The sequence below is a fragment of the Bradyrhizobium sp. CCBAU 53338 genome, from assembly GCF_015291665.1.
Taxonomy (GTDB): domain Bacteria; phylum Pseudomonadota; class Alphaproteobacteria; order Rhizobiales; family Xanthobacteraceae; genus Bradyrhizobium.
Map to the genome: position 1 here is coordinate 4,746,890 of NZ_CP030048.1, position 112,949 is coordinate 4,859,838.

General features: G+C 63.1%; 115 protein-coding genes and 2 pseudogenes (2 of these 117 running past the window's edge). 48 read left to right on the forward strand and 69 right to left on the reverse strand.

Translation table 11 applies throughout. From position 1 onward, the window contains the following. Together XH90_RS22470 and XH90_RS22475 are read left to right on the forward strand one after the other, a co-directional pair. Positions 1-301, forward strand: partial view of a substrate-binding domain-containing protein gene (locus XH90_RS22470; RefSeq protein ID WP_194476514.1) — the 3' end only. It extends 782 nt beyond the left edge of the window; the window shows 301 of its 1,083 coding nt (coding positions 783-1,083); the start codon falls outside the window, past its left edge; the stop codon is at positions 299-301. A gap of 78 nt (positions 302-379) precedes the next feature. Further along, positions 380-757, forward strand: coding sequence for a winged helix-turn-helix domain-containing protein (locus tag XH90_RS22475; protein WP_194476515.1), 378 nt, complete (start codon positions 380-382; stop codon positions 755-757). 3 nt (positions 758-760) lie between these two features. Here the strand turns inward: XH90_RS22475 and XH90_RS22480 are convergent, their stop codons facing one another. Then, the gene (locus XH90_RS22480; RefSeq protein ID WP_194476516.1) at positions 761-1,138 is read right to left on the reverse strand and encodes a hypothetical protein; all 378 of its coding nucleotides are present in this window, start codon (positions 1,136-1,138) and stop codon (positions 761-763) included. Between XH90_RS22480 and XH90_RS39105 the strand changes: the two genes are divergently transcribed. After that, complete coding sequence (locus tag XH90_RS39105) at positions 1,138-1,455, forward strand: hypothetical protein (protein ID WP_246755552.1); 318 nt, start codon at positions 1,138-1,140, stop codon at positions 1,453-1,455. The genes XH90_RS22480 and XH90_RS39105 overlap by 1 nt on opposite strands. A gap of 54 nt (positions 1,456-1,509) precedes the next feature. Next, positions 1,510-3,426 carry a diguanylate cyclase gene (locus XH90_RS22490; RefSeq protein ID WP_194476517.1) on the forward strand — a complete coding sequence of 639 codons (1,917 nt, stop codon included), beginning with the start codon at positions 1,510-1,512 and terminating at the stop codon, positions 3,424-3,426. A 9-nt stretch (positions 3,427-3,435) separates the two neighbouring features. Here the strand turns inward: XH90_RS22490 and XH90_RS22495 are convergent, their stop codons facing one another. From XH90_RS22495 to XH90_RS22515, 5 genes are all read right to left on the reverse strand, one after another. Next, positions 3,436-4,020, reverse strand: coding sequence for a TIGR00645 family protein (locus tag XH90_RS22495; RefSeq protein ID WP_194476518.1), 585 nt, complete (start codon positions 4,018-4,020; stop codon positions 3,436-3,438). Between the two features lie 41 nt (positions 4,021-4,061). Then, positions 4,062-4,700, reverse strand: a complete 639-nt coding sequence (locus tag XH90_RS22500; protein WP_194476519.1) for a TerC family protein — start codon at positions 4,698-4,700, stop codon at positions 4,062-4,064. After that, positions 4,697-5,059, reverse strand: a complete 363-nt coding sequence (locus tag XH90_RS22505) for a hypothetical protein (protein WP_194476520.1) — start codon at positions 5,057-5,059, stop codon at positions 4,697-4,699. Before XH90_RS22505 ends, XH90_RS22500 begins: the two co-directional genes overlap by 4 nt. Before the next feature lie 2 nt (positions 5,060-5,061). Continuing rightward, positions 5,062-5,517 (reverse strand): TerB family tellurite resistance protein, encoded by a 456-nt coding sequence (locus XH90_RS22510; protein ID WP_194476521.1) that lies wholly within the window; start codon positions 5,515-5,517, stop codon positions 5,062-5,064. Between the two features lie 288 nt (positions 5,518-5,805). After that, positions 5,806-6,186 carry a nuclear transport factor 2 family protein gene (locus tag XH90_RS22515; protein ID WP_194476522.1) on the reverse strand — a complete coding sequence of 127 codons (381 nt, stop codon included), beginning with the start codon at positions 6,184-6,186 and terminating at the stop codon, positions 5,806-5,808. Between the two features lie 194 nt (positions 6,187-6,380). On the opposite strand from XH90_RS22515, the gene XH90_RS22520 reads away from it, so the two are divergent. After that, on the forward strand, positions 6,381-6,725 hold the full coding sequence (locus XH90_RS22520) for a hypothetical protein (protein WP_246755553.1): 345 nt from the start codon (positions 6,381-6,383) through the stop codon (positions 6,723-6,725). A gap of 74 nt (positions 6,726-6,799) precedes the next feature. Continuing rightward, positions 6,800-7,429 carry an FMN-binding negative transcriptional regulator gene (locus XH90_RS22525; RefSeq protein WP_194476523.1) on the forward strand — a complete coding sequence of 210 codons (630 nt, stop codon included), beginning with the start codon at positions 6,800-6,802 and terminating at the stop codon, positions 7,427-7,429. Positions 7,430-7,447: 18 nt separating this feature from the next. On the opposite strand, the gene nhaA is transcribed toward XH90_RS22525, so the two are convergent. After that, positions 7,448-8,683, reverse strand: coding sequence for a Na+/H+ antiporter NhaA (nhaA, locus tag XH90_RS22530; RefSeq protein ID WP_194476524.1), 1,236 nt, complete (start codon positions 8,681-8,683; stop codon positions 7,448-7,450). Positions 8,684-8,917: 234 nt separating this feature from the next. On the opposite strand from nhaA, the gene XH90_RS22535 reads away from it, so the two are divergent. Next, on the forward strand, positions 8,918-10,147 hold the full coding sequence (locus XH90_RS22535; protein ID WP_194476525.1) for a carboxylate-amine ligase: 1,230 nt from the start codon (positions 8,918-8,920) through the stop codon (positions 10,145-10,147). Positions 10,148-10,210: 63 nt separating this feature from the next. After that, positions 10,211-10,396 (forward strand): hypothetical protein, encoded by a 186-nt coding sequence (locus XH90_RS22540; protein WP_194476526.1) that lies wholly within the window; start codon positions 10,211-10,213, stop codon positions 10,394-10,396. 13 nt (positions 10,397-10,409) lie between these two features. On the opposite strand, the gene XH90_RS22545 is transcribed toward XH90_RS22540, so the two are convergent. Next, positions 10,410-10,718 (reverse strand): hypothetical protein, encoded by a 309-nt coding sequence (locus tag XH90_RS22545; RefSeq protein WP_246755555.1) that lies wholly within the window; start codon positions 10,716-10,718, stop codon positions 10,410-10,412. 299 nt (positions 10,719-11,017) lie between these two features. On the opposite strand from XH90_RS22545, the gene XH90_RS22550 reads away from it, so the two are divergent. After that, positions 11,018-12,157 carry a hypothetical protein gene (locus XH90_RS22550; RefSeq protein WP_194476527.1) on the forward strand — a complete coding sequence of 380 codons (1,140 nt, stop codon included), beginning with the start codon at positions 11,018-11,020 and terminating at the stop codon, positions 12,155-12,157. A 3-nt stretch (positions 12,158-12,160) separates the two neighbouring features. Here the strand turns inward: XH90_RS22550 and gor are convergent, their stop codons facing one another. The 3 genes from gor to rpiA are packed head-to-tail and all read right to left on the reverse strand — an operon-like array spanning position 12,161 to position 14,854. Further along, positions 12,161-13,549, reverse strand: a complete 1,389-nt coding sequence (gene gor / locus XH90_RS22555) for a glutathione-disulfide reductase (RefSeq protein WP_194476528.1) — start codon at positions 13,547-13,549, stop codon at positions 12,161-12,163. Between the two features lie 55 nt (positions 13,550-13,604). After that, complete coding sequence (locus XH90_RS22560) at positions 13,605-14,126, reverse strand: DUF2059 domain-containing protein (RefSeq protein ID WP_194476529.1); 522 nt, start codon at positions 14,124-14,126, stop codon at positions 13,605-13,607. Between the two features lie 2 nt (positions 14,127-14,128). Continuing rightward, positions 14,129-14,854, reverse strand: a complete 726-nt coding sequence (gene rpiA / locus XH90_RS22565; RefSeq protein ID WP_194476530.1) for a ribose-5-phosphate isomerase RpiA — start codon at positions 14,852-14,854, stop codon at positions 14,129-14,131. A gap of 162 nt (positions 14,855-15,016) precedes the next feature. Here rpiA and XH90_RS22570 point away from each other — a divergent pair, with 162 nt between their 5' ends. From XH90_RS22570 to XH90_RS22590, 5 genes are all read left to right on the forward strand, one after another. Continuing rightward, complete coding sequence (locus XH90_RS22570) at positions 15,017-15,691, forward strand: HAD-IA family hydrolase (protein ID WP_194482770.1); 675 nt, start codon at positions 15,017-15,019, stop codon at positions 15,689-15,691. Positions 15,692-15,849: 158 nt separating this feature from the next. Next, entirely contained in the window at positions 15,850-16,329 is a 480-nt protein-coding gene (locus XH90_RS22575; RefSeq protein WP_194476531.1) for a hypothetical protein, read from the forward strand. A gap of 119 nt (positions 16,330-16,448) precedes the next feature. After that, positions 16,449-17,483 (forward strand): GTP 3',8-cyclase MoaA, encoded by a 1,035-nt coding sequence (gene moaA, locus XH90_RS22580; protein WP_194476532.1) that lies wholly within the window; start codon positions 16,449-16,451, stop codon positions 17,481-17,483. A 171-nt stretch (positions 17,484-17,654) separates the two neighbouring features. Continuing rightward, positions 17,655-18,236, forward strand: a complete 582-nt coding sequence (locus XH90_RS22585) for a TRAP transporter small permease subunit (protein WP_194482771.1) — start codon at positions 17,655-17,657, stop codon at positions 18,234-18,236. Positions 18,237-18,262: 26 nt separating this feature from the next. Continuing rightward, on the forward strand, positions 18,263-19,918 hold the full coding sequence (locus tag XH90_RS22590) for a TRAP transporter large permease subunit (protein WP_194476533.1): 1,656 nt from the start codon (positions 18,263-18,265) through the stop codon (positions 19,916-19,918). Between the two features lie 140 nt (positions 19,919-20,058). Here the strand turns inward: XH90_RS22590 and XH90_RS22595 are convergent, their stop codons facing one another. The 14 genes from XH90_RS22595 to XH90_RS22660 form a co-directional block, all read right to left on the reverse strand. Beyond that, on the reverse strand, positions 20,059-21,342 hold the full coding sequence (locus tag XH90_RS22595) for a HAMP domain-containing sensor histidine kinase (protein ID WP_246755892.1): 1,284 nt from the start codon (positions 21,340-21,342) through the stop codon (positions 20,059-20,061). Positions 21,343-21,439: 97 nt separating this feature from the next. Beyond that, complete coding sequence (locus XH90_RS22600) at positions 21,440-22,114, reverse strand: response regulator transcription factor (RefSeq protein ID WP_194476535.1); 675 nt, start codon at positions 22,112-22,114, stop codon at positions 21,440-21,442. Between the two features lie 256 nt (positions 22,115-22,370). Next, complete coding sequence (locus XH90_RS22605; protein ID WP_194476536.1) at positions 22,371-22,598, reverse strand: hypothetical protein; 228 nt, start codon at positions 22,596-22,598, stop codon at positions 22,371-22,373. 54 nt (positions 22,599-22,652) lie between these two features. Further along, on the reverse strand, positions 22,653-22,835 hold the full coding sequence (locus XH90_RS22610) for a hypothetical protein (RefSeq protein ID WP_194476537.1): 183 nt from the start codon (positions 22,833-22,835) through the stop codon (positions 22,653-22,655). Between the two features lie 286 nt (positions 22,836-23,121). Then, positions 23,122-23,841 (reverse strand): ABC transporter ATP-binding protein, encoded by a 720-nt coding sequence (locus XH90_RS22615; protein ID WP_194476538.1) that lies wholly within the window; start codon positions 23,839-23,841, stop codon positions 23,122-23,124. Further along, positions 23,838-24,581 (reverse strand): ABC transporter ATP-binding protein, encoded by a 744-nt coding sequence (locus tag XH90_RS22620; RefSeq protein ID WP_246755556.1) that lies wholly within the window; start codon positions 24,579-24,581, stop codon positions 23,838-23,840. The genes XH90_RS22615 and XH90_RS22620 overlap by 4 nt, the downstream gene beginning before the upstream one ends. Positions 24,582-24,583: 2 nt before the next feature. Further along, positions 24,584-25,588 carry a branched-chain amino acid ABC transporter permease gene (locus XH90_RS22625; protein WP_246755557.1) on the reverse strand — a complete coding sequence of 335 codons (1,005 nt, stop codon included), beginning with the start codon at positions 25,586-25,588 and terminating at the stop codon, positions 24,584-24,586. Continuing rightward, a complete protein-coding gene (locus XH90_RS22630) occupies positions 25,585-26,454 on the reverse strand; it encodes a branched-chain amino acid ABC transporter permease (protein ID WP_194476540.1) in 870 nt (289 codons plus the stop codon). The genes XH90_RS22625 and XH90_RS22630 overlap by 4 nt, the downstream gene beginning before the upstream one ends. 37 nt (positions 26,455-26,491) lie before the next feature. After that, entirely contained in the window at positions 26,492-27,742 is a 1,251-nt protein-coding gene (locus tag XH90_RS22635) for an ABC transporter substrate-binding protein (RefSeq protein ID WP_194476541.1), read from the reverse strand. A 622-nt stretch (positions 27,743-28,364) separates the two neighbouring features. After that, positions 28,365-28,718, reverse strand: coding sequence for a hypothetical protein (locus XH90_RS22640; RefSeq protein ID WP_194482773.1), 354 nt, complete (start codon positions 28,716-28,718; stop codon positions 28,365-28,367). An 83-nt stretch (positions 28,719-28,801) separates the two neighbouring features. Next, a complete protein-coding gene (locus tag XH90_RS22645; protein ID WP_194476542.1) occupies positions 28,802-29,890 on the reverse strand; it encodes a TRAP transporter substrate-binding protein in 1,089 nt (362 codons plus the stop codon). Positions 29,891-30,331: 441 nt separating this feature from the next. Then, entirely contained in the window at positions 30,332-31,423 is a 1,092-nt protein-coding gene (locus tag XH90_RS22650; RefSeq protein WP_194476543.1) for a TRAP transporter substrate-binding protein, read from the reverse strand. Between the two features lie 197 nt (positions 31,424-31,620). Beyond that, complete coding sequence (locus XH90_RS22655; protein WP_194476544.1) at positions 31,621-32,763, reverse strand: Mrp/NBP35 family ATP-binding protein; 1,143 nt, start codon at positions 32,761-32,763, stop codon at positions 31,621-31,623. Positions 32,764-32,817: 54 nt separating this feature from the next. Beyond that, the gene (locus tag XH90_RS22660) at positions 32,818-33,255 is read right to left on the reverse strand and encodes a VOC family protein (protein ID WP_194476545.1); all 438 of its coding nucleotides are present in this window, start codon (positions 33,253-33,255) and stop codon (positions 32,818-32,820) included. A 167-nt stretch (positions 33,256-33,422) separates the two neighbouring features. On the opposite strand from XH90_RS22660, the pseudogene XH90_RS22665 reads away from it, so the two are divergent. The 6 genes and pseudogenes from XH90_RS22665 to XH90_RS22690 all read left to right on the forward strand — a co-directional run. Continuing rightward, positions 33,423-34,319, forward strand: a pseudogene (locus XH90_RS22665) (NAD(P)-dependent oxidoreductase); the annotation flags it as partial. Positions 34,320-34,342: 23 nt separating this feature from the next. Then, positions 34,343-35,620: a sodium:proton antiporter NhaD gene (gene nhaD, locus XH90_RS22670; RefSeq protein WP_194476547.1), complete on the forward strand. Its 1,278-nt coding sequence runs from the start codon at positions 34,343-34,345 to the stop codon at positions 35,618-35,620. A gap of 140 nt (positions 35,621-35,760) precedes the next feature. Continuing rightward, the gene (locus XH90_RS22675) at positions 35,761-37,356 is read left to right on the forward strand and encodes a HAMP domain-containing sensor histidine kinase (protein WP_194476548.1); all 1,596 of its coding nucleotides are present in this window, start codon (positions 35,761-35,763) and stop codon (positions 37,354-37,356) included. A 44-nt stretch (positions 37,357-37,400) separates the two neighbouring features. Then, positions 37,401-37,604 carry a DUF1289 domain-containing protein gene (locus XH90_RS22680; protein ID WP_194476549.1) on the forward strand — a complete coding sequence of 68 codons (204 nt, stop codon included), beginning with the start codon at positions 37,401-37,403 and terminating at the stop codon, positions 37,602-37,604. A gap of 28 nt (positions 37,605-37,632) precedes the next feature. Then, on the forward strand, positions 37,633-38,187 hold the full coding sequence (locus XH90_RS22685) for a TIGR02281 family clan AA aspartic protease (RefSeq protein ID WP_194476550.1): 555 nt from the start codon (positions 37,633-37,635) through the stop codon (positions 38,185-38,187). A 192-nt stretch (positions 38,188-38,379) separates the two neighbouring features. Continuing rightward, positions 38,380-39,042 carry an outer membrane protein gene (locus tag XH90_RS22690; protein WP_194476551.1) on the forward strand — a complete coding sequence of 221 codons (663 nt, stop codon included), beginning with the start codon at positions 38,380-38,382 and terminating at the stop codon, positions 39,040-39,042. A 46-nt stretch (positions 39,043-39,088) separates the two neighbouring features. Here XH90_RS22690 and dusA read toward each other — a convergent pair whose 3' ends face one another. The 4 genes from dusA to nac all read right to left on the reverse strand — a co-directional run bounded on the left by dusA (position 39,089) and on the right by nac (position 43,198). Next, on the reverse strand, positions 39,089-40,081 hold the full coding sequence (gene dusA / locus XH90_RS22695; protein WP_194476552.1) for a tRNA dihydrouridine(20/20a) synthase DusA: 993 nt from the start codon (positions 40,079-40,081) through the stop codon (positions 39,089-39,091). Between the two features lie 326 nt (positions 40,082-40,407). Further along, on the reverse strand, positions 40,408-41,394 hold the full coding sequence (locus XH90_RS22700) for a peptidyl-alpha-hydroxyglycine alpha-amidating lyase family protein (protein ID WP_194476553.1): 987 nt from the start codon (positions 41,392-41,394) through the stop codon (positions 40,408-40,410). A 41-nt stretch (positions 41,395-41,435) separates the two neighbouring features. Continuing rightward, a complete protein-coding gene (locus tag XH90_RS22705) occupies positions 41,436-42,107 on the reverse strand; it encodes a 4-carboxy-4-hydroxy-2-oxoadipate aldolase/oxaloacetate decarboxylase (protein WP_194476554.1) in 672 nt (223 codons plus the stop codon). Between the two features lie 104 nt (positions 42,108-42,211). Further along, a complete protein-coding gene (nac, locus tag XH90_RS22710; protein ID WP_194476555.1) occupies positions 42,212-43,198 on the reverse strand; it encodes a nitrogen assimilation transcriptional regulator NAC in 987 nt (328 codons plus the stop codon). A gap of 188 nt (positions 43,199-43,386) precedes the next feature. Between nac and XH90_RS22715 the strand changes: the two genes are divergently transcribed. The 6 genes from XH90_RS22715 to XH90_RS22740 are packed head-to-tail and all read left to right on the forward strand — an operon-like array spanning position 43,387 to position 48,046. Next, positions 43,387-44,145, forward strand: coding sequence for an SDR family oxidoreductase (locus tag XH90_RS22715; RefSeq protein WP_194476556.1), 759 nt, complete (start codon positions 43,387-43,389; stop codon positions 44,143-44,145). A 47-nt stretch (positions 44,146-44,192) separates the two neighbouring features. After that, positions 44,193-44,651, forward strand: a complete 459-nt coding sequence (locus XH90_RS22720) for a biotin/lipoyl-containing protein (RefSeq protein ID WP_194476557.1) — start codon at positions 44,193-44,195, stop codon at positions 44,649-44,651. Further along, a complete protein-coding gene (accC, locus tag XH90_RS22725; RefSeq protein ID WP_194476558.1) occupies positions 44,651-46,006 on the forward strand; it encodes an acetyl-CoA carboxylase biotin carboxylase subunit in 1,356 nt (451 codons plus the stop codon). The genes XH90_RS22720 and accC overlap by 1 nt, the downstream gene beginning before the upstream one ends. Further along, a complete protein-coding gene (gene pxpB / locus XH90_RS22730) occupies positions 46,003-46,665 on the forward strand; it encodes a 5-oxoprolinase subunit PxpB (RefSeq protein ID WP_194476559.1) in 663 nt (220 codons plus the stop codon). The genes accC and pxpB (XH90_RS22730) overlap by 4 nt, the downstream gene beginning before the upstream one ends. Further along, complete coding sequence (locus XH90_RS22735; RefSeq protein ID WP_194476560.1) at positions 46,662-47,639, forward strand: biotin-dependent carboxyltransferase family protein; 978 nt, start codon at positions 46,662-46,664, stop codon at positions 47,637-47,639. Before pxpB (XH90_RS22730) ends, XH90_RS22735 begins: the two co-directional genes overlap by 4 nt. Beyond that, on the forward strand, positions 47,630-48,046 hold the full coding sequence (locus XH90_RS22740; protein WP_194476561.1) for an acetyl-CoA carboxylase biotin carboxyl carrier protein subunit: 417 nt from the start codon (positions 47,630-47,632) through the stop codon (positions 48,044-48,046). Before XH90_RS22735 ends, XH90_RS22740 begins: the two co-directional genes overlap by 10 nt. On the opposite strand, the gene XH90_RS22745 is transcribed toward XH90_RS22740, so the two are convergent. The 9 genes from XH90_RS22745 to XH90_RS22785 all read right to left on the reverse strand — a co-directional run bounded on the left by XH90_RS22745 (position 48,039) and on the right by XH90_RS22785 (position 56,798). Continuing rightward, on the reverse strand, positions 48,039-48,806 hold the full coding sequence (locus tag XH90_RS22745; RefSeq protein WP_194476562.1) for a LamB/YcsF family protein: 768 nt from the start codon (positions 48,804-48,806) through the stop codon (positions 48,039-48,041). The genes XH90_RS22740 and XH90_RS22745 overlap by 8 nt on opposite strands. A gap of 35 nt (positions 48,807-48,841) precedes the next feature. Beyond that, positions 48,842-49,819 carry a biotin-dependent carboxyltransferase family protein gene (locus XH90_RS22750; protein WP_194476563.1) on the reverse strand — a complete coding sequence of 326 codons (978 nt, stop codon included), beginning with the start codon at positions 49,817-49,819 and terminating at the stop codon, positions 48,842-48,844. Next, the gene (pxpB, locus tag XH90_RS22755; RefSeq protein WP_246755894.1) at positions 49,816-50,430 is read right to left on the reverse strand and encodes a 5-oxoprolinase subunit PxpB; all 615 of its coding nucleotides are present in this window, start codon (positions 50,428-50,430) and stop codon (positions 49,816-49,818) included. The genes XH90_RS22750 and pxpB (XH90_RS22755) overlap by 4 nt, the downstream gene beginning before the upstream one ends. A gap of 218 nt (positions 50,431-50,648) precedes the next feature. Continuing rightward, entirely contained in the window at positions 50,649-51,743 is a 1,095-nt protein-coding gene (locus XH90_RS22760; RefSeq protein ID WP_194476565.1) for an ABC transporter ATP-binding protein, read from the reverse strand. Between the two features lie 11 nt (positions 51,744-51,754). Continuing rightward, complete coding sequence (locus tag XH90_RS22765) at positions 51,755-52,819, reverse strand: extracellular solute-binding protein (RefSeq protein ID WP_194476566.1); 1,065 nt, start codon at positions 52,817-52,819, stop codon at positions 51,755-51,757. Between the two features lie 27 nt (positions 52,820-52,846). Next, the gene (locus tag XH90_RS22770) at positions 52,847-53,650 is read right to left on the reverse strand and encodes an ABC transporter permease (RefSeq protein ID WP_194476567.1); all 804 of its coding nucleotides are present in this window, start codon (positions 53,648-53,650) and stop codon (positions 52,847-52,849) included. Next, a complete protein-coding gene (locus XH90_RS22775; protein ID WP_194476568.1) occupies positions 53,650-54,582 on the reverse strand; it encodes an ABC transporter permease in 933 nt (310 codons plus the stop codon). The genes XH90_RS22770 and XH90_RS22775 overlap by 1 nt, the downstream gene beginning before the upstream one ends. 217 nt (positions 54,583-54,799) lie before the next feature. Further along, a complete protein-coding gene (locus XH90_RS22780) occupies positions 54,800-56,002 on the reverse strand; it encodes a pyridoxal phosphate-dependent aminotransferase (RefSeq protein WP_194476569.1) in 1,203 nt (400 codons plus the stop codon). Then, positions 55,995-56,798, reverse strand: a complete 804-nt coding sequence (locus tag XH90_RS22785; protein WP_194476570.1) for an SDR family oxidoreductase — start codon at positions 56,796-56,798, stop codon at positions 55,995-55,997. Before XH90_RS22785 ends, XH90_RS22780 begins: the two co-directional genes overlap by 8 nt. Before the next feature lie 256 nt (positions 56,799-57,054). Here XH90_RS22785 and XH90_RS22790 point away from each other — a divergent pair, with 256 nt between their 5' ends. After that, complete coding sequence (locus XH90_RS22790) at positions 57,055-57,747, forward strand: SDR family NAD(P)-dependent oxidoreductase (RefSeq protein ID WP_194476571.1); 693 nt, start codon at positions 57,055-57,057, stop codon at positions 57,745-57,747. 409 nt (positions 57,748-58,156) lie between these two features. Next, positions 58,157-58,474 (forward strand): helix-turn-helix transcriptional regulator, encoded by a 318-nt coding sequence (locus XH90_RS22795; protein WP_194476572.1) that lies wholly within the window; start codon positions 58,157-58,159, stop codon positions 58,472-58,474. 30 nt (positions 58,475-58,504) lie between these two features. Here XH90_RS22795 and XH90_RS22800 read toward each other — a convergent pair whose 3' ends face one another. The 14 genes from XH90_RS22800 to XH90_RS22865 form a co-directional block, all read right to left on the reverse strand. Continuing rightward, positions 58,505-59,056, reverse strand: a complete 552-nt coding sequence (locus XH90_RS22800) for a YeeE/YedE thiosulfate transporter family protein (protein ID WP_194476573.1) — start codon at positions 59,054-59,056, stop codon at positions 58,505-58,507. Positions 59,057-59,066: 10 nt separating this feature from the next. After that, on the reverse strand, positions 59,067-59,618 hold the full coding sequence (locus tag XH90_RS22805; RefSeq protein ID WP_371748259.1) for a YeeE/YedE thiosulfate transporter family protein: 552 nt from the start codon (positions 59,616-59,618) through the stop codon (positions 59,067-59,069). Between the two features lie 104 nt (positions 59,619-59,722). Beyond that, entirely contained in the window at positions 59,723-60,811 is a 1,089-nt protein-coding gene (locus tag XH90_RS22810) for a YeeE/YedE family protein (protein WP_194476574.1), read from the reverse strand. A gap of 88 nt (positions 60,812-60,899) precedes the next feature. Next, a complete protein-coding gene (locus XH90_RS22815) occupies positions 60,900-61,343 on the reverse strand; it encodes a DsrE family protein (protein ID WP_194476575.1) in 444 nt (147 codons plus the stop codon). 8 nt (positions 61,344-61,351) lie between these two features. Beyond that, positions 61,352-62,263 (reverse strand): alpha/beta hydrolase, encoded by a 912-nt coding sequence (locus tag XH90_RS22820; protein ID WP_194476576.1) that lies wholly within the window; start codon positions 62,261-62,263, stop codon positions 61,352-61,354. Between the two features lie 13 nt (positions 62,264-62,276). Beyond that, a complete protein-coding gene (locus tag XH90_RS22825; RefSeq protein WP_194476577.1) occupies positions 62,277-62,741 on the reverse strand; it encodes a hypothetical protein in 465 nt (154 codons plus the stop codon). Beyond that, positions 62,738-63,430, reverse strand: a complete 693-nt coding sequence (locus tag XH90_RS22830; protein ID WP_246755560.1) for a c-type cytochrome — start codon at positions 63,428-63,430, stop codon at positions 62,738-62,740. Before XH90_RS22830 ends, XH90_RS22825 begins: the two co-directional genes overlap by 4 nt. Beyond that, positions 63,414-64,685: a sulfite dehydrogenase gene (gene soxC / locus XH90_RS22835; RefSeq protein WP_194476579.1), complete on the reverse strand. Its 1,272-nt coding sequence runs from the start codon at positions 64,683-64,685 to the stop codon at positions 63,414-63,416. Before soxC ends, XH90_RS22830 begins: the two co-directional genes overlap by 17 nt. Before the next feature lie 6 nt (positions 64,686-64,691). Then, a complete protein-coding gene (gene soxB / locus XH90_RS22840) occupies positions 64,692-66,383 on the reverse strand; it encodes a thiosulfohydrolase SoxB (protein ID WP_194476580.1) in 1,692 nt (563 codons plus the stop codon). A gap of 27 nt (positions 66,384-66,410) precedes the next feature. Further along, a complete protein-coding gene (gene soxA, locus XH90_RS22845) occupies positions 66,411-67,232 on the reverse strand; it encodes a sulfur oxidation c-type cytochrome SoxA (protein WP_194476581.1) in 822 nt (273 codons plus the stop codon). A gap of 28 nt (positions 67,233-67,260) precedes the next feature. Beyond that, on the reverse strand, positions 67,261-67,587 hold the full coding sequence (soxZ, locus tag XH90_RS22850; protein WP_194476582.1) for a thiosulfate oxidation carrier complex protein SoxZ: 327 nt from the start codon (positions 67,585-67,587) through the stop codon (positions 67,261-67,263). A gap of 18 nt (positions 67,588-67,605) precedes the next feature. Continuing rightward, on the reverse strand, positions 67,606-68,058 hold the full coding sequence (gene soxY / locus XH90_RS22855; RefSeq protein ID WP_194476583.1) for a thiosulfate oxidation carrier protein SoxY: 453 nt from the start codon (positions 68,056-68,058) through the stop codon (positions 67,606-67,608). 17 nt (positions 68,059-68,075) lie between these two features. Continuing rightward, entirely contained in the window at positions 68,076-68,519 is a 444-nt protein-coding gene (gene soxX / locus XH90_RS22860; protein WP_194476584.1) for a sulfur oxidation c-type cytochrome SoxX, read from the reverse strand. 130 nt (positions 68,520-68,649) lie between these two features. Next, on the reverse strand, positions 68,650-69,234 hold the full coding sequence (locus XH90_RS22865; protein ID WP_246755561.1) for a thioredoxin family protein: 585 nt from the start codon (positions 69,232-69,234) through the stop codon (positions 68,650-68,652). 83 nt (positions 69,235-69,317) lie between these two features. Between XH90_RS22865 and XH90_RS22870 the strand changes: the two genes are divergently transcribed. Further along, positions 69,318-70,037 carry a hypothetical protein gene (locus tag XH90_RS22870; RefSeq protein ID WP_194476585.1) on the forward strand — a complete coding sequence of 240 codons (720 nt, stop codon included), beginning with the start codon at positions 69,318-69,320 and terminating at the stop codon, positions 70,035-70,037. Between the two features lie 3 nt (positions 70,038-70,040). Here XH90_RS22870 and XH90_RS22875 read toward each other — a convergent pair whose 3' ends face one another. Continuing rightward, entirely contained in the window at positions 70,041-70,772 is a 732-nt protein-coding gene (locus XH90_RS22875) for a cytochrome c biogenesis CcdA family protein (protein ID WP_194476586.1), read from the reverse strand. A gap of 74 nt (positions 70,773-70,846) precedes the next feature. On the opposite strand from XH90_RS22875, the gene XH90_RS22880 reads away from it, so the two are divergent. The 3 genes from XH90_RS22880 (at position 70,847) to XH90_RS22890 (ending at position 72,760) form a co-directional block, all read left to right on the forward strand. Beyond that, the gene (locus XH90_RS22880) at positions 70,847-71,218 is read left to right on the forward strand and encodes a thioredoxin (protein WP_194476587.1); all 372 of its coding nucleotides are present in this window, start codon (positions 70,847-70,849) and stop codon (positions 71,216-71,218) included. Between the two features lie 36 nt (positions 71,219-71,254). Further along, entirely contained in the window at positions 71,255-71,605 is a 351-nt protein-coding gene (locus XH90_RS22885) for a metalloregulator ArsR/SmtB family transcription factor (RefSeq protein ID WP_092183595.1), read from the forward strand. Positions 71,606-71,680: 75 nt separating this feature from the next. Further along, entirely contained in the window at positions 71,681-72,760 is a 1,080-nt protein-coding gene (locus XH90_RS22890) for a YeeE/YedE family protein (RefSeq protein ID WP_194476588.1), read from the forward strand. 225 nt (positions 72,761-72,985) lie between these two features. On the opposite strand, the gene XH90_RS22895 is transcribed toward XH90_RS22890, so the two are convergent. Further along, positions 72,986-73,423, reverse strand: a complete 438-nt coding sequence (locus XH90_RS22895; RefSeq protein WP_194476589.1) for an EF-hand domain-containing protein — start codon at positions 73,421-73,423, stop codon at positions 72,986-72,988. A gap of 276 nt (positions 73,424-73,699) precedes the next feature. Between XH90_RS22895 and groL the strand changes: the two genes are divergently transcribed. Both groL and XH90_RS22905 read left to right on the forward strand, forming a co-directional pair. Beyond that, positions 73,700-75,322 (forward strand): chaperonin GroEL, encoded by a 1,623-nt coding sequence (groL, locus tag XH90_RS22900; RefSeq protein WP_194476590.1) that lies wholly within the window; start codon positions 73,700-73,702, stop codon positions 75,320-75,322. 85 nt (positions 75,323-75,407) lie between these two features. Continuing rightward, complete coding sequence (locus XH90_RS22905; protein WP_194476591.1) at positions 75,408-75,632, forward strand: ChaB family protein; 225 nt, start codon at positions 75,408-75,410, stop codon at positions 75,630-75,632. 167 nt (positions 75,633-75,799) lie between these two features. Here XH90_RS22905 and XH90_RS22910 read toward each other — a convergent pair whose 3' ends face one another. Further along, complete coding sequence (locus XH90_RS22910; RefSeq protein WP_194476592.1) at positions 75,800-75,982, reverse strand: hypothetical protein; 183 nt, start codon at positions 75,980-75,982, stop codon at positions 75,800-75,802. A 24-nt stretch (positions 75,983-76,006) separates the two neighbouring features. Next, the gene (locus XH90_RS22915; protein ID WP_194476593.1) at positions 76,007-76,828 is read right to left on the reverse strand and encodes a universal stress protein; all 822 of its coding nucleotides are present in this window, start codon (positions 76,826-76,828) and stop codon (positions 76,007-76,009) included. A gap of 203 nt (positions 76,829-77,031) precedes the next feature. Here XH90_RS22915 and XH90_RS22920 point away from each other — a divergent pair, with 203 nt between their 5' ends. Beyond that, complete coding sequence (locus tag XH90_RS22920) at positions 77,032-77,700, forward strand: CBS domain-containing protein (protein ID WP_246755563.1); 669 nt, start codon at positions 77,032-77,034, stop codon at positions 77,698-77,700. A 231-nt stretch (positions 77,701-77,931) separates the two neighbouring features. On the opposite strand, the gene XH90_RS22925 is transcribed toward XH90_RS22920, so the two are convergent. The 6 genes from XH90_RS22925 to XH90_RS22950 all read right to left on the reverse strand — a co-directional run bounded on the left by XH90_RS22925 (position 77,932) and on the right by XH90_RS22950 (position 88,210). Continuing rightward, a complete protein-coding gene (locus XH90_RS22925; RefSeq protein ID WP_246755565.1) occupies positions 77,932-80,634 on the reverse strand; it encodes a cation-transporting P-type ATPase in 2,703 nt (900 codons plus the stop codon). A 21-nt stretch (positions 80,635-80,655) separates the two neighbouring features. After that, positions 80,656-82,953 (reverse strand): heavy metal translocating P-type ATPase, encoded by a 2,298-nt coding sequence (locus XH90_RS22930; protein ID WP_194476595.1) that lies wholly within the window; start codon positions 82,951-82,953, stop codon positions 80,656-80,658. Positions 82,954-83,019: 66 nt separating this feature from the next. Continuing rightward, a complete protein-coding gene (locus tag XH90_RS22935; RefSeq protein WP_371748260.1) occupies positions 83,020-84,225 on the reverse strand; it encodes an efflux RND transporter periplasmic adaptor subunit in 1,206 nt (401 codons plus the stop codon). Beyond that, the gene (locus XH90_RS22940; RefSeq protein ID WP_194476596.1) at positions 84,222-86,585 is read right to left on the reverse strand and encodes an ABC transporter permease; all 2,364 of its coding nucleotides are present in this window, start codon (positions 86,583-86,585) and stop codon (positions 84,222-84,224) included. Before XH90_RS22940 ends, XH90_RS22935 begins: the two co-directional genes overlap by 4 nt. Next, on the reverse strand, positions 86,582-87,319 hold the full coding sequence (locus tag XH90_RS22945; protein ID WP_194476597.1) for an ABC transporter ATP-binding protein: 738 nt from the start codon (positions 87,317-87,319) through the stop codon (positions 86,582-86,584). The genes XH90_RS22940 and XH90_RS22945 overlap by 4 nt, the downstream gene beginning before the upstream one ends. 54 nt (positions 87,320-87,373) lie before the next feature. Then, on the reverse strand, positions 87,374-88,210 hold the full coding sequence (locus XH90_RS22950; protein ID WP_194476598.1) for a universal stress protein: 837 nt from the start codon (positions 88,208-88,210) through the stop codon (positions 87,374-87,376). A gap of 203 nt (positions 88,211-88,413) precedes the next feature. Between XH90_RS22950 and XH90_RS22955 the strand changes: the two genes are divergently transcribed. Beyond that, complete coding sequence (locus tag XH90_RS22955) at positions 88,414-88,800, forward strand: DUF302 domain-containing protein (RefSeq protein ID WP_194476599.1); 387 nt, start codon at positions 88,414-88,416, stop codon at positions 88,798-88,800. Positions 88,801-88,873: 73 nt separating this feature from the next. Continuing rightward, positions 88,874-91,284, forward strand: a pseudogene (gene ppsA / locus XH90_RS22960) (phosphoenolpyruvate synthase). A gap of 21 nt (positions 91,285-91,305) precedes the next feature. Here the strand turns inward: ppsA and XH90_RS22965 are convergent. Further along, on the reverse strand, positions 91,306-92,643 hold the full coding sequence (locus XH90_RS22965) for an agarase (protein ID WP_194476600.1): 1,338 nt from the start codon (positions 92,641-92,643) through the stop codon (positions 91,306-91,308). A 177-nt stretch (positions 92,644-92,820) separates the two neighbouring features. Between XH90_RS22965 and XH90_RS22970 the strand changes: the two genes are divergently transcribed. From XH90_RS22970 to XH90_RS22985, 4 genes are all read left to right on the forward strand, one after another. Further along, complete coding sequence (locus tag XH90_RS22970; protein WP_194476601.1) at positions 92,821-94,155, forward strand: GH1 family beta-glucosidase; 1,335 nt, start codon at positions 92,821-92,823, stop codon at positions 94,153-94,155. Beyond that, positions 94,152-95,129 (forward strand): glucokinase, encoded by a 978-nt coding sequence (gene glk, locus XH90_RS22975; protein ID WP_194476602.1) that lies wholly within the window; start codon positions 94,152-94,154, stop codon positions 95,127-95,129. The genes XH90_RS22970 and glk overlap by 4 nt, the downstream gene beginning before the upstream one ends. 1 nt (position 95,130) lies before the next feature. Further along, entirely contained in the window at positions 95,131-96,087 is a 957-nt protein-coding gene (locus tag XH90_RS22980) for a 1-phosphofructokinase family hexose kinase (RefSeq protein WP_194482778.1), read from the forward strand. A gap of 119 nt (positions 96,088-96,206) precedes the next feature. Further along, positions 96,207-97,172, forward strand: coding sequence for a metallophosphoesterase (locus XH90_RS22985; protein WP_194476603.1), 966 nt, complete (start codon positions 96,207-96,209; stop codon positions 97,170-97,172). Here the strand turns inward: XH90_RS22985 and XH90_RS22990 are convergent. Beyond that, positions 97,153-97,422: a hypothetical protein gene (locus tag XH90_RS22990; RefSeq protein ID WP_194476604.1), complete on the reverse strand. Its 270-nt coding sequence runs from the start codon at positions 97,420-97,422 to the stop codon at positions 97,153-97,155. The genes XH90_RS22985 and XH90_RS22990 overlap by 20 nt on opposite strands. Before the next feature lie 2 nt (positions 97,423-97,424). Between XH90_RS22990 and XH90_RS22995 the strand changes: the two genes are divergently transcribed. Next, positions 97,425-98,364 (forward strand): IS630 family transposase gene (locus XH90_RS22995; RefSeq protein ID WP_194476425.1). Its coding sequence is split into 2 segments (ribosomal slippage): positions 97,425-97,760 and positions 97,762-98,364, totalling 939 coding nucleotides; the frame shifts between segments, so codons are not numbered across the junction. Between the two features lie 5 nt (positions 98,365-98,369). Here XH90_RS22995 and XH90_RS23000 read toward each other — a convergent pair. Further along, positions 98,370-98,687 (reverse strand): hypothetical protein, encoded by a 318-nt coding sequence (locus XH90_RS23000; RefSeq protein ID WP_194476606.1) that lies wholly within the window; start codon positions 98,685-98,687, stop codon positions 98,370-98,372. 526 nt (positions 98,688-99,213) lie between these two features. Here XH90_RS23000 and XH90_RS23005 point away from each other — a divergent pair. Both XH90_RS23005 and XH90_RS23010 read left to right on the forward strand, forming a co-directional pair. Then, the gene (locus XH90_RS23005; protein ID WP_246755566.1) at positions 99,214-100,290 is read left to right on the forward strand and encodes an OpgC domain-containing protein; all 1,077 of its coding nucleotides are present in this window, start codon (positions 99,214-99,216) and stop codon (positions 100,288-100,290) included. Positions 100,291-100,603: 313 nt separating this feature from the next. Beyond that, positions 100,604-101,362, forward strand: a complete 759-nt coding sequence (locus tag XH90_RS23010; protein WP_194476607.1) for an SDR family NAD(P)-dependent oxidoreductase — start codon at positions 100,604-100,606, stop codon at positions 101,360-101,362. 785 nt (positions 101,363-102,147) lie between these two features. Here XH90_RS23010 and iolE read toward each other — a convergent pair. Beyond that, positions 102,148-103,047 carry a myo-inosose-2 dehydratase gene (iolE, locus tag XH90_RS23015; protein ID WP_194476608.1) on the reverse strand — a complete coding sequence of 300 codons (900 nt, stop codon included), beginning with the start codon at positions 103,045-103,047 and terminating at the stop codon, positions 102,148-102,150. Positions 103,048-103,062: 15 nt separating this feature from the next. Continuing rightward, positions 103,063-104,904: a 3D-(3,5/4)-trihydroxycyclohexane-1,2-dione acylhydrolase (decyclizing) gene (gene iolD / locus XH90_RS23020; protein ID WP_194476609.1), complete on the reverse strand. Its 1,842-nt coding sequence runs from the start codon at positions 104,902-104,904 to the stop codon at positions 103,063-103,065. 252 nt (positions 104,905-105,156) lie between these two features. On the opposite strand from iolD, the gene iolG reads away from it, so the two are divergent. Both iolG and dinB read left to right on the forward strand, forming a co-directional pair. Beyond that, positions 105,157-106,149: an inositol 2-dehydrogenase gene (gene iolG / locus XH90_RS23025; protein WP_194476610.1), complete on the forward strand. Its 993-nt coding sequence runs from the start codon at positions 105,157-105,159 to the stop codon at positions 106,147-106,149. A gap of 126 nt (positions 106,150-106,275) precedes the next feature. Next, positions 106,276-107,376: a DNA polymerase IV gene (gene dinB, locus XH90_RS23030; RefSeq protein ID WP_194476611.1), complete on the forward strand. Its 1,101-nt coding sequence runs from the start codon at positions 106,276-106,278 to the stop codon at positions 107,374-107,376. A 57-nt stretch (positions 107,377-107,433) separates the two neighbouring features. On the opposite strand, the gene XH90_RS23035 is transcribed toward dinB, so the two are convergent. Continuing rightward, on the reverse strand, positions 107,434-109,593 hold the full coding sequence (locus XH90_RS23035) for an exonuclease domain-containing protein (protein WP_194476612.1): 2,160 nt from the start codon (positions 109,591-109,593) through the stop codon (positions 107,434-107,436). Positions 109,594-109,919: 326 nt separating this feature from the next. On the opposite strand from XH90_RS23035, the gene XH90_RS23040 reads away from it, so the two are divergent. Beyond that, positions 109,920-110,375 carry an RbsD/FucU family protein gene (locus XH90_RS23040; RefSeq protein WP_194476613.1) on the forward strand — a complete coding sequence of 152 codons (456 nt, stop codon included), beginning with the start codon at positions 109,920-109,922 and terminating at the stop codon, positions 110,373-110,375. 31 nt (positions 110,376-110,406) lie between these two features. Here the strand turns inward: XH90_RS23040 and XH90_RS23045 are convergent, their stop codons facing one another. Beyond that, positions 110,407-111,396: a tripartite tricarboxylate transporter substrate binding protein gene (locus XH90_RS23045; RefSeq protein WP_194476614.1), complete on the reverse strand. Its 990-nt coding sequence runs from the start codon at positions 111,394-111,396 to the stop codon at positions 110,407-110,409. Between the two features lie 321 nt (positions 111,397-111,717). Here XH90_RS23045 and XH90_RS23050 point away from each other — a divergent pair, with 321 nt between their 5' ends. Further along, positions 111,718-112,949, forward strand: partial view of a winged helix-turn-helix domain-containing protein gene (locus XH90_RS23050; protein WP_194476615.1) — the start only. It continues 1,612 nt past the right edge of the window; only the first 1,232 of its 2,844 coding nucleotides appear in the window; it begins with the start codon at positions 111,718-111,720; the stop codon falls past the right edge of the window.

Genomic DNA, 112,949 nt, shown 5'->3' on the forward strand with positions numbered 1-112,949 from the left:
GATCGAATTCACCCATGCCGCGGTCGCCGCCTATGTCGCCAGCGGCATGGCCGATGCGTGCTTCGGCGTCGAGGCGGCGGCGCGCCAGTTCGGCCTCGATTTCATCCGCATCCTCACCGAGGACTATTTCTTCGTCTGCAAGCGCGCCTTTCTCGAAACGGAGCCGATGCGGCGCATCCTCGACATCGTCCGCAGTCACGATTTTCGAGCGGCCATCGCCACCCTGCCCGGCTACACCGCATCCGACACCGGCGACGTCACCGGCGTGAAGGCGTTTCTGGAGATGCACGCCGTGCGGTGATGCGGCGGGCCGCATTCACCTTGTTCGCGATGGGCAAGAATGGCAATCTCGGTCGAGAGTCATTCAAGAGAGCCCATCATGCCGCGCGCGAGCGCCAAATCCCTGCCCCAGCTCAGCCTTCGCATCGACCTCGATGGCGAGGACCGGATCGGGCCCGGCAAGATCGAGCTTCTGGAGCAGATCCGCGAGCAGGGCTCCATCTCGGCGGCCGGCCGCGCCATGGACATGTCGTACAAGCGCGCCTGGGATCTCGTCGACGAGATCAACCGGATCTGCGGACATCCCGCGGTCGAGCCGCAGGCCGGCGGCAAGAACGGAGGCGGCGCGATGCTGACGCCGTTCGGCGAGAAGCTCGTTGAGCGCTACCGCAAGATCGAGCGTGACGCCGCACGCGCGGTGCACAAGGATCTGGCAGCGCTCAAGAGCGACATCGCCCGTTCCCGTAAATCCTCTTGACCGTCAGTTCGGCAGCACCGTCGTCTCGGGCATCGGCTGAGTCAGCGCTTCACCGAGCAGGCACTGTTCGGCCTCCGGGATCGAAAAGCGGACCTTGAAACCGTCTTCTGTTTCCAGCGTGATGATGCGCTGGGTCGTGTCGGTGGATTGTTCCAGCACCCAGGACGCCAGCGGATAGGCATAGCGCAGGCTCTGGTCGCCGTAGCGGGTCTTCAGCGCCGCCTCGAGCAGGCCGGGCAGCGTCATGATCAGGGCGCCGACCTGGTTGAGAGAGACGCTGACCGCGGCGGGATTGCCTGTCACATCCTCGAAGCCCAGCGAGATCGCGCCGCCGTCGGCCGCCACCTCGCAGGTCGTGAGCTGCCTCACCTTGATTTCCATTGAACGCTCCGAAGCGCATATCGCTATATCTCGAACGATATAGCGATAATGCCGAAAGAGGTCTAGCGGGCATTCCTTGGAATCCATCTACGCTCGGCAACGGCTTCTGGCACCTCGGCGACTTCTCGGTGGGCTACAGGCGAGCGTTCGGCGAAGCCCCCTCCGAGACGCTGCGCGAGGCCGTCATTTTACGGGCGCGCTCGCGCATCGGTGAAAAAGCCCGGTCAAATACGGGCATTTTTCTCCTTTCCGATATTCTCCTCCACGTTCTGTTAATGACGCGGCGAGTTCCCGCCGTGCACACGCGCGAGAGTTAGGCAGTCGGCAACGCCGGGCGGCGATCATCGCCGGACGCAAACAGGTCGAGCCCGATGCCGTCACGACGCCTTCACGCCAGGATTCAGCACCATCCGACCATGGTCGTGTGGGCGCTCGTCGTGCTCATGAGCGCCTGCGTGCTCGGCCTGGTTGCGTGGAAGGCCGCCCTCGGTCGCGAGATGGCATTGACGCGCAACGAGGACGACGTTCGCAACCTCGTGCATTCGCTGACCCAGCACGCCGTCCATTCGTTCCAGGCTCCCGACGTCGCGATGGGCGGCCTCGTCGATCTGCTCAAATATCGCAAGCCCGAGAGCGCGGCGCGGTTCAATGCCTATCTGGCAAACACTGTGCGCTCGCTGCCCCAGCTCCGCGAGATCAAGGTGCTCGACGTCAACGGCGATGCGATCTATTCGAGTGGGGAGCTGCAAACGCACAACAATGCGGATCGCGCTTATTTCCACTTCCACCGGGATACTCCCGGCAACGAGCTGCGCATCAGCGGCCCGTTCAAGTCCCGAACCACGGGCCTTCCAACCATCGTGCTGTCGAAACGCATCAGCGATGCGGCGACCGGCGCATTTGCCGGAATCGTCATGGCGACGATTCCTTGCGACTATTTCGCCGGCTTCTATCAGTCGTTCCGGATCGGCGAGCATGGCGCCATCAGCCTGATCACCGGTGACGGCAAGGTCTTGGCACGCTGGCCGGAGGGCTCCAGCGGCCGCGACCTTTCAGGCACGCCGCTGTTTCAGACGCGCCTGAAGCAGGATCCCGTCGGCTATTACAGGATAACCTCGCCGTTCGACGGGATTGCGAAATATTTCGGCTACGAACAGGCCGACCGCTATCCCATCGTGGTGACCGTTGCGCGATCCGAGGCGCAGATCCTTGCCGGATGGCAACAAGCGCTGCGCCGGGACGCGCTCGTGGCCTTCGTCCTCCTGCTCGTCGTGGCCGGCATCGCCACACTGCTGGCGCGGCAGTTCCACTACCGTACCCGCCTCGAACAGTCGCTTTGCGAGCGTGAGGCACGCTATCGCCTGCTTGCCGAGAACATCGCCGACATCGTGCTGGTGCTCGATGCGAGAGGCGTGTGCCGCTATGTGTCGCAGTCGATTCACGCGGCCCTCGGCATGACCGAAGACATGGTGGTCGGACGTTCCTGCCTCGATTTCGTCCACCCCGACGACCACGAGATCGTGGCCAACAGCGGCAGCCTTCTTGACGAGAGCAGTCATTCGCGATCGATCACCTTCCGCGTCAGGCGACCGGACGGCTCCATCGTATGGCTCGAATCGAATTTTCGACCGGCCCGCGGCCTCGGCCCCGAAGGGCGCTCGACCGTCGCCGTGCTGCGCGACGTGACGCAGCGCAAGCTGCTCGAAGACGAACTGTCGACCGCGACCCGGCGCCTTGCACAGCTCGCCACCACCGACGGTCTGACGCGGCTCGCCAATCGCCGGAGCTTCGACGGCTTCCTGCGCGAGGCCTATGAGCACAATTCGGTCCTCTCGGTGCTGATGATCGACATCGATCACTTCAAGGGATTCAACGACACGCTCGGCCATCAGGCCGGCGACGACTGCCTGCGCCAGATTGCCGGCGCGATCGACCAGATTGCGGCGCGTTCCGGCGGCCAGGCCGCAAGATATGGCGGCGAGGAATTCGCCGTCGTGCTGCCGGGCCTCATGGAAGAGCGCGCGATGGAGATCGCCGAACAGTTGCGGCAATCGGTCATAAATCTCGACATCCGCCATCCCGCGGCACCGCGCGGCACCGTGACCATCAGCATCGGCGTCGCCGACAAGCAAGAAATCGGCAGCAACGACATTGCGCTGCTGCGACAGGCCGACATCGCGCTCTACCGCGCCAAGGACGCCGGCCGGAATCGTGCGGTCGCAAGCACGTCGCTGCACAGCGCGGAGGTGACCTCGCCTCCGCTCGCCGACCTGGGTCTCGCCGGGTAGCGCCCGCGCTCAGGCGTGACCGTTCTCCTTTCGGTGTCCATTCTCGCTGAGGCGGTCGACCCAGGCGATACCGATCGCCGAGACGATGAAGGTCAGGTGGATCAACACCTGCCACATCACGCCGCTCTCGGTGAAATTGCTGCGCGTGGTGCCGAGATTCCCGGCCTCGATGAACGTCCTGAGCAGCGAGATCGAGGAGATGCCGACGATCGCCATCGCAAGCTTGATCTTGAGCACGCTGGCGTTGACATGGCTCAGCCATTCGGGCTCGTCGGGATGGCCGCGCAGGTTCAGACGCGAGACGAAGGTCTCGTAGCCGCCGACGATCACCATCACGAGCAGGTTCGAGATCATGACGACGTCGATAAGTCCGAGCACGACCAGCATGATCTGCTGCTCGCTGGCGTCGAACGAGTGCGCGACCAGGTGCCAGAGCTCCTTCAGGAACAGCAGCACATAGACGGCCTGCGCGACGATGAGGCCGACATAGAGCGGCAATTGCAGCCAGCGCGAGCCGAAGATCAGGCGCGGAAACAGGCCGACCGGCGGCTTTGGCGCGAGGCGCGCCGAAGGTGCCTGGGGTTCGGACGACATCGATCACTCCGGAAGGGCGACGGCAGAATACGGCGGCGGGTTTAGAGACTTGCGATGACAGGCGCGATCTCGAGCGAGCCGCGATAGATCATCTCGAAGGCGACGTAGACGACGATGGCGAGGCCGACATAGGCGATCCAGCGCTGCTTCTGCAGCACGCGACCGAGCAGATCGGCGGCAACGCCCATCAGCGCAACCGACAGAAGCAGGCCGAAGGCCAGGATGTAGGGATGCTCGCGCGCCGCGCCCGCGACCGCGAGCACGTTGTCGAGCGACATCGAGACGTCCGCGGCCACGATCTGCATCGCCGCCTGCCCGAACGTCTTGCGCGGTGCGCCAGGGCCGGTCGCGGCACCGCCATGGCTGAACGCAAGCTGGTTCGCATGCGCGGTCTGCTCGCGCAGTTCGCGCCACATCTTCCAGCACACCCACAGCAACAGCACGCCGCCGGCGAGCAGCAGGCCGATCACTTGCAGAAGCTGGGTCGCGACGCCGGCAAACATGATGCGCAAGCCGGTCGCCGCGATGATGCCGACGACGATGGCGCGGCGGCGCTGCTCGGCCGGCAGGCCGGCGGCGGCCAGGCCGATGACGACGGCATTGTCGCCGGCGAGCACGAGGTCGATCAGGACGACCTGGAGCAGCGCAGTCAGCGCATCGGCGGTGATGAACTCAGTCATGATCGATCGTGTTTTGATGCGGCCGGGTCCAGCCAGTGCGGCTTGCGGCGCTCGATCCAGTCGAAGACCTTCGAGCGCGACGCACGCAGCGCCGGCACGTCCTCGGCGAGCAGCGCGAGGCCGAGCGGCAGCATCCAGACGCCGAGCACCGGCAGGAAGGACAGCACGCCACCGACGACGAGCAGCGCGCCCGAGGGAATCCGGACCCAGCGGCTGGACGGTTGCAGGAGATAGTCGACTGTGTTGGCAAGGCGCGGCGGCAACCGGTCGACCAGCGCATCGAGGCGCGGGTCGCCACCGGCCGGTTGGCCGCTGTCGCCCTCGGATCTGGTCTTTTGCTCGTCGGAAGCTGCGCTCATGCTCACGCCTTGGCGGCCGCGCCAACCGCGATGGGCCCGACCGGCTTCGCGCGCGGCAGCACCAGCGTCAGCAGCCGCAGCAGCTTGATCGCCTGCACTTCGTGCGGATCCACGTTCTCGTCCGCCGCCGCGACACGTTCCGACAGCTCGATCAGATGCGACGACAGCGGCAGGTCCGCGACCGGGCGCAGCGTGTCGATCACGACGTTGGCGAAATCAGGCTCTTCGAGCCGTTCGGCGAGCTCGTCGAACATCGCAAACAGACGATCGTCGCCGATATGCGGCGCCAGTCCGCGCTCCCTGATGAAGCGGATCACCTCGTCGCGCTCGACCGGCGACACGCGGCGGTCGGCTACGGCGACCAGCGCGCCGGCGATTACCAGCGCCGCCGCAGCCTGCTCGTTGATGCCGCGCGGCTCGGTGATCTCGATCGGGGTGGAAGTTGTGGCGTCAGACATCGTCGCTCCTCATGCTTGCGAAATGGCCGCGCTGAGCTGCGATGGAGACGATTGGGGCGGAGGGAACTCGAGCAGGCCCGACAATCGGCCGATCCATCGCATTCGCGCGGGACAGGTCATCCGACATCGCGAGGTTTTGCCGACATGGTCAGCGTCCTCGCCAGAGGGGCCCGGATTCTTGTTCTCCCCACACATAAAGCTGCGTGAGCTGGAATCAAGGTGACCGACGTGCGACCAGCCGCCGCATCGGGTTCCGTCTTGGCAGACTCGGTTAAGGCCGCGGCGTGTCTACCCCATCCGCTCCACGAGATGCGCGCGCGACGGTGACGGTTCAAATCGGTCGCCGAAATATTGCGTTTCGTGCGCGACCAGGCCGTCACGGAATTCCATGATGCTGACGACGTAGGACGGCACTCCGTCATAGGTCAGGACGAACTCGCTCACCCAGAGATCGCCGCCGCCGATGATCCGCCGGACCTTGAAGCGCTTGCTGTTCGGCTGCGCGATTCGGCTCTGCTGAATGTTCCGGCGGCCGCGGATGCGCTCTCCGGACTGCGGATAGTCGAGCAAGGCGTCCTCGCGATAGATGTCATGCTCGGCCTCGAAATCGTTCGCGTCCGACGCGTCCCAATGGCGCTGGAGCGCCGCCAATTTGGCTTGGTCGTCCATCTCGGTCTCCCCTATTGAAGCCGGTGCCCCAGGGAATGAAGATATACAACGCAGCTCTCACTTCGTGCTGATCACGAGCGTGAGAGATTGCTCCATGCCGAGACGATCGATGACCCAGATGAAGACCAATCCCGCCCACATGGGCGCGCGCCGGATCTACGAGGCGCTGCGCGGGCTCGTCGCGAACTTCCGCTATGGCGAGCTGTCGCCCTCCGACTTCCCGGCGCAACGCCGAGCGCCAGCAGGCGTTGATCACCGCGCTGCGCCGGCGCTTCGGCGATCGCGTCAGGATCGAAGGCGCAGCCGCCGGCCTGCATGTGGTGGCGTGGTTCGACGATCTGCCGTTGAAACATGAAGAGGCATTGATCAAGGCAGCCCGCGCCAAGGGCGTCGGCATCTATCCCGTCTCCGCGCTGGTCGCCGGCCGGCGCAATGCGCGGAAGACGGTCGGCCTCGTCATGGGCTATTCAGCGCTGGAGGTCGCGCAGATCGAACGGGGCTGCAAGCTGCTGGCGCAGGCGGTCGCCGAACTGGACTGACATTATTGTAAAAAACTGGCCGTTTATGGCAGGCCAGATTCCGGCTATGTCCGTCACCGGAACGGAGACACGTCATGTACATTCCCCCGGCCTTCAGGGACGACGACATCGAGAGCGTTCACGCGACCATCCGGGCTGCACGGCTCGCGAGCCTCGTCACGGCCACCAGCGAAGGCCCGATCGCAACGCCCTTGCCGCTCTTCCTCGACGAGAGCGAAGGCAAGCATGGCGTGCTGTATGGGCACGTGGCGAAGGCCAACCCGCAATGGAAGCTGCCGCCGATCGGCGATGCGCTGGCGATCTTCTCGGGTCCCGACGCCTATGTGACGCCGTCCTGGTACGCGACCAAGCAGGAGACCGAAAAGGTCGTGCCGACCTGGAACTACATTGCCGTACATGCCTACGGCCCGGTGGAATTCTTCCAGGATCCGGAGCGCCTGCTCGCGGTCGTGACGCGGCTGACCAACAGGCACGAAGGCGCGCGTGCAAAGCCGTGGGCGGTCAACGATGCGCCCGCGGATTTCATCGCCGCGCAGCTGCGCGGGATCGTCGGCGTGCGCATTCCCGTGACCAGGTTCGAAGGCAAGCGCAAGATGAGCCAGAACCGGCCCGAGGCCGATCGCATCGGCGTCGCAGCCGGCCTTGCGGCGAGCGAGAACGCCGGGGATCGCGAGGTCGCGCCCCTGATCCCGCTGCCGGGCTGACGCGCTGACGGCGCCGTTTCAGTGATCGCCGTGCTCGCGCTGCCGGTGAGCGTATTCGGCTCCCCATCCGAGGCCGAGCGTCACCGAGATGAGCGAGCCGAGCAGCACGCCGAATTTCGCGGCATCGAGCAGCTTCTCGTCGGTGAACGCGAGCATGGCGATGAAGATCGACATGGTGAAGCCGATGCCGGCCAGAAGCCCGACGAGGCAGACGCCGGCCCATGTCACGCCCGGCGCCAGTCGGCATCCCCCTGCGCGCACCGCAAGCCAGGTCGCACCGATCACGCCGACGGGCTTTCCCGCGCAAAGCGCAAGTCCGATGCCCAGCGTCACGAATTGCGCGCCGCCAGTGAACTCGGCACTTCTGAAGTCGACACCGGCATTGGCCAACGCGAACAGCGGCATGACGGCGTAGGCGACCCAGGGATGCAGCGCCGTTTCAACACGAATGACGGGCGGCACGATCTCGGGACGGGCCGAGCGGACCGGCGTGATCAAGCCCAGCAGGACACCCGCGAGCGTCGGATGGACGCCAGCCATGAGGAACCCCGCCCAGACGATGAATGCAGGCAGCACGTAGGCGAACGCGGAGCCGAAGCCGAGCCGTTGAAACCCGAGCGCCAGGAGCACGCCGACCGCCGCGACGATGAAGCCGTCGAGATCGAGTCCGCTCGTGTAAAACAATGCGATGATGAGCACTGCGATGATGTCGTCGATGATGGCCAGCGCCAGCAGAAACACCCTGACGTTCGCGGGGATCGATCGTCCCAGCAACGCGAGCACGCCGACCGCGAAAGCGATATCCGTCGCGGTTGGGATCGCCCAGCCCTGGCGACGTCCCGGGACCGTGTTGAAGCCGAGATAGATCAGCGCGGGAACGAGAACGCCGCCGAGAGCCGCGAGCACCGGTAGCATGGCCTGATCGAACCTGCTGAGCGCGCCCTCGTGGATCTCGCGGCGGATTTCCATGCCGACGACCAGGAAGAAGATCGTCATCAACGCATCGTTGATCCAGAAATGCAGCGATCGGACGAAGACGAAGCCGCCGAGATGAAGCGAAATCGGCAGGTTCCAGACCTCATGATACGCATGGGCGAAGGGTGAGTTGGCCCAGAGCAAGGCGGCCGCCGCAGCCACCAGCAGCACCACGCCGCTGACGGCCTCGACGTGCAGGAATCGCTGGAGCGTCGCGAGTGCTCGCTCGACGAAAAACGGTGATTTGGGCAGGTGCCTGCCGGGCAGCTGATCGTTCATGGCGCACGCATCCTGCGTGGCGGCCCGACCATCGCTTAACCTGTCGCTGCCCGATGCAGCGATCACCCGCGGCTGTTCTACACGACGAGGGCGTCAAGGCAACCCCGCTCAGCTCGGATCCGAAGCAGGGAAAATTGTTCCGTTCGATCTTGCAATTTCCCGTAGGTCCGAGGCGGAACCCACCCCTGTCAGGCGGATTATCGCCCGCAGGTAATACCGCCGCCGGGTGGCACGATGACATTTGCTTCGGACGTTTTGAAACTGCTGCGCCTCGATCCTTCCGACGACAAGCAGCATGTCGTCATTCGCTCGGCCGGCGGGCGCGGCAAGGCGGCCGAATATTCCTTCGGCATCGAGGAGGAATACTTCCTCGCCGATCGCCGTACGCTCGAGGTTGCGATCCAGACGCCCAACGAGCTGTTCGAATCCGCAAACTGGTCGACCGGCGGACAAGCCATGCGCGAGATGCTGCAATCCCAGCTCGAGGTGGCGACCAACGTCCACGTCGATGTCAATGACGCACGAGAGGAGCTGAGGTTCCTGCGCCGCGAGGTGGCCAACGTCGCCGCGCAATATGGCTTCGTCATCATGGCCTGCGGCACGCATCCGACCGCGGTCTGGCGCAGGTCGCAGCCGAGCCCGAAGCCGCGCTACGAGGAGATGATCGAGGATCTGCGCAGCATCGGCCACCGCAACATGATGTGCGGCATGCACGTGCATGTTCAACTGCCTGATCCCGAAAAGCGGATGGCGGTGATGCGGGCGATGCTGCCTCATCTGCCGCTGTTCATCGCGCTCGCGGCGTCCTCGCCGTTCTGGAACTCGCACAAGACGGGACTGAAGGGCTATCGTCTCGCCGCCTATTCCGAGCTGCCGCGCACGGGGCTGCCCGAACTATTCGAAAACAGGCAGGACTTCGACGAATATATCGGCGCTCTCCAGCGCTCCGGCGTGATCCCCGACGAAGGCCACATCTGGTGGGCGATGCGCCCATCCATGAAGCACCCGACGCTGGAGCTTCGTGCGCCCGATACCTGCACCCTGGTCGAGGACGCCGTCGCGATCGCCTCGCTCTATCGCTGCCTGACGCGCCACCTCTATCTGCGGCCGCATCTGTCGAAGGAGGTCACCGTCGTCGAACGCGCCATTGCGGTCGAGAACAAATGGCGCGCCCAGCGCTACGGCACCGATTGCATCTTTGCATCAAAGGACGGACCGGTCACGATCTCGGAGATGCTCACCCGAATCATCGACGACATCGCCGAGGACGCGAGCGCATTGGGCTGCGCCGCGGAGATCGAGCATTGCCGCGTCATTGTAGATCGCGGCAGCTCCGCCGAATTCCAGCTTCGCGCCTATCGCGAGAACGGCGACGACATCGCAGCCGTCTCACGATGGATTGCTACTTCGACGATCTCGGGCACGAGCGCGCCGATCGGGCGCAGCGCTCCGGCACCGTCATAGCGCCCACGCAAGCTTCACCAACGACAACTTCATCGCCCAATTTGCTACGCCGTCGAGGAATGAATGACCGACATCGCCTGGTGCGCCGGTTGCGGCCACAGCCTGATCCAGATCTTGTCCGAGAAGGGCCTGACAGCGCCAAGCTGCTACTGGTGCGAGAGCGTCGATATGCGGACCATGGAGATGGCGAAGTGGGCGGACAGCCCGGCCGGCAAGCCGGATCGGGCCGCGCCTCACCTCTTTGATTGAGGCGCTCTCCGCCTCAAGCCCGCGCCACCAGGCGTGGACGGAACACGGACTCGACGGTCGCCGCCTGCGCAGCAGCGAGCTTTCGTGCCGACCGCCGCCGCGGGATGAAGAAGCTGTTGACCAGGATCGGCTCGAAATCGCCCAGCGCGGTTCGCTCCTTCACGAGCAGGCTCATGACCGAGCGCATCTTGATGACCTCCTGCGCCACGAAGCTGCAGTCCTCATCGCGGTTGATCTGCTCGTGCATGATCGCCTCGGCCTCGCGCATGCTGACGCGAAGCGCCCTGATGGTTCTGCGGATGTCGTTGATGCGGTTGTCCATGGCTGCCTCCATCTCGGTCGCAGCATAAGAACAAAAAGTGAACATAATGTCAACCGCTGCCTGCACGCGCGACGGCGGGGCCTGCTGACAAATTAGACAAGAAGCGGCGCCACCTCCGAAGCGCGAGCCTTGGCGCAGGGTCGCAAGATCAGTGCGAGCGGGCGGTCTAACCTCCGGTGCAGCCACCGGATTTTCCTCGCCGCATCGACGCGCCGGGCGCCATTGCTGCTTCGCAAACCAACTGGCCCAAAATTCGCAACGACTTCGCAAGCTGGCAATGGCGCAGAGCGGAGAACGTCATGAACGTGCATGCTGCGGGCGATCTCAAGACCACCGGCCTCACCCACCCGAACGGCGCGCCGCTCCGCCTCAACACCAGGGATTTCGTTGCGATCGATCGCGACAGGTGCGCGAAATTCGAGGCGACGTATCGTCCGCAAGCGCTCTACAATCGTGCGAATGAAGGCTTTCACGCCAACAACGAAACCTTCCTGCTCCACGAAGTCGCCACGAACCTGCCGATCTACCGCCCCGACACCGGGCCGACCGATTTCCATCTGCATCTGCCGCCCGGCGGCTTTCAGCTTGTGCTGGTCACCTCGGGCGCCTTCACCTTCGACTATGACGGGCGCTTCTACAATGTCGGCCCTGGCGCGGTGATGCTGCAAAGCGCGATCGTGCATCGCCAGCTGTTCTACACGTGGTCGGGTTTGCCAACCGGAGAGAATCTGAAGACGCCGCAGACGGTGGTGCCGGATCCCATCTCGATGGGCTACTCTGGCAAGTTCCTCGAAGCCTTCATCACCGATCCCACCACCTTTCCGAACCCGACCATCGTCGGCCCCGACCAGATCAACGAAGCCGAGACGCCGCGCGTGGCGTGGAGCCACCCCTTGCACGATCGCCCGGCCAATGCCGGCTTCTGGCTTCAGGATCCGCTGGCGCTGGATGCGCTGTTCAAGCCGCTCACTGGCGGCACGATCAAATCGGCGCTGCCGGTCTACGTGCGCGACATCGGCATCGAGGCGCCGAGCGGCCAGCTCGTCACCGGCCACATCATCGCAACCGATCCGCGCGGCCAATCGCTGCTGCCGAAGAGCTCGTCGGCTTCGGTGGATGCCGCCTCCTTCGCCAACGGCGAGGTCGCGATCTATCGCGTCATTCGCGGCACGGCCGAATTCAAGAACAAGGCGGGCGGGACCTTTGAGCTCGCGGCCGGCGACGTCGTCACCGCGAGCAAGAGCGCGATCAGCCTCATTGCAGTCGGCGAGAACACCCAGGTCCTGCGGCTCGGCCTTCTCAAGGGCATCGACAACCTGCGCAGCTGGACGCCGACGCAGCGCGACGAGATCGACGGCCTCGCCGGCCAGATCATCACGCAGAAGGACATTCGCCCCCTGCGCACCGAGGGCAAGCCGGTCGGATATTTGTACGGGTAGACGCTACTCCGCCGCCTGACGCACGTGGCGCGCGGTCGGGGTGCGCATCGTCACCAGCTCTTCGGCCGCGGTCGGATGCAGCGCGATGGTCGCGTCGAAATCGGCTTTGGTCGCCTTCATCTTCACGGCAATCGCGACGACTTGCGTGACCTCGGCGGCACAGTCGCCGACGATGTGGCAGCCGAGCACGCGGTCGGTCGATCCGTCGACCACGAGCTTCATCAGCACACGGGTGTCGCGGCCGGACATCGTCGCCTTGATCGGGCGGAACGTCGTCTTGTAGATGTCGACGTGGCTGAACTGCGCGCGTGCTTCAGTCTCGGTCAGGCCAACCGTGCCGACCTCCGGCTGCGAGAACACCGCGGTCGGGATATGCGAATGATCGACCTGCACCTCGCGCTTGCCGAACACGGTGTCGGCGAAAGCATGGCCCTCGCGGATCGCAACCGGCGTCAGATTGTGGCGGTGGGTGACGTCGCCGATCGCATAGATGCTGTCGACCGAGCTCTTGGAGAAATGGTCCACCGCGATGCCGCCATTCCTGGGGTTGATGGCGACGCCGGCCTTCTCCAGGCCGAGATTGGCCACGGCCGGATGGCGCCCGATCGCGAACATCACCTGGTCGGACGCGATGCTCGATCCGTTCGACAGATGGGTGGTGAATTCCTCGCCGTGGCGATCGACCTTGTTCACCGTGCAGCCGGTGAGGATGGTGATGCCCTGCTTCTCCATCTCGGTTCGGACGTGCGTGCGGACGTCCTCGTCGAACCCGCGCAGGATGTTGTCGCCGCGATAGATCACGGTCACGTCGGAGCCGAAGCCGGCGAAGATGCCGGCGAATTCCAGCGCGATATAGCCGCCCCCCTGGATCACGATCCGCCGCGGCAGCTTCTTCAGGTGAAACGCCTCGTTGGAGGAGATCACATGCTCGATGCCGGGGATCGCCGCGCCATGGTTGGGCGCGCCGCCGGTGGCGATGAGAATGTACTTTGCGGTGATCTTCTTGTCGTCCGCGAGCAGGCGGATGGTGTGCTTGTCCTCGATCACCGCGCGGCTCTTGACGATCTGCGCGCCCGATTTCTCGACGTTCGCGGTGTAGGCCGCCTCCAGCCGCGCGATTTCCTTGTCCTTGTTGGCGATCAGGGTCGGCCAGTCGAAGGTCGCGGGTGGAACGGTCCAGCCGAAACCGGCGGCGTCCTCGAGCTCGTGACGAACATGCGAGCCGATCACGAACAGCTTCTTGGGCACGCAGCCGCGGATCACGCAGGTGCCGCCCATGCGGTACTCTTCCGCGATCATCACGCGGGCGCCGTAACCGGCCGCGATGCGGGCGGCACGCACGCCGCCCGAACCGCCACCGATGACGAAGAGGTCGACGTCGAATTCAGCCATTGTCCACTCCGACCTCTCCTAGAACATGATCCGGATTCCGATCAGATAGGTACTGTCAGATTTCCTTGCCACGCTTCTTCATCTCGGCGCGGAACGCGCTTGCGACGACCTCGGAGAAGTTCCGTGCCCAATCGTTCATGACCTGCACGCTGAGGTTGATGGCCTTGGGCTCGTTGGCGATCAGCTTCTGGCCGAGCGGCGACTTGTAGAACGTGACGAGATCCTTCAACTCCTGCTCGGTGAACTCGCCGGCATAGACCCCCACCATCCCCTCGCCGATCTCCTGCTCGCGGCCGGCAAGCTGCTTGGCGATCACAGGGGCGAGCTCGTTGAGATCCTTCTGGTAGTTGAGGTTCTGCCCGATCAGCGTGGTCTTGACCTTGTCCACGATGGCCGGCACGGCGTTGGCGTACATCCCGGCTGCATTCTTCAGCTGCAGGATCTCCTTCGCCGCCGCGATCGCCCCCGGAGAGGGTGCCTGCGGGGCCGGCTGCTGCTGAGCGGCTGCAGGCACTGCCGCCAGTGCCAGCGTGAAGGCGAGGCACACGGCGGGCACGATCTTCGAAACGCTCTTCATTCCTAGTCTCCTTTCGGCTTACGCCGTTCAATCACGCGAATTCCCTCGCCACCCGCCAAAACGGCCGAGCTGGCCAAGCCGATGAACAACCCGTGCTCGACCACGCCGGGGATCGTACTCAATGCCCTGGCGAGGTTGGGCGGATCCGCAATGCACCCGAGCCGGGCATCGACGATCCAGTGGCCGCCATCGGTGACGAAAACGTGGCCATCCCCGCCCCCGCCCTTGGCCTTGCGGACCGCCATTTGCCCGGAAACGCCGCATTCCGCAAATGCCTTCTCGATGGCCCGGCGGGTCGCGCCGAGCCCGAACGGGATCACCTCGATTGGCAGCGGAAAACTGCCGAGCGTCGGCACCCATTTGGTGTCGTCGGCAATGACGATCATGCGATCCGAGGCGGCTGCCACGATCTTCTCGCGCAGCAAGGCACCGCCACCGCCCTTGATCAGATTGAGCTCCGGATCGATCTCGTCGGCACCGTCGACGGTGATGTCGAGATGGTCGATCTCATCGAGCGTCGTCAGGGGCACGCCGCAGCGCTCCGCGTCGGCGCGCGTCGCCTCGGAGGTCGGCACGCCGATCACCTTGAGGCCGGCGGCGACGCGCTCGCCAAGCAGCTCGACGAAATGCTTGGCGGTCGAGCCGGTCCCGAGGCCGAGTTGCATGCCGTCGCGCACCTCTTCCAGGGCGCGGGCCGCAGCCTGCCGCTTCAACTGGTCCATATCCACGTCTTTGCGCCCCGCCTCTAAGGAGTGCTGCCGATGATGTCGCTCGCGGCGGCCTATGTAGCCTCGTTTCTCCCCCGAGAACAGGTCTGGGAACAGGCCTATAAGGTGATCTTATGGGCCCTCCCCTTGCGCCGGCCCGGCCGGCCCGATAGCGCTTTTGGCATGACCTCCCCCTACACCCTCGTCTTCGATCTCGACGGCACGCTTGTGGATACGGCGCCCGACCTGATCACCGCGCTGAATCACGTGCTCGACCGTGAGGGCCTGCCGCCGGTTCCGATGGCTTCGGCTCGCAACATGATCGGCGCCGGCGCCCGCAAGCTGATCGAGCGGGGTCTGGAGGCCGAGGGCCGCACCGTCAGCGTGGCCGACATGGACCGGATGACGGCGGATTTCATCGCCTATTATGCCGACCACATCGCGGTCGAATCCCGTCCCTTCGAGGGGCTGCTGGATGCGCTCGATCTTTTTGCGGCCCAGGGCCATCGCCTCGCGGTCTGCACCAACAAGCTCGAATGGCTGTCCAAGCGGCTGCTGGATCAGCTCGACCTGACCAGGCGTTTCGCGGCGATCTGCGGCGCCGATACGTTCGGGGTGCAGAAGCCAGATCCGACCATTTTCCGCCAGACCGTGGCGCGGGCCGGCGGCGAGGTCAAAGCCAGCATCATGGTCGGCGATGCCGGAACTGATGTCGGGGTGGCCCGGCGCGCCGGGGTTCCCGTGATCGGCGTCAGTTTCGGCTACACGGACGTGCCGATCGCCGATCTGAAACCTGATAGGCTGATCCATCATATGCGTGACCTGCCGGATGCCGCCCACAGCCTGATGAGCGCCTAAACGTCGGGCAAGGCCCTGAAATGGCTACTCTATCCCCGTGGAACCCCGCGTTAACCATCTATTAACTATGCGCTTTCCGCCGGTTGCTTGCCCCCGGCGACGCCCCTAAGGTCCCGACGGGGTTATGTGGCGGTTCGTCGCAGTTAGAGTGGATGGTCATGCGTCGTGTCATCGCGATTGCGTTAGCGGGGGCGAGCCTTGGTGGCTGCTCCTCGATGTCTTGGGACATGTTCAAATCGGCGCCGCCGACCGTCCAGGTCCGGCTCGAATCCAATCCCCCGGGGGCTGACGCCACGACCTCGCTGGGCGGCGGCTGCAAGACACCTTGCTCCGTCTCTGTTCCTGCCCCTGACGCGCCGTTCACGGTCTCGTACGCGCTTCTCAAGTACCAGCCGACCACCGTGCCGGTGAACGTGATCAAGAATCCCGGCAATTTCACCACGCCTGCGACGGTCACCACCGACCCGAATCCGGTGTTCGCGGAGCTTGCGCCGGTTGTGCCGCCCAAGCCCGTGAAGAAGAAGCCGCACCGGCCGAAGAAGCCGAAACCGGCCGCAGCCGCGCCCGCTGCAGCGCCAGCCGATGCCGCGGCGCCCGCAGGCTCGCCGTTCCCCGATCCCAACGCGGGCAAGCGCTGATCCGGGCGTCAATCTAGGTATACCACCCGATTGTCTCAGCCGCGTCCGATGCTTAGATTGCTTCCAAGCACCGCTGAAGCAAACGTGCGCCCGTCGCCGTAAGTGACAAGGCATTTGGTATGAACGGACCTATTGCGAGCCCCCTCGCCGCGTTGTCGAGCGCCATGACCGATCCCTTCGGGCGGACAATCTCTTACTTGCGCGTCTCCGTCACCGACCGCTGCGACCTGCGCTGCTTCTATTGCATGTCGGAAGACATGACGTTCCTGCCCAAGGCCGACCTGCTGACGCTCGAGGAACTCGACCGGCTCTGCTCGGCCTTCATCGCCAAGGGCGTGAAGAAGCTGCGACTGACCGGCGGCGAGCCGCTGGTCCGGCGCAACGTGATGTCGCTGGTGCGCTCGCTGTCGCGCCACCTCCAGAGCGGCGCGCTGAACGAGCTGACGCTGACCACCAACGGAACGCAGCTCGCAAAGCACGCGCAAGAGCTCGCCGATTGCGGCGTCCGTCGCATCAATGTCTCGCTCGACACGCTCGATCCCAGGAAGTTTCGCGAGATCACGCGCTGGGGCGAGATCGACAAGGTGCTGGAAGGCATCGAGGCCGCGCGCGCCGCGGGCCTTGCCGTGAAGATCAACGCGGTCGCACTGAAGAACCTCAACGAGGACGAGCTCCCCGATCTCCTGCGCTGGGCCCATGGCAAGAACATGGGCCTCACCCTGATCGAGGTGATGCCGATGGGCGAGATCGGCGCGGGCCGCATCGACCAATATCTGCCGCTGTCACTGGTGCGCGCGCGCCTCGCCCAGCAGTTCACGCTGACGGATCTCGCCGAGAGCACCGGCGGGCCGGCGCGCTATGTCAGCGTCGCCGAGACCGGCGGCAAGCTCGGCTTCATCACGCCGATGACGCATAATTTCTGCGAATCCTGCAACCGGGTGCGCATCACCTGCACGGGCACGCTGCACACCTGCCTCGGCCACGAGGACGCCTCCGATCTGCGCAAGCCGCTACGCGCATCGGACGACGATGAGCTGCTCGCGGCGGCGATCGACCGCGCCATCGGGCTGAAGCCCAAGGGCCACGATTTCATCATCGACCGACGTCACGACCGCCCCAGCGTGTCCAGGCACATGAGCGTCACCGGCGGTTGAGGAATGGACCGGCTGCGGCACTATTCCCCTTAGATATCAACAAACTTCCGATTGACTGCCGGCACGCCCGCTGGTTTGGTGCGCCAGCCTCATGCCTGCGCGGCGAGACAAGCCACGCGCCCCTTCGGCGCAGTCAAGACGGCTGGGGCACCATCGGGGGAGGACCTATCTTTGCAAGCGCTCCTTAAGCTGAGCAGTGGGATCGACGCGTTCACGCGCTGGACGGGCAAGCGTCTGGCCTGGATGATCGTCCTGGCCGTCGTTGTCTCGGCGCTCAATGCGATCGTGCGGAAGGTATTCGATACGTCCTCCAATTCATGGCTCGAGCTGCAGTGGGTGCTTTTCAGCATCGTATTCCTGCTCTGCTCGCCATGGACGTTGCTCGACAATGAGCACATCCGCATCGACATCGTGAACAACACGTTGCCCAAGAAAGTCCGCAGCATGATCGACGTGATCGGTCATCTGTTCTTTCTCATTCCGCTGTGCATCGTCATGATCGCTACCGGCGTACCGTTCTTCGAGCGATCGTTCCATATCAACGAGCAGTCGGGCAACGCAGGCGGCCTGCCGCAATGGCCCACCAAATCCCTGATCATGATCGGGTTCGCGTTCCTGCTCGTTCAGGGCGTCTCCGAGCTGATCAAGCGGATCGCGATCATGCGCGGGTTGATTCCCGATCCTCACGAGTCCCAGGTCTCGGCGATCGAGGCGGAAGTCGAGCATCTCGTCGAAGCGATCGAGAAGAAATAGCCGTTGGCGACGGCTCAGGGGGAATCATGACCGCATTCATCATCGCCAATCTGGCGCCCATCATGTTCGCGACGCTCGTCGTCGTGCTGCTGCTCGGCTATCCCGCGGCATTTTCGCTGGGCGCTGTCGGGCTTTTCTATGCCGTGGTCGGAATCGAGCTCGGCGAATTCCGCCCCGACTTCCTCAACGCGCTTCCCGAGCGCGTCTACGGCGTGATGAACAACGACACGCTGCTCGCCATTCCCTTCTTCACCTTCATGGGACTGGTACTGGAGCGGTCGGGCATGGCCGAGGATCTGCTCGACACCATCGGACAGCTGTTCGGAACCATCCGCGGCGGTCTCGCCTACGCGGTTGTGTTCGTCGGCGCCCTTCTTGCGGCAACGACAGGCGTCGTCGCCGCTTCCGTGATCTCGATGGGGTTGATCTCGCTGCCAATCATGCTGCGCTACGGTTACGACCGGCGCATGGCGACCGGCATCATCGCTGCATCGGGTACGCTCGCGCAGATCATTCCACCCTCGCTCGTGCTGATCGTGATGGCCGACCAGCTCGGCAAATCCGTCGGCGACATGTACGAGGGCGCCTTCATTCCGGGGCTGGTGCTCGCGGGTCTCTACGCGGGCTATGCTTTCCTCGTCAGCATGATCTTCCCGAAAGCCGCGCCGGGCCTGCCGAAGGAGGCCATCGGCTTCCGCGAAGATAATGGCAGCCGTGGGCTGGGCTCGCTCGGCGTGCTCTTCATCGCGAGCTGCGTGTTCGGCTGGCTCATGATGCGCAATTCGGAGACGCACGGTGCCGACTTCGTCGTGCTCAGCATGTTCAACGGCATCATCTTCGCGTTCGTCGTCGCGGTGCTGAACTGGGCCATCCACAAGTTCACCGGCTTCCGTTTCCTCTCGAAGATGGCCCAGCAGACCACCTTCGTCATGGTGCCGCCGCTGTTCCTGATCTTCCTGGTGCTCGGCACCATCTTCATCGGCCTTGCGACGCCGACGGAAGGTGGCGCGATGGGCGCGGCCGGCGCCCTCATCCTCGGCGCGGCGAAACGGCGGCTGAGCTGGGACCTGGTCCGGCAAGCGACGGAATCGACCGCCAAGCTGTCGGCGTTCGTGGTGTTCATCCTGGTCGGCGCCCGCGTGTTCTCGCTCACCTTCTACGGCGTCAACGGGCACGTCTGGGTCGAGCATCTGCTCACCTCCCTGCCCGGCGGCCAGGTCGGCTTCCTGATCTTCGTCAACGCGTTCGTGTTCGTGCTGGCCTTCTTCCTCGACTTCTTCGAGCTGGCCTTCATCGTGATCCCGCTGCTGGGGCCTGCTGCCGAGCACCTGGGCATCGACCTGATCTGGTTCGGCGTCATCCTCGGCGTCAATATGCAGACCTCGTTCATGCATCCGCCCTTTGGCTTCGCCTTGTTCTACCTCAGATCAGTCGCACCCAAGGAGCGATACACCGATCGCGTCACCGGCAAGAGGATGGATCCGGTCACGACGGGGCAGATCTATTGGGGCGCAGTGCCGTTCGTCGTCATCCAGGTCATCATGGTCGCTCTGGTGATCGCGTTCCCGTCGATGGTCATGCATTACAAGGGCGCCCAGTCGAACATCGATCCGAACTCCGTCAAGATCGAGGTGCCGCAGATCGAGTTGCCGCCACTCGATTTCGGTCCGCCGCAGAAGTAGCCGTCACTTTTCCCTCCCTAGTGGGAGTAGATGGCATGGGCGGCCTTCGGCCGCCGTTCTCGAGAAAGCCGAAGCGAAGCTTCGGCTTTGGCGCCGGATGAAGGGTGCCCTCCGCGCATTCAACCCTCAGTCGGCTTGCCCTACTCCGCCAGCCTGAACCGAAGCGTGAACTCGGCGCCGCCGCCGGGGAGATTGTCCACCGTAACCGTCGCGGCGTGATCGTCGGCGACGGCGCGCACGATCGAAAGGCCGAGGCCCGCGCCATCGCTGCGCTGGCGATCCCTGCGCCAGAAGCGCTGGAAGATCAGCTCGCGTTCGACCTGGGTGACGCCGGGACCGCAATCGCGCACGCGCACCGAGCCGTCGTCGCCGACCTCGACGTCGACGGACGTCGCCGTCGCGGTGAACTTGATGGCGTTTTCGGCGAGGTTGAACACTGCGCGCTGGAGCATCTCGGAATTGCCGTGGATCAGCACCGGCGCGTCGGCGCCCTTGAGCGCGATGTCCTTGTGCTGCGCGATCGCGAACGGCGCGATCGCGCCGACCACCTCGGCGCAGACGGCGCGCAAATCCGCGGTCTCGCCGGGATCGAGCACCAGCGTGTCGAGCTCGGCGATCTCCAGCAGCTGCGCGACGATCCGGCTCATCCCCTCGATATCGTCATGCAGCGCCTGCCTGGCCTCACCGTCGCCGAGTGTCTCGATCCGCGTGCGCAGGATCGCCAGGGGCGTGCGCAATTGGTGGGCGGCGTCGGCTGTGAACTGGCGCTGCACGCGAAAGCCGTCCTCGAGGCGATCGAGGGCCAGGTTGACGGCGGTGACGAGCGGCACGATCTCGCGCGGAATCCGCTCCGTCGGCAGGCGAATGTCGGTGCGTGACGGGCCGATATTGCTCGCCTCCTCCGAGGCCTTCCACAGCGGCGCGACCGCGCGGCGGAAGATGATGATGTCGATGGCGAGCAGGACCAGGAGAACGGGAATGGTGATCCAGCCGACCCGGCGGAAGAAGTTGGACACGATGTCGTCGGTGATGACGTCGCGATGGGACAGGTCTTCCGCCACCTTGATGCGAAAGTTGGTGTCGCCGATCGTCTGGATCACGTCGGCGCCGGCACTCGAGTCCGAGTCGAAGCTGCCCGTCTTCTTGTGCGACGAGAACAGCAGGCGGCCCTCGGCATCCCTGATGTCGTACTGATAGCGGCCGTAGGCCTCCGAGTAGAGACCGCGAAGGCTATCCGGCAGATTGAACGTCACCCTGCCGTCGGGCTGGACGACGATGCGCTCGGCCAGCGTCTCGGCCTGGGCTCGCATCGCGGCCCGATGCAGCTGGTCGATCTCGGAGCTCAACAGCCAGAACAGGACCAGCGGCAGGAAGATCGCAACCACCGCGACCGCGATGATGTGCAGGAACACAATGCGCGAGATGAGCGATTTGAACGACGGCGCCCGTCCAAGGAACCCGGCACGGGATCGTTCTTGCGACCCCGTTGTGGACCCGCTCCGGGATCCGGCCCAGCTCACGCTATTTCTCCTCGGCCATCATGTAGCCGACGCCGCGAATGGTATGGATCACGACTTTGGCGCCATGTTCGATGAGCTGCTTGCGCAGGCGAGAGACATACACCTCGACCGCATTGGAGGCGACCTCGCCCTCGAGCCCGAAGATGTGATCCTCGACGTTCTTCTTCGGCACCACCCGCCCCTGGCGGCGCAGCAGGATCTCCAGCACCGAGGTCTCGCGCGACGAAATGATCCGCGGCTCGTCGTCGACGAAGATCTGGCGGGTCTCGGTGTCGTAGACGAGATTGGCGAGCCGCAGCGAGCGACCGAGCAACTGGCCAGGACGGCGCAGAATCGCCTCCAGCCGCGCCACCAGTTCCTCCATCGCGAACGGTTTGGCGAGGTAGTCGTCGGCGCCGCTGCGCAGGCCGTTGACGCGGTCCTGCACGCCACCGCGCGCGGTCAGCACCAGCACCGGCAGCGGCTCCATCTGCCGCCGCAGTTCGCGCAGCACCGACAGGCCGTCGCCGTCGGGGAGGCCGAGGTCGAGGATCATCGCGGCATAGCTGACATTGTGCACCGCCTCGCGCGCCTCCTCGGCGCTGCCGACGACGTCGCTCTGGTAGCCCGCTCCCGCCAGCCCGCTGGCCACGAGCCGCGACAACTCGGCATTGTCCTCGACGATCAGAAGGCGCATTGCATTTCCAGCCGGATGTTCCGGTGGCCCCTACTCCGGTGCCACCCTACGGCTCAGGCCGCATCTGCGCTCTCTTCCACCATTCCGGACGCCCCGGCCAGCGAAAAAGCGCTTTCAACGACGATCGGCCGCCGTCGTCAGGTTGACGTAAGTCGGCCGGATTTGGCCAATCAACTTGAAAGCATCGGGCCGGAAAAGGAAAGAGGCCGCCGACCGAGGCGACCTCCTGTTTCGCGAGCGAGTTTGGAGGATTGGATCAGAGGGGCGGATGTCCGGGCCCCGACCCCGGGCCGAAGGGGCCGCGCAGGTTGCCCGGGCCCTGCAAGCCGCCAAAGATCAGGCCGCCGACCCACTCGACGGCGCCCTTGATGGCGCCGCCGATGGCGCGGAAGGCGTCGCCGAGCCAGTTGCCGCCGACGATCGTTTCGAGCTCCGCATCGGTCAGTTCGATGATTTCCGATTTCCCATGGTCCAGGTTCAGCATTGTGGTCGCTCCGGTTCAGATTGTGTGTGTGTCAGAAAGGTCGAGGTGGGGTGCTCAGCCGTGGAAGATGCCGCCAGGCAGCCAGGGGTTCGGGCCGGCGGGCTGATGGGTGGTGATCCGTCCATTCACGATCCACGGACCGATGCAGCCACCATCATTGATGAAGCCGCCGCACACGGTCTCCAGTTCACGGTCGTCCAGCTCTTTGTGGTTCCGATTGCTGCTGCGCTCAGTCATTTGTCTCTCCCGTTGTCGAAGGAGGGTGCCATCCCCTCTCATCTCGTAGTCACAGGAGTATCGCAGGCGGTTCTGTTAGACTGTGATACGCGTCACGCAGGCAAACGGGTAACTCTTGAGCCTGTCCCATCGAGCTCCCGGACGCGCTGTAGCTTCGCAACTCACCGGCCCGAGGTGGCGACACAACGCTTCAAGTCCCTCCTCGCGGCGGAGCAGATTTGGACTACTCACGACGAGTTCGTCGCATTGCGAACCACACTGCTTTGTTTCGGCAATCTGGACCAGACTAGCTCACGGCCCATTCCTTCGCGCTTGCGCCCGCCATGGAACGCACGCGTTCCTCGTCACTCGCGAGTTCGGAGGAGCTTCCGCTATAGATGATGGCGCCGTCATCCAGCACATAGGCGCGGTCGGCGACGGTGAGACTGACCCTTACGTTCTGCTCGACCAGCAGCACTGAAATGCCCTCTTGCCGCATGGTCTGGATGATCTGAAAGACCTCTTTCACGATCAGTGGGGCAAGACCCTGGCTTGGCTCGTCCAGCAGCAACAGTTTCGGATTGAGAAGAAGGGCACGCGCGACCGAGAGCATCTCCTGCTCGCCGCCGGACAATTGGCGGCCACGATTTTCCCGGCGCTCGGCAAGCCGCGGAAAAGTTTTGAAGACGCGATCAATGGTCCACGGACCCGGTCGCGTGACCGGGACCCGCAGATTGTCCTCGACGGTCAGGTTGGCGAAGATCTTGCGCCCTTCCGGAACATAGCCCACGCCGAGCGCCGCAACCTGATAGGGCGACATCCGCGTGGCGTCGATTCCGAACAGGCTCACATTGCCTTCGCGGGGCGGAGTTAGCCCCATGATGCTGCGAAGCGTTGTCGTCTTGCCAGCGCCATTCCGACCGAGCAGGACAACGATCTCGCCTTCATGAACCTCCAGGCCGACATCGTGCAGGATGTGGCTCTTGCCGTAAAACGTCTGCAATCCCATCACACTGAGCGGGTTCATTGGGTCTCTCCCAGATAGGCCGCTTGCACCGCCTCAGAGGTGGCAATCTCGTCTGGCGTCCCTTCTGCGAGCAAGGCGCCCTGGTCAAGCACTGTGATGCGGTCGGCGAGATGAAAGACCACCCGCATGTCGTGCTCGATCAAGACGATGGTGTAGTTTCGCTCCCGGTGCAGGCGGCGAATCAGCGTGGTGATCTCGTAGGTTTCCTGATCGCCCATCCCGGCGGTCGGCTCATCGAGCAGCAACAGGCGCGGCAATTGCGCCAGCGCCATTGCAATCTCCGTGGTCCTCTGGTCGCCGTGCGAGAGCTCCCCGACCAGCCGGTCCGCTTTGGCGCTCAATCCCACGACCGCAAGCATCTCCGTCGCCACGTCGTTGGCAATCTTCGCGTCGCTGCGGTTCGGCAGCATGCGCAGGGTCTGGCCTGCCGCCACCTCGGCTGCGGTGAGGACGTTCTCATGGACGGTCAATTCCGGAAACACCTCGGTAATCTGGAAGGTGCGCCCCATACCGAGCCCAACCCGCGCGTGCGCCGGCGTCGCGGTCACGTCTTTGCCGTTGAACAGGATCGATCCCCTGCTGGGCGGGAAATAGCCGCTGATCATGTTGAAAAAGGTCGTCTTGCCCGCTCCATTCGGGCCAATGATGGCGCGCAGTTCGCCGCGCTCAACCATCATCGATACGTCCTTCACGGCAACCAGGTTGCCAAAGCGCTTGGTGACGTTGCGAACTTCGAGCATGCTCACCCCGACTTGCCCTGGCGCCGCATACCGAGCAGACCACGCGGGAAGAAAAGTACGACCAGCACGAAAATGGCGCCCACAAAGGACATCCAATTGACCGTCATCGAAGAGATATAGTCCTGCAGCACCACGAAGACCGTTGCGCCAACCAATGGGCCCCAGAAGGTCCGCATTCCGCCCATGACGCACATCACGACAAAATAGCCCGAGAGCGAATAGTGCAACGCGAGTGGATCGGCGAAGTTGTTCAAGAGCGCATAGAGTGTGCCGGCAAGCGCCGTCACAAAGCACGAGATCGAGAAGGAAAGCCAGATCTGACGCTCGACAGGAATGGCCAGGAAGCGAGCACGGCGCTCGTTCTCCCGGATCGCTCTCAAGGTGTGACCAAACGGCGAGCGAACCAACAGACCAAGGATTCCGACCGTGACCGCGAACACGGCAAGCAAGAAGAAGTAGAACTTGTTGCCACCCTCAGTGATGTCCAGACCGAGGGGACCCAATCCAATAGGCTCGCGGTGGAAATCGCGTAAGCCATCGAAGCCACCGGTGAAGTCATTCCAGCTATAGGCTAGATAGTAACAGAGCTGCCCGAACGCGATCGTACACATGGCAAAGTAGACGCCGCGGCGCCGCACGATCAGAAGTCCAAAAAGCGTGCCTGCGACCCCTCCAAGCAGCGTCCCCAAAAGCATGGCAAGTGGGGTACTATGCGCGAGATACCTCAATGTGAGACCCGCGCCATAGGCGCCCAGCCCGAAATAGGCTGCGTGCCCGAAACTCAGCACGCCCGTGAATCCCAACAGGAGATTCAGGCCCATCGCGGCCAGGCCGAACACCAGAACTTTTCCGGCAAGTGCGGTATAGCCGCCAACCAGAGGCAGCCAGTATGGGGCAGCGATCAGAACGGCCCAGACGATGACGAGCAGCATCCATCGGGGAACAGGTGGAGTCCGGTCTGCTGCGACGGCGGCTGTCGGCAAACCGGGACTGACGTCAGTACTCATGACATCATCCCTTCTTCGCCCATCAGGCCTCGCGGACGAACCAGCAGCACGACCATCATGATCGCATAAATGACAGCCTCGCTCGCCGCCGGAAAGACGACGGTGGTCAGGGCCGCTGCCAGTCCGATCAGCAAGCCGCCAAACAGCGTGCCGATCAAGCTGCCGACGCCGCCGACGATGATCGCAATGAAGCTCGGCATGAGCAGGTCATCCCCCATATTCGGATTGAGCCCGATCTGCCCCGCGGCAAGCACCCCACTGAGGCCCGCGAGCATGCAGCCGAGCGCAAAATTGAACGTCCGCAGAAGGCTGATGTTGACGCCAAGGGAAGCCACCGTCTCCAGATCGAGCGTGCCGGCTCGAATGCGGACGCCGACCCTTGTGTAGCGTAGGAACGCGAATAGCCCGAGCACCGCGACGATCACCACCGCGACCATGAAGACGCGGTACCAGGTGATGAAGAACAGGCTTGAGCTGATCGGCTGTGCCAGGAATTCGGGCAACCCGAGCGGCAGGCCATTGGGCCCCCAAACGTAGCGAGCCATATCCTGCATGACAAAGGCAAAGCCGAACGTGAGCAACAGGCTGTAAACCGGGTCCCTGTTGTAGACGCGGCGGATCATCAATCTCTCCACCGCGAGCCCGATGATTGCCGTGACCAGCGGAGAAACCAGCAAGGCCCCCCAATAACCCAGCGCCGGCGCCAACGTGAAAGCGAGATAGCCGCCGAGCGCCAGGAAATTGCCGTGAGAGAAATTGATGACGTTGCTGAGATTGAGGATCAGCGACAAGCCAAGGGCCATCAACACGTAGAACGCGCCAATGATCAGTCCATTGGTGACGTTGAACAATATGACCTGGATCATCGCGTCCTCCGCCCTGACGTTTTCTCCGCTTATTGGATCAGGCCGGTTCGACCATCTTGCATCCAGTTTCCTCCACCGAGCCTGCAGCCTTCTCACCGTGCACCAGCGTCTCGGCATTGAAGACGTCGTCGGGAGACGATTTTGCCGGATGAACTTCGCCGACGAAGATGTTCGGCATCAGCTCATGGTCTCCCGCCCTGTAGCGTACTTTGCCCGGCTGGAGAGCGACATCCGGCGGCAGCTCGAGATCCTCGAGAGCCTTCGCCATTTTGGGGCCATCCAACGACTTCGCCTTGTCTGACGCCAGGCGTACGGTATGCATCGCCACGTAGCCGAACCAGTCGCGCGCCGAGGGCGTCTTCTTCGTGGCGGCGCGGAAGTCGCTCACAAACTTGACGACCTCCGGCACGTTCGGTTGATTCCACCACCATTCCATCGCCCACCATCCAGCCTGCGCATCGGGCGGGCAGCCCTTGATGCTCTCGAGCTCGAAGAGCGCGCCGCCAAGCGCCATTTCCTTCTGCATGCCGAATTGCGTGAATTGCTTCATGCAGTTGATTTGCGTAAGACCGCCCATGTTGTTGAGTAGAACGTTCGGTTTGAACGCCTTCGCCTTGATCAACGTGGCCGAGAAGTCCGTACTGTTGATCGGGAGCATGTCTCCCTCGTAAGTCCCACCGGCTTTTTTCAGCGCCTTGATGAAGGCGTCTTGAAGCGTGTGGCCATAGGCGTAGTCCGGCGTGATGAAGAACCATTTCTTGCCGAACTTCTTCACCAACTCCGGCGTGACCGCGTTGGCGTCCATCGTCGTTGTGTTGCAGATCCGGAAGACATTCCATTTGCAGTTCGAGCCGGTGATCGGATCGGTGTGGCCGCCAGGGACGATATGGAAAATCTTCTTCTCGTTGGTGACTTGGGACATTGCATAGGCAATGCCGGAATTGACGTCACCGAGAATGACCGCCACATTGTCCCGGTCAATCAGCTTGCGGGTCTTCTGCACACCGGTCCCGACATCGTTCGCGGAATCCTCGACAAGAAGCTGAACCTGGCGACCCAGGATGCCGCCCTTCTTGTTGATCTCGGCCTCAGCGTATTTGGCCCCGTCGACCTCGCTCTGAGCCAGCGCGGAGAGAACGCCCGTCAAGGGATTGACCATACCGATCTTCACCGGCTCGTCGGCGAGAGATTTGACGATGAAGGGAGCGCTGATCAATTGGCTTCCGGCAAGAACAACGCCGGACTTGATGAGCGAACGACGACTGATCGAAGGTTGAATTATAGCCATTCCAGACCTCCCTGTTCTCTCGTTTGACGATGTTAGTTCATAAGACGAATCATTCCGGTTGCCGCGAAGAGCAGGAGACGTCACACGTCTCCGAGATCACGGGCGATTTGACATCGCTGTTTTGACTTGGGGGGGCCTGCCGCGCAGCACCAGGCGGCAGCCCTCATCGCGTCCCGGTGGCAGACTGCACCGGTTTCCGAACGGCAAAAATCCACAATTGGTCTAACCGGTGAACACGCTTTCGTGCTCGGCGATTGTTCTTCGACAATCCTGTTGCTGCGCAACATCGAAGACGCGCCCGTGAGCGGCAGATCAACGCGTCAGCAAACCCAAAGCCGCAGCAGCCAAATCTCGAGCGCGCTCTCCATCTTGGAAGGGGCCGGCGTTCAAGCAATGATCTGCTTGAACGAAGTTTCCGTCTTGTCGCTCGACGTCTAGACATCGACGAAAGTCGAGGTGTCGCAGCCCCTTGTTTCGATCGCGACGGTCGTCAGATCCATGACGTCCGACGATCGCAGCGCCTGTACACGCGCGACCTGCCGGTCCAGCCCGACTATCATCCGGTGCAATTGTCGGTCAGGTGGGACGCGCGCCGAAATGGCGTTGTCCGACCTGATCGCTGCTATTGACCTGATTTGGTGCCGCGCTCCTGAAAAGCTGCTCTGAGTTCACGCAGCTGCTGGCTCGTCGCGCCCAACTCCGCCTCCATCCGATTGGTCGGCAAGTCCGTGTAAGCGATCGGCCGATCGAACTGGCTCGCCGTGAAGTCATATCGCCGCCCATCGATCCTGTTGTAGAAATGATCGCCGGCCGGCAGCGGCGTCTTCAGCAACTCGCCTCCGAAGAGTTCGTGAATGAGCAGCGCCGTGACGTTGCATTGGCCTGCCGCAGGATTGCCGGCCGTCCATTGGCTGGCCGTCGACAGCGACCAAGCCTTGAACAGCGCAGCTTGAACTGCATGAGGATCGAAGCTCATCGTCACGTCTCATCTCGTGAGGGCGTCCTCAAGCAAAGGCCCCGGAGCTTTCGCTCCGGGGCCGACTTCGCGAGATGCTGCGCTCAGGTTTGCGCGTGACGCGCCATGAAACTGTCGTAGGCGAGCTCGGCCACCTGGAACCACGAGTAATCGTTGTTCGAGAAGTTCGTCAGCGACTCGTAGACTTTCTTGAAGTTCTCGTTGGTGCCCGCAATCTCGCTATGCAGCGCCTTCGCCGCCTTGAAGGAAGCCTCCATGACCTCGGGCGGGAATGCGTGCAGCTTGGTACCGCCCGCGAGCAGGCGGCGTAGCGCCTGCGGATTGGCCTGATCGTATTTCGCCATCATCCAGTTGTTGGCATAGTGGCCGGCCTGCTCGAGAACGGATTGGTAATATTTCGGCAGCGCGTTCCACTTGTCGAGATTGACGAAGCTGAGCAGTATCGGCCCGCCCTCCCACCATCCCGGATAGTAGTAATGCGGCGCGACCTTGTAGAAGCCGAGCTTCTCGTCGTCGTAGGGTCCGACCCACTCCGCGCCGTCGATCGTGCCTTTTTCCAGCGCGGGATAGATGTCGCCGCCCGCGATCTGCTGCGGCACGGCGCCGAGCTTGGCCAGCACCTTCCCGGCGAAGCCACCGATGCGGAATTTCAGTCCGTTGAGATCAGCGACGGTCTTGATCTCCTTGCGGAACCAGCCGCCCATCTGGCAGCCGGTATTGCCAGCCAGCAGCGAGGTGACGTTGTAGCTCTTGTAGAACTCGTTCAGAACTTCCTTGCCGCCACCCAGCATGTACCAGGCTTGGTTGATGCGCATGTTGGGGCCAAAAGGCACCGACGAACCGAAGGTAAAGGTCGGGTCCTTGCCGAAATAGTAGTACGAGGCGGTGTGGCCGATCTCGCAGGTGCCGTTCTGCACGGCATCGAGCACCTGCAGGCCCGGCACGATTTCGCCACCGGCGAAGGTTTGGATCTGGAATTTGTTGTCGGTCGCCTCGGCCACAGCCTTGGCCATCACCTCGGCACCGCCGTAGAGCGTGTCGAGCGATTTCGGCCAGCTCGTCGGCATGCGCCATTTGATTTCCGGCATCGACTGCGCGATTGCGGGAGCGGCAAGCGTCGCGGCGCCGGCCGCACCAAGTCCTGTGACCTTGATGAAGTCTCTTCGTTTCATGTTGTCCTGCCCTGATGGATTTACGATTGCGGGCCTTCTTGTCGAGGCCTGACCGACAGCATGGCGCAGCGCCGGCTCGAATGCCATCGTGATCGCACTGCGGCATGGAAAAAGTCCTGCCTCGCAAGTGGTAGCCGGGTCACCCTTAAGACTTAAGTACTAGCTCAGCGCTCGGGTGGCGCCTGCGCGAAGGTTTGACCGGGGCGGCGGCATCTCGCCGGCGAGCGAGCCAGATTTCGGATTAAGCGATGATCGCAATTTGCCACTGTTTTGCCCGACGGGTCAAGCCCGCCTCCATCCGGCCGTCATTGCGGGGAGCCCCCGCATCTACTGTGCATGGGGTTGTTTTCTCGAATATTGAGTGCGCCCTCCACCGCGGCAAAGAAAAGCCCGGCCTCGCGAACGAGGCCGGGCCATTCAGTCCGACAGACTGGTCGTCGATCAGCCGCGGGTGCGCGAACGGATCATGAAGCTGTCGTAGGTGTATTCGGCGACCTGCCACCACAGATATTCGTCGGAGCGGTAGGCCTGCATGGCGTCGATCGACTTCTTGAAGTCGGCGTTCTTGGCCGAGAGCTCGGCCCACAGTTCGTTGGTCGCCTTGAGGCAGGCTTCCAGCACTTCGTTGGTGAAGGGACGGAGCTGCGTCCCGCCGGCGACCAGACGCTTCAGCGCGGACGGGTTCTGCATGTCGTAGCGCGCGGCCATCCAGCTGTTGGCGTTGGCCGTCGCGTTGGTGAGAATCGCCTGGTAGTTCTTCGGCAGCGAATTCCACTTGTCGAGGTTGGCGAAGGCATGGACCATCGGACCGCCTTCCCAGAAGCCCGGATAGTAATAGTACTTCGCAACCTTGGCGAAGCCGAGCTTCTCGTCATCGTACGGGCCGACCCACTCGGCCGCGTCGATGGTGCCCTTCTCCAGCGCCGGATAGATGTCGCCGCCGGCGAGTTGCTGCGGCACCACGCCGACCTTCTGCAGCACCTGGCCGGCAATGCCGCCGATGCGGAATTTCAGGCCCGACAGATCCGCAACGGTCTTGATCTCCTTGCGGAACCAGCCGCCCATCTGGGTGCCGGTGTTGCCGCAGGCAAAGCCGATCACGTTCGACTTCTTGAAGAACTCGTTGCCGAGCTGCTCGCCGCCGCCCTGGTACCACCAGGAGTTCTGCTGGCGCGCGTTGAGGCCGAACGGCACCGAGGCGTAGATCGCCCAGGTCGGGTCCTTGCCGACATAGTAGTACGACACGGTGTGGCACATCTCGACCGTGCCGTTCGAGGTCGCATCGAGCGCCTGCAGGCCGGGGACGATTTCGCCGCCCGCGAACACCTGGATCTGGAATTTGTTGTCGGTCATCTCGGCGACGTACTTCGCCACCTGCTCACCGCCGCCATAGATCGTGTCGAGCGACTTCGGGAAGCTCGACGTCATGCGCCACTTGATCTCGGGCGAAGACTGCGCAATCGCCGGCGAGGCTACCGCGGCGGTCGCCGCCGCGCCTGCTGCCGACACTTTCAGAAAATCACGACGCTTCATCTTCAGGTCTCTCCTTGCTGGGGCATTTCCCCGAACTTCTTCTTTGCTGCCGCTCGTTCCGGCGACGCGGCGTTCAAGCCTGCGTCAAGCCGAAGGGGCTTCGCCGCCGTGGGCATTTAACACGGAAGCTACTCTCGCGGAACGCGACAATGGCATGACAGGGGGCGACGAAAGTCGCATGTTCCCTGACGTCTGGCTTAAGCCGTTGCGATGGCGCCCTTGAGCTGGTCCCGGACCTGTCCCGCAATGGCGCGGTAGATCGCCGCATGGGGCCCATCGGGCTCGCTGTCCACGACGGGATTGCCGGCATCCGAAGTCGCGCGAATCGCCATGTGCAGCGGGATCTCGCCCAGGAACGGTACTCCGAGCTTCTCCGCCTCGTGGCGCGCGCCGCCATGGCCGAAGATGTCCGATTTCGTGCCGCAATGCGGGCACTGGAAATAGCTCATGTTCTCGACGATGCCGAGCACGGGCACGTTGACCTTCCTGAACATGGCAAGGCCGCGCCGTGCGTCGATCAGGGACAGGTCCTGCGGGGTCGAGACGATCACGGCACCCTTCAGCGGCACGTTCTGCGCCAGCGTCAGCTGCGCATCGCCAGTGCCCGGCGGCATGTCGACCACGAGCACGTCGAGCGTGCCCCATGCGACATCGCGCAGCATCTGCGTTACCGCCGACATCACCATCGGGCCGCGCCAGATCATCGCGGTCTCTTCCTCGACCAGGAAGCCGATCGACATGATGGCGAGGCCGAAGCGCCGGAGCGGAATCATCTTGCGCTCGCCATCCAGCTCCGGCTTCTCGTGCAGGCCGGTCAGCCGCGGCACCGAAGGGCCGTAGATGTCGGCATCGAGCAGCCCGACCTTGAGACCGAGGTCGCGCAGGCCCAATGCCAGATTGAGCGCGGTGGTCGACTTGCCGACACCGCCCTTGCCGGAGGCGACCGCGATCACAGCAGCGACGCCCGGAATCTCGGACTGCCGCGCCATCGGCGATTGGGCGCCGCCCTGCGGCGCCGGCTTGTGAGCGTGGACCGGCTGCACGCCGGGTGCGCCGCGACTCGGCTGCGGGGGCGGCGGCGGAGCAGCGCCCGCCTTGCGCTCGGCGGTCAGCGCCACCATCACGGTGGTGACGCCGGGAAGGCCGCGCACGGCGGCCTCGGCCTCGGCCCGGACGGATTCCCAGGCCCGCGCCTCGGCGGCATCCACGTTGATCGAGAAGAACACCTTGCCGTCGGACGCGCTGATCGCGCTCAGCACATTGGCATTGGTGAGCGCGACCCCGCGGGGCGACTTGATCTTGGCGAGGCTGTCGAGGACCTGTTGCTGCGTCACGCTCAAAGCGCATCTCCTGGAAGTTCAAGATGCCCCATTAGAGCGGAAACGGCCAAAAGGCTACTGCCTGCCGATATCGTCAGCCATCTCGGCGGGCGCTGCCCCCTGCTCCTTCGCGGCCTCGTAATTGAGCTCGATCATGACCCCGTTGGGGTCGTGGACGAATATCTGCCAGAGGTCGCCGCCGGGCACCTGTCGGGAGTCGAATTTCATGCCTTTGGACGTCAGGCGCTGCTTCATGCCGTCGAAGCCGCGGCTGACGAAGGCGACGTGGTGGACGACGCCGGAATCCGGCTTTTGCGGCTCGGAGGTCGGGGAAATGTCGACGAGGTGCACCACCGGCTTGCCCTCGCTGTACATCCACGCCCCCGGGAAGGCGAAATTCGGCCGGGCGCCTTTTTCGAGACCCAGCACGTCCTCGTAGAAGCTGACCGTCTCGGCCAGATTCCGGGTCCGGATATTGAAATGATCGAGGACGCCGACGCTTATTCCGCCCATGCTTTCGCTCCCTTGTTTTGAAGTCCTTGAGGTCCGCCATCCTAGCACAGGAGGCCGCCAAACGAAGCCGTTGCCCTCTGCCCGCAAGGGTTTATGGTGCGCCCGGCCCGCCCTCGGGCGGAACCTCAAGGACCCCGGCTGGCGCCCCCTCGCCCGGCTGCAACCGTAAAACTCAAGCTACGGACACACACATGGCTAAAGTCGCTTTCCTCGGTCTCGGCGTGATGGGCTTCCCCATGGCCGGACACCTCGTGAAAAAAGGGGGCCATGAGGTCACCGTCTACAACCGCACCGCCGCCAAGGCGAAGGAGTGGGCGGACAAGTTCGGCGGCAAGACCGCGGCGACCCCGAAGACCGCGGCCGAGGGCCAGGACTTCGTGATGTGCTGCGTCGGCAACGACAACGATCTGCGCGCGGTCACGATCGGCCCAGACGGCGCCTTCGCCGGCATGAAGAAGGGCGCGACCTTCGTCGACCACACCACCGCCTCCGCCGAAGTCGCGCGCGAGCTCGACGCGGCCGCGACCAAGGCCGGCTTCAAGTTCATCGACGCCCCCGTCTCCGGCGGCCAGGCCGGCGCCGAGAACGGCGTGCTGACGGTGATGTGCGGCGGTGCCCAGGACGTCTATGCCGGCGCAGAGCCGATCATCACGGGCGCCTATGCGCGGATGTGCAAACTGCTCGGGCCAGCCGGGAGCGGCCAGCTGACCAAGATGGTCAACCAGATCTGCATCGCCGGCCTAGTGCAGGGCCTCTCCGAGGGCATTCACTTCGCCCAGAAGAGCGGCCTCGACGTCGCCGCGGTGATCGAGACCATCTCCAAGGGCGCGGCGCAGTCCTGGCAGATGGAGAACCGCTACAAGACCATGAAAGAGGGCAAGTACGATTTCGGCTTCGCTGTCGAATGGATGCGCAAGGACCTCTCGATCGCGCTGGCTGAGGCTCGCCGCAACGGTGCCAATCTTCCGGTCACCGCGCTGGTCGACCAGTTCTATGCCGAGGTCGAGAAGATGGGTGGCAAACGCTGGGATACGTCGAGCCTGCTCGCGCGCCTGTCGCGCTGATACCTGACGAAGCGAATTCCGCCTTGCTGATCGCGATCACCGCACTCTTCGTTCTCGCCTATGCAGCGATCGCGCTCGAACATCCGATCGGGATCAACAAGAGTGCGTCCGCGCTGCTCGGCGCGGGCCTGCTCTGGATGATCTATGGGATCACGACGGGCGACCACGCTCTGGTCGGCCGTCAGCTCGACGATTCCGTCGCCTCGACCGCACAGATCGTGTTCTTCCTGATCGGCGCGATGACGATCGTCGAGGTGATCGACGCCCATGACGGTTTCGAAGTCATCACTTCCCGCATCGGCACGACCAGCCAGGTCAAGCTGATATGGCTGGTCGCCTTCGTGGCCTTTTTCCTCAGCTCTATCCTGGACAATTTGACGACGACCATCGTCATGATTTCGCTGATCCAGCGCCTGATCGCGCGGCGCGAGGACCGCCTGCTGTTCGCCTCCCTCATCGTCATAGCCGCCAATGCCGGCGGCGCATGGACCGTGATTGGCGACGTTACCACCACAATGCTGTGGATCGGCGGCCAGATCTCGCCGCTTAACATCATGAGCGGTGTGTTCCTGCCCTCCCTGATCAACCTGCTCGTGCCGCTGGCGGCGATCAGCTTTGCACTGAAGGGCAAGACCATCGCGCCGCCTCCGAAAGACGGCAATATGCTCGGCGTCGACCAGGTCGAGCGCAATCTGATGTTCTTTCTCGGGCTCGGCGTGCTGATCGCGGTGCCCGCCTTCAAGGCGGCCACGCATCTGCCACCGTTTATGGGCGTGCTGCTCGGACTCGGCCTCGTCTGGCTGGTCGGCGACATCGTCCATCGCGGCAAGGATGAGCATGTTCGCCGTCCCCTGTCGCTCGCGCACGCGCTCACGCAGATCGACATGGGCTCGATCGTATTCTTCGTCGGCATCCTGCTCGCGGTCGCCTGCCTCGAACATGTGAGCCTGCTCTCGATGCTGGCGAAATGGCTGGATGCCACGATCGGCCGCCAGGACATCATCGTCGTCGTGCTCGGTCTGCTCAGCGCCATCATCGACAACGTGCCGCTGGTGGCCGCGACCATGGGCATGTACGACCTCGGCCACTACCCGCCAGACAGCTTCCTTTGGGAGTTCATCGCCTATTGCGCCGGCACCGGCGGCTCGATCCTGATCATCGGTTCGGCCGCAGGCGTCGCCGCCATGGGGCTCGAGCGGATCGAGTTCCTCTGGTACGCCCGCCGCATCGCGGTACCCGCGCTCGCGGGCTATCTGGCCGGCGCAGTGGTCTATGTCGCGCAGCACGCGTGGCTGCACTGAGCGGCAACTGCCGGGGGCCCGAATTAACATCCGGTTAACGTAATTTTTTAGCTCCTTAAGTCACCTCTTAAGGATTTCTTGCCAGAGATAGACAATGCAGAAGGCCCGCGTCCGACGTGGGCAGGAATCGTTGTTGCTTGATGAGTAACCCCGCTGAAAAGCCTGAGGTAGTGCAGCTTCCGGCCGAGCCGGCCAGCGCTCCGTCGGTGAGCAGCCGAAGGGCTGCGGCGCAGCGGGTGCGCGAGGCGCGCGATAAGTTAACGTCGACCAGCGGAACCCGGCCGGCCTTCGACGCCGAGTTGCTCCGCCAATATGCGCAGACACGGCTCTCCGCCTCCTACGTCGTGATGCTGCTGGTGGTCGCGACCGGCATGCTGTTCGGCCTGTGGATGCAGCCGATCCCGGCCGCGGCCTGGACCGCCGGCATGATCTGCATCCACGCCGCGATGATCCGCAGCTGCAAGCGCTTCCTGATCGAGCCAGCGTCGCCCACCGCGACGCGCGCCTGGCGAACGCGCTTCGTCGTGCTCGACCTGCTCTACGGCCTGTGCTGGATGGCAATACTGATCCATCCCGTGCTCGACATGGTCACGGAAACGCTGATGATGTTCCTGATGCTGCTGGTGATCGCAGTATCGAGCATGCTTGCCGCCAATCTGCCGATCGCAGCGCTGGCCGCCACCGCGCCGGTTGCGGTCGCCATGGCGCTGAGCTTCGTGATGAGCGGCTCGCTGGACAATTATATTCTCGGTGCACTCGCACTCGCGGCCGAAGGCTATTTCGTGCTGCTGGCGCATCGCCTGCACTCCTCGACCTTCGCCACGCTCGAAGCGCGCGCCGAAAAGGACGCGCTGATCGGCGAGCTCGAACAGGCCAAGGCGATCTCGGATGAAGCCCGTCACCGCGCCGAATCCGCCAACGTCGCCAAATCGCGCTTCCTCGCGCAGATGAGCCATGAACTGCGGACGCCGCTCAACGCCATCCTCGGCTTCTCCGAGGTGATGAAGAGCGAGATCTTTGGCGCGCATGCGGTGCCGGTGTACAAGGAATACTCGGCGGACATCCATAATTCCGGCGTGCATCTGCTCAACCTCATCAACGAGATCCTCGATCTGTCGCGGATCGAAGCCGGCCGCTACGAACTGAACGAGGAAGCGGTGTCTCTGGTCGGCATCGTCGCCGACTGCCACCATCTGATGAAGCTGCGCGCCTCCAGCCGCGGAATCACCATTCACGAGGTGTTCGAGCAGGCGATGCCGCGGCTATGGGCCGACGAGCGCGCGATCCGCCAGGTCGTGCTCAACCTGCTTTCCAACTCGATCAAGTTCACTCCGCAAGGCGGCGAGATCTGGCTCAAGGCCGGCTGGACTGCGTCTGGCGGGCAGTATCTCTCGGTGAAGGATTCCGGCTCGGGCATCCCGGAGGACGAGATCCCCGTCGTGCTCGCCTCGTTCGGCCAGGGCTCCAACTCGATCAAATCGGCCGAACAGGGCGCAGGCCTGGGCCTCCCCATCGCCAAGAACCTGATCGACCTGCATGGCGGCACGTTCACGCTGAAGTCGAAGCTGCGCATCGGCACCGAGGTGATCGTCACCTTCCCGCCGGAACGCGTGATGAGCGCGCTTGCGCCGCTCTCGGAGGACGCGCCGCCCCTCCAGCCCGAGAGTTCCATGGTGCCTGACGAGAAGCGCAGGCCGCGACACAAGCCGATCATGAGCGCGGGCACGGGTTCGTAAACACATGCTTGCAGACATGCCCGCCAATCCCCCACTATGTCCGGATGAGCAAAGAAACGCCGTGCGTCGCCGTCTGCATGATCGATCCCAAGACCAAGCTGTGCTTCGGCTGTGGCCGGACTTTGCCGGAGATCGCGCGCTGGCACGCCATGGAAAGGGCGGAACGGCTCGCGTTGATGGCGCAGCTCCCGGCGCGACTAGCGGACGCCGGGTTGCAGCCGATCGGGGGCTCGGCCAAACGGGCCTGACGGGCTCGCGCGCCTTCGGAGGCGCGCAATGATCCGCTTCCTGCTCGTCCTCGTCATGCTCGCCGGCACGGCCGGCGCCGTGGTGGCCTATGGCGACCCCGGTCAGATCGCGCGCGCCAGCCACAAGGTCTCGCACATCTTTCGCACAAAGACGGCAACGCCCGCCCCCGCGGTGCAGATCCAGCGAGGCCAGGGCGGTGAATTCGCACTACGCGCCAAGATCAACGGCGTCGCCGCACCGATGGTGATCGATACCGGCGCCACGTCGGTCGTGCTGACCTGGGAGACCGCGAAGGCGATCGGGCTGCCGCTCGAGGTGCTCGAATATGACGTCGACCTCGAGACCGCGGGCGGTCACACCAAGGCGGCGCGGCTGACACTTGATCGTCTCGCCGTCGGCCATCTCGTCGAGAAGTCGGTGCCGGCGCTCGTGGTGCAGCGTGGGCAGATGAAGACCAATCTGCTCGGCATGAGCTTCCTCGATCGCCTCGAGAGCTGGGGCGTGCGCTCCGACACGCTATTGCTCACCGGCTATCCGGAGCTCCAGAGCAGCCACCGCCGCGGACGCACGGCGGTCGATTAGGCGCGCGCCAAAGCGCCACTTTCCGGTCCCGGCCACACAGCCAATCCTTGAATCCACAACGAACGCGGCCGTGGCAATTCCGCTATTTACAAACCAACTAGTCGGTTTATAGATGGAGCCGTTCCCCGATCGGGGTTGGACGAGCCGTCGCGCCCAAGTGATTGAGGCGGCCAAGTTGGGAGATTGAAAGTGATGACTGCGAGAGCCGCCTTGAGCCGCGCGATACGCACCCTGCCCTTTGCCGTCGCGCTCGGAACGAGCAACGCCAGCGCAGCCGACCTGTCGCCGCGATACGCCGCCCCCGCCTACACCGCGCCGCAGCCGGTCTACTCCTGGACCGGCCTCTACGCCGGCCTCAACGCCGGCTACGCCGAGAGCGGCGACAATGCCTTCAACAATCTCGTCGGTGCGAGCGGCGGCAAGGTCAAGGGCGCCATCGGCGGCGTACAGATCGGCTACAACTATCAGCTCTCGCCGATGTTCGTGGTCGGCATCGAGAACGACTTCGAAGGTGGCGATGTCAAGAACCACGACGCGCTCAACAGCGCCGCGGTCAGCCTGCCCTGGTACATGACCGGCCGTGCCCGCGCCGGCATCGCGACGATGGATTCACGCCTGCTGTTCTTCGGGACCGCCGGTCTTGCCACCGGCGAATTGAAGGACGGTCCGATCAACAAGATGAAGATGGGCTGGACCGCCGGCGGCGGTGTCGAATGGGCGTTCGCGCCGAAATGGTCGGCCAAGGCCGAATATCTCTACACTGAATTCAAACACGACAATCTGCCGGACTGGAATGCTGCGAAACTCCACAGCTTCCGCGTCGGCGTGAACTACCATTTCGACCTGTTCCGCTGAGCCTCTTGAGGAAGAGCCAGATGCCGCGATCTGGCTTTTCTTGCGGCTACGCTGCCTCTGCCGGCGCGCGAGCACCGACACGCGCAATCGCATCGCGCAGCACATCGATCCCGGCGCCTGGCTTAACGCCCTGCTCGGCAAGATGACGGCGGAAAGCGCGTGCACCGGGCACGGCGTGGAAGGCGCCGACGAAATGCCGCGTGATGGCGTGCAGCCGCGTGCCGCGCGCCAGCTCCGCCGCGACATAGGGCATCATCGCCTCGAATGCGTCCTGCATGGTCGCGTGCGGCGCCGCCTCGCCGAAGATGTCGCTATCGACCGAGAGCAACCGCCACGGCTCCTGATAGGCGGCGCGGCCGAGCATCACGCCATCGACATGCGCAAGATGCGCTTTCGCCTCCTCTATGCTCAGGACGCCGCCATTGATGATCACAGGCACATCAGGCATCGCACGCTTGAGCCGATAAACGCGGTCGTAGTCGAGTGGCGGAATGTCGCGATTCTCCTTCGGGGACAGACCGTCGAGCCAGGCCTTGCGGGCATGCACGATCAGCGCGTCGCAGCCAGCAGCCGCAACAGCGCGCGCGAGCGTATCGAGCGCTACTTCGGGATCCTGGTCATCGATGCCGATGCGGCATTTTACCGTGACGGGGATGGAGACCGCCCCCTTCATCGCCTCGACGCATCTTGCCACCAGATCCGGCTCAGCCATCAGGCAAGCACCGAAGCGGCCGTCCTTCACGCGATCGGACGGGCAGCCTACATTAAGATTGATCTCGTCATAGCCGAACTCTTCGCCGATCCGCGCAGCTTTCGCGAGGTCGCTGGGATCCGAGCCGCCAAGCTGCAGCGCCACCGGGTGCTCGACTGCGTCGAAGCCGAGCAGCCGCTCCCGATCGCCATGAATGATGGCGCCCGTCGTCAGCATTTCCGTATAAAGCAGCGCCCGTTTCGTCAGGTGACGGTGGAACACCCGGCAGTGCCGGTCGGTCCAATCCATCATCGGCGCTGTGGAAAATCTCCAGCGTAAGTCATTCATCTTGCTAAGTTATTTTGGTGTCGATCAGTCGCATATGTTGTAGGAGCGACTGAGATATCGAGTTCGGCCACGTTTCCGCAGGGGTGGCTCTTCTAGGCTCATTTGGGTCTGGATTGGAAGGGAAAATCGCGAATTCGGATTCTCAGTGCACAGGTCGCGCACACGAAAAGCCGCGTGCACACGCGGCTTGCAAGACTAGCGACGGAAATACAATGCTATGTAAAGCTGCTCTAGACCGGCGTTATGCCCAGTTTGCGGATTGAGTATAAATTGCGCGATGTTCCTTGAACTTCACGCGCATCCGAGCGACACAACTGCCGCCAAGGTCAGCGCTGAAAGTCCGTCACACGCTCCAGTTTCTGCAGGCAGCGCGAGGTGCGGACCACGGCCGGCATATCCTCGTCCGGAAAGTTTGTTTTCCAGTCGGTGACGCCGACCTCACCGACATACATGTCACCCCTGGAATCCAGCGCGATACCATGCGGCGCCAAAAACTTTCCGCTCGCAAGGCCGGGACCGTCCTCGCCGCCGAGCCGCGCAACTCGCTTGCCGTTGGCATCCACAATAGACAGCCGCGGGCCGAGATTGGGCACTTTGCGGTTGACAGGCATGGCCGGCCCGAGTTCGCCAACCACGAAAGTCGGGTTCTTGGCCCCGCCGCAGCAGCACAGCGCACAGGGCCGGTGCAAATTATTCCATTGCGCCTCGTATTTTCCGTTGCCGTCGAACACCTGCACGCGATGGTTTTCGCGATCGGCGACATAGACCCAACCGTCGGCATCGGTGACGATGTTGTGGACGATGTTGAACTGACCGGGATCGGTGCCCGGCGCGCCCCAACTCGTGATCAGCCTGCCGTCCGGCGTGAACTTGTGAATGCGGGCGTTGCCGTAGCCATCCGAGACGTAGATCTCGCCCTTCGGCGACAAGGCCGTGTGGGTGCAGCGATGGAAGGGATCGCCGCTCATGAACGCCGCGGGCTTCCCGGGCACGCCGATCGTCAGTAGCACCTTGCCGTCGGTCGTGCATTTGCGGACGGTGTGGTCGCCGTCGTCGGTGCAGTAGAGATTGTCGTCGGCATCAATGTGCAGGCCATGGGCGCGTGAGAACAGCTCCTCACCCCAGCTCCGCAGGAAATTGCCGTCGCGATCGAGCACCACCATCGGATGGGCGCCGCGATTGAAGACGTAGATGCGATCCTTGCTGTCGACCGCGACGGAGGCAACGTCGGTGAGCTGCCAGCCATCCGGCAGCTTCGCCCAATTATCGACGACGCGGTAGCGATGTTCGCCCGAGCCGAGGATCGCTGCCACTGGTTTTCCCGCTATTGCTCGCTTGCGGCACGCACCATCGCTCAAGCGAAGGTGCAACCCTTGGATTCCAGCACCTTGCCGATGCCGGACAGTTCGAGGATGTTCCCGCCAGCCTTGAGTGCCTTCATCACACCGGCTTCCTTCTCCTCGCGCGCCGCCGACTTGACGCAGACATCGGCGATATTCTCCTTCGGCACGATCACGACGCCGTCGTCGTCGGCACTGACGATATCGCCGGGACGAACGGCGATGCCGCCAATGACGATCGGCTGGTTGATGGTGCCGAGCGTCTCCTTGACGGTGCCCTTCATGCAGAGGCCATAGGAGAAGACGTTGAAGCCAGTGCCGCGCACCGCAAGGCCGTCGCGAACGCCGGCATCCGTAACCAGCCCGACGATGCCCTTGGCGACGCACGCCGTCGCCAGCACCTCGCCGAAGCCGCCTTGTTCAGGATGGTCGCCCGCGCTCACCACGAGCACATCGCCTGGCTTCGCCAGCGAAATCGCCGTGATCAGCATCATGTTGTCGCCGGGATGGCAGCTCACCGTGAGGGCTGGGCCGCAGGCGCGCATCCCTGAATAGATCGGCTTGATCCGGGAGGTCAGCGCGCCCGATCGTCCCTGCGCCTCATGCAGCGTGGAGGGAGGAAACTGCTTGATGCGTTCGACGAGGTCTGCGGCAGGTCGGTCGAAAGTTTTGATCACGTGAACCATGGTCCCTCCCTGGGGGTCCGCAGCAAGACTGCGCTACACCTCCAAATAGTCCACGGCCCAATCTTCGAGAATTTCAGATTTTAGGATTGCCGCATCGCATTTCGTTATGGCTCTTCGTCCGACCCATCCCGCACCGCCATAGAGACCGCTGCAACAACGGCATTAGGACTCGTCGCGCAATCGTACGGTCCCCAGTCCTTCGCAATGATCTCCAGCAAGATCTTGTAGACCGCGAATGCGGCGTCGGACAGCGCGATGTTGTCCGAGATACACAACGACATCTGCTGCGACGCCGACGGCGCGTTGATCCTGCGAACACAGAGCTCGTCGAGGTTCGGCAACTCCTTTGCGATCGACATGGGCAGCACCGCAGCACCGATTCCGGCCGCGATTGCCGAAGACAAGGTCGATTGCGAATGGATCTCGGCGACGATGCGCGGGCGGAGCCCCGCCTCGGCACAGACCCGCTCGACCGCCTGACGCAGGAAGGATTCCCGATACGGCAGCAGCAGGTCGAATTGCGCGACCTCCGCCGCCGAAACTTCGTCGGGAGGAGCGTGATTCCCATAGGTGCTGCGGGGCGCGACGAGATAGAAAGGCTCGCGCATCAACGGCTTGTAATCGAGACCGGTCACCGGACGATCGCCATACAGGACAGCCATATCCATGCTGCCCTTCAGCATCATTTCGCTGAGCATGATTCCGGAACTATCATAGATGTGCAGCACGATGCCGGGATAGCGCTCACGGACCCGCAACAGCAGCGGGGTTGCGAGCAGCGCGGCCGAGCTGAGCGGGGCGAGGCCAATCGTGACATTGCCCGTCAACTCCGGCTTGTTGTCGAGAATGGTGCGCCTTGCCTCTTCGATCTGGCGCTGGATCGACCTGGCATAGCGGTAGAGGATTTGTCCGGCCTCGGTCGGCTTGACGCCGCGGGCGCTGCGATGGAGCAGCTTGCTCTTGAAATCCGCCTCCAGGCTCGCAATGTGCTGGCTCAACGCCGGCTGCGCGACATTCAGCACCTTCGCCGCGCTCGTCATGCTGCCGAGATCGACGACCTTGATGAAGGCCTCCAAACGTTTCGTATCCAATACGGAGTCTCCGGATATCCAGCTAGGGAGCCATGCAGCAGCAATAGGCTGAAGCTATGGGATCAGAAGGAATTGTTCTTACCACTGGGAACCCTGCGGGCCTATAGGTTGGTACTGCACTCGTCCGCAGCTCGCCTTGCAGCCGATGCCGCTCGCGCGGGTTGGACGGTAGCAGAGGAGCCCTTGGGATGGGATTTTCGGATTATCGTACGGCCTTGGTGACGGGCGCTTCCTCGGGAATCGGGGCTGCGACGGTTCGCCGCCTGAGTGCGGAGGGACTTCAGGTTCACGCCGTGGCACGTGACGCCGCGCGCCTGACCGCCCTGGCGGCGGAAACCGGTTGCCGTCCCTGCGCCGTTGATATCAGCGACCTCGACGCGCTCGCAGCCCTGGCAAAGTCGGCCGAGTTCGACGTCCTGGTCAACAATGCCGGCCAGTCCCGGCGCGGCAATATCCTGGACACCACGCCGGAAGATATTGACGCGCTCATCGACGTTAATCTGCGCGCGGTCCTGCATCTGACGAGCCTCGTCGTGCCGGGCATGGCACGTCGCGACCGTGGTCATGTCGTCAATATCTCCTCGATCGCCGGCCACTACGCGTTCGGCGGCGGAAATACCGTCTATCATGCCACGAAAGCCGGCATTCACTCGCTGTCGCAGCAATTGCGCGTCGACCTCTACGGAACCAGGGTCCGCGTCACCGAGATCTCGCCGGCCCGGGTCGAGACTGAGGTTTTCGGGCGGCTGCTGGGCGATCTGGCCGAAGCCAAGCGCCGCTTCTTCGACGACTATGATGCCCTCCAGCCCGAGGACATCGCAAATTCGATCGCATTCGTGGTGGGCTCGCCAGCGCGCATGAATGTGGCGTTCATGGAAGTCCTGCCGACCCAGCAGGTCGTCGGCGGCCTTAATTTCGCGCAGAAGAGCCGGCCGCCGGCCGAGTAATGCATGAACGCCCCGAACGCGAGAGGTCGTCAACGCGGAGCGTGACAGTGGACTTGCCCAAGATCGAACAACTCGTGGATCTGGTTACCCGCTCCTCCATCGCGGAGCTGGAGCTGACGCAGGACGGAACCCGCATCCGCATCCTCAAGCATCCATCTGGGGAAGCGCAGCCGGTCGCCGTGCGCCCTGCAAGCGCAAGCGGCCCGCACGTCCCTGCCGCCGATCATCAGAACAGTCCCCCGTTCGATGCAACCGCTGACCTCATCGTGCCCGCGCCGATGCATGGCGTCTTCTACAGATCTGCGACACCGGACGAGCCCCCGCTGGTCGAGGTCGGCGCGAGGATCGAGGCCGGGCAGAAGATTTGCATCATCGAGGCGATGAAGACCTTCATCGACATCGCCGCCGAAGCGCCCGGCGTGGTACTTGCGATCCTCGCCGAAAACGGTGACGAGATCGCGGCCGGCCAGGCGCTGTTCCGGATCGGTCCTGCGGGTTCGTCCTGATGTTCGACAAGGTCTTGATCGCCAATCGCGGCGAAATCGCGCTCCGTATCCAGCGCGCCTGTCGGGCGATGGGCCTCAAGACGGTCGTCATTCACTCGGAGGCGGACAGCGACGCGCGCTATGTTGCGCTTGCGGACCAGGCACTCTGCATCGGGCCGGCGCCCGCGAGCAGCACATATCTCAACATTGCGGCGATCCTGCTCGCGGCCGAGGCCAGCGGCGCCCGGGCGATCCACCCCGGCTACGGCTTCCTGTCGGAGAGCGCGGAGTTCGCAGAGCGGATTGCACACGCCGGCCTCACCTTCATCGGTCCTCCCGCGGAGTGTATCCGCGCCATGGGCGACAAGGTTGCCGCCAAGCGCGCGATGCGGGCCGCAGGCGTACCTTGTGTACCCGGGCCGGACAGCGCCCTGCCGGACGATCCGGCGGAGGTCCGCGCCATCGCGCAAGACATCGGCTATCCCGTCATCATCAAGGCCGCCGGCGGTGGTGGCGGACGCGGCATGCGGATCGTGCGCAACGAAGGCGCGCTGGACGAGGCGCTCGCGCTGACGCGCGCGGAAGCCAGCAAGGCCTTCGGGAACGCCGCGGTTTATGTCGAGAAATTCCTCGAAAAGCCGCGCCACATCGAGATCCAGGTGCTGTGCGATCAACACGACAACCATCTCTGGCTCGGCGACCGCGACTGCTCGCTTCAACGCAGGAACCAGAAGGTCGTCGAGGAAGCTCCGGCGCCAGGCATCGATCGCGCGCTGATCGAGCGGGTTGGCGCAAGCTGCGTCGAAGCCTGCCGGCGGATCGGCTATCGCGGCGCGGGCACCTTCGAATTCCTGTACGAGGACAGACAGTTCTTCTTCATCGAGATGAATACGCGCGTCCAGGTGGAGCATCCCGTCACCGAGATGACGACGGGAATCGACATCGTCAAGGAACAGATTCGCATCGCGCGTGGCGAACGGCTTGAGATCGCCCAAGAGGACATCGCGCGTGTCGGCCATGCCGTCGAATTTCGCATCAATGCCGAAGACCCTGCCACCTTTGCGCCCTCGCCCGGCACCGTGACGCGCTGGGATGTGCCCGGCGGCATCGGCATCCGCGTCGATTCCCATATCGTGGCCGGCGCCACCGTTCCGCGCCACTACGACTCGCTGATCGGCAAGCTGATCACCCACGGCAGCACCCGCGACGAGGCCCTGGCCCGCGCGCGCGTCGCCCTGTCAGAGCTCCGCGCCGAAGGCATCCGGACCAATGTTCCGTTGCATCAGGCGATCCTCGCCGATCCCTCGTTCTGCCGTGGCGGCTACGACATCCACCATCTCGAGCACTGGATGAATGCGAAGGTGGCCGCGCAATGACGGCACCAGACCGGCCGCGGATCAGCCTGCTTGGCACATCGGCCCTCCTTTTCGAGGCCCCCGGCGCGTTCGATCTACCGCATCAGCGACGCATCTGGGCGCTGGCCGCGACAGCGTCGAAATGGCCTGACATTCGCGAGGCTATTCCAGGCATTACTAATTTGATGCTGACCTTCGAAACGCCGCCATGTCAGCTCGACGCCCTGATTGCCGCCCTCCATGAGAGCTGGGACGCGGCGGAGAGTCTTGCGATCGGCGGCCGCGAGATCAGGCTGCCGGTCACCTATGGCGGCGAGGTCGGCTCGCAGCTCCGGTCCGTCGCGGATCATTGCGGCCTGTCAATTGACGATGTCGTGGCGATCCATGCCGCGCCGCTTTACACGGTGTTCGCGCTCGGCAGCCATCCCGGCTATTGCTATCTGGGCGGCATGGATCCGCGCATCACCATGCCGCGGCGACAGACACCGCTGCAACGTTCCGCAGGCGGCTCGGTCTCGATCGGCGGATCGCAGACCGGCATCTCCGCCTCGCCCGGCCCCAGCGGCTGGCATGCCATCGGACACACCAGCTGGACGTTCTTCGACCCCTCTTGGCCGACGCCCGCCGCGCTCGCGCCGGGAGATACGATCCGCTTCGAGATCGAACGGGTGATCCGGTGATCGAGATCCTGTCAGTCACGGGTCCCGCCAGCATCCAGGATCTCGGGCGCTTCGATCAATATCGCTTCGGGGTCGGCACGTCGGGAGCAATGGACGATGTCGCGCTGCGCGCCGGCAACATCCTGCTCGGCAATGATGAGAACGCCGCCAGCATCGAAATCCCGATGATGCCGTTCAAACTCCGCTTCGGCCGGGATATGGCCTTCGCGCTCACAGGGGCTGGTGTCGAGGCTGAGATCGCAGCACGCGCCATCCCGTCCTGGTGGCGCTCGCATGCACGCACTGGTGACGTTCTGACCATCAAGGCGATGTCTCACGGCGCTCGTCTCTATCTCGCCGTCAGCGGCGGCATCGACGTGCCTGTCGTGCTGGGCTCGCGCAGCACGCAATTTCGAGGCGAATTCGGCGGCCTGCATGGGCGGCCGCTTCAGGTGGGCGATAACCTGCCCTGCGCGGCGTCCGCCGCTGCCACCGGCGAACTCGGGATCGAGCCGGCCGAGATCACGCTGGCACGACCGAAAGCTGCGGCGGACGAGACCGTCGTTCGGGTTGTCGTCGCCGGCGAATATGACGCGTTCGATGCCGTTACGCAGGCGCTGTTCTGGTCCAGCGGCTGGAAGATCACTCCGCAGAGCAATCGCTACGGCTACCGCCTGCAAGGCCCCGCCGTGAAGCCGCAGGCACCCGTCGAGAAACGCTCGCACGGCATTGTCCCCGGTGTCATCCAGATTCCGCCCAACGGACAGCCCATTATCCAGATGCGCGATGCACAGACCTCGGGCGGCTATCCGAAGATCGCAACCGTGATCCGGGCCGATCTGTGGCGCGTCGGGCAGGCGCGGCTCGGCACCAAGCTGCGGTTCGAGCAAACTGGCTACACCGACGCGCTTGCAGCCGAATCCGAGATGTCGGCTTATCTCGACCGGCTGAGGACCAATGTGCGCCTTGTCGAGGAGACCAGAACATGCCGATAGAGATCACCGACATCGCGCGTCTGGCGCAGATCCTTGCAAAGTCTGGCGTCGACACGATCGAGATCGAAGAGCCGGGGCTGACACTGAAGATCGTCGTCGACACCGGTATCAGAATCGCGACGTCTGCAACGCCTGCAGCTACGGACGCCCCGATCAATGATCATTCCATCGTCGCAAAAGCTGATGTCGCTGGACATTTCCTTGCGGCGCATCCCTGGCAGGACAAGCCTTTCGTCGTGCCCGGCCAGCGCATCGAGGCCGGCGCGATCGTCGGCCTCGTCAAGGTCGGCCTGTTGTACGCGCCCGTCGTAGCGCCCGCCGCCGGCACCGTCGATGCCGTAATTGCGGAAACGGGTGCCATGGTCGGCTACGGCACCCCGATCGTGCGGATCCGCCCGCTCAATTGAGCAGCACGGTTGCGGGCGTGACCTCGCCGCCGCCCTCTTCGATCACGCGGCGTACCGTGCCGGCAAGATTGACCGATCCGGGCGTGTCGCTGTGGATCAGGATCGAGCGCGCCTCGACCTTGATCGACTTGCCGTCGATGGTCTTCACCGTCCCGCTGTCAAGGAGGCGCTTGACCCGCTCGGCGACGGCTTCGGTCGAACTGATCACTGAATTGGGAAGCTTGCGCGACACCAGATGGCCGTGCTCATCATAGGCGCGATCGGCCAGGAACAGAGTCAGGATGCGCAAGTCCACCTTGCGCGCAGCGCGCACGATCTCGGCGTCGGGCTGCGAGAACACGATGAAATCGCGGTTGATGGTCGCAATCGCTCGGGCCACGACGTCGGCCATGTCGGGGTCCGCATTGACCATGTTGCCCATCGCGGCGTGGAAGCTGACATGGGTCACGCGGTGGCCGGCATTGGCCGCGATCGCCTGCAGGGCGCCGATCTGATAGACCATGTGCTTCTCGAGCTCGGCGGCGTCCATCTGGATCACGCGGCGGCCAAATCCAAGCAGATCGGGCAGGCCCGGATGGGCGCCGACCTCGACTCCCTTCTGCTTTGCCAGACGAACCATGCGATCCATTATGATGGGATCGCCGGCATGAAACCCGCATGCCACATTGGCGGACGAGACGATCCCCATCAGTGCCTCGTCGTCGCAGATCCGATAATTGCCGAAGCCTTCGCCCATGTCCGAATTGATGCCGATTTTCATGTTCGTACCCTGCTCTTGTTATTGTTGACGTCCACTCAAAGCGCTCGATAGAGATCCGCGGTCGCACGCAACCTCGCGAGGTAATCGTTGACGGGAGCCATGGCCGCGACCGCGTCCTGGTAGCTCACCTCGCTGAAGGTGATGAACGATCCCGGCGTCGCCTGGCCAAGGCGCCAGAGATCAGCCTGGATCACCGCCGCCATCTTGGGATAGCCGCCCGCCGTATTGGCATCGCTCATCTGGATGATCGGCTCGCCGCCGGGCGGCACCTGCACGACCCCCGGCACGACACCATGCGAACGCATCTCGACCGGTGCATCCAGCGTCAACTTGTCTCCGGCAAGACGATATCCACCGCGGTCGCTGCGGGCGCTGATCTTCCACGTGGTCGACCAGAATCTCGCCTGCACCGCTTCTGGAAACAAATCATATTCGCCAGCCCGCATGAGGCGTATTCGCAGCACACGATCCTCGGCCGAACCAGCGCCTGCAATCGCTACATCTGGCGGCGCGGCACCGAAGTCGACGCGGCGGCCAGCCTCACACAACGGTCTCCCAACCGGAATGACATCGCCCGCCTGCAAGGTCCGCCCCTCAAGCCCGCCAAAGCCGGCGCGCAGATGCGTGCTGCGCGAGCCCAGCACGCTGGGAACATCGAGGCCGCCGCCGACCGTTGCATAGACGCGCGCACCTCGGCGCGGCGTTTCGATCGCGAGAATGTCGCCTGCCCGCGCCCGCCTGCACCACCAGGAACCAACGGGTGATCCGGTCAGTGTCGAGATGTGATCGGCGCCCGTCAGCGCAAATGCAGCATCGGCCTGGAAGCGCAGCCGGAACGGAAATGTTTGGATCTCGATGCCGGCTGCATTGTCGTCATTGCCAAGCAGCGCATTTCCGCCAGCAAGCGCGATCGGATCCATCGCGCCTGAGGTGCTCACCCCAAAACGCCGCGCGCCACGACGCCCGAGATCCTGGATCGTGTTGAAGGCAGCGCTGGTCAGGATCTCGATCACAGCTCGATCCGATCGATCCTGAATTTGACACGGTCCCCTGGAAGCATCAGGGACGGCTGCTCGCGCCACGGATCGAACATGGCGACCGAGGCCCAGCCGATCGCGTTCCATCCATTCGGGCTCGTCAGCGCCGCAACGCCAGTCTGCATTCCGCCGATCGTCACCGAGCCTGCACGTATATTGAGTGACGGCACCGATTTGCGCGGCATATGAATGCGGGGATCAAGTCCGTGGAGATATCCGAAGCCCGGCGAGCTGGCGACGGCGCAGACGGTGTAATCGCCTTCGCTGTGAATCCGGATGATGTCGCGCGCGGACAGTCCCGTATGCTCCACCACCGCCGGCAAATCGAAGCCGAGCTCGCCGCCGTAGACCACGGGAATCTCGATCACCTTGCCATCGGCCCTTCGGCCAGGCACGCGGTGCCACAGCTCGACGATGGAGGCACTGAGCATGCCTATATCCGAAGGCGGCTGGTCGAATATCAGCATCACATTGGTGACACCAATGACGGCCTCCTGCACGTTGGGCCAAGACGACAGGGCATCTGCAAGCGCCCAGATGCGTCCCTGTTGAATCAAGTCAAATTCGCCCGGTGCCTCGACCAACATCGCAAGCGTGCCGATCAGGCTGATCTTCGGGCTTTTCTCGATCGCGCCGACGAGAGGAGCGCTGGGCTGATTAATCGACAAAAGGGCCTCGTTAGTCCAACGCCCGTGGCGCTGCCGCCTCTCGTTCTAGCCAAACAGTCCAGACCAATCCAAGACGATGTTCATCTGCGGGCATAAGGGATGTCGATTGCCCGCATCCGTCGCATTCGCCCTTGATCTCAATGCCTTGCAATGATGTGATTGCTCGGAGCCTCCCAGCGCGCGACAACCTCTTCGCCCACAGCATATCGAAGTCCGGCCTGTTGCGACTGGTTCTGCTCGAACACGATGATCTGCCCACCGCTCGGCGTCTTGAGATAGTAGTGGCTGACGAAGCCGCGATAGATCGCCTGGTCGATCCGCGCCGTCACGCTGTTCACGCGTTGCGTCGCCGGGGTCTGGCCTGCCCTCTCGACGACGATTGCCTCGGGCCTGATCGAGACCATCACGTCGCTCGCGGACGCTGGAAGCTGTTCAACCTGAAGGCTCAACTCCGGTGAGACGCGGATGACGGCCCCGTTGCCGTTGCGTTGCTCGATGGGCCCCTCGAACAGATTCGAGGCACCGATGAACTGCGCGACGAATTTCGAGGTTGGACGCTGGTAGATCTCTGTCGCCGAACCGACCTGTTCGAGCCTGCCGTCCCGCATCACCACGATCTTGTCCGCCATCGTCAGGGCCTCATCCTGGTCGTGTGTCACCATGACGGTGGTCAGGCCAAGCCTCCGTTGCAATGCACGCAGCTCGACCTGCATGCTCTCGCGAAGCCCCTTGTCGAGTGCTCCGAGCGGCTCATCGAGCAGCAGCATCGCCGGTTCGATCACCAAGGCACGACCGAGAGCGACGCGCTGTTGCTGGCCACCGGAGAGCTGAGCGGGATAGCGCTTTCCGAAGTTGGATAGTTGAACGAGGCTGAGCGCCTCGCTCACCTTTCGCGCGGCATCGGCCTTCGCGATACCGCGCATCTCCAGGCCGAACGCGATGTTCTCCTCGACGGTCAGATGAGGAAACAGTGCGTAGTTCTGGAACAGCATCCCGACGTTGCGGCGATGCACCGGAACGCCTGTCATCTTCTTGTCGTTCACGAAGACGTCGCCCGACGTCGGACGGATCAGCCCCGCGATCATGCGGAGGCAGGTCGTCTTGCCGCATCCGCTCGGACCGAGCAGCGCCACCATGTGGCCCGGCTCGATCCTGAGCGACACGTCGTCGACCGCGACAACGCGGTTGTATTCCTTGCTAAGGCGATCAAGCCTGACTTCGGAAGATTTCATGACGATCCTACTCAGCTCGTAAATACCTCGTTATACTTCTCCAGCCACGGGCCTCGGCGCGGCACGATGAAATTCCAATCCGGCGTGAAGAGCCCAAGATCGGTTGCTTTCGTATCGGGATAAGCGAGGAATTTTGCCGTCTCAGGCTTGAAGTCGATTCCGCCGACCGAGGGCGCACTGAGCGTCTGCTCGGACAGCATTTTGGCAACCGCCGGATCCAGGATGCGGTTGATGAAAGCAGCTCCGAGTTCCGGCTCCGGTGCATTCTTGACGATCGTCATGCTGTTGATGCCGGTGAACGCGCCTTCCTTCGGAAAGGTCATATCGAGCGGCAATCCCTTCGCAGTGTGGGGATAGATCGCCTTCGAATATTCGATGCCCCCAATCGTCGCCTGTCCCTGGGCAACCTGCAGCACCTGCGCCTCGCTGTCATAGATCGTGAGGACGTTCGGCTTCAGCGTCGCCAGCTTGTCCCAGCCCTGATCGACCAGATATTGCGCTTCCTTGAACGGCTTGCCGGTAACGAGCGAAGCCGCGACGATGAGCATCAGCACGCTCTGCGTATTCTTGGGTGTATTCAGCAAAATCTGCTTGCGATACTTTGCGTCGAAGATCTCTTCATAGCTCTTGAGCGGCTTAGTCACTTGCGGATTGATGAACATGGCCGCGCTGGAGATCGAGAAGCCGACGCCGTAGCCGTCCTCGAAGATATATCGCGGGTAGACCTTCGCAAGATTGGGGATCTTGTCGGCGTCGAGCTTGCCGATCAGGCCTTCCTGCTTTGCCTGGGGAATGCCGACGTCGTCCATCATCATAACACTGAAACGCGGCGTATCGCGGGTTGCGCGAAGCGCCGCGATGTTGGAGAGCGTGGCGCCCTCAATCGTGAAGACGCGGCACTTGAACTCGGCCTCGAACTTCGGAATGACCTCCTTCTGGACCAGCTTGCCCAGCGCGGAATTGTAGACGCCGATGTGCAGCTGCTTGGCGTCCTGCGCCCACGACCGGCTGATGATGGTCGGGAAGGCAATCGCGGAAGCACCGGCCTTAACGAGAGTCCTACGTGTCAGCTTCATGGTCCTATCTCCATCTACCAATGCACATCAGGCGGCCAACGCACGGCGAAGGCCGACCAGTTTCTCCAGCAGCAGCACGCCGACCATCGCCATCAGGATGATGATCGTCGACATCGCAGGCACAGAAGGGTCAAAAACGTTGACCAGTTGCCGCATCAAAACGAGCGGGACGGGCGAGTATTCGGAATTCGCCAGCCACATCGTGACCGGGTAATTGTCGAAGGACACCATGAAGGCGAACAGCCCGCCGGCGGCGACGCCCGAGGCGATTTGCGGCAGCGTCACGCGCCAGAAGGTCGTCAGCCGGTTAGCACCGAGCGTACGCGCGGCGTCCTCCAGATTCTCGTCCACCAGTTGAAGACTGGTGACGACGGTGCGGATGACATAGGGCGACGTCACCACCACGTGTCCAATCAGCAGATTGATCCGAGCATCCTGGGAGCCGAGCTTGGTCAGCACCTGAAGCAGCGCGAGACCGGTGACCAGCGCCGGGAAAATCAGCGGCGACAGCAAGAATCCCTTGATCGCCGCCAGACCGTAGAACCTGCCTCGCACCAGCGCGAAGGCCGCCGGCACGCCGAGGAGGAGCGATCCCACCGTCGTGCCGAGCGCCAGCAGGATGCTCAGCCTCATCGCCTCGAGGAAGTCGCGGTCCTGGAGAACCTTGGCGTACCATTTCAGCGTGAAGCCTTGCGGAGGAAAGGTCACGAAATAGGAATCGGACACCGACACCGCCATGACGAGAAGAAGCGGCGCCAGGATGAACAGCATCATGCTGGCGGTGATGGAGTAGAGAATGAAGGCGCCGAAGCCGGAAAATCGCTCGTCCATCACTCGGGCCTCCGGAGACGTCGGCCTTCCAGAAGCCACATCGAGAGACCGTTCACCGCCATGACCAGCCCGACGAGAACGACGGCGATGGCCGCACCGAACGGCCAGTTGTAGACGACGAAGATCTGCTGCTCGATCAAATTGCCGAGCATGACCGCCGAAGCGCCGCCCAGGATCGCGGGAATGACGAAAGAGCCGGCGGTGAGCGAGAACACCAGCGTGAACCCGGCCACGAAGCCCGGCATGCTCAACGGCAACGTCACCCGCAGGAACACCTTCCACCAGGGCGCACCGAGCATGCGGGCCGCATCTTCGAGGTTGGGATCTATCTTGCCGAGCGCCGAGGCCAGCGGCAGCACCATCATCGGGAAGAACACGTGCAGCGACCCGATGACGACGGCCGCTTCCGTGTAGAGCACCGATATCGGCGCATCCACAATATGCAGTGTCATCAGGATCCAGTTCAGCATGCCCTTGGGGCCGTTCTGGAGTACCAGCTGCCAGCCATACCCGCGAACAACCACGCTGACGATGAGCGGCGCAATGACGATCAGCGTGATGATCCGCGTGACTACCGGGCGGCTCTTCACCATTACCAGCGCGACCGGATAGGCGAGCACCGTCGCGAGGGCCGAAGTGATGATGCTGATCCGCAGCGTCGTCCAGAGCACGCGTGCGTAGAGCTCGACATTGATGAGGCGCGCGTAGTGCGAGAGCGTGAACGGACGGCCGATGATGCCGCGGCTGTCCTGCGTCTGGATGCTCGAGAGCAGCAGCACTAGGGCTGGATAGAAGAAGAAATAAGTCAGGAATGCCAGCATCGGGACGGCCAGAAGCCCGACAGGCAGGGCCAGGCGCCAAGGCGATCGCCGCTGGGCGACCGGAGGCGCTTCAACAGTCAAAGCTGCCACCGCATCGTCGCTGGTGGTCATCGCTGGCTGTCCTCGACTGCGCGATACCAAGGCAATCCCCTCTTTGCACAAAGCTTATGCGTCGGCATCCTACAGGACCAAGAACATCTTCGTTTAGGGGCATCAGGAACGATTATGACAATTGGTTCGGCATGTTGCTCCGATCTTGATCGACAAATGCCGCTGGTCGCATCTTCATTCTCCGTTAGGCCAGCCCTCCTGTCGTCTCGATGCCAGGTCAGCGCAGCCCTTCGCAGAAGCTCGCGATGCGCCGGCAGCCCTCCTTGAGCGACTCGGTATCGGTTGCGTAGGAAATGCGGAAATATGGGCTCATCCCATAAGCGCCACCCGGCACGGCGGCGACATGCTGCTCTTCCAGGAGCGCTGAGATGAAGTCGGCGTCAGTTTCCAGCCGCCGTCCGCCCTTGGTGGTCTTGCCGATACAGCCGGCGATGTTCGGAAACACATAGAAGGCGCCTTGCGGCTTGTGGCAGGTAACACCGGGAATCTGGTTGAGGAGCCCGACCACCAGGTCGCGGCGGTTGCGATAGATGTCCGCGCGTTCCTTCAGGAAATCCTGAGGACCGTCCAGTACCGCGACCGCCGCCGCTTGGCTTATCGTACAGATTCCGCCGGTCGCCTGACCGTGGACGTTGTTCATTGCAGCAATCAGGTCCTTCGGTCCGCCGCAATAGCCGACCCGCCAACCGGTCATCGCGTAGGCTTTGGATGCGCCGTTCACGGTCACCACGCGATCCTTCAACTTCGGTTCGACCTCCGCAATGGTGCAGAACTTGAAACCGTCATAGGTCAGGTGCTCGTAGATGTCGTCGGTGAGGATCCAGACATCAGGGTATTTCAACATGACGTCGGCGATGGCCCGCATCTCCTCGTGCGTGCAGGCCGTGCCGGTCGGATTGTTGGGAAAGTTCAGGATCAACCATTTCGTCTTCGGCGTGATAGCAGCCTCGAGGTCCGCTGGGCGGAGCTTGAACTGGTTGTTTTCCGGACAGGGCACGGCGACCGGCGTCGCCTCCGCGAGCAGAACGATATCCGCATAGGTGATCCAGCCCGGCGCCGGAATCACGACTTCGTCGCCGGGATTGCAGGTCGCAAACAAGGCATTGAAGATGATCTGCTTGCCGCCATTTGCGATCAGGATCTCGTCGAGCGCATAATCGAGATTGTTTTCCCGCTTGAACTTGCGCTGCACTGCGGTCCTCAGTGCGACGGTCCCCGGCTGCGCAGGATATTTGGTATCACCAGCCAGCGCCGCCCGATGCGCAGCCTCGATCGCGTGCGGCGGCGTCGGAAAGTCCGGCTCCCCGGACGACAGGCCGACAATCTTGACGCCGGCATCGCGGAGCTCCCGCGCCTTGTCCGTCATCGCCGCCGAGGCCGACACCTTCACGGTCTTGAGGCGGTTTGCGAGTTCAGGCATTGTCAGCTCCACTTCTCATCTCTTTCAATCGCGCGGCCTCGGATCGGCTCGCGAATCGCAATTCGCCGACGACCTGAAACGTGGGAACGACCTCGATCATCGCGACGTTCATCCGCTCCGGCGCTCCCACCGCGAATGCAATGGCGTCCGCAATGTCGTCGGACTGAAGCGTCTCGAATGCGCCGACGAAGCGGGCATCGGGGTTGTCGGCAGCATTCTGGTTCTGGAAGATGCTGGTCGCCACGCGTCCGGGCGCGATTTCGGTGACACGAACGCGGGTGCCATAGAGATCGACACGCAGCTGCTGCGACAGCGAATGAATGCCCGCCTTGGTCGCGTGATAGGCCACCGAGGAGTTGAATGTCGTTGCATTCTCGCCAAAGGCGTAATGGCCAGCGATCGAGGAGACGTTGACGACGTGGCCGCGGTCGCGCTTTGCCATATCAGGTACGACGAGCCGCGTCAGGTGCAGGACCGCGCGCAGATTGACGTCAATCAGTGCATCGACATCGTCAGGCGCCGTATCCAGGATATTGCTGCGCCGCGACTGACCGGCATTGTTGACGAGGACGTCGAACTCGGCCGAGCGGGCAAGCCGCGTCAGGGCTGTGAGATCGTTCACGTCGACTTCGCATACGCGACAACCGGTCTCGGCCGCCAGACGCGCCAATCGCTGATGATCGCGTGCCAGGGCGTGGACCTCGAGTCCCTCGGCGCGGAGGCGCCGAACCGTCGCCGCCCCGATCCCCGAGGATGCGCCCGTCACCAACGCCGTTCGATAGTCAGAAAATCCCATCCGCATGGCTCTTTTTCAGGCAGCCAATCTTTTGCAGGCAGCGAAGGCGGCGGGAAAACTACGTTCATGCGTTGCTGCAGGCATACAGCGGATTTGTTCTGCCCTCATAAGGACATCCAATATCCCGAACGGGCGGTGTCGGCAGGCAGGCCATAAGCGCGTCCGATACCGGCAGAGTGAATTTCTCTTACTCGCCATCGGTCGCGTCCCCTTACATTTCGCAGATGCCCTGACTCACCCAAAGGAGACGGATCAGATGTTGGAGGTCGGCAATCGGATCGTCATGGTTTCGGGGGCGTCGCGCGGCATCGGACGCGCCGTCATCGACCGGCTGTTGTCGTCGGGATTCAGGGTATCGGCCGGCATGCGCGATCCGAGCCGGCTCGTCGAGAGCGAGCGGCTGATGACGCATCGCTATGACGCCGAAGACGCCAAGAGCCCGCTGGCCTGGGTGGACGCAACAGTCGCGCGATGGGGCGGCGTCGATGCCATCGTCAACGCAGCCGGGATCAACCCCAGAGTTCGCGTCTCAGATGAGGGCGAGAGCGAGCTGGATGAAATGTGGCGCGTCAACGTCAAGGGTCCATTGCGCATCGTCAGAGCCGTTCTGCCTCATCTGGCCATCTGCGGTCATGGGCGGGTCGTCAATCTAGGGTCTCTCGCTGGAAAGCGGGTCGGCAGCAATGTCGGCTACGCCATGACCAAGTTCGCCGTGGTCGCGCTCACCCACGGCATCCGCCGGGAAGGCCGCGCGGCCGGCATTCGGGCGACGGTGGTCTGCCCGGGGTATGTCGCCACCGACATGACACTCAACGACGACGAGATTCCCCGCCATGAAATGAGCCAGCCGGGCGACATCGCTCGGCTGGTGGAGACCGCGCTGATGCTGCCGAACAACGCCTCCGTCTCCGAAATGCTCGTGCATTGCCAGTTCGAGCCGATGCTATAGGACCGGCCGAAACTGATGCTTTGCGACAGAGATTCGTACGAACGGCAACCTAAGAACTGCAGCGCCGAGTTGTGTCGCGTCTTCGTTTGGCTTTCCACCATCTGAACGCAGCGGATCCGCCGAGCTGTCGTGTGCCCACAGAGGCGGGGGCCGGGTTCGCTCGGTTCCTCGGCAACCAACGCGCTTCGGCTGGGGACGGCGCGGATCTGAGCGGTGCTCCGACCGGCGAGGCCAACCGATGTACAACTCGAACTCGAGTTCGGGGATCGTGGGCGGGGCCATAATGGGCCTCGCCACAGCGGTGCTGATTTGCTGACTGAGCGGATTGCCGGGATGAGCGGCGAAGCGCATCCTTGCGCCTCAGCTTCGGCGTGTTGACGTTGCCGGTGTGAGTGCTATTGAACGGACTATGAGCAAGCTAACCACGCGCGCGCTGGAACGGCAGGCCAAGGATGTCGCCGCCCTGATGCGCATGCTCGCCAACGAGCACCGGCTGCTCATTGTTTGCAAGCTGGTCGAATATGGCGAAGCCAGTGCCGGCACGCTTGCCGAGGACATCGGCCTGTCCGCCTCGGCCCTGTCGCAGCACCTCACCAAGCTGAAGGCGGAGGGCGTCGTGGCGTCCCGGCGGGACAGCCAGACGATGTGGTATCGGATCGCCGACCGACGGGTCGAAGAGCTGTTTTCAACGCTGCACAGGCTGTTCTGCGCCCCTCGTAAGCGCTGAGCTTTCGCCAACTGGCACGAAACGCGCAGCCTAACCGCGCTTCTGCCTGGATTCCGTGGATTCGACCCACCAGAAGAACAGCGCAGCGCCGACCGCAAGCACAGCGAACCAGGCGATATCAGGGATATTCGTCACATCCGGAAGTCGGACTTTGCCCAGCGCCCAGACGTTGAGGACGTGCGCCTTCAACCAATCGAAGCTCAGCGCGTAGAGGATGGCACCCGCCACCATGCCGAGCGCGCCGACCAGGGCATGAACGCTGCCGGTTGCGATGGCGCCGAGCGCCGTACCCGGGCAATATCCATAGACGACCATGCCGATGCCGAACAGCGCGGCACCGAGCGCGACCGCCAGCATGTTGGCATCCTTCACATAGTACTTCGTGTTGCCTGTATCGACGAGCAACAGCACGCCGATGCCCCCGACCACGATTGCCGTGCCCATCACTTTCAGCACGGTGAAGTCGCGCAAGCGAAATTGGTTTTCGATCACATTGCAATTCGTCACCTTGCCGCGCTGCAGCAGGAAGCCGAAAGCTGCGCCCATCAGCAGTGGGCCGAGAATTGTCATCATCGCGGTCATTGCATCCTCCTCAACGCTTGCGGAACATGAGCGCGGAAATGCCGAGCCCGGTTGCAAACATCACCGCCAGGAACAGCCAACTCGACACCGCGAGCTGCAGGCCGCCGGAGATGCCGTGTCCGCTGGTGCAGCCGCCTGCGAGCCGAGCGCCGTACATGATAACGGCGCCACCAAGGAACGCGGCGACAAAACGCTTGGCGACCGACGGCCCGAAACGATCCTTCCAGACCTCGGGTACGAGCTCAAGCCGCCACGTTCCCGACATCACCGCCGATATGAATGCACCTGCGGGGATGCCGACGAGGAACCAGACGCCGTAATCCCACTTCAGCGGCATGCTCTTCCAATAGGCGTTCTGTGCCACCGCGTCGGATCCGATCACCGGTATGGCGAACAACGAGGCAATACGCGAATAAGCAGTGGTGACCCCGAGCGGATCGCCGAACACTGCAAACGCGATCCAGCTCAAGAGCCCGATCCCGGCACCGACGAGATACGGCGACCAGTCGATCCGCGCGGTGCGCGGTGCCTCGCGAACGTAGCTTTCCGTCATGGTGGTCATGTGCGCTTCCCCGTTAGCGGCACGGCCGCATTCTCACGGCGCGATCGACCCGCATCGAAAATCATATTCAAACTTTCTAATTTAGCAAACTCTAAAATATTAGATCAGGCGCCCGGAGTTGCCGAACTTGCTTGCTGCGGTTGTCGCATGCCGCCGCGATCGAAGAGCAGGTCGGTGAGCCCCGCCCCCAGCCACATGCCGCCGAGCACCAGCCACGCGGTGAGCGCGAATACCGAGGCACCGGTCACTCCGGCCCCTACCGCACAACCGCCCGCAAGCATCGCGCCGAACCCCATGAGCAACGCACCGAGCAGATAGCGCCGCATGCCGAGTCCGTCAGAAAAACCCTCGAGCTTCAGCTCGTTCGCGCTCGCCGCAGCAGCAAACGAGCCGAGGAATACGCCGGGGATGATACCGAGATCGAAGCCGAGCCGGAGCTGCGCACTGTTCAGGACCAACATCAACAATTCGGCCGAGGGCCCGCTGAAGGTCAGGCTCTTCAGCGTCACCGGCGCGAAGGAGGCCTGCGCAAGCTGATAGGTGAAGAACCAGCCCGCCACGACAGCCACCCCGGTGGCCAGCGCTGCGAGGATCAGCCGGCGCGGCAACTGGCTGCGAAAGGCGAAAGCGAGCCCCACGATCAGCCATAGTCCGCCAAAGGCAAGCTTCTCGGGCGTACCACCGCCGAACACTGCCATGATGTCGCGCGAGGGGCCACCATCGACCAGCCACAGATCGGCCACCCACTCGCGCACGGGCGATAGCAGGCCGCGATAGGAGGCCTGCGCGGTCACCGCAAACACCAGGCCCGACAACAGGGCCCTGAGATTGCCATTGGCCGAGAGCACGAGCAGCCGGCTGGCGCAGCCGCGCGCGAGGATCATGCCACAGCCGAACATCACGCCGCCGACCAGCGCGCCGGAGATGCTCCCCTGCTGCGCAAGCTGGCGCGCCTCGGAAACATCGAGCCAGCCGATCGCAACCAGCGCCTGCGTGCCCACGAGCGCCGCGGCAAACGTCAGGAGCCAAACCGCAAGGCGCGGCCCACCCTCACCGCGGGAAAATTCGACGGCCGCCGCGCGCAGGCAGAAGCGGCTGCGCTGGGCAAAGAATCCAAAGAGACCGCCGACCAGGAGGCCGCCCAGCCAAGACAGCCGGTCTTCCCCCAAGAGATCGATCAATGTCGTCAGCACAGCTACCTCGGAATTTCCTGGAGGTGCGCCAATCTATCGCTCGCTGCTGCCGTGTCATATGAGCCAAATCAAGGCTCGCGATAGCGCTTCATGGACGCAGATAGGCATATCCCTGCTGTTGCAGCTCGGCGAGCCGCACCACGCCGCCCTTCTCGGCCACCACGAAGCCGGGCGTGAGGTCGTCGAGCTTGACGCCCTGCGCCTTCATGGTGTTGGCACAGGCATCAAAACCGACACCGGCGTCAGTGAGCTTTTTCATCATCGCAACGGTGTGGTCGTCGGCAGCGAGTGCGTGAAAGGCCCGCAACGCAGGTCCATGCACAACCAGCCTGATATCGGCCTTGCCCGGTCCACCCACGCCATCGACGTGGTTCTGAATGTTACCCAGAACGAAGACGACACGATCGGCATCGGCCAGGTGATAGACGACGCGCTGCCGCGTGGGCGCTTCCGTCGCCGCGGCCGCTTCGCGCATCGCGGCGACACCGAACAATCCGACAAGGCTGCCGCGGAGCATGGATCGACGCTGCATGGTCCCTCCTAGTGTGTCTGCTTGATGAAATCGACGATGCGGTCGGCCACGTCTTCCGCGAACAGGTCGCGGAAGAAATGATCAGCGTCCTCGATCTTGTCGAGCTGCACCCTGCCGCCACTCGAATCGGCAAGCGGCGCGAAGGACGCGATCACATCGGGCACGACGGTATCCTTGGTTGCGGCAAGCACCAGCACCGGCAGCTTCATGCGCGCCACGAGCGCCGCAGTGTCTTGGCCAGGGCCGACGGCATAGAAGGACGCGAAGGCGCGCGCCGTCACCACGGCATTGCGGCAATAGATGAATCCCGGCACATCCATCCACTCTCCGCCATGGCCGGTCGCAACGGCCTTCGTCGCCTGCTCCAGGAACGGTTCGAGCGACCTGCCATAGGTCTGGGCGTAGGCGGCGCGCAAATCGGCTTCTGCTTTTGCGGTCACCGGCGCCAGCAGCACTGCACCCACGACCGGCGACGTCTCGCTCGCCGCCAGATAGCGTGCAACCTGGTTCCCGCCGCGCGAGTGACCGAACGCGAAGACGAGGCGTGACATGCCCTTCGCACGAGTCACCCAGGCGCCAATCTCAGCGGCCGCATCGTCGGCCGTGTGGTCGTGCCGCACTGCACAGTCATACATGCCCTTGCGGCGATCGATCCCCAGTGACAGCGTGTGGGCGAGCGATGCGACGCCGCGCTGCTCGAGCGCCTTCGCGAGGTCGTGAATGACTTCCATGTCCTTGTGCGCCAGCGTGCCGTGGGTCATCACGACGAGCGGTGTGTCTGCCCCCATCGAAGCTGGCGTGCGCAGTGTCCCGAGCGTGGTGCGGCCCTCGACGGACAGTTCCAGCTCCTGCTCGGCCGCAGCGGCAGGCAGCGCGAGCGCGAGCGCGAGCAAGACGGCCAGTCCCATCAACCATCGCATCGGCGGCCTCTCCTCACGGCCGGACAATCGTCCAGCTCTTTTCGGCAAGATCCATCAGCACGGCAACGCCGACCTGGGTGATGCTGACGCCCTCAATCAGCGGCGGTCGTCTGCCCTCCTTCACGGCCAGCGTCTCCAGCGTGTTGCCGCACGCGATGAAGCTCACATTGGGCATCGATTTGAGGAAGTTCGTCAGGCGCTCCTTCACTGGAGAGCGGTCATCGAGCAGCATGTCGAGGCCGCCATTGAAGGCGACCACCACGATCTCGACGTCCTCACCCTGCCCGGAATAGTGCCGCGAGACGTTGGCCGCAACATCGAGGACCGCACGCATCTTGACCGGGTCGTCGTCGCTGATCTGCAGCGCGAGCCTGTGCGGCTCGGCCGCCCGGGACGGGGCGGCGAAGCCTATCGCGACGACGACGGCAGCGAGCAGACAGCGAAGCAATCCGCGGCGGCTCGTCCGGCCGCGGATCACTCCACGCCCCGCGGCTTTCCGTCCTTGCCGTCCTCAGGCGTCACATCGATGACGGCGGCGCGCCCGGTGATCTTCACCGGCGCGATGCAATCCTTCATGCAGGGATCCTTCTGCCAGAACGATTTCTCGCTGGTTGCGCGATCGTCCATCACAAAGCCTTGCTCGTTCGGCATCTTTATCGTGGCAAGGTTCTTGTTGCTCAGCTCGAAATTCTGGTCGGTGACGACGTCGTTCAGGTAGAGGACATAGGCGACCAGCGCATAATATTCGTCGACCGAGAACGACTCGGCATTGCCGTATGGCATGGCGTGACGGACATAGTCGAACACGGTCGAGGCGTAGGGCCAGTACGAGCCGACGGTCTTGACCGGATTGTCGCTCGTTAGCGAGCCCTTGCCGCCGGCCAGCACCGGCCAGCGGCCGTTGCCCTCGCCGAACTCGCCATGGCAGGTCGAGCAATTGTCCATGAACAGCTTTTCGCCCTGGGTGACCGTGCCCTTGCCTTCCGGCAGGCCCTGGCCGTCGGGCCGCACGTCGATGTCCCAACCGCGGATCTCATCCGCGGTTGGCGCGCGTCCGATGTGATAGTGTGGGCCGCCCCTCGCGTCCGCCTTCTGTTGCGCGAATGCCGGCGCGGTCAGCGCGCAGGCGATCAGCGCGGCTATCATGAACTTAGGCGACTTCGACATTCTCGACCTCACCGTTGGCCTGTACATGCCAGGTCTGGATGCCATTGTTGTGATAGATGGAGTTGACGCCACGGATCTTGCGCAGCTCGGCCTTGCTGGGCTGCACATAGCCGGTTTCGTCCTGCACGCGCGATTGCAGCAGCAGCGGCTCACCGTTCCAGTCGAACTCGTAGTAGAAGCGCGTCAACGCCTTGTCGAGCACGGGACCATCGAGCCGCGCCGGCCACCAGTTGCGGCCGCCGTCGAGCGACACGTCCACGCGCTTGACCTTGCCGTTACCGCTCCAGGCGAGCCCCGAGATGATGGTGAAGCCCTTGCCATGCTTGATCGGCGCCTGCGGGCTCGGGCTCGTGATCACAGACTTGGCGTCCATCGACCAAGTGAACCGGCGCGCCTTGCCGCTCGGTAGGAGGTCCGTGTATTTCGACGTCTCCTCGCGGGTGTGCCAGGGCTGGTCGCCGACCTTGATGCGGCGCAACCACTTGACCCAGAGATTGCCCTGCCAGCCCGGCACCACGAGCCGCATCGGATAGCCCTGCTCGGGATAGAGCGCCTCACCGTTCATTTTGTAGGCGACGATGCAGTCGTCGAGCGCCTTCTCGATCGGCAGGCTGCGATCCATCGCGGCCGCATCGGCGCCCTCGACCAGCAGCCACTTACCGTTCGTCTTGACGCCAGCTTCCTCCAGCAGCGTGCGCAGCGACACGCCTGTGTATTGCACGCAGTGGATCATGCCGTGGGTGAACTGGCAGCCATTGAGTTGCGCGCCGCGCCACTCCATGCCGGAATTCGCCGCACATTCCATGAAATGGATGCGGTTGACCCGTGGATAGCGCTTCAGTTCTTCCAGCGTGAGGATCAGCGGCCGCTCCACCAGCCCGTGGATCATGAGGCGATGATCAGCCGGATCGATCTCGGCGATGCCACCGTGGTGCCGCTCGAAGCAGAGGCCGTTCGGCGTGATGATGCCTTCGAGCTCATGCAGCGGCGTGAAGCTCACGGAGGACTCGCGCGAGGCGGTCAGCCATTCGACGTCGCGCCGGATGACGTCCTTCTCGAACTTCGACGGCTTGCCGTAGGGGCGCACGGCGACGCCTTCGCCGAGCGACTTGGTCCACTCGGGCACGTTGGGCGGCTGGTTCGCGGGATTGCCCGCACCGGCCGATGCGGACTTCGCCAGCATCGACGCCGCGACACCTGCGCCAGCGGCCAGGAAATTGCGTCGGGATTGTCCGGGACGATCCATCTTCGACATCGCTTCTCAGGCTCCGGTGACTTTGACGGCTCGGTTCGGTTCGAGGCGAACCGTCTTCTGTCGGGTCAGGTAATTGGCCACGACCTCCCAGATCGGCGGCCCTTCGGTTCCTTCGTTGACACTGGCCCACCCGGCGACCTGATACTCCCTGGCGGGATCGATCGGCGCGCCGGTTTTGACCAGTTGCATGTCCGAGATGCGGCTGCCTTGCGGCTTTGCGACATCGATCGCGTAGGACAGCCCGCCGATCCGCACCATGTCACCGCCCTGCTGATAATAGGGATCGACGTTGAAGAGATTGTCGGCGACGTCCTCGATGATCTCCTTCAACCGCGATCCCGTCATCCCCATGCGGTAGACCGCCGGATAGGTGATCGCGGTCGCGTTGGTTATGTCCTCGAAGGTGATGTCTTGTCCGGGCAGCACGCTGGTGCCCCAGCGGAAGCCCGGCGAGAGCGCGATCTCGGCGTCCCTCTCCTGCATCAGCGCCTGGCAGATCAGGTCGTCGAACGTGCCGTTGAAATTGCCGCGCCTGAAGAGCAGCGAATCCGTCTTGCCGAGCACCTTGGACAGCTCCGACGCGAAGGGCTTGCGCACCTCGGCGATCTTCGCGGCCATCTCGACATCCGCCGTGATCACGTCGGAGAACAGCGGAATGAGCTTGTACCTGAAAGCCTTGACCTCGCCGTCGCGAACGTCGAGGTCGAGCCGGGACACGAATTTGCCGGACGAGCCCGACGCGATCAGCAGGGTCTTTCCGACCTTGACCGCCTCTGGCAGCGCGTCATGGGTGTGTCCGGTGAGGATGACATCGATACCCTTGACACGGCTCGCAAGCTTGCGATCGACGTCGAAGCCGTTGTGCGAGAGCAGCACGACGAGCTGCGCGCCGTCCTTGCGGGCCTTGTCGACCTGCGACTGCACGTCCTCCTCGCGAACGCCGAACGACCAATTCGGAATCATCCAGCGTGGATTTGCGACCGGCGTATAGGGGAAGGCCTGGCCAAGCACCGCGATCTTGACGCCGCCGCGCTCGATCATGGTCGAGGCGTCGAACGCGGCCTCGTTCCATTCGGTGTCGCGGATGTTGAGGCCGAGGAACGGGAAGCCGAGGCCCTCGATTGCCTGCTTGACGCGCTCGGTGCCGTAGGTGAACTCCCAATGTCCAGTCATGGCGTCTGGCTTGAGCAGCGCCATGCAGTCGATCATATCCTGGCCGCGCGTCTTCAACGACGACCATGAGCCCTGCCAGGTGTCGCCGCCGTCGAGCAGCGCAACCTTGTCGCCGCGCTCGGCACGGATCGCCTTGATCACGGTAGCGGCACGATCGAGGCCGCCGATTCGGCCGTAGCTCCTGGCGAGGGCCTCGAAATCCTCCGACGTCAGGGCGTAGGCCGCCGACGAGCCCGGCGCGATGCCGAAGCGGGCGAGGAATTCCTTGCCGGTGACGTGCGGCGGGAGCCCCTTCGCATCGCCGACGCCGAGATTGGTCGACGGCTCGCGGAAATAGAGCGGCATGAGCTGACCGTGAATGTCGGTCACATGCACCAGCGTGACGTTGCCGAGCGGCTCGAACGCCAGCAATTCCTTCTCGGTCAGGCGCTGCTGGGCAACCGCCCGGGTCAGGCCGGCGCCGACGCCGGTCGAGAGCGCCGCCGTTGCCGCGGCCACCTGAATGAATTCGCGGCGAGAGATCATGCGCAATGCTCCTGCAAGCTCATCGTTTCAGTTGCGCACCGACGGCGTCTCGACCGGCAATCCAATACCCCGCCAGGCGACGTAGAGCTCTAGCGCGAGGAAGTCGTCCGACAAGGGCTTGAACGGCTCGGCGCGCACGTCGAACATGCAGCCCTCGAATCGCTCGTGCAGCGGCACCAGACGCTGGTCGCGCAGCCGGTAGGTCGGAAAGCCGTTGGTCTGTCCCTGGCTCAGAAAATCCGCGCGCATGAATTTGCCGTTGTTGCGCTCGTGGCAGGAGGCGCAGGCGAGATCGAGCTGGCCGAACCGTGTGTAGTAGGTCTGCTTGCCGCGCTCGAACCACGGCGACATCGGACCATCGGTCTTCACCGTCACCGGCATGCCATGCGACTGGTAGCGCACGAAGGTCGTCATGTCGGTCAGTTCCTGGGATTTGAATTTCCAGGGCTCGGCCTTCATGTGCTCGGTGCGGCAGATGTTGATGCGCTGCTCGAGATTGACCGGCTTCTTCAGCTTGTCGTCCCATTTCGGCATGGCGGCGCCGACGCCCTTCATGCTGGTCTCGGCCTCGCCGTGACAGCTCATGCAGGATTTGCCTTCGCTGCCTTCGACCTTCTTCCAGACGTCCGCTGCACGCTCTACGGCGAGGAAGCCCGGATTCTCGAGGTCGTCGTCCTGCAGCGCGCGGGTCTCCTTGCTGCGGAATTCGTAACCGGAGATGATGGTCTTGAACACGTGCCCGGGCGGTGCCGGGATGCCCTTGCGTTCGGCTTCCTGCGCGGAGGCGCAGGTCGCGACCGACGCGAGCACAATGGCTGCGGCCGCGAGCCCAACATATCGTTGCAGCATCCGTCCCTCCCTCGAAGCGCCGCGCACATCAGGCCTTGAGTGCGATCTTCTCTTCGGCTGCGATCACCGTGCCGTCGTCGTCGGTCCAGGAAAACTTGAACGTTCCGGCCTCGTCCACCCTCGCATCGAACTGGATGTAGGGATTGGCCGAGATCGCCGGCTCCAGCGCACAGGAGAACACCGGCTTGCCGTTGAACTCGCAGGCGAACTTGTTGATGATCTTGCGCGGAATGGTCTTGCCCTGCGCGTCCTTGCGCTGGCCGGATTCCATCACGTGCGCGACCAGGGTCTTGATCTGGATGACCTCACCCTTGGCCGCTTCCTTCGGAAGCTTGATGCGCGGTTTGTCTGCCATCTTCTCTCTCCTGAGCCCTTAGCCGCCGCAGCCGCCGATGGTGACCTTGACGGTCTTCTGTTCCGTGAACAGTGCCCCGTCGCTCATTTTCGCGATCGCGACGACGTTCTGGGTCGTTGCGAGCCTGATTCGGATCGAGGCCTCCGCCTTGCCCGACAACGGCGTGAACGACAGCGTCGCGACACCTGCATTGGGGTTCCCGTCGGCGATGATCATGACTTCCTTGACGTAGGACTCCGCGGTCATCGGGCTTTCGATGTTGATCGACAGCGGCACGGTGTTGCCGTTCTCCGCGATCTCCGGCAGATCGAGCGAAATCTTGCCCTTGGCAGGCTGCTTGCCGCCGGTGAACTTCTCGATCCACTTCGCCGCGTCGTTCGTCACCTCGGCGTCGGCCGCCATGGGCATCAGGGTCAGCATGACGAAGCCTCCCCCGAGCGAAAATGCCTGCCGTCGATTGATGGCCTTCATTCCTGGTCCTCCCCGCCTCAGTTCAGCGTCTTGAGAAAAGCAACTACGTCCTCGACCTGCGCGGCCGTCAGAATGGATTTGCCGGCGAACTCCGGGCGCACCCTGCTCAAGCCGTCGTTCTTGAAGAACGCCGGCATGACCGTGTCGGTGAAGATGCGCTTGGGGTCGGCGACGATGAGGCGCAGCTGCGCCTCGGTGTAGCGGCCGGCCACGCCGTCGAGCGACGGACCAAACTCGCCGTGGAATTCCTCGGATTTCAGACTTGTGACCTGATGGCAAGCCAGGCAGTTGCCGAGCGTACGGGTCAGGAACACCTTTTTACCGGCATCGGCATTGCCGGACGCCCCGGTCAGGGACTTCGGCAGCGTCTCGTCGATGACGTCGAGCTTGATCGGCTCTTGGGCGCAAACGGCCCCGACCGACAGACACAGTGCAAACGCAGCCGCGAGCGAGCGCCGCATGTTTCCTACCCTTGAATAGCGGGGTGACGCCCGCTCTTGATCACGATGGACCTACAGTCCATCAAATTCATTTATTATGATATGTTCATATAAACGGCGACGTCAAGCGGAATTCGAAAGACGCCGACAGCTAGCCGTTTGCGGCAAGAAAATCGCGGAACGAGCCGCGCTCGTAGGCACGCTCGTGCACGAAGCGAAACATCGCCAGGAAATGCGGCGGCTTGAGATAGCCCGGCGCCCGCGCCACTTCCCGAGCCATCGCGTCCTTCGCTTCGATGCGATCGGACGACGGTGGAAAGAACTGAAATGTCGGGGTAAACCTGATCCCGTATTTCTGAGCGAGCTCTTTCTCGGACAATTCCTGGCGGTCGAAATCCGTGACCTTACGGGAGCCGATCAGATTGAGCTGCAGCACTTCGAAATTGTCGCGGATATAGGTCGTGATGCCGGCATCGGCAAAGTTCACCAGATGCGTCTCGCGGCAATAGGGACAGCCGCGCAGCTCCCACATGATGGCGAGCCGCTTGCCACCGGCGGCCGCGCTATCGAGGTCTTCGCGCAGATCGAGGAAGCTCTGCAGGAACCAGGGCTCGTGATAGATCCCGTCTTCGCCAAGAGCGGGCTCAGCGGCCGCCCCCCCTCGGCCGGCGGCAAGAGCCGCGCTCGACGCTAGCGCAAGAAAGCTGCGCCGCGTCGGCACTCGAATCATCCTCATGGATTTGTGCATCGGAACATCTTGCGCGTCGGTCACTTTCATTATGATATTCAAATACACGAATGTGACAAGGATTTCCCATCTTGCGCTGCATCATCGTCCTGTTGGCATTGCTGGCTTCCAACGAACTCGTCCTCGGGGCGGAGACCGGGAATCGTGCGGATTTCGCGTCGGCGATGGCGCCGATCATGGCCAATCTGCGCACTGCGGCGAGCTATGTGCGCACTGGAAACATCGCGTTGGCCCAGATGGAAACCGACGAGGCGTTGGTCACGTGGAAGCGGCTCCAGCCAAGCACGACCGGTCCGCTGCCTGCTGACTCACCGGCTGCGATGTCGGGTCTTCTCGACCAGGGGCACGAACGGCTCATGGCGGCAACACGCGCGCTCGACAGCGGAGACACGATCGCCGCAGGCCGCGAGTTGCTCGCGCTTCGCCAATCCCTTCATGAGCTCAGACGGCGTGCGGGCCTGTACGGTCTCGGCGACTGCGTCTTCGAGATCGCACCGGCCATGGAGGCACTGCGTGCGGCGGCCACGCGCTATGGCGAGCAGCCATCGCCTGCGAACGCCGAAGGGACCGTTGCCGCGGCGGGCGCATTCCGCGATCACCTCCGGAGATGCAATGATTTGGCAAGTCCCGAAATCGCTGAAAAAGGCGAGTTCCGTCGCCTCGTCGACGGCGCGATCGGGAGCAGCGGCGAGATCGCGCATGCGGCGATGGCCGGCGACGGGCCGCTCGTGCATCGTTACCTGATCGAGCTGCAGTCCTATGCTCAGCTCCTCGATTTCCGCTACGGTTGAGCGTCAGCCGATGCTGGTCAGCCCGGGGAATAGCTCCAGCAGCCATTCGGACACCGCCGGCATCAGACCGGTCAGAAACATCAGACCAGTTGCGACCAGAAAGACACCCATTGCCTTCTCGATCAGGCCGAGATGCCGACGCGCGCGGCCAAGCAACGCCATGAAACGACCGGTAAAGACGGCTGCGATCAGAAACGGAATGCCGGTCCCGATCGAATAGGCGAACAGCAGCAGCGCGCCGCGTCCGGTGGTCTCCTCCGAGCCTGCCATCAGCAGGACCGCAGCCAGAATGGGCCCTGCGCAAGGCGTCCAGCCGAATGCGAACGCCAGCCCCATGACGAAGGCCCCCCCGACGCCGGCCGGTCGGTTGTCGACCTGCACGGTCGCGCTGCGATAGAGCAGCGGGATCCGGAGCACGCCCAGGAAATGCAGGCCCATGGCGATGATCAGGCCGCCGGCAACCATGCCGAGCGTCGACAGATGCGCGGACACGAAGCGACCCGCGATCGACGCCGTCGAGCCGAGCGCGACGAAAACCAGCGAGAAGCCCGCGATGAAAGCCAGCGCGGAGACCAGGATGCGCGGCCGCAGATCCGGCCTGTCGCCGGAAAGATCCGTGACGGAGACGCCGGCCATGTAGCAAAGGAAAGGCGGCACCAGGGGCAGGATACACGGCGACAGAAACGACAACAGACCCGCGACAAAGGCCGCACCCAGCGTGACGTCCAAGGTCATTGCGCCTCATCCCTAGCACATATACGAATTTAATGATATAAAGCGGCGAGGAAGTCCAGAGGCCGTTGCCCAGAATGAACCGAATCACCGCCTTCCTCGCCGTCACCATCGCGCTGGCGCTGCCGTCGGCGGCATCGCGCGCGGCCGAGCTCGTCATGTTCGAACGGCCAGGCTGCGTGTGGTGCGCGCGCTTCAATGCCGAGATTGCGCCGATCTACGGCAAGACCGAGGAAAGTCAGGCCGCGCCGCTGCGCCGGGTCGACCTGAATGGTCCCCGGCCTGCCGATCTCGCCGGAATCGATCCGGGCGCCTTCACGCCGACCTTCGTCGTGGTAAAAGAAGGCCGTGAGATCGGACGCATTCGCGGCTATCCGGGGGATACCTTCTTCTTCGGCCTCTTGGATCGGATCCTGTCGAGCGCAGGATATGAACCAGCCAGATCGTGACCGCTCTTTGGATTTTGTTCAGGGGACTTTGACGCGATGCCATTGCCAAAGCTGAAGGAGATCGAAGGCTCAGCCGAGCTCGAGCAGATGATCGAGAAGGCGCGCGAGGCGAGCGACATGCTCAAGGCGCTGTCGCACGAGTCTCGGTTGCTGTTGCTCTGCATCCTCGCCGAAGGCGAGAAATCCGTGACCGAGCTCGAGCAATTCCTGGGCGAGCGCCAATCGACCGTCTCACAGCAGCTTGCGCGGCTGAGGCTCGACCGGCTGGTGACCACTCGCCGCGACGGCAAGGCGATCTACTACAGTCTCGCCAATGAGGACGTCCGCAAGATTCTCACCGCCGTCTACGACGTGTTCTGCGAGCCGGTGCGCCGGCGCCGCCGGTAATTTTCCGCGCTGGATTTTCGCACCCCTCAGGCGCAAACTGCCCGAAGAGGCAGAACAAACATCTTCCGGGACGGAATGCTCAGTCCATCGACCATAGCGTTTGGATGCGGGCTTGCCGCGGGCGCCGTGCTCGGCGTTGCCGGCCGTGCAGGCCGTTTTTGCACGCTCGCGATGCTTGAGGATGCGTTTTTCGGATCGGACTATCGCCGCCTGAAATCATTCGCGCTGGCGGCGGCGGTTGCACTGCTTGCGACTCAGGCCCTCGCTGGGTTTGGCATCGTCGATCTGTCGCGATCGATCTATCCCACGGCATCGATCGGTCTTGGCGGCGCGATCATTGGCGGTCTGATGTTTGGCGTTGGCATGGCGCTGGTCGGCACTTGTGGCTTCGGCACGCTGGTGCGCATCGGCGGCGGCGACCTGCGCGCGATCGTGGTCTTTCTCGTGCTCGGCCTGTCCGCGCTCGCGACCATGCGCGGCATCACGGGCATGCTGCGCCTGGCGCTGATCGAGCCATTGTCGCTGCGGCTGCCTGAGGGCAGCACTCAGACGCTGACCTCGTTGCTCGGCGCAGGTGGCACGATGCGCGCGATCCTTACCGTATCGATCGCCGCGGCGCTGGCCATCTGGACACTTGCGGACGGCAGGCTGATCCGCTCGCCGCGGCTGCTGGCCTCCGGCCTTGCTGTCGGCGCGGCGATCGCATTCGGATGGCTTGCGACTGGATGGCTTGCTGACGATGAGTTCGATCCCACGCGGGTCTCTTCCCTCACCTTCGTGGCACCACTCGGCGACACCATTCTCTACATCGCCACTTTCTCCGGCGCACGTCTCAATTTCGGCATCGGCTCCGTCGCAGGAGTCGTGGCGGGCTCTTTTGCCGCAGCGATGCTCGCGCGCGGTTTCCGCTGGGAGGCCTGCGACGACGCGCGCGAATTGAAGCGTCATATGACCGGAGCGTTCCTGATGGGTATCGGAGGGGTCATGTCGATGGGATGCACGATCGGCCAGGGCTTGACCGCGTTCTCGACGCTCGCCGTCTCGGCGCCGATCACCATGCTGGCGATTGCCTGCGGAGTTCGACTCGGGCTCGAGTTCACGATGACAGGCGAGTGGTTGCCAGCAGTGCGCAAGCTATTCGGCGTCTCGACGTAGCGGAACATTTACCGCTTCTGCCACGCCGGCGCGACTCCGAATGACGACAAATCCTATCGCGCGGAGGTCCGATTTGCCTACCCGAGTATTGCGACGCGCACGTAGCTGGTCATAGCGGTCTCGTGGGCGGGTGCAATCCCGGCCTCGTGATCGCCGGGCAAATGCGGCCGCCCCAGTCAACCGCCCAAATGAATCGGGCGATCGCGTCGAACCCCGACCAGTCGGCTATTGCCGTGAGACTTTGCTCTTGATCCCGCTCAGAAAGGACAGCATCTCCTCCACAGTGAGCTTGCCATCCTTGTTGCTGTCCATCGCCTTGAATATCCGTTCGTGCGCGGACTGAAACTCCGGCAACGAGACGGTCCCGTCACTATCAGCATCCATCAGCGCGAAAATCATGCGGAACATGATTGACGACCCCATCCCAGCCGCGCCTACCATGCCCTGCTCCTTCATACCGCCTCCCATCATTCCCATCATGTCTCTACCGCGCATCATGCCTTGTTGCTCTGCGGATTGACCTGCAGGAGATTCCGTCTGCCTGGTCAGCGGAGCCTGATCCTGCTCCGTGTGATGGGCGCCGTGATCCGTCGTATCTTGAGCCGAGACGGGATAACTCATGGCGGCAAACAGCAGCGCTGCAGCAATGGTTCGGCATCGCATGGGATTTCTCCAGCGTTGGTGGTGTCGTTGCGACTGTGCCGAGACTCAGCGAAATTTACCTTGAGCCAAGTCAATCATGCGGTGTGCAGAATGACGCTCTATCCGCAGATCCCCCCGATGGCCTCGGCAGCTTCAGATCAACAAGGTAGCGGGCACGCTCGGAGATCACGACATCAGGTGCCGACCGCCTGTTGACCAAGATCAATTTCAGCTCAGCCCGGTCGTACACACTGGTCGACGAAATCTCGGCAACGGCAGAACACCTGAGGCATTTCGATGGCACACAAACAAGTCCTGTTCCATTCGGCGGCTCGCGAGAAAGTCCTGCGTGGCGCCTCGCTTCTCGCGGACGCGGTGCGCGTTACGCTTGGCCCGAAGTCGAAATCCGTTCTGATCCAGAAAGGATGGGGAGCGCCGATTGTCTGCAACGACGGCGTCACCATCGCGAAGGAGTTCGATCTGAAGGACCCCGAGGAGAATCTCGGCGCCCAGGTGCTTCGGCAGGCAGCCGAAAAAACGGGCGACGTCGTCGGAGACGGCACCAGCACCTCGACGATCCTCGCGCACGCCATCCTGTCGGACGGCGTTCGCAACGTTGTCGCCGGCGCGAGCGCAATCGACCTGAAGCGTGGTCTGGATCGGGGGGCACAAGCCGCCATCGCGGCGCTCCGCGCCATGGCAAAGCCAGTGAAGACCCGCGCCGAGAAGGCTCAGGTCGCGACGATTTCCGCACACAACGATGCGTCCATCGGTGAACTGGTTGCTGACGCGATCGAGAAGGTCGGCGGTGATGGCGTGATCTCGGTCGAAGAGTCCAAGACGACCGAGACCCTTCTGGATGTCGTCGAGGGGATGAAGTTCGACCGCGGCTTTTTATCTCCGTACTTCGTCACCGACGCGGATCGCATGGAATCCGTTTTGGAGGACCCCTACGTGCTGCTCTGTGACCACAAGATCGGCGCGCTCCGCGATCTGGTCCCTCTGCTCGAGCAGGTCGCCAAGAGCGGCCGTTCGCTCCTGATCATCGCCGAAGACATCGAGGGCGAAGCTCTGGCAACGCTTATCGTCAACCAGCTACGCGGCGTGCTCAAGGCCTGCGCGGTCAAGGCGCCCGGGTTCGGCGATCGGCGCAGGGCCATGCTGGAAGACATAGCGATTCTGACCGGCGCCCAGGTGATCTCGGAAGAGATTGGCCTCAAGCTGGAAAGTTCCACCCTGCAACAACTCGGCCGCGCCGCACGTGTGGTTGCTGACAAGGAGAATACGACCCTGATCGGCAGCGGCGGCGACCGCTCGCGTATCGACGCACGGCTGGCGCAGATCCGGGTCGAAATCGAGAAGTCCACGAGCGACTACGATCGGGAGAAGCTCGAGGAGCGCCTCGCGAAATTATCCGGCGGCGTCGCCGTGATCAGGGTCGGGGCCCCGACCGAAGCCGAGATGAAGGCCAAGAAGGAAGCACTCGACGATGCCATCAGTTCGACCAAGGCAGCCGTTGCGGAAGGCATCGTACCCGGCGGCGGACTTGCCCTGCTTCGAACCGTGGCAGCCGTGGCGAAGGAAGAAGCGGCTTGCGAGGGTGACGAACGAACCGGTATGCAGATCCTGAGACGTGCCCTCGAGGCGCCGGCTCGTCAGATCGCCGAGAATTCGGCTACCGACGGCGGCGTCGTGGTCGCGCGGATGCTCGACAGCGAAGGTAACTTCGGCTTCGATGCCGCCCGCAAGATGTACGTCGATCTCGTGGAAGCCGGTATTGTAGACCCCGTGAAAGTGGTGCGGACCGCACTCGAAAACGCGGTCTCGGTGGCGAGCGTTCTGCTTCTGACGGAAGCGACGATGACGGAAATTCCGGAGACAAAGCGCGAGCGCATGCCCGAGCACGATATGGCGATGTAGCTGCGACACGTCTCGTCGCGGCCTCCGGCATCAAGCCGTGGGCGAGCGGTCGAAGACGGCGACGATCCGCCCCAGGACACGAACGATGCCCTATCGCTCGAACGAAGACCTTCCCGCTGGCGTGCGGCATCATTTGCCGCCCCACGCTTTGGACATTTACCGGGAGGCGTTCAATCACTCCTTTGCTTCGCATGTCGGCGATCCCCGGCAGGAAGAGATCGCTCATCGCACGGCCTGGTCGGCTGTCAAGCGCTCCTATGTGAAATGCGGAGATCAATGGGTACCAAGGAAAACGGATTCAACGATTTGAGCGGCAACTCGAAGCGAGGCAATTGAGAAAGGGGCGCTGATCCGCCCAATTTGTTCATCGGCGAAACAATGACGAGGCGATCGTCGCGATCTTGCCCACCCCTTTTGGTCTCGCACGCATTGCCGCGGAATTTGACGGGCTTCCGCTCGTGATAAACGCTTCTCGGACTACCGGCGCTTGTCGCGACCACGCAAATTCAGTGCCTCGCGCACCTCGTCGTCTTCTACGGCATCCCTGATCGCGCGATCCGCCAGCCCGGTTTCGACGACCGGCTTTCCCCGATCGGGAGCGGCCACCTCGGACCTTTGCTTCACCGCGCTCTGCTGCGCCGCTTGACCATCCTTGTCCATTGCGCACACTCCCGCCGCATTAACTCAGTGCGACATCAGCAGACAGACCGGTGCCTGTTGCAAAAGGGTCTGGGTCATGCCGCCAAAAATCCATTCTCCCAACCGGCTGTGTCCATAGCCGCCGGTGACGATGAGGTCGGCGCCGAGTCCGGATGCCAACCGAACAAGATAGCCTCCGTCCGGCTCCGCAGTGTGGACACGTATCTCGTGTTGGGACTGCACGCCATGTCGTTGAAGATAGCCGGCCACGTCGCGAACCCGTTTGCGGGCCGCATCCTGCTCGCCCGACGTGCAGATTTCCGCGATTGTGACCTGGGAGGCCCTGGTCAGAAACGGCATAGCATCGCGAACGGCGATACGTGCTTCCCGTGTGTCCTTCCAGCCGACCACGATGCGTTCGCCGGACAACTCCGTCACCCGCTCCGGCACCGATAAGGTGGGGCGTCCCATCCGCAGCATGGCTCCGGCTGGATCGAGGAAGTGCGAGTGGCTGGCCGTGTGTGACCTACGCTTGACGACCACAATATCCGCCGCGCGAGCCTGCTCGACCAGAAAGTCGGTCGGATAGTCCAGTGCCCAGCGCCATTCGACCGTCTCGCTCGGCAGGCCGAGCACCCTCTTGAACCAAGCCTCCTTCGCCGAAAGCGTTGCCTTTATGCGTTTGATGTCTTCCTCGGTGGTCTGCTCGATGACGACACCCTCTGCCACGAAGGGAGGTTCCACCGCCACCGCGGAAATACCCAGGACGCTCGCTCCGAACGTTCTCGCAATCCCCCCGGCAACGGCAACTTGGCCTGCCGCCTGCTGTTCGGAATCGACATAGACCATGACGCTTGCGACAGACATGATGATGCTCCGGCAAAATGCGACGGCCTCTTATCGCCCCTGGATCGGCGAAACGCTTGACAGAAATCAAAGACGTTGCAGCGGCCCGTCGCTGGGACGGCTGCGATGCTTGATCCCGATCAAACCGGACCACCCACGATCAGGCAGGATGGTCCGAAATTGAAAGGCGATACGGAGGGTCTATCATGCAGGCACGAGATGTGATGATGTCGCCGGTGGTTACCGTCGGGCCGAATGCGACCGTCCGCCAGGTGGCGCAGATGCTGTTGGAGCACCGGATCAGTGCTGTGCCGGTCGTCGATGCCGACAATAAAGTTCTCGGAATCGTGAGTGAAGGCGATCTGCTGCATAGAACCGAGAGCAGCACCGAACGTTCCCCCTCCTGGTGGTTGCGCCTGTTGACCGGCGATGCCGACCTCGCGAGTGACTATGTCAAATCGCACTCGATCAAGGTGCAGGATATCATGACACGAGACGTTGCCAGCGCGGCGCCCGAGACGCCGTTGCACGACATTGCGATGCTGCTCGAAGAACATCAGATCAAGCGCGTTCCCATCGTCAACAAGGAAGGCCAGCTCGTCGGAATCGTCAGCCGAGCGAACCTGCTCCAGGCGATCGCCAGCGCCAGGCCGAAGCTCGAGATTTCGTTGCCGGATTCAGCCATCCGGAAGAGGTTCTTCGAGGAGATCAGAAAGCAACCCTGGGCTCATACATTCAATTTGAACGCGACCGTACAGGACGGTGTGATCGATATCTGGGGTTTCGCGCCATCGCTTGCCGAACGTACGGCCATTCGCGTTGCCGCAGAGACGATCCCCGGCGTCGTAGCGGTGAATGATCACCTCCTCGAAACTCCAGCCTTCGTCTATTGACCCGGAAGCCGGCACGCGGGGCGGCTGTCCCGCTGCCTTCAGTCGAGGATGCACGGCATTTGCCCCGCTGGACGAGGTCTGGCATGGCTCGATCTTCTCATAGCTGGAATTATTGCAGACGCAGCTCGTCGAGTATTGATGCGATCAATGCCGCGAGCGCCGAATTCCGGCGGCGCCGATGAATATTGCATCGATGATGTACCGCAAAGCATAGTTGGTAACGTCCTCACCTCAGCCCCTTGATCGCCTTGCGGTCCATCCACTAGTGAACGCGGTCGCGGCCTGCGTAATGACTAACGGCATCAAACTGAAGAAAATGACAACGGACCACATCTTGAAGGTAGGAGGTGAGAGCTGCAATAGCAGGGCAATCGGCGGCAGGTAGGGCGGCACGGCAATCAGTACCGCGCAAAGCACTAGCGCGCACCACAGCCAGCCGTTCCGAGTCACTTCGTTGACGAAGACAGGTGAGTGCTGATCACGCATGTTCAATGTGTGCCACAGCTGCGCAAAGGCGAGCGTGAGAAACGTAACGGTCACGGTCGCTTGGGCGTCGAGAACCAACCAGGACGACACAGCCAGAGCGCCGAATGTGCCGGCTGTCAGTGCAGCACCATGCAGCACTATCGTAATCCATTGGCGGTGGCCCAGAATGGATTCCTGCGGATCGCGCGGAGGATGATTTAGGATACCCGCCTCGCCTTCGCCCATCGCCAGCGCGAAGGCCGGAAATACGTCAGTCACGAGATTGAGATACAGAACCTGTAGCGGCAGAAGCGGCAAGGGTAACGTTGACAGCACGGCCAGGCCGACTACCATCACTTCGCTAAGATTGCAGGACAACAGGTAGGCGGCGAAACGCCGAATATTGGCGAAGATGATGCGACCTTCGCCGATCGCCTTGATGATGGTCGGAAATGCGTCATCGAGGAGAATCATGGCCGCCGCCTCGCGTGCAACATCGGTTCCCCTTAGGCCCATGGCCACACCGATATCGGCCTGCCGTAGCGCCGGCGCGTCGTTGACCCCGTCCCCGGTCATGGCGACGATCTCGCCTGCCGCCTGGTATGCCTTGACGAGAGCAAGCTTCTCATCGGGGTTCACCCGCGCGAAAATTCCGATGTCGCGGAGCGAAGGTAATCCGGTCTCGATCACCTCCGCGATCTTCTTGCCTTCAACGGCATTCGCGATGTTCTCGCCAAGACCAACGGCGCGCCCGATACTTCGCGCCGTCACCAAATGGTCGCCGGTGACCATGATCACGCGAATTCCCGCTTGCCTGCAGTCCCGGATCGCCATTGGTACGTCAGCACGCGGAGGGTCCTCGAAACCAATCAGGCCAACAAGGATTAGCCCCTCATAGGGCGGAACATCGGCCCGCGTCTCGGCTTTCATCGCACAGGCAAGTACGCGCAGGCCGTGATGGCCGAGCTGCTCAGCCCGGCTTAACCACTCCGCTCGCATGTCGTCATCGAGAACGACCTCGCCGTCGGCGACGGCCAGGCGCGTCGTGACTGCGAGGACTGCTTCCGGCGCTCCCTTCACCGCTACCAGCACGCCACCGTCGTATTCGTGAACCGTCGCCATCATCTTGGTGGCGGGATCGAAGGCATGCTTTCCAACGATCGGCTGCCCATCCAGCAGGGCAATCCGCGATATGCCCACGTTCAATCCGGCACGCAAGAGCGCGATCTCCATCGGGTCGCCGCTGCCGCTCTTGTCTGCCAAGTCGAGGTGGGCGTCGTTGCAGAGGACTGCAATTCGCAGCAATTGAACGGCCTGTGGGTCATAGCCAATCTGCGAACCCTCACTTTGCTGCGCTTTTGCCTCGAGTTCGATCTCGCCAGAGGCGGTGTAGAGCCGCCGCACCGTCATCCGATTCTCGGTCAAAGTGCCCGTTTTGTCGGTGAGGATGACGGTCGTAGCCCCAAGCGTCTCGACTGCGGACAAGCGCTCGATCAGCGCGTTCCGTCGCGCCATGCGCCACATGCCGCGGGCGAGCGCGAGCGTAGCAACGATCGGAAGGCCCTCGGGGATCGCCGCCACGGCGAGTGCTATCGCCGCCTCGACTATCACGAGAGGTTTCTCACCGCCGCGGAGACCGAGGGTGCCGATAACGGCGGCGGCCATGATGGTCGCCCAAACGAGTTGCAACGACAGGCGTTCGAGCTTGCGTTCAAGAGGCGAGCTACCCGGATCAGATTCGAGGACAAGACGGGCCACTCGGCCAAGTTCGGTGGCGAAGCCGGTCGCGACGACGACGCCGGCCCCGGTCCCGCGCGTAACGGCGGTGCCCTTGAACGCCATCGACGCGCGATCGCCGAGACGGGTGTCTGCGCCGACCGGGTCGATCTGTTTCTCGACGGCGACCGATTCTCCGGTCAACGACGACTCGTCCGCGGAAAAGCGAGATGTCTCGATGAGACGCAGGTCAGCCGCAACCGCGTCACCGGCCTCCAGAACAACGACATCCCCCGGAACGAGTTCCTCGGCCGGAACCCCATGCACCAGCCCCTGCCTACGGACACGGACGGTATGCGTGCCAAGCGCCCGCAACGCCTCGATCGATCTGACCGCCTTCAACTCGGTCACGAAACCGATCAGCGTGTTGATGGCAAGCACCGCAACGATGGCGCTTCCTTCTTCCAGTTCACCAAAATATAGTGCCAGGCCGGCTGCGCCACTCAGGAGATAGACGACCGGGCTCCTGAACTGGTGCAGCAGCAGGCGCATCGCGCCGGCTGGACGTCGGGAGGCGATGGTGTTCGCGCCGAAATGCTTGCGCCGTGCGCTGACCTCGGTCTCGGAGAGCCCTTCGGCACCGGATACGCGCAACTGACCGAGCAGTTCCGTGACAGGCAGAGCGTGCGGATACTCCGGAAGTATCGGCGGGTTGGCAAGTTCCTGCTTCGAGATGGCGAACCTCCTTTGCACCGGAACAGAGGAATTGTGCCGCTAGGCCGGGGCCTGAGCCGACACGGCTTCGTAGATATCCTCCTCTTGGGCCGTGTGCATGCGCACCAGCGTCTCGATCGCCTCGATCACGCGTTGCGCGTCCCGCACGAGATAGCGGTCGATTTTGTCCGAGGGCATGTCCTCGACGATCCGGCTGAGCAGCCGGGCAAGATGCAGTATCTCCCGATGGGCGCGGCTCATGGCAGAGAGACCATGGCGCTCGCGCAGCACCTCCGCGAGCTTCGGATAGACGCTGTCTTCGTCATCGCGCTCGTGTTTCACGACGCTGCCCTGAACCACCCGCTGGGCTTCGCCGATCAATGTCCCGGCCGTTTCGGGGGGCACGTCGTCCAATGCATCGACGATCTTGCGCAGGCGGTCGAGGTCCCTGAACAGGGTCTGATGATCGTGATGCAAAGTCAGCCCCTGCTCCGGCGTGATGCGACGGCCGCCAGCGCCGAAGGCTGGAGTGAGCGCGCGCAGCGCGTTCAGGATGACGGCGACATCGATCACCTCCTGCACGATCGCCGCCGGCACCGGGGCTAGCCAGCCGAGAGCGGCGGCGACCATCGCCACCAGCGACAACCCCATGCCGACGACAATGCTTTGCAGGGCAATCCGCCGCGCCCGCTGCGCAATGATGATCGCTTCGCCCACACGGTCAAGGCGGTCGGCCAGGATCACCACATCAGCCGCCTCGGACGAGGCGCTGGCTCCCCGCGCCCCGAGCGCGACCCCGATGTCTGCCACGGCCAGCGCCGGGGCGTCGTTGATACCATCGCCGACCATGATGGTCGGATGCAGCCGTTGCTCGGCGCGCACCGCCTCGACCTTGTCGGAAGGAACGCGGTCCGCCAGCACGGCATCGAGGTCGAGCGCAGCACCGATGGCTTGCGCCGCCGCGGCGCGATCACCCGTGACCATAACCATGCGCGCGATGCCCGCGTCGCGGAGCAACCGGATCGCTCTCGGCGTGTCGGCACGAAGTTCATCAGCCAGCAGCAACGCACCGATTGTACGTCCGTCTACGGCGACAAAGACTATCAGCGCCGAGCGCCACGAGGCGCGCCGGATTGCCCGCAGCTCCCACGGCAAGAGCTCAGCATTCGAGGAAAGCATCTGCCGCGATCCGGCCGTGACCTGACGTCCGTCGATCCGGCCGCTCAAGCCCGAGCCCATCGCCTCCTTGACCTGTTCGGGTGCTTTCAGCTCGAGGCGGCGATCGAGAGCCGCCGCCACCACAGTCTTGGCAAGCACGTGATGTGAAGCCTGCTCAAGCGATGCCCCGAGCCTGAGCACCTCGTCAGGGTCCTCTCCTGGCGCGACTTCGATCGACAGCAACCGCGCCCCTCCGACCGTCAAGGTGCCTGTTTTGTCAAACAACACGGTGTGCGCACGAGCCAGCGCTTCCAGCGCCCCACTGCCCTTGGCCAGAATGCCGCGGCGCGCCGCTTGCGCCACGCCGGCAATGAAAGCAACCGGTGCCGCGAGAATCAGCGGACATGGTGTTGCCGCGACGAGCACAGCGAGACTGCGCGTCAGATCGCCGGAGATCCGCCACGCCACGAAGGCGATGACAAGCGTGACCGGCAGAAGGATCAGCGCGTAGCGATCGGCCAGTCGCACGAAGGGAGCTTTTGCAGTTTGCGCCGCCGTCACCATGCGCACGATGCCGGCATAGGTGCTCTCGCCAGCCGGCGCGGTCACGGTCAATTCGAACGTCTCACCCGCATTCAACGAGCCTGACAGAACGGCACTGCCACGCGCTTTTTCGACCGGGATCGGTTCGCCGGTCACGGCGGACTCGTCAATGGTAGCCGAAGCCGAGCCAACGATACCGTCGACCGGCACGATCTCGCCGGCCCGCACCAGAAGTTCTTCGCCGACCGAGATTGCATCGACTGCAACCTCTTCGATCCGCTCGCCGCTCTTGCGATGGGCCTGCCGCGGCGCACGATCGACCAGCGACCTCAGGTCGCGCTCGGCGCGTGCGACCGCGATATCTTCCAGCACGTTGCCGCCGGAATACATCAACGCGACCACGGCCCCGGCAAGCGGTTGGCCAAGCGCCAACGCCGCGCTCATGGACAGCAGCGCAACGGCGTCCACCCCGAGGCGGCCGCTCAGAAAATCCCTGACGATGGAGACCGCAAGCCCTCCAATCACGGGCGCCGTGCCGAGTTCCCATGCAAGATCGGCGAGATCAGGCCGGCCGACGGCTCGCGCGAGAATACCTGCGACCAATCCCGCGATCGCAATCGCGACCAAGGCCCATCGCAGGACCCGCTCAAACGACATGATCTTATTCCCACGGTTGGCGACAAATCACACTCTTCCAAATCCGGCTTCGCCCATTGAGCAAGATCAACGCGTTCGTTGCGAGACCCTCATGCCCGGCGAGACACGGTCACTGGGATAGACAATCACCTTTTCTCCCGGAGCCAGGCCGGAAGCGACTGCCGCTAGACGGCCCGAGCGGCGCAAAAGCTCGAGTTGACGCAATTCGGCGCGCCCGTCCTTCGCGACGTAGACGTTCCAGCGCTCTCCGCGACGAAAGAGTGCGCCAGATGGGACGATCGTCGCGTCGTCCTTTGCGAAGACCGTGATCTGAACGTCGACCTGATAGCCGTCACCAAGCCGCGCCCACTGTCCCGGTGGCGACAGAAGATCGACGAGAACATTGACCCTTTGCTCCTCGACGCCAAGCGTAGAGACCTTGGTGAATGCCGCCGGCTCAACCCGGCGGACGCGGCCCCTCAATTTCCCCTCGCCGCCCCAATGGTCGATCGTGACATCAGCCCCCGCACGGATCTCGACTGCGTCGGTGCTGAGGACATCGGCCACGATTTCGAGATCTCTGGCGTCGCCGATGTCCAGAAGCGGCGTACCCGGCTGCACGGTCGTCTCGCTTGGCGTCGTCACCCCCAAAACAACGCCGGCGACCGGCGAAGCGACGCTCCAGCTTTCCGGTTGACCGTCGCCGTCGCTGCCGTAACGCGCCAGCAATGCGCGCATCTGACTGATCTCATGCCCGGCGGCGTGATCCTGGAATTCCGCCGCACGAAGATCCCGGTCAGCCAGGCGTGCCGCAAGTTCGGCACGTTCAAGGGTCTGCACCGTAGCGGCCCCTTGCTGGGCCAGGGTCCGCGCCCGCGTCAGATCGGTATTGGCCTGGTTGACCTGATCCCGCACCCGCTCGACAACTGCCTTGGTCCGCTCGAGGTTGGCTTCGGCCATTCCCAGCCTTTCCTCGACTTCCCGCCGGGTTCGTGGGTCCATCAGCGGCGCCGGCGATGGCCAGATCGTGGCGACGGCATCGTTGACCTGCACCTGGTCGCCGACCTTGAAGCGGATCCGGCCTAACCGTCCTGCGAGCGGTGCAGCGACAACGTATCGCTCGCGCACGCGTGTCTTGCCGTCTTCATCGACGGTGGCGACGAAGCGTCCTTTCGTCACCGCGCTCGTCTCGACCGCCACCGGCGCTGGCACCAGGAGCCAGATCGCGATCCCGGCCGCGGCTAGAATTCCCGCCGCCATTCCAATGTGCCGGCCCGCGATGCGCATATTCATTCTCTGGCCTTGAGGGCTGCAACCAGATCGAGCCGGTCGACACGCGCCTTGACGATGTACGCACTGGCAACGGCCGCGAGCAGCACGACGCCGGCTGCAATCAAGTAAGTCGTCGGGGCGACCACCGCAGGTATTTGAAAGCTCTCGTTGGAATGGAATCTCGCGATCAGATCGATGACAACGCGCGAAAGCGGCAGGCCGGCCGCAATGCCCAAAGCGATCTCTATGCTGAATTCGCCGAAAAGGATGCCTGCGACCTCACCACGGGTGAAGCCCAACACCCTCAAGCTGGCCAACTCCCATGCTCGCTCCTGCAGGCTGATGCGGGCACTATTGTAGACCACGCCCACCGTAATGATCGTGGCGAAAGCTGCAAGGATGCCGGCTGTTACAAAGATAAGCCCTGCAATTTTCTCCATGAAAGACGTGAGCGTATACGCTTTCATCGTCACGGATTCGATAGTGGGGAGGTTCTTTAACTTCCGCCCCAATGTCGTTACCGCCGTCGGCTCGACATACAGGCTCGCGGCCGAGACCACGGCGCCTTCGTCCGTGAAACGGTTCAGCGTCTCGATCTCCATGTAGGACGCCATTCCGATCGGTTCATCGACGACAGCACTGACCGGGATATCTCGCTTGCGCCGCCGCCCCTCCATCGCTTCGATCGAGATGATGCCGCCGGCCTGCACATCGAGCCGCTCGGCAAGACGCCGGGTGAGCGTGATGCCGTCGGGCTCGGCCGCGATTGGGCGCAGCATGGCGTCATGCGGCCGGCGCAGTTCGTCCCCGACAGCCAGGCCGATCACAGACGTCAGATAGCTGCGTTGCCCGGCGCGAAGCCGTACCGGCACCATGCGCTGGCCTTCAACCGCTAGTACGCCGGGCTCGCGAGCCAGGTCGCGAATGATCGAGCGATCCATCGGATGCGGAAACGTGACCGTCGTATTTCCGCGCTCCACCAGATTGAACTGCAGATCAATCATCTCGCCGATCGCGTCGTGCCAGAATATCCCAAGCACCATCATTGGCACGGCAAGGGCCACCCCCGCCACGGTCAGCAGCGAACGGAGTGGGCGTCCAGCGGTATTCCGCAGGACCATCATCCGGCGCGATCTCGCGACATTACGTGGCAGCAGGGCCTCGATCCAGGATCGGCGAAAGTCGAGCGGCGCGGCCGGCCGCATGGCGACCGCGGGCGCAAGTCGAACGACCTGCCGCAAGGCGGTCAAAACGCCGAGAGACGCCGCGGTTGCGCTGATCACAATGCCCAACACCGCTGACCAGGGAGCGAGCGCAAAAGTCAATTCGGGCAGATGAAAAAATCCTCGATAACTTGCGATCATTGCCCTTCCAAAGCCCCAACCGGCGGCAATCCCGAGTACCGACCCGATCAACACGATAACGAGAACCAGCTTCAGATAGTGCAGGCTCAACGCAGTCGTGGGAAAGCCCAGCGCCTTCAATGCGGCGATCTGCTCGCGCTGCACCGCAACCAGCCTGCCGAGCGCGCTGTTGAGCAGGAACGCGGCGACCCCGAAGAAAATGAAGGGAATAGTCGTCGACATCACCTTTTGCTGATTCAATTCGTCTTCGAGAAATCTGTTGGACGGCTGATCCCGCCGCTCGACCGCGCCAACCGATCCATACGGTTCGAGCAGCCGGTCCAGTTCTTCGATCACCGGCTTGGGGTCTGTGCCCGGCGTCAGCGAAATGACCGCGTCGTTGAAGGCTGCCTTCATGTCGAAGCCGGCTTCCGCCGCGCTGCGGTCTACCCAGAGAATTGCATAGAGCCGGTCGTCCGGAATCGGCAGCCCCGGCTTGACGGCGTAGACATATTCGGCTGAGAGCGCCACGCCTATAACGTGAAACGCCTCCACCTTTCCGTTCAGCAGCACGCGGATCTCATCGCCTGGCTTCACTCCATTGGCTTCCGCGAACGCCTCATTGACCGCTGCGTCCCGCGAGAAGCCGAGTTCGGGCGCCATGCCTCGTCGCAAATGCAGCCGGGCAAGGGTCTCGTCCCCGGCATGTACGAGCGACACCATGCGGGCCGAGACCGGCTGCGAGGCCGCCGGCCAGTCGACGATGACTTCACGAACAATGCGCGGATCGACGGCGGCGACTCCGGGAATCGCGTTGAGCTGCGTGACGATCGACAACGGTGCGCGCTTGAGTGTCACGAACACCTGCGGAAACCGCGTCGTCGCGTAGAATCGCTCCACTGCTGTGTCGAGGGACTCGTATGTCGAGACCGATCCCACGAAGACGGCGATGCCGGCGGCAACCAGCAAGGCGATGGTGAGCACCTGGCCCCGCATGGAACCGATGTCGCGCCGCAGTTTTCGATCGAGCAAGCTCACCACCGGACCTCTTCCGCCGAGAGCCGGTGTGTATTGCGCTCCTCGCCGACAATCCGCCCGCCGCCAAGCCGCAGCACGCGGTCTGCCATGCCCGCGATCGCCGCATTGTGCGTGATGATGATGGTCGTCGTGCGGAGCCGCTCATTGGCGCGTGCGATGGCTGCAAGCACCACCTTGCCGGTCTCGCAATCCAGCGCACCGGTCGGTTCGTCGCACATCAGGACGTCGGGCGACTTAACGATGGCGCGGGCAACTGCGACGCGCTGCTGTTCGCCACCCGACAGTTGCGAGGGAAAGTGGTCGATCCGCTCTTCCAGCCCGACAAGGGTGATCGCCTCGAGCGGATCGAGAGGCTTCTCCGCTATCTCGTTCACCAGTGCAACGTTCTCCAGCACCGTAAGGCTTGGGATGAGGTTGTAGAACTGAAAGACAAAACCTACATGTTCGCGCCTGTAACGCGTCAACTCGGCGTCGGTCGCCCCGACCAGATTGTGGTCTCGCCAACGAGCCTCGCCGGACGTCGGACTGTCCAGGCCTCCCAGAATGTTCAGCAAGGTCGACTTGCCCGATCCGGACGGCCCAAGGAGCACGACGAACTCACCCTCAAAGATGTCGAGATCGACGTCGCGTAGCGCATGCACGTCGATCTCTCCCATTCGATAGGTCTTCGAAAGCCCCCTGGCGTGAAACACCGGGGATCCGCTGCTATCCGGCTTGGGCGGATGGACATCCATCAGCATAGTCCGCTTACGGCCGCCCTTCAGTAGCTTGGCCGATTACCGATCGGTTCAATGCGACAACAGCACAGGAATTGGCGGCCTCGTCAGTATGCTGCGGGTCGCGCCTCCCAATATGAACTCTCGTAAGCGGGAATGACCATACGCCCCCATGACGAGCAGATCCGCCCTGCGGGAAGCTATCTGAGCCGCGAGAACCTCGCCGATGGCTTGTCCCGCGGCATTGACTTCCTCGACGACCACGTCGATGCCATGACGCGAGAGATTCTTCGCAAGTTCGGACGACGAGCGTCGGCTCGATATCGCCTTCTCGTTGGTCACCGTGAGAATGAACACCTCTCGCGCATTCTCCAGGATCGGGATCGAATCGGAGACGGCGCGTGCCGCCGCGCGGCTGAAGTCCCACGCAACGATCACCCTGTTGAGTTCGGCTTCCTTCGAGGCAGTCGCCTCCGGTAGCACCAGCGTCGGTCTTCCCGAACCGAATATGATCGCTTCAGCATACCATTGGTCATAGGATTCCGGCACCGGCACGATGGTGAGATCGCGCAGCCGCGCATAGTCCACCAGGAGGTCCGGGACTTCGGACGTCAGACAACGCTCGAGAATGGTCTCGTGCAGCAGCCCCGATTTCGTAGCCGCCGCTTCAGAAGTCGCCAGCAGTTCCTGCGCATTTTTCCTGCTCTTGTGAGCTTCACCGGCCACGATCGATCCGACATTGCCGACCCCAGACAGGAAGGTCCCGGGTATTTGCACATGGACTTCACACGAGATCGCCGCGACGTGGGCTCCAAATGGTGAGACGAGCGATACGGCGCGGTCGATTACCGAAACCGGCGTCGGCTCGGGATAGCTGGTCAAGGTGAGCAGAACGTCCCTTACGGCCATCGCGTGTCTCCGAACTTTCGATCATGGTATCAGCGCCGCGTCCGGGTCGATTGATCTAAGTCAGAACGCCTTCGGTTCGGCCCCTGCCGCCAAACTTCCGATCACCGGCCCACGCCGCGACCTCGAGTCCGCTCATTTGACCCAAATCAAGCGGCTGTACGTCGGTCGGCTTGATAAAGCTCCGGTGACGAGGAGGATGCGAGATGGCCTACTATTTCAGCAAGACACTGCCGGTTGGCTTCGACGCTGCATCGCAGCGCGTAACGGAAGCGCTCAAGCAGGGCGGCTTTGGCATCATCACGGAAATCGACGTCAAGCGAACGTTCAAGGAGAAGCTTGGCACCGACTTTCGAAACTATCGTATCCTTGGCGCATGCAATCCGAAGCTCGCCTATGAGGCCCTGCAACTGGAGGACAAGGTCGGCACGATGCTGCCGTGCAATGTCGTAGTGCAGGAAATTACTCAAGATCGCACAGAGATCGCGGCCATTGATCCCGTCGCATCGATGCAGGCAATCGATAATCCCGAGCTCAAGGCATCAGCCCAGCGTGTCCAGACGCTGCTGCGGAAGGTGATCGAGAGCTTGTAGGAAGTCCATCCAAGCCGTTGGAAGGCTTGATCTGCCTCAAGCGGGAAAAGCCGTCACCTGATCTGCTGCATCCATGTCCTCGTATATCAGATCCTTCCTCGAACTCGGTTTGGGCGACGTCGGCCTGGTCGGCGGCAAGACGGCTTCGCTGGGCGAACTTTACTCAGCTCTCGCCTCGCAAGGGATTTCGGTCCCCGACGGCTTTGCGATCACGGCCGACGCCTATCGCGAGGCGCTGTCGCGGCACAACGTCGCGGATGCGCTTCACCAGCTTCTCGACGGAGTAGACAAAAGCAAGATCAAACAGCTCGCCAGCAAGGCTGCGAAGGCTCGAGAGATCATCTATCACGCGATGGACACGCCCCTTCTCCGCCACCAGGTCGTGGAAGCGTACCGGCAGCTCGAGCACGAGTCCGGGACCGGTGTTGCCGTTGCCGTGCGAAGCTCTGCGACCGCCGAGGATCTTCCGAACGCGAGCTTCGCAGGCCAGCACGAAAGCTATCTCAACGTGCGGGGGCCGGAGGATCTGTTCGAAGCCTGCCGGCGCTGCTTTGCGTCCATCTTCACCGATCGCGCGATTTCCTATCGCATCGACAAGGGTTTCGATCATTTCAAGGTCGCACTCTCCGTAGCCGTGATGAAGATGGTGCGCTCCGATCTGGCGGCCAGCGGCGTCGTCTTCACGCTCGACACCGAATCCGGCTTTCGCGACGTCGTCTTCGTCACAGGCGGCTACGGTCTCGGCGAGACCATCGTTCAGGGCCAGGTCGATCCGGACGAGTTCTACGTCCACAAGCCCACGCTGAGCCTGGGATATCGCTGCGTCCTGAGGCGACGGTTGGGCGCCAAGCAGATCCGCATGATCTACGGCAAGCGCGGCGGCAATCATGCAACGCTCACCCGCAATGTTCCGGAAGCCGAACGCCGGAAGTTCTGCATCTCCGACCCGGAAGTGCTGAGCCTTGCCGAAATCGCGCTCCGGATCGAGGCCCACTACTCCCAACATGCCGGCGTCGCGATGCCGATGGATATCGAATGGGCCAAGGACGGCACTGACGGGAAGCTCTACATCATTCAGGCGAGGCCCGAGACGGTAGCCTCGCGGCGCTCCGCAGACGTCTACGAGACCTATAATCTGAAAGCGCATGGCCCATCATCGTCAGCGGTCGCGCGGTGGGCGAGAGGATCGCGTCCGGACGGACGCGCCGCGTCGTGACCGCGCGCGACCTCGCTGCCTTCAAGCCCGGCGAGATCCTGGTGGCCCCGGCAACCAGTCCGGACTGGGAGCCGGTCATGAAGATCGCGGCCGGCATCATCACCGACAAGGGCGGCCGCACCTGCCATGCCGCCATCATCGCGCGCGAGCTGGGCATCCCCGCCGTTGTGGGGACCACGGTCGCGACCGAAAAGATCAAGACCGGGACCGAAGTCACGATCTGCTGCGCCGAGGGCGATGTCGGCAGCGTCTATCAAGGAAAGGCCGGCTTCGACGTGACCAGGACGCCGGTGAGCGAGCTGCGGCAGCCGCGCACGGCCATCATGGTGAATGTCGGCACCCCGGAGATGGCGTTCCGGACCGCAATGCAGCCGCAGGCCGGGGTCGGCCTCGCCCGCATGGAGTTCATCATCAGCGAGCATATCGGGGTTCACCCGATGGCGTTGCTCAAGCCGGATCAGGTCAAGTCAGCCAGGGCGCGTGCCGCGATCGCGCGGCTCGTGAGGGGCTTCACGAGCCCCGCCGATTTCTTCGTTCAAAGACTGGCGGAAGGTGTCGGCACCATCGCTGCGGCATTCTATCCGAAGCCTGTGATCGTGCGGCTTTCCGATTTCAAGACCAACGAGTATGCCAGCCTGATCGGCGGCGAAGGCTTCGAGCCCCGGGAAGAGAACCCGATGCTGGGTTTCCGGGGCGCCTCTCGCTACAGCCATCCTGCCTATGCCGAAGGATTTGCGCTGGAGTGCGCCGCACTCCGCCGGGTGCGGAAGGAAATGGGTCTCTCCAACCTGCGCATCATGGTGCCGTTCTGCCGGACGGTCGAAGAGGGCCGGCGCGTGATCGCGACGATGGCGGCAAATGGATTGAAGCGCAGCGACGACGGTCTGGAGATATACGTGATGTGCGAGATTCCGAACAACGTGATCCAGATCGATGCTTTTGCGGAATTGTTCGACGGCTTCTCGATCGGCTCCAACGATCTCACCCAGCTCACGCTGGGAGTCGACCGGGATTCCGACATCGTGGCCTTCGATTTCGACGAGCGCGATCCTGGAATGCTGGAGATGTTCCGACAGGCGGTGGTCGGCGCCAAGCGTAACGGTCGCCATATCGGCATCTGCGGCGAGGCGCCCGCGAACTACCCGGAGATCGCGCGTTATCTGACAGGGCTTGGCATCGACTCCATCAGCGTCAATCCGTCGAGCGTGTTCCGGACCATGGCTGCCGTGTCGGACGCCGAGGCCACCCTCCCACAGTCCGCGACGTAACGCTTTGGCCCATTATCGCAATCAGACTGCGGCCGGGACGGCCGCGGCGTGGATACGTTCCGCCGCGGCATTGACCTTGGTCATCATCTGCGTCAGTTCGTCATAAACTTGGTCGTCGATGGTCACCATGCCGAAATTGGAATCCTCGCCGTCAAAGCGACCCTCGGCCGGCTGATCCGCATGCTCGAACCAGTGATAGCCGACCACATTCGGCTTGCTGAGGGCTGCCGCGACGTAGCCTTCGAAGGCCCGGGCACGTTCGGTCTGGGTTGGCACCCGCGGTCCGCCCCCTCTGGAATTCGCCAGGCCCGCATCGTCGCCGCGGAACGAGAATTCCGAGATCAGGCACGGCTTGCCGGTGGCAGCATAAGCGTCGATGACAGGACCTGGATCGAAGTCGTAGCAATTGAAGGAAACGACATCCAGGTGACGCCCGGCCGCGGCGATCACGCCGCTGAGCGGTTGATATCCGAACCGGGAGCCGAGCACGAGATGATTGGGATCGGCGGCCTTGATCGCCGAGACGCACAGTTCGAAATACTTGTCGGCCACCACGGCCACAAAGGCATCGCAATCGGCAGAGAAGGCCTCGCGGGCGCGATCCGTCAGATTCGCCTTGGTCTCGAGCGCATCGTTCAGAACGCCGGGCCGGAGTCTGACAAAGGGCGCCGCGATGTGTTCGATCCTGCCGAGTTCGTCCCAGGATCGTGCCTGTGTGCGCCATACCGAATTGAACTGAGAAAACTCCCGATAATGCTCGTGCAGACCCGCGATTGCGGCAATCCTGCCTGGACGATGAGATGGCAGGTTCAGAAACAGCGTCAGGAGCTCGTCGGTGCCGCGCCAGTCCGGCGACCAGTAGAGTTCGTTGTCGATGAAGGTCCCGAGTAAGCCGGGATCGTTGCGCCGGTGCTTGCAGCGTTGCTCGGCGCTCACACGGATATGCGCCGAGAATTCGGGATCGTAGACGTCCGGAAAGATCTGATCGCGGCGATGCAGGCGGAACGAGGCGCCAAGCTCCGTGGTTGGCGTGCTCGCCAGCAATCGCGATCCCGCACTGGCGACGAGTTCGTCCGACCAGCAGCCGACAGTGTTGAAATTCCAGCGCGCCAGCCGGTCGGCGGCCGCGGCGCGCCAGATGTGGGGGCTGCCGTATTTGGCCATGCAGGCCTTGGCGTAAGGCACGCGATCGGTCTGTCCGACATGGTCCTGATCGAAACGGATGGTATTGACGCCTTTGGAGAGAAAGCGGCCACCGTCAGGATCGACCAGCCAGAAAACGCCGTTGTGCTCGGCGACACGGAAGAAGCCGCTTCCGCTGACGCCATCGACGACCCCTCCCCACTTCGTTCTCTGCAACTGCGGACCCCGGCAACGGACCAAGACTAACCATTCATCGCACGGTCCTGCCCAGGCCTTTTGACTTGTCTCAATACCATCCAGAACCTGCCTGGCTATCAATCTAACAGATGCTTGAAATCAACGACCACACCGGCGTGGCGCGGCACAGGTAGAGCAGGACCAAGCAGGTCGTCCATGTCGACAATTCGACTGCCGAACACCGCCAGTCTGCGTCCCGATTTTATCTGGGGCGTTTCCACCTCGAGCTTTCAGATCGAGGGAGCAACGGGGGAGGACGGCCGCGGCCCCAGCATCTGGGATATTTACTGCCAAAGCGGCACGATCAAGAATCACGATACCGGCGACGTCGCGTGTGACCACTATCATCGCTACCGCGAAGATGTGGCCCTGATGAAAGACCTTGGCGTGCAAGCGTATCGGTTCTCGATAGCCTGGCCACGCATCCTGCCGCAGGGCCGCGGAGCCGCGAACGAGGCCGGTCTTTCTTTCTACGATCGCCTGATCGACGAGCTCCTGGCCGCCGGCATCGAACCGTGGATGTGCCTGTACCATTGGGACCTGCCGCAGGCCTTGGAGGAGCGGGGCGGCTGGCAGAACCGCGAAATGGCGACTTGGTTCGCCGACTATGCGGCTCTGGTCGCCACCCGCTTCGGCGACCGGGTCAAGCAATTTGCGACGCTCAACGAGCCATCGATCTTCAGCCTGTTCAGCCGATCCCTCGGCAAGCGGGATCGCAGCAGCGAGGACAAGCTGCATCGCATGATCCACCACGTCAATCTTGCGCACGGCACCGCGGTAGATGTTGTCCGGGCAAACGTTGCCGGCGCCTCAATCGGGTGCATCCACAATCGGCAGCCATGCCGGCCCTCCAGTGACGGCGAGGCCGATAGAGCCGCGGCTGCACGTCTGGACATCTATTGGAACAGCGCCTTCCCGGACCCCCAATGCCGTGGTGCATATCCGGCGCAGATGCGGGAAGCGATCGAGCCACATCTGGAGCCCGGCGACCTCTCGCGCATTTGTCGGCCGGTCGATTGGTTCGGACTGAACCACTACAGCCCGGTCTATGTGAAGGCAGATGCGGATTCGATGCTGGGCTACGACTTCGGCGACAAGCCAGCTGGAGTCCCCTTGACACCGATCGATTGGCCGATCGATCCCAAGGCTTTCAGCGACACGTTGCGGAGTGTCCACGAGCGCTATAGCCTGCCGATCTACGTCCTCGAGAACGGATACGGAAATTCCGACCAGCCTGACGTGACCGGCGCGGTGATCGACACTGGCCGAATAGAGTTCCTGAGGGACTATGTCGACGCGATGAATGCCGCCGCCTCTCGCGGCGTCGACGTTCGCGGCTATTTCGTCTGGTCGCTGCTCGACAACTTCGAATGGGATTCCGGATACAGCATCAGGTTCGGCCTGACTTATGTGGATTATGCATCGCTGCGGCGAACACCAAAATCCTCGTTCGCCTGGTATGCAGGGCTGATCAAGGCGGGGCGGCCATGACGAAGGCGCCACTTCCAGCGCGAACGACCCTGCTCGCCGATATCGGAGGGACCAACGCCCGCTTCGCACTTCTGACCGACGGCAAGCTCAGCACGATCGCGCACACGGCCGTCAGCAATCACGGCACCTTTCCGGAGGCGCTCGCCGCCTATCTCGGCGACAGAACGAAGGCCGGGACAATTCAGCACGCAATCCTTGCTGCCTCCGGCCCGGTTCAGAATGGCCGTTGTGCGCTCACGAACAACTCCTGGGTGATCGATGCAGAGCAGTTGCGCGGAGCCTATGGCTTTTCGTCCGTACGCCTAATCAATGACTTCGAGGCGGTTGCGTTGGCACTGCCCCATCTTGCCCCAGGCAGTCTGCTGCAACTGGGTGGACGCGATCGGGTCGCGGGAGCGCCCCTTGCGGCGATCGGCCCCGGCACCGGCCTTGGCATGGCGGCCCTCATATCGCACGCAGACCGTCAGATCGTTCTTTCCGGCGAAGGCGGCCATTCCACGATGGCAGGTGGCTCATTGCGCGAGGACGCCGTGATCGCACACTTGCGCCAGCGATTCGGGCATGTCTCGTCCGAGCGCCTGCTGTCAGGCGCAGGATTGGAAAATCTCCATGACGCTCTTGCTTCTGTCGACGGGGTAACCGTTCCAAAACGCCACGCGGCCGACATCACGCGCGCCGCAATCGAGGCGACTTGTGCCACCAGCCGTGCCGCTGTCGACATGTTCTGCGCGATGCTGGGATCGGTCACAGGCAATTTTGCGCTCGCGGTCGGTGCGAGAGGTGGCGTGTTCATCGGCGGAGGCATCTTGCGCCATATGCCCGACTACCTTGCTGCGTCCCAGTTTCGAATGCGCTTCGAGGCAAAGGGGCGTCTCAGGACATTCCTGGAGCCAATACCAGCCTATCTCATCCTGGATGACGACGTCGCGTTCACCGGCCTTCGCGCGCTGATGGAGGTCGACGGCCTTGGCTGAGATGCCGCCAATCCAGATCGTGACGTTGACCATCAACCCGGCGGTCGATATCTCGACTTCGGTCAGGAAGATGGTCCCCTTCACCAAAATGCGTTGCGCGGAAGCTCAGCGCGATCCCGGCGGCGGCGGAATCAACGTCGCAAGGGTTCTGACGCGGCTCGGCATCGACACGATCGCGGTCTATCCGGCCGGCGGCGCCACCGGACAAACCCTGGCGGCGCTGGTTGAGCGCGAGTCCGTGCGCAGCATCGTGATCCCGACCTCGAACGATACCCGCGAGGACATCACCATCTTCGACGAGACAACCCGCGAGCAGTTTCGCCTGGTCTTTCCGGGCGCCTTGCTCAGCGAATTCGAATGGCAGCAGTGCCTCGACGCACTCGCACGCATCAGTTCCCAAGCGGGGTTTGTGGTCGCAAGTGGCAGCCTCCCCCCCGGAGTACCAGCCGACTTCTACGGCAAGGCGGTCCGGGCGTCGAAAGGGGCAGCCAGGGTCATCGTTGATACGACCGGCGCCGCGCTGAAGGCCGCCCTAGATGCCGGCGTTTATCTCATCAAGCCCAATCTTCACGAGTTTCAGGAACTCGCCGGGATTGGCACCGAGGATGAACCCTCGCTGCTCGAAGCAGGACGCAAACTGTTCGATCGTTACAGCATCGAGATCATCGCACTCTCGCTGGGGTCGCAGGGCGCTCTGCTCCTGACGCGCGACATCGCTTTGCGGGCAAATGGCCTCCCGATCGAGCCAGTGAGCGTTTCCGGCGCCGGCGACAGCTTCCTGGGTGCGATGGTGTCGAGCCTTGCACGAGACGACAATCTCGAAGCCGCTCTGCGCTATGGCGTCGCCGGCGGTTCGGCGGCGCTGCTGAGCCCCGGCACGGGGCTATGCTTGAGAGAGGACATCCATCGTCTCGCGTCCAGCGTGAACGTAACAGCTATCGCCGGCCGTCATGCCTAGCAACAAGGCCCATCAACCGCCTGGCGAACGCAGCCGGTTGACAGACAACTATCCGCGGCTGTCAGAATGGGTCGCTTCAACCCGTTGGGTTGATTGCCACGAAACCGAAGGGGCAGCAGGTGGAGGACGAACTGCTTTCAAAACTTGAGCAGCGCCTGGGGCGAATTCACGCCCGGCAGCGACTCGGCATAGAAACCGATCATGAAGCGCAGATCTTCGGCCAGGGCCTCAACTTCTTCCACATCGAGAACTGGTACTCCGTTCATTCGTTGATACGACATGTTCTGAAGCTGTCCGGGCTTTACTGGCGCGGTTGCCGAAATGCCGAGAGCGTTGTCGTCAAGCATAACGCGATCGAATGTGCCACCTTACCGACTCTGTTCGACGGCTTCACAATTCTTCATATCAGCGATACCCACGTCGATATGAGCCAGCGTGCCATGCGGCGCGTCGTAGAGCTGGTCTCAGGCATGGACTATGATTTATGCGTCCTGACCGGCGACTATCGTGGCAAGACTTTCGGAGCGTACGACGCGGCGCTGGAAGGCATGGCACGGGTGACCGCTCACCTTAAGCAGCCCATTCTCGGCGTGCTCGGCAATCACGACACGATCAGGATGCTGCCCGGTCTGGAGGCAATGGGCATACGCATGCTCCAGAACGAATGCGCGACGATCGTGCGCGGCGATCAGGAGATATTCGTCGCAGGGATCGACGACGCGCACTATTTCAGGGTCGACAACATCGAGAAGGTCGCGTCGGATGTCCCCGACGGAGCCTTCTCGGTCCTGCTGTCCCACACGCCGGAAATCTACCGGCAAGCAGCGCATGCCGGCTTTGACGTGCTGCTGAGCGGACATACGCACGGAGGACAGATCTGCCTTCCGGGGTCGATTCCCATCACGCTCGATTCGGTGCTGCCGCGTCGGTTCGGATCCGGCGCCTGGCGCTATCGCGATATGGTCGGCTACACGTCCGTGGGTGCGGGATCGAGCGTCGTGGCAGTCCGCTTCAACTGCCCGCCGGAGATCACGCTGCATCGCTTGTGCCGGCCCGCCGATCGTTTCAATACGGCTGATCCCTGATACGCAACACGTACAGCAGGCGGGAGATCGCGAGCTCGCCGACAAAGAACATCAAGACAATCACTAAGATCCCGGCGTAACTCAGGCCGAGACTCTCCCGGCAAGCGAGGAGCGGCAACAGCGATTCCGGAACCTGGTCCAAACCCAACGCCTGGCTGCTAAAGCGGGATGAGGTTAGGTTGAATCGATTTGGGATTCCCAAATCAGTGTGTTTCTGATTCACCATGCTGGCTGGATAGGAGGCCAGCATGGATGGGCAAGCCTTATTCTCTGGATCTTCGCAAGCGCGTGGTGGCGGCAATCGAGGGCGGGATGTCCCGCAATCGAGCCGCCAAGCAGTTTGGGGTGGCGATCAGCACGGCCATCGGCTGGATGAAGCGGGTCGATAAGACCGGCAGCGTCGAGCCTGGCCAGATCGGTGGCTACAAGCCGAAGGCAATTTCGGGCGAGCACGCGATCTGGCTGTCGCAGCGGATCAAGGACGGCGATTTCACCATACGGGGTCTCGTCGCCGAGCTTGGCGGACGCGGCCTGAAGGTCGACTACCACTCGGTGTGGGATTTCGTGCATGCCGAGAAGCTCAGCTTCAAAAAAAAGCGTGGCGGCTGGCGAACGCGATCGACCGGAGGTCGCACGGCGGCGAGCCCAGTGGGCAAAGTATCAAGGTCGCGTCGAAGCTGAGCGGCTGGTCTTCATCGACGAGACCTGGACCAGGACCGATATGGCGCCCTTGCGGGGCTGGGCGCCGCGCGGACACAGACTTCACGCCAAGGTTCCCCACGGCCGCTGGAAGACCATGACTTTCCTGGCGGCCCTGCGCCATGACCGGATTGATGCGCCATGGTTCATCGAGGGGCCGATCGATGGCGTGAGCTTTCGCACCTATGTCGAGAAGGTTCTTCTGCCCGTTCTGCGACCCGGCGATATCGTCATCCTGGATAACCTCGGCAGCCACAGGAGCAAAGCAGTGCGCCAGCTCATCCGTTCGGTCGGCGCCAAGCTCTTCTTCCTGCCAAAATACTCGCCCGACCTGAACCCGATCGAACAGGTCTTCGCCAAGCTCAAGCACCTCGTCCGCAAAGCTGCCGCGCGAACCGTCGACACCGTCTGCGCCGCAATCGGCCACGCACTCGATGCCTTCACATCCGAGGAATGCGCCAACTACCTGAAAAACTCAGGCTATCGAACTTAATGCCATCATGCTTTAGGCGGCATGTTCATCCGCCGCTTCAAGAAGCTGGAAAGCAGGTCCCCCGCCATCGCGACGATGGCCATGAGGGCTCCCAATTCGTAACCCAGTCCAAGAATGCCCCCGCCAACCGCGGTCACGGCGATTGAGGCAACGATACCGCGGACGGTCTTCGAGGCACCGAATACCGGGCGGCCGTCGAAGAGCAGAAGCCCTCCATCCAGTGCGAACGCGAAGCGAGGACCGAAGAGCTTCTTGGCTACGACCGGCGACCCGTTTGCGAGCGTCAAGAGAGCAATTGAATAGAGGATCGGCATCGCAGCCATCAAGCATCTCGCGGACAGCATCGGGGTATGAGAAGCGGACACATCGGCAGATCGCAGCCCGTCTCAATCCTTGGAGTGAGGCAACATCCGGACGAGGGTGCGGTCGTGCAATACCCAATGATGAATGAGCGCGGTAGCCGCATATCGAAGCCTCTCATCACAATAGACCAAGCGCCGATCATATCGTTGAGGTGAATCGAGCAGGTCGAGCCCAAGTCTATGTTTAGCCTCACCAATCGGCACACCGATAAAAACGCCGCCTGCTTAAATGACCGCAGGCGGCGGCTTTCCAGCCCCGGGAGGACGATGCAAAACCCGGTAGATGGGATACTGCACGACTTGGGCCGACAGCCACTTTGCTCTAGATCAAGACTCCTGCAGCCAAATAGCCGCAGTTGAAACTGTTGCGGACCGGCCCCGCTCTGCAGCAGGGTCACGCGAGGGGGCATTTTGAATCTTGCAGATTGTTGTAACGAAGGCACCAAGGAGTTCACAGATAGCGGCTCATCCCAGCGATGATCGTGACTTGCGGCTCGACGCTTGTCGCGGGCTGGCGCTCTGGTTTGTCTTCATCGACCACATCCCTGGCAATGCCCTCGACTGGTTGACCATTCGCAACTACGGCTTTAGCGACGCCTCCGAAGTATTCGTATTCGTGTCGGGCTATACGTGCATGGTCTCTTATGGCGGCACGCTGCAAAGTCGAGGTTGGCCAACCGTCATCGCACGCAGCTTGCGACGCAGCTTCGAAATCTACGTTGCGTTTCTGCTGCTGGTCATCATCTATCTCGTTCTGGCTTGGCTAAGCGGTTCCTATCTGGACGAAACCAACACAAGACACTTTTTCAACGATCCGGGGATAGCGCTTATCCACCTCCTGGCTCTTCAGTACGCTCCCGTCAACACCGATATCTTGCCCACGTTCGTCATCCTGCATTTCGCATTTCCACTCGTGCTGTGGCTCATAGCCCGTAGTGCAGCAATCGCACTCGCTGCATCGTTCATGCTTTACCTGATGGTGCAGCTATATAGCTGGCACATGCCCGCCTGGCCGGCTGGCGAGCTCTATTTCAATCCCTTCGCATGGCAGATCCTGTTTGTGGTCGGAGCTTGCTCCGCCGGTCCGCGCGCCCCGTATTTCTCTGCTCTCTTGCGACACCGGGCCACGATATCAATCTCCGCGGCCTATGTTCTGTTCAGCCTCATCGTCGCCTTGAGTTGGCGCCTGGATGGGTTCAAGTGGCTGATCCCGCAAATGATCGAAGACTGGCTCTATCCGATCTATAAGAGTCATTTGGATCCGGCTCGACTCATCCACTTTTTGGCAATCGTTGTTTTGTTGACGCGCTTCGTGCCGCCGAATCGGAACCGTTCACCCGGGCCATGGGCGACGGCGCTGATCCGCTGTGGCGAAAACTCGCTCTCCGTCTTTTGCTTCAGTGTTCTCGCTTCGTTTGTGGCATTTGTTGTTTTGAACCAGGTGTCCGATCGGCTGCCGATGCAAGCTGCGGTCAGCGCTTTGGGCATTGCGCTTATGATAGCGATTGCCAACCTTCTTACATGGGAGGCTAAGCTTGACCGGCGGGGTCCAGAATTGTTCTAGGTTTAAATAGTTGACCTCGATCGACTTCAAGCGGGAACCAGGGGCGCCGCGTATGCTGGGTCAGTTCATGGGCGATCCAGACCACGTCGCGCGCGGCCGGACGAATCGAGCGCCTCGGCATTGCCACGATTGCCGGCGCCGCGAATCCCCGAGACATCGAGCTCGTACGCTCTTTGACTGCAATCCAGCCTTCAGTTTTTGGGGTACGCAACTGACATTCTGACCTATGCACCTCATGGACGGAATCGCTAAGGTCTTAAAGAGAATCGGCGTGCGGCCCGTCGCGGCGCCCGCAACAAACTGAGAGGTTCCCATGACTGCCACCTATTCCGACCTCGCCGGCAAGGTCGTGCTCGTCACTGGAGGCGCAGCGGGAATTGGTGCTGCAATCGTGCGGCGGTTCGCGGAGCAGAAATCCAAAGTGGTGTTCTTCGACATCAGGGTCGACGAGGGCCAACGCCTGGCGCGCGAGCTGTCGGATCGAGGACTGGCTGCGCATTTCCAGCACGTCGACCTGACCGACATCCCGGCACTGCGCGCCGGCGTCGCGGAGGCACGCAAGGCGCACGGCGCGATCAACATCCTGATCAACAACGCCGCGCATGACGAACGGCACAAGACCGAGGAGATGACGCCGGAATATTGGGACGATCGCATAGCCGTGAATCTGAAGCATCAGTTCTTCGCATCGCAAGCCGTGCTGCCGGATATGAAGGCCGCGAACGCCGGCGCAATCATCAATCTCGGCTCGGTGTCGTGGATCGCCGGACAAGGCGGCATGGCGGCCTACACCGCAAGCAAATCGGGCGTGATCGGCCTGACGCGCTCGCTGGCGCGCGACTACGGTCCCTACAACATCCGCGTGAACGCGATCGCCCCGGGCTGGATCATGACCGAACGCCAGCTCGAGAAATGGATGACGCCGGCCGGCGAGGTCGAACTGCAGCAGCGGCAGTGCCTGAAGCGCCGGCTCGTGCCGGACGAGGTTGCGAAATTCACCATCTTCCTCGCCTCCGACGAGGCCTCCGCCTGCACCGCTCAACACTACATCGTCGATGGCGGCTGGGTCTGACATGCACCTCCGCGCCGGTTGGGACCGGGGCAGCGCGGCACTCAGTCTACAGCGCCCGCGCGTCACTTCGGATACCGGTCGTCCTCGGATCTGCACGCTGGACGCAGCTTCGCGTTCTCGCGGCACATTCCGCCCGAGCTTTGCCGGTCGTTCGCCCCTCTCTAAACCCAAGAGGGCGCAGGGAAGACCGGGTGCCGACCTCGCACCCGCGGTCCGCTGCGCGAAAAATGTAGCGCAGGAAAACCGCACAGCAGCATACAGGTGGTGCCAATCACTCGGCCTTCCCTGCGCGATGGTTTGACGGCTTATGCCGTGCTCTCCCGGGAGCCGAATTCCTTCTGGCCTCCCTCGCCCGCAGATTGATGATGCAGTTCACCCGGTTGGGCTCCCCGCACCTCCGCGACGGCTTGACCGTAGCGACGACGGCCAGGACCACACGGTTTTGCCGTACGCGCGGTTCGCAAATTCGCCGCATGATCATCCAGCTTCGTCGACGTTGCCGGATGAATGCTGGCGAGACGAACCTGACAGCGCCGTTCGTCCGGCACGCGGTTACGGGCTCACAGGGACTACCCGCCCTGCCCGCTCCTCTCGCGCCCAACGCTGCCCGCGTCCACCGCAAGCCCGGCTCGCAATCAAGACGACTCGAGATCGCCCCTCAAGGATGAGCCGGGATGGGTGATACATACGACATTTCCGAATTTCGGTAAAGTGGAATATATTTGACGAAAGGGATTGACGGGGTGCCGGATGTTTTGCCCGACGGGTCGGCGAGACCGCATCGATCAAGCCAGCCCGGCCACCTTCAAGCTCTGCTTCAGATGGGCAACACCCTTCCTGGCATAGGTCAGCGGATGCGCCTTCTGCGGGTCTTGCTCGGCCTCGACCACGATCCAGCCGGAATAACCCGGCAGTTCGCGGAAGACGGCGGGGTAATCGACCATGCCATCGCCGGGCACGGTGTAGACACCGAGCTCGCCGCCCTGCCCCAGCACCGCATCGAGGAAGCTCCAATCCTCGCGCCGCGCCTGCTCCATCACCGCCCGGCGAACGTCCTTGGCGTGGACATGGCTGATACGGGCGCGATACTTCCGGGCCAGTGCAGCGGGATCGGCGCCGCCCCAGGTGGCGTGGCCGGTATCGAGCAGGAGATGAGCGGCCTCGCCGGTCGCCGCCATGAAGGCGTCGATGTCATCGGCGCTTTCCACGATGGTGCCGATGTGATGATGGTAGACCAGCCTGACGCCCTCGGCGAGCGTACGCTCGGCGATATCAGTGATACGGCGGCCGAACTCCACCCAATCGCCCGCCTTCATCATCGGCCGCTGCGATAGCGGCTCGCTGCGGTCGCCATGGATCGCATTCGAGGTCTCGGCGAAGACCAGCACGGTCGATCCCATCGCCTTCAGCAAATCGAGATGCGGGCGCAGATGCCGCATCTCCTCGTCGGCATCGCGCTTGAGAAGCTCGGCCGAATACCAGCCGGAGATGCAGGCCATGCCGAAGGGCGCGAGCGCGGCCTTCAAGGCTTGCGGTTCGCGCGGAAATTTGTGGCCGAGCTCCATGCCCTCGAAGCCCGCCTCGCGCGCCTCGGCGAGGCACGTCTCGAGCGGCGTGTCGCCGCCGATCTCCTGAAGATCGTCGTTCGACCAGCCGATGGGGTTGGCACCGATACGGATAGGCATGTCGTCCTCGCTTGATCAGGTATTGCGGCGCACCAGCGCCTCGACATAGCTGCGCCTTGCGGCCTCGACCTCAGTGCGCTCGGAGACCTCCGGCACCGCCACATCCCACCAATGGCCGCCGGCATCAGTCGAGCGCAGCGGGTCAGTATCGATCACGACGACGCTCGTCCGACCGTGGTGACGTGCCTCGTCGAACGCCGTTTCCAATTCGCTAATGCTCGCAACCTTGCACGCGATCGCCCCCATCGCGGCGGCATGGGCGGCGAAGTCGATCGCGGGCAACGTCTCGTGGCGGGTATCGCGCAGGAGGTTGTTGAAGGGCGCGCCTCCCGTCGCGTTCTGGAGTCGGTTGATGCAGCCGAAGCCTCTGTTGTCGAGCACGACGATGATGAGTTTCGTACCCAGCATCACCGACGTGGCGATCTCGGAATTCATCATCAGATAGGAACCATCGCCGACCATCACGACGACTTCGCGCGTGGGATCGGCGAGCTTGACGCCCAGCCCGCCGGCGATCTCGTAACCCATGCAGGAATAGCCGTATTCCATGTGGTAGCCGCCGGGCGCGCCCGGCTGCCAGAGCTTGTGCAATTCGCCGGGCAAGCCACCGGCCGCGCACAGCACGACATCATCGGGCCGGCTGTGGCGTTGAACGGCGCCGATGACCTGCGCATCGCTCGGCAAGGCTTCGTTCCCGACAGCCAGGTAGCGCGCAGCCGTTTCCAGCCAGGCCGTGCGGCCGCTTCTTGCCTGATCGGTCCAGATAGCAGGGGCCGTCCAGCCCTGAAGCGCGGCGCCGAGGTCCGCCAAGCCGACCTTGGCATCTGCGACGAGTGGCTGGGCGCGGTGCTTGCCGGCATCGAACGGCTGTGTGTTGAGGCCGACGATCCGGCAGGCGGGATCGGCGAACAGCGAGCGTGAGCCCGTGGTGAAATCCTGCAAGCGCGTGCCGATCGCCAGCACGAGATCGGCCTGCCGCGCCGCATCGTTGGCCGCGCCGGTGCCGGTGACACCGATCGCACCGAGATTGAGCTGCAGATCGTGAGGCATCGCGCTCTTGCCGGCTTGCGTTTCCGCCACCGGGATGCCGTGCGCCGTGCAGAAGGCAGCGAGATCACCTTCCGCCTCGCTATAGAGGACGCCACCACCGGCGACGACGAGCGGGCGCTTGGCTGCCTTGAGCAGCGCTGCGGCCTGAGCCAGTTGCGTCGTGTCGGCTCGCGCCCGGCGCGTCTGCCAGACGCGCTCGGCGAAGAACCAGTCGGGATAGTCGAAGGCCTCCGTCTGCACGTCCTGGCAGAGCGCGAGCGTCACGGGGCCACATTCGGCCGCGTCGTTGAGAACCTGCATCGCGCGCTCGAAGGCGGGCATGATCTGCTCGGGCCTTGTGATGCGGTCGAAATAGCGCGAGACGGGCCGGAAACAATCATTGGCGGAGACAGTGCCGTCGCCGAAATCCTCGATCTGCTGCAGCACCGGATCGGGGCGGCGGCCGGCGAAGACGTCGCCCGGCAGCAGCAACACCGGCAGGCGGTTGACGTGAGCCACGGCTGCGGCCGTCACCATGTTGGTTGCGCCGGGGCCGATCGAGCTCGTCACCGCCATCATGCGCCGGCGGCGCGAGGTCTTCGCGAAGGCGATCGCGGCATGCGCCATCGCCTGCTCATTATGCGCGCGCAAGGTCGGCAGACGATCGCGCGCGGCATACAGCGCCTCGCCGAGACCTGCGACATTGCCATGCCCGAAGATCGCCCAGACACCGGCGAAGAGAGGCCGGTCCTGCCCGTCGATTACAGTTCTCTGCGCTGCCATCGCGGCGACGAGCGCCTGCGCCATGGTGAGCCTGATCGTCGCCATTACTCACTCCCACTCAACCGCGCCGCCAGCTTGGATCGGCCGGCCGAAATATTCCGTCATCACGCTGACCGCGCCTTCGTCGTCATCCAATCTGACACGATGCCGTGAAGCGGTTAACGACATCGAGAAGGACACGCTCCGACCTTGACTAGGCGGCGCAGAGAATGGAATGCTTATTCGAATAGTCAAGCAAGACAAAGAAAATATGCCACCCAGGGAGTGCCTCCGTCTGAGACGGACTTGATGATGACAATGCGGTTTGGACTTCTCGGCGCCGGCAGGATCGGGCGCATTCACGCTCTCAATGTCGTCGCACGCGGCGATGCACGGCTCGTCGCGGTGGCCGACGCCTCAACCGAGGCCGCGTCCTCGCTGGCCCAGGCGACCGGCGCGAAAGTCGCCGATGCGGACGCGATCATGAGCGATCCCGGCATCGACGCCATCCTGATCTGCACGCCGACCGACACGCATGCCGATCTGATCGAAGCCTCCGTGTCGGCCGGCAAGGCGGTGTTCTGCGAGAAGCCGGTCGATCTCGATTCGGGCCGCATTCGCCGCTGCCTGGCCACGGTCGAAAAGTCAGGCAAGCCTCTGATGATCGGCTTCAACCGCCGCTTCGATCCGAACTTCGCGGGCCTGGAGAAGCGGCTGCGCAGCGGCGAGGCCGGCGAAATCGAGATCGTCAGCGTCATCTCGCGCGATCCCGGACCGCCGCCGGTCGACTATGTGAAACGCTCGGGCGGTCTGTTCCGCGACATGATGATCCATGATTTCGACATGGCGCGTTTCCTGCTGGCGGAGGAGCCGGTCGAGGTCTTTGCGCTCGGCTCGGCGCTAGTGGACAAGGCTATCGGCGAGGCCGGCGACGTCGACACCGCCGCGGTGCTGATGAAGACGGCGAGCGGGCGCATCGCCCAGATTTCGAATTCGCGCCGCGCCACCTACGGCTACGATCAGCGCATCGAGGTGCACGGCTCGAAGGGAATGCTCCGGGCCGGCAACATTCACGAGACGACCGTCGAGATCGCGACCGGCCAGGGTTTTCGTGCCGATCCGGTGCAAAACTTCTTCCTCGAACGCTATGCCGCCGCTTATCGCGCCGAGCTCGCTGCGTTCGTCGATGCCTGCGCCGGCAAGACCGCGCTCTCTCCGACCGGTCTCGACGGCCTGCGCGCCCAGATGCTCGCCGACGCAGCGACCGAATCGGCCCGCACCGGCCGCCCCGTCGCCATCGAGGCCGCCTGACGCTGACGCCGGCCGAACTCGGTTCAAACGCCAGATTGCCGCGTTGGGCGCGCCGGCAACGATAAGACCAACGCCTCAAGCGTGGGCCACCTCGCGATTCTCTCGGACCGATTGTATCATCGGCGCATGAGAGACTCCGACGCCGTGGAAGGCGACGCAACCCGCGTTCGCAAGATCATCCATATCGACATGGATGCCTTCTACGCGTCCGTGGAACAACGCGATAACACGGAGCTGCGCGGCAAGCCCGTTGCCGTCGGCGGGTCGGCCGAGCGCGGCGTGGTCGCTGCGGCGAGCTATGAAGCGCGCAAATTCGGCGTTCGGTCTGCGATGCCGTCGGTCACCGCGAAGCGGCAATGTCCCGACCTGATCTTTGTCAAGCCGCGCTTCGAGGTCTACAAGGCGATCAGCCGGCAGATCCGCGAGATCTTTGCCGAGCACACGGAGACCATCGAGCCACTGTCGCTCGACGAGGCCTATCTCGATGTGACCGAAAACCTGCAAGGCATTCCCCTCGCCCGCGACATCGCGCTCAAGATCCGCGAGAAGATCAAGGCCGAGACCGGCCTCAACGCGTCGGCGGGCATTTCCTACAACAAGTTCCTGGCCAAGCTCGCCTCCGATCATCGCAAGCCCAACGGCCAGTTTGTGATCTCGCCCGAGATGGGACCCGCCTTCGTGGAAACGCTGCCCGTCGGCAAGTTCCACGGGATCGGACCGGCAACAGGTGCAAAGATGAACGCACTCGGCCTGTTCACCGGTCTCGACATCCGCAACCAGACGCTCGAATTCATGAACGCCAACTTCGGCAAGTCGGGCGCCTACTACTATTGGATCTCACGCGGCGTCGATGAACGGCCGGTGCGGGCCAACCGGATCCGCAAGTCGATCGGCGCGGAGACCACGTTCTCGACCGACCTCGCTGATCTCGACGTGCTGGTCGGCGAGCTTCGTCCCCTCGTCGACAAGGTCTGGCGCCACTGCGAGACATCCGGCAGCCGGGGCCGCACCGTCACCCTGAAAATCAAGTTCGCCGATTTCGAGATCATCACCCGCAGCAGGTCCGTGCTCGCGCCGGTCGCCGGCCGGGACGAACTCGCGCGCCTCGCCAGCGGCCTGCTCGAAGTCGAGATGCCGCTGCCCAAGCGAGTCAGGCTGCTTGGTGTATCGCTGTCGTCCCTCCAAGTCGGAGACGATGCGGAACCGCAATTGACCTTCGGTATCTGATCCGTGGGACATGGGCAGACCCGCTGTCCTGCAGGAGATCTCGTGGTTGCCGGCAGATCAGGCCGCGATCTCTTCCGCCCCGCCTCCATGCTCATCGCGCTTTGCATTGATCAAGTTGAGTAGATGCGCGGCGGCGCGGGCATCGCATAGAGCGCGGTGGTGGTCTTTCAGCTCGATATTGTAGGCACGGGTGAGCTTGCCGAGCCCGTAGGATTTGTGACCGGGGTAATGCCGGCGCATGCCCGCGCAGGTGCAGAGCTTTGGAAAGCGGAAGCGACGCTCGAGGCGCTCGTATTCCGCGGCGATGAAACCATAGTCGAAATTGACGTTGTGGGCGACGAACACGCCGTCGCCCATGAATTGCATGAAACCGTCGGCGACTTCCGCGAACAACGGCGCGTCCCGCACCATCTCGTTGGTGATCCCGGTCAACGCGACGATCTTGGACGGGATCGACCGCTGCGGGTTGATCAGCGAATGCCACTCCGCCACGACCTCATGATTGCGGATCTTGACGGTACCGATCTCGGTGATGCGGTCCCCGCCGGTCCAGCCGCCTGTTGTCTCGATGTCCACGACGACGTAGTCCTGCTCCGGATCGAAACGGAAATCGGCACGGCCGATTTCCGCGAGGATTCCGGCGTTGCCGAGTTGGCGAAGCCGCGTGAGCTGGTTGCGCCTGATGACGTCGCCCTCCGCCTTCACTTCCATGAACGAGACGGCGCCGTCAGCCACGAGCATCAGATCGGGGAAGCCATCGCGCATCGCGCGATAGTCCTCGCACATCAGGCGAAGAATCCTGGCGAGACCATCAGCACTTGCGCCGGCAAGCAGCGCGCGGAGTGCATCCATGTCGACATGCTCCCAGGCGAACACGCCGTTCGGCTTGCCCCACTTTGCGGCGACGATACGTAAAATCCGGGGGAACGCGGAGCGCGACGCGACGGCCTCCAGCTTTGTCTCGATCTGGGGCGAGAACATCAACGCGAAGGTTCTGTCCTTCAGGCAATGCGGCATCCAGTCGAAGCCGCTGTGCAGTTGTCCGGATTCGAACAGCTCGTCCCAGAACAGCAATCCGAACAGGCAATGCCAGAGCGTGTTCTCGGCGTGGAAGACCTCGAGGCCCTGCCGGCGCAGAACGCCTGCGATCCCGGCCTCCGGGTTGCCGCGCCAGGTGTCGTCGACCCTGAGCGTTCGTCCCGCCCGCAGCAGTTCGGTGCATAGCCCCGTCCGGCGTCGATCGAACTTGCGGGCATAAAAGTCGCTCGCGAAGACGAATTCGTCGTCGCTGGCGGGATCGTCGATCATCCGACGCAGCAGATCCTCGGCTGAATCCTTGTCGCCTTCCGCATAGAGCAGTCGAGCGAGGCGCTCGTTGCATTCGGCCGAGGCGCCGGCGCGGTAGAGCTGGACCGCGAGCGCCGCCTCGCCCTTTTTCTCGAAATGCAGCCCCGCTTTGTGGGCAGCACGGCTTCGCAGCTCGATCGCGTAATCGGTCGGGCAGACCGGACCGCCGAGAATGTCGGCGACGGAGTTGCGGTACACCTCGTCCGATTTGGTCTCGAGGTGACGCAGCAGGCGCGCGTAGTGGAAGCAGGCCCTCGCTTCGCCCGCATCGGCAAACCGAGCGCTGAAATCGCCCTGATCGTTGGTGCGCAGGATACCGAGATCGCGCAGCGCGAAATTCTTGAGGTTGTCCTCCGTCTTGCCGAAGTAGAGATAGAGCAGGAACTCCAGCGGCTCGGTGTCACCGAGTGCGATGAAGGCCTCGCCACCGCAGTGCCGAAAGGCCGTGCCGAACGACAGATGGGCGAGCCAATACTCGGTCAGCTTGGCCTTGGGCCATGAGGCCCTGACATCGCTCATGCCGGCCGCCCTGGCACCGTCGAACAGCACCGGCTTCGCAAGGCACGCCAGGAACGCGGCGTAGTCCCGATCGGTCAGGCCACGGACATAACCGGCGAGACCAAGCTCCCCCAATGCACCGACGGGATCGGCAATCTCCGCATATTTGAACGTGGAGGGATTGAAGACCGTACCGTTCCGGTTGACCATCCGGATGAAGAGGCACTGGGCGTCCTTCGAGAGCGACGAAAAACGAGCGATAAATGTGCGATGCCGTTCGGCCAGCACCGGACCGTAGGTCTCGCAAACGAAGCTCAGCATCTCGGTGAAGTGGTCGTGATAATAATAGACCGGCAGGACAGGCAGCGTCATCCGCGCCTCACCCTCGGCGCGGCGCAGCGAGATCCGGATCTGGCGCGGGCAGCAAAGGCACGGGCCACCTCTGATTCACGGGCATCCATGTTCAACTTTTGTTCTTTTTGCCCGACAGTGTCAAGCTCAGAACCTTCGCGGTTGCTGCTCGGCTTCCAGGGCGTCTACCCTGCCGTGCCCGACAGCGAGCCGACGGGATGAAGTGCGACCGGCACGGCAATGTCTGGGTCACCGCGCTTGGTTAAATACGTCAACTTGCAGTGATACGGATGGGATTCGGACCATCAGAGTCCGGGCCGCTTTCGAGGACAAGGGAGGGACACAACATGCTCAAGGGCATCAACCCACTGCTGAATGCCGACGTGCTCCATGCTTTGCGGGCAATGGGGCACGGCGATCGCCTCGTCATATGCGACACCAATTTTCCGGCTGACTCGATCGCGCGCCAAACCACGTTCGGCGAGCTGCTCCGCATCGACAACGTCAGCGCGGCGAAGGCGATTGAAGCCATCCTCTCGGTGATGCCGCTCGATACGTTCGTTGACGATGCGGCGCTGCGCATGGAGGTCGTCGGCCAGCCTCACGAGGTGCCGCCGGTTCAGCGCGAGGTGCAGGCCGTGATCGATCGCGCCGAGGGACGCTCCTGGCCGCTGGTCGGGGTCGAGCGCCATGCCTTCTATGAGAAAGCCAAGGCATCCTACTGCGTGATCGCCACCGGCGAGCGGCGCTTCTACGGCTGTTTCCTGCTCGCCAAAGGCGTCATCGCGCCGGACGAAGAATGACGACGACGAGAATGCGCGCCCCCCGGCGCGCTTACAGCGACTGGAGCCCGATCGACCTGATCACGGGCGCAAGGCTTGCCAGGGTGGCATCGACGGTTCGCTGGAATTTGTCGGGGCCTGAATCGCTGTCGGGCTCCATGCCCTGCGCGCGATAGTTCGCCTGGAGTACGGGATCCGCCATTGCCGCAAGGGTCGCCTGCGCGATGCGGTCGATGATCGCATCATCGGTCGTTTTCGGCGCGAACAGGCCGAACCATCCTTGATAGCTGAGATGTGGCATGCCCGATTCGATGGCAGTCGGAATATCAGGCGCACCGCTCAAGCGTTTGTCCGTGGTGACTGCAAGCAGCCTTATCTTGCCGGCCCGGCTCAGTTGCTGCAATTGGACCGACATCACCGCAACGACGAGAGATATCTGGCCGCTGACGAGGTCGTTGGTCGCCTGAGAGATGCCCCGATAGGGGATGTGGACGATATCCAACCCACCCGCCTGCTGCTTGAACTGCTCGCCGACGAGGTGGTTGCCGGTGCCGATGCCTGGAGTTCCATAGGACAGCTTGCCGGGATTGCTCCTGGCATGAGCGATGAGGCCTTGCAGATCGGTGGCCGGCACCGACGGATGGATGGCGAAAACCAGAGCGCTGCTGATCAGCCGATAGATCGCCCGAAAGTCGCTGATGGAATAAGCAGGATTGCGCGTCGTCAGCGGGATGATGACCTGCGTGCTGCCGTTTCCGAGCAGCAGCGAATAGCCGTCAGGCTTCTCGCGTGCGATTGCGGTCGTCCCGATCGCACCGCCCGCACCGCCGATATTGTCCACATAGGTCGGGCCGAGCTGAGACGACATCCTCTCAACCCATGGGCGACCGATCTGATCACCTGAACCGCCGGCAGAATATGGAATCACCAGCCGAATGGGACGCGATGGATAATCGGTGGCGCGTCCACTTCGTGGATTTCCGGCGAGGGCGGCAGCAAACGTGGCCGCATTGACGAAGTCTCGCCGCGAGAGGGATGCCATGTCCTGTTCCGAAGTCGGGAGCCTTGATCAACGGGACCGGCCCCAAAGCGCCATTCGCAGCACTCTGCGGCGATCGTCAATGGCGGCGCGGCCGATGAGTGGCATGCCCATCGCGCGGGACTGGAAGCTGCCGGCCATCGCCGGAGCGGGCTGTCATAACCCATTCATTTTGCAGGTGATATTTTCACCGCGGGTCGTCGACAGAAGCGACTGCGAGCGACCAGACCACCGCCTTTGCTGCTTTCGTCCAGTTTACTGTACGCTTCGTTCTGGTAGACCAAATCAAACAATTTTGACTCCCCGCCGAGGGGGCGATGGCGCGTGCCAGACAACAACAACAACCAAGACTCGGCCATTTCTTTTGGGCCATTCCGACTGTTTCCGAAGTCCCGCCTCCTCGAGAAGGATGGCGCGCATCTTCACGTCGGCGGCCGCGCGCTCGACATCCTGATCTTCCTGGCCGAGCGGCCCGGCGAAGTCGTCGACAAGCGCGAACTGGTCAAACGCGTCTGGGCCGACGTGAATGTCGACGATGGCAGCCTCCGCTTCCACATCGCAGCGCTGCGCAAGGCGCTCGGCGACACCGGCAAGTCGGCTCGTTATGTGGTCAACGTCCCCGGGCGCGGCTATTGCTTCGTCGCATCGCTCGCCCAGGCCGCACCCGCACCTCCTGCTTCCCCAATTGATCTCCCCCTCCCCCGATCGCTTCCAGCTCCGCTGGCCCGGGTGATTGGGCGGGACGACGTCATCGACAAGATCTCGACAGGGCTCGTCCAGCATCGCTTCGTCACCGTGGTCGGCCCCGGCGGGATCGGCAAGACCGCAGTCGCCGTGGCCGTGGGCCATCGCCGTCTTGCCCATTTCGACGGCCAGGTCTTCTTCATCGACGTCGGACCGGTGAGAAGGCCCGAACTCGCGGCAATCACCATCGCCGCGACACTCGGGCTGTCCATCAACGCAGAAGACCCGGTCCCGGCTCTGCTGACCCATCTTCAGACCAAGCCGACGCTGTTGATCTTCGACAGTTGCGAGCACGTGCTGGAGACCCTTGCACCGCTGGTCGAGCGCCTTGTGCGCGAGGTACCGCGATTGCATGTGCTGGCAACCAGCCGCGAATCCTTTCGCAGCGAAGGCGAACGGATCTTCCGGCTGTTTCCGCTCGATTGCCCGCCCGTGCGCGACGACCTCGCGGTGGCCGAGGTGCTTGCCTATCCTGCAGCCCAGCTCTTCGTCGAACGGATCGCGCAGAGTTCCGGATCGTTTCAGCTCAGCGCGGAAGAAGCGCCGCTGGTGGCGGACATCTGCCGCCGCCTCGACGGCATCGCGCTTGCGATCGAGCTCGCGGCGGGACGCGTCAACGCCTATGGGATCGCCGGCACCGCATCCCTCCTCGACAGCCGCTTTTCGCTGCAATGGCGCGGGCGACGCACCGCCATCCCGCGACACCAGACGCTCAGCGCCGCGCTCGACTGGAGCTACGACCTGCTTCCCGCATCCGAGAGCGCCGTCTTGCGCAGACTGTCGGTGTTCGTCGGACCATTCACGCCGGAGGC

What these genes read in the sequence shown, in the direction of transcription:
- XH90_RS22475 (WP_194476515.1), top strand. Translation starts at nt 380, where the DNA reads ATGCCGCGCGCGAGCGCCAAATCCCTGCCCCAGCTCAGCCTTCGCATC.
- XH90_RS22480 (WP_194476516.1), bottom strand. Translation starts at nt 1,138, where the DNA reads ATGGAAATCAAGGTGAGGCAGCTCACGACCTGCGAGGTGGCGGCCGAC.
- XH90_RS22490 (WP_194476517.1), top strand. Translation starts at nt 1,510, where the DNA reads ATGCCGTCACGACGCCTTCACGCCAGGATTCAGCACCATCCGACCATG.
- XH90_RS22495 (WP_194476518.1), bottom strand. Translation starts at nt 4,020, where the DNA reads ATGTCGTCCGAACCCCAGGCACCTTCGGCGCGCCTCGCGCCAAAGCCG.
- XH90_RS22500 (WP_194476519.1), bottom strand. Translation starts at nt 4,700, where the DNA reads ATGACTGAGTTCATCACCGCCGATGCGCTGACTGCGCTGCTCCAGGTC.
- XH90_RS22505 (WP_194476520.1), bottom strand. Translation starts at nt 5,059, where the DNA reads ATGAGCGCAGCTTCCGACGAGCAAAAGACCAGATCCGAGGGCGACAGC.
- XH90_RS22510 (WP_194476521.1), bottom strand. Translation starts at nt 5,517, where the DNA reads ATGTCTGACGCCACAACTTCCACCCCGATCGAGATCACCGAGCCGCGC.
- XH90_RS22515 (WP_194476522.1), bottom strand. Translation starts at nt 6,186, where the DNA reads ATGGACGACCAAGCCAAATTGGCGGCGCTCCAGCGCCATTGGGACGCG.
- XH90_RS22520 (WP_246755553.1), top strand. Translation starts at nt 6,381, where the DNA reads ATGGCGAGCTGTCGCCCTCCGACTTCCCGGCGCAACGCCGAGCGCCAG.
- XH90_RS22525 (WP_194476523.1), top strand. Translation starts at nt 6,800, where the DNA reads ATGTACATTCCCCCGGCCTTCAGGGACGACGACATCGAGAGCGTTCAC.
- nhaA (WP_194476524.1), bottom strand. Translation starts at nt 8,683, where the DNA reads ATGAACGATCAGCTGCCCGGCAGGCACCTGCCCAAATCACCGTTTTTC.
- XH90_RS22535 (WP_194476525.1), top strand. Translation starts at nt 8,918, where the DNA reads ATGACATTTGCTTCGGACGTTTTGAAACTGCTGCGCCTCGATCCTTCC.
- XH90_RS22540 (WP_194476526.1), top strand. Translation starts at nt 10,211, where the DNA reads ATGACCGACATCGCCTGGTGCGCCGGTTGCGGCCACAGCCTGATCCAG.
- XH90_RS22545 (WP_246755555.1), bottom strand. Translation starts at nt 10,718, where the DNA reads ATGGACAACCGCATCAACGACATCCGCAGAACCATCAGGGCGCTTCGC.
- XH90_RS22550 (WP_194476527.1), top strand. Translation starts at nt 11,018, where the DNA reads ATGAACGTGCATGCTGCGGGCGATCTCAAGACCACCGGCCTCACCCAC.
- gor (WP_194476528.1), bottom strand. Translation starts at nt 13,549, where the DNA reads ATGGCTGAATTCGACGTCGACCTCTTCGTCATCGGTGGCGGTTCGGGC.
- XH90_RS22560 (WP_194476529.1), bottom strand. Translation starts at nt 14,126, where the DNA reads ATGAAGAGCGTTTCGAAGATCGTGCCCGCCGTGTGCCTCGCCTTCACG.
- XH90_RS22570 (WP_194482770.1), top strand. Translation starts at nt 15,017, where the DNA reads ATGACCTCCCCCTACACCCTCGTCTTCGATCTCGACGGCACGCTTGTG.
- XH90_RS22575 (WP_194476531.1), top strand. Translation starts at nt 15,850, where the DNA reads ATGCGTCGTGTCATCGCGATTGCGTTAGCGGGGGCGAGCCTTGGTGGC.
- moaA (WP_194476532.1), top strand. Translation starts at nt 16,449, where the DNA reads ATGAACGGACCTATTGCGAGCCCCCTCGCCGCGTTGTCGAGCGCCATG.
- XH90_RS22590 (WP_194476533.1), top strand. Translation starts at nt 18,263, where the DNA reads ATGACCGCATTCATCATCGCCAATCTGGCGCCCATCATGTTCGCGACG.
- XH90_RS22600 (WP_194476535.1), bottom strand. Translation starts at nt 22,114, where the DNA reads ATGCGCCTTCTGATCGTCGAGGACAATGCCGAGTTGTCGCGGCTCGTG.
- XH90_RS22605 (WP_194476536.1), bottom strand. Translation starts at nt 22,598, where the DNA reads ATGCTGAACCTGGACCATGGGAAATCGGAAATCATCGAACTGACCGAT.
- XH90_RS22610 (WP_194476537.1), bottom strand. Translation starts at nt 22,835, where the DNA reads ATGACTGAGCGCAGCAGCAATCGGAACCACAAAGAGCTGGACGACCGT.
- XH90_RS22615 (WP_194476538.1), bottom strand. Translation starts at nt 23,841, where the DNA reads ATGAACCCGCTCAGTGTGATGGGATTGCAGACGTTTTACGGCAAGAGC.
- XH90_RS22620 (WP_246755556.1), bottom strand. Translation starts at nt 24,581, where the DNA reads ATGCTCGAAGTTCGCAACGTCACCAAGCGCTTTGGCAACCTGGTTGCC.
- XH90_RS22625 (WP_246755557.1), bottom strand. Translation starts at nt 25,588, where the DNA reads ATGAGTACTGACGTCAGTCCCGGTTTGCCGACAGCCGCCGTCGCAGCA.
- XH90_RS22630 (WP_194476540.1), bottom strand. Translation starts at nt 26,454, where the DNA reads ATGATCCAGGTCATATTGTTCAACGTCACCAATGGACTGATCATTGGC.
- XH90_RS22635 (WP_194476541.1), bottom strand. Translation starts at nt 27,742, where the DNA reads ATGGCTATAATTCAACCTTCGATCAGTCGTCGTTCGCTCATCAAGTCC.
- XH90_RS22640 (WP_194482773.1), bottom strand. Translation starts at nt 28,718, where the DNA reads ATGAGCTTCGATCCTCATGCAGTTCAAGCTGCGCTGTTCAAGGCTTGG.
- XH90_RS22645 (WP_194476542.1), bottom strand. Translation starts at nt 29,890, where the DNA reads ATGAAACGAAGAGACTTCATCAAGGTCACAGGACTTGGTGCGGCCGGC.
- XH90_RS22650 (WP_194476543.1), bottom strand. Translation starts at nt 31,423, where the DNA reads ATGAAGCGTCGTGATTTTCTGAAAGTGTCGGCAGCAGGCGCGGCGGCG.
- XH90_RS22660 (WP_194476545.1), bottom strand. Translation starts at nt 33,255, where the DNA reads ATGGGCGGAATAAGCGTCGGCGTCCTCGATCATTTCAATATCCGGACC.
- XH90_RS22675 (WP_194476548.1), top strand. Translation starts at nt 35,761, where the DNA reads ATGAGTAACCCCGCTGAAAAGCCTGAGGTAGTGCAGCTTCCGGCCGAG.
- XH90_RS22680 (WP_194476549.1), top strand. Translation starts at nt 37,401, where the DNA reads ATGAGCAAAGAAACGCCGTGCGTCGCCGTCTGCATGATCGATCCCAAG.
- XH90_RS22685 (WP_194476550.1), top strand. Translation starts at nt 37,633, where the DNA reads ATGATCCGCTTCCTGCTCGTCCTCGTCATGCTCGCCGGCACGGCCGGC.
- XH90_RS22690 (WP_194476551.1), top strand. Translation starts at nt 38,380, where the DNA reads ATGACTGCGAGAGCCGCCTTGAGCCGCGCGATACGCACCCTGCCCTTT.
- dusA (WP_194476552.1), bottom strand. Translation starts at nt 40,081, where the DNA reads ATGAATGACTTACGCTGGAGATTTTCCACAGCGCCGATGATGGATTGG.
- XH90_RS22705 (WP_194476554.1), bottom strand. Translation starts at nt 42,107, where the DNA reads ATGGTTCACGTGATCAAAACTTTCGACCGACCTGCCGCAGACCTCGTC.
- XH90_RS22715 (WP_194476556.1), top strand. Translation starts at nt 43,387, where the DNA reads ATGGGATTTTCGGATTATCGTACGGCCTTGGTGACGGGCGCTTCCTCG.
- accC (WP_194476558.1), top strand. Translation starts at nt 44,651, where the DNA reads ATGTTCGACAAGGTCTTGATCGCCAATCGCGGCGAAATCGCGCTCCGT.
- pxpB (WP_194476559.1), top strand. Translation starts at nt 46,003, where the DNA reads ATGACGGCACCAGACCGGCCGCGGATCAGCCTGCTTGGCACATCGGCC.
- XH90_RS22740 (WP_194476561.1), top strand. Translation starts at nt 47,630, where the DNA reads ATGCCGATAGAGATCACCGACATCGCGCGTCTGGCGCAGATCCTTGCA.
- XH90_RS22745 (WP_194476562.1), bottom strand. Translation starts at nt 48,806, where the DNA reads ATGAAAATCGGCATCAATTCGGACATGGGCGAAGGCTTCGGCAATTAT.
- pxpB (WP_246755894.1), bottom strand. Translation starts at nt 50,430, where the DNA reads ATGTTGGTCGAGGCACCGGGCGAATTTGACTTGATTCAACAGGGACGC.
- XH90_RS22760 (WP_194476565.1), bottom strand. Translation starts at nt 51,743, where the DNA reads ATGAAATCTTCCGAAGTCAGGCTTGATCGCCTTAGCAAGGAATACAAC.
- XH90_RS22765 (WP_194476566.1), bottom strand. Translation starts at nt 52,819, where the DNA reads ATGAAGCTGACACGTAGGACTCTCGTTAAGGCCGGTGCTTCCGCGATT.
- XH90_RS22770 (WP_194476567.1), bottom strand. Translation starts at nt 53,650, where the DNA reads ATGGACGAGCGATTTTCCGGCTTCGGCGCCTTCATTCTCTACTCCATC.
- XH90_RS22775 (WP_194476568.1), bottom strand. Translation starts at nt 54,582, where the DNA reads ATGACCACCAGCGACGATGCGGTGGCAGCTTTGACTGTTGAAGCGCCT.
- XH90_RS22780 (WP_194476569.1), bottom strand. Translation starts at nt 56,002, where the DNA reads ATGCCTGAACTCGCAAACCGCCTCAAGACCGTGAAGGTGTCGGCCTCG.
- XH90_RS22785 (WP_194476570.1), bottom strand. Translation starts at nt 56,798, where the DNA reads ATGGGATTTTCTGACTATCGAACGGCGTTGGTGACGGGCGCATCCTCG.
- XH90_RS22790 (WP_194476571.1), top strand. Translation starts at nt 57,055, where the DNA reads ATGTTGGAGGTCGGCAATCGGATCGTCATGGTTTCGGGGGCGTCGCGC.
- XH90_RS22795 (WP_194476572.1), top strand. Translation starts at nt 58,157, where the DNA reads ATGAGCAAGCTAACCACGCGCGCGCTGGAACGGCAGGCCAAGGATGTC.
- XH90_RS22800 (WP_194476573.1), bottom strand. Translation starts at nt 59,056, where the DNA reads ATGACCGCGATGATGACAATTCTCGGCCCACTGCTGATGGGCGCAGCT.
- XH90_RS22805 (WP_371748259.1), bottom strand. Translation starts at nt 59,618, where the DNA reads ATGACCACCATGACGGAAAGCTACGTTCGCGAGGCACCGCGCACCGCG.
- XH90_RS22815 (WP_194476575.1), bottom strand. Translation starts at nt 61,343, where the DNA reads ATGCAGCGTCGATCCATGCTCCGCGGCAGCCTTGTCGGATTGTTCGGT.
- XH90_RS22820 (WP_194476576.1), bottom strand. Translation starts at nt 62,263, where the DNA reads ATGCGATGGTTGATGGGACTGGCCGTCTTGCTCGCGCTCGCGCTCGCG.
- XH90_RS22830 (WP_246755560.1), bottom strand. Translation starts at nt 63,430, where the DNA reads ATGTCGAAGTCGCCTAAGTTCATGATAGCCGCGCTGATCGCCTGCGCG.
- soxC (WP_194476579.1), bottom strand. Translation starts at nt 64,685, where the DNA reads ATGTCGAAGATGGATCGTCCCGGACAATCCCGACGCAATTTCCTGGCC.
- soxB (WP_194476580.1), bottom strand. Translation starts at nt 66,383, where the DNA reads ATGATCTCTCGCCGCGAATTCATTCAGGTGGCCGCGGCAACGGCGGCG.
- soxA (WP_194476581.1), bottom strand. Translation starts at nt 67,232, where the DNA reads ATGCTGCAACGATATGTTGGGCTCGCGGCCGCAGCCATTGTGCTCGCG.
- soxZ (WP_194476582.1), bottom strand. Translation starts at nt 67,587, where the DNA reads ATGGCAGACAAACCGCGCATCAAGCTTCCGAAGGAAGCGGCCAAGGGT.
- soxY (WP_194476583.1), bottom strand. Translation starts at nt 68,058, where the DNA reads ATGAAGGCCATCAATCGACGGCAGGCATTTTCGCTCGGGGGAGGCTTC.
- soxX (WP_194476584.1), bottom strand. Translation starts at nt 68,519, where the DNA reads ATGCGGCGCTCGCTCGCGGCTGCGTTTGCACTGTGTCTGTCGGTCGGG.
- XH90_RS22865 (WP_246755561.1), bottom strand. Translation starts at nt 69,234, where the DNA reads ATGAGGATGATTCGAGTGCCGACGCGGCGCAGCTTTCTTGCGCTAGCG.
- XH90_RS22875 (WP_194476586.1), bottom strand. Translation starts at nt 70,772, where the DNA reads ATGACCTTGGACGTCACGCTGGGTGCGGCCTTTGTCGCGGGTCTGTTG.
- XH90_RS22880 (WP_194476587.1), top strand. Translation starts at nt 70,847, where the DNA reads ATGAACCGAATCACCGCCTTCCTCGCCGTCACCATCGCGCTGGCGCTG.
- XH90_RS22885 (WP_092183595.1), top strand. Translation starts at nt 71,255, where the DNA reads ATGCCATTGCCAAAGCTGAAGGAGATCGAAGGCTCAGCCGAGCTCGAG.
- XH90_RS22890 (WP_194476588.1), top strand. Translation starts at nt 71,681, where the DNA reads ATGCTCAGTCCATCGACCATAGCGTTTGGATGCGGGCTTGCCGCGGGC.
- XH90_RS22895 (WP_194476589.1), bottom strand. Translation starts at nt 73,423, where the DNA reads ATGCGATGCCGAACCATTGCTGCAGCGCTGCTGTTTGCCGCCATGAGT.
- groL (WP_194476590.1), top strand. Translation starts at nt 73,700, where the DNA reads ATGGCACACAAACAAGTCCTGTTCCATTCGGCGGCTCGCGAGAAAGTC.
- XH90_RS22905 (WP_194476591.1), top strand. Translation starts at nt 75,408, where the DNA reads ATGCCCTATCGCTCGAACGAAGACCTTCCCGCTGGCGTGCGGCATCAT.
- XH90_RS22910 (WP_194476592.1), bottom strand. Translation starts at nt 75,982, where the DNA reads ATGGACAAGGATGGTCAAGCGGCGCAGCAGAGCGCGGTGAAGCAAAGG.
- XH90_RS22915 (WP_194476593.1), bottom strand. Translation starts at nt 76,828, where the DNA reads ATGTCTGTCGCAAGCGTCATGGTCTATGTCGATTCCGAACAGCAGGCG.
- XH90_RS22920 (WP_246755563.1), top strand. Translation starts at nt 77,032, where the DNA reads ATGATGTCGCCGGTGGTTACCGTCGGGCCGAATGCGACCGTCCGCCAG.
- XH90_RS22930 (WP_194476595.1), bottom strand. Translation starts at nt 82,953, where the DNA reads ATGTCGTTTGAGCGGGTCCTGCGATGGGCCTTGGTCGCGATTGCGATC.
- XH90_RS22935 (WP_371748260.1), bottom strand. Translation starts at nt 84,225, where the DNA reads ATGAATATGCGCATCGCGGGCCGGCACATTGGAATGGCGGCGGGAATT.
- XH90_RS22945 (WP_194476597.1), bottom strand. Translation starts at nt 87,319, where the DNA reads ATGGATGTCCATCCGCCCAAGCCGGATAGCAGCGGATCCCCGGTGTTT.
- XH90_RS22950 (WP_194476598.1), bottom strand. Translation starts at nt 88,210, where the DNA reads ATGGCCGTAAGGGACGTTCTGCTCACCTTGACCAGCTATCCCGAGCCG.
- XH90_RS22955 (WP_194476599.1), top strand. Translation starts at nt 88,414, where the DNA reads ATGGCCTACTATTTCAGCAAGACACTGCCGGTTGGCTTCGACGCTGCA.
- XH90_RS22970 (WP_194476601.1), top strand. Translation starts at nt 92,821, where the DNA reads ATGTCGACAATTCGACTGCCGAACACCGCCAGTCTGCGTCCCGATTTT.
- glk (WP_194476602.1), top strand. Translation starts at nt 94,152, where the DNA reads ATGACGAAGGCGCCACTTCCAGCGCGAACGACCCTGCTCGCCGATATC.
- XH90_RS22980 (WP_194482778.1), top strand. Translation starts at nt 95,131, where the DNA reads ATGCCGCCAATCCAGATCGTGACGTTGACCATCAACCCGGCGGTCGAT.
- XH90_RS22990 (WP_194476604.1), bottom strand. Translation starts at nt 97,422, where the DNA reads ATGCTGGCCTCCTATCCAGCCAGCATGGTGAATCAGAAACACACTGAT.
- XH90_RS23000 (WP_194476606.1), bottom strand. Translation starts at nt 98,687, where the DNA reads ATGGCTGCGATGCCGATCCTCTATTCAATTGCTCTCTTGACGCTCGCA.
- XH90_RS23010 (WP_194476607.1), top strand. Translation starts at nt 100,604, where the DNA reads ATGACTGCCACCTATTCCGACCTCGCCGGCAAGGTCGTGCTCGTCACT.
- iolE (WP_194476608.1), bottom strand. Translation starts at nt 103,047, where the DNA reads ATGCCTATCCGTATCGGTGCCAACCCCATCGGCTGGTCGAACGACGAT.
- iolD (WP_194476609.1), bottom strand. Translation starts at nt 104,904, where the DNA reads ATGGCGACGATCAGGCTCACCATGGCGCAGGCGCTCGTCGCCGCGATG.
- iolG (WP_194476610.1), top strand. Translation starts at nt 105,157, where the DNA reads ATGCGGTTTGGACTTCTCGGCGCCGGCAGGATCGGGCGCATTCACGCT.
- dinB (WP_194476611.1), top strand. Translation starts at nt 106,276, where the DNA reads ATGAGAGACTCCGACGCCGTGGAAGGCGACGCAACCCGCGTTCGCAAG.
- XH90_RS23035 (WP_194476612.1), bottom strand. Translation starts at nt 109,593, where the DNA reads ATGACGCTGCCTGTCCTGCCGGTCTATTATTATCACGACCACTTCACC.
- XH90_RS23040 (WP_194476613.1), top strand. Translation starts at nt 109,920, where the DNA reads ATGCTCAAGGGCATCAACCCACTGCTGAATGCCGACGTGCTCCATGCT.
- XH90_RS23045 (WP_194476614.1), bottom strand. Translation starts at nt 111,396, where the DNA reads ATGGCATCCCTCTCGCGGCGAGACTTCGTCAATGCGGCCACGTTTGCT.